The sequence below is a fragment of the Pseudomonas sp. FW507-12TSA genome, assembly GCF_058781435.1.
On sequence record NZ_JBYSWT010000017.1, the window covers coordinates 1 to 112755 of the forward strand.

Consider the following 112755-nt stretch of genomic DNA (forward strand, 5'->3'; position numbering starts at 1 on the left):
GCCCCAGGGCCACCACCCCCAAAACCAGGTCAAGACCGCTACGCCGCTGCCAGCCCCGCGCCACCAGCAACCCCAGGGCCAGGGTCGGCAGCACGTTCAGGGTGTCGGGCTCGGGAACGAACAACCGGTAGGGAATTTCACTGAGCCCGCTGAAGGCCAGCAGCCAACCCAGGTAGCTCCACTGCCCGGGCCGCCGCGCAGCGCCGACGCGCCAAAGATTGGCCGCCATCGCCAGGCAGAACCAGGGAAACGCCAGGCGTCCGGGCACATACAGCCAGTCCAGTTCCAGGCCCACATAGCGCAAGTGGTCCAGGACCATGCTCAACAGCGCCAGCCACTTCAACGCATCCAGTGCGCCGTCGCGCTGCAAGGGGACGGGCGTCAACATCGCGTCACGCATAAATCCTCATGTGCCATGCATTATTACCCGCTAACAGAGCGTGTGCGGGGCCGTTATTCTTGGGTAAAGTGCGCACCATAATCGACCACGGAACCCTCTCATACGGAAGCCGGCCATGACCGACAAGAGCCAACAATTCGCCAGCGACAACTACTCCGGTATCTGCCCCGAGGCCTGGGCCGCCATGGAACAGGCCAACCATGGCCACGACCGCGCCTACGGCGACGACCAGTGGACCGCCCGCGCCGCGGATCATTTCCGCCGCCTGTTCGAGACCGACTGCGAAGTGTTCTTCGCCTTCAACGGCACCGCCGCCAACTCCCTGGCCCTGTCGTCGCTGTGCCAGAGCTATCACAGCGTGATCTGCTCGGAAACCGCCCACGTCGAGACCGACGAATGCGGCGCCCCGGAATTTTTCTCCAACGGCTCCAAGCTGCTGATCGCCGGCACCGAGAACGGCAAGATCACCCCGGCCTCGATCCGCGAAGTGGCCCTCAAGCGCCAGGACATCCACTACCCCAAGCCCCGGGTCGTGACCCTGACCCAGGCCACCGAAGTCGGCAGCGTCTACACCCCGCAAGAAGTACGCGCCATCAGCGACACCTGCAAGGAACTGGGCCTGAACCTGCACATGGACGGCGCGCGGTTCTCCAACGCCTGCGCCTTCCTCGGCTGCTCGCCGGCGGACCTGACCTGGAAGGCCGGGGTCGACGTGCTGTGCTTCGGCGGCACCAAGAACGGCATGGCGGTGGGTGAGGCGATCCTGTTCTTCAACCACAAGCTGGCCGAAGACTTCGACTACCGCTGCAAGCAGGCTGGCCAGCTGGCCTCGAAGATGCGCTTCCTCTCGGCGCCCTGGGTCGGCCTGCTGGAAAACGATGCCTGGCTCAAGTACGGCCACCACGCCAACCACTGCGCGCAACTGCTGGCCAAGCTGGTGGAAGACATTCCCGGCGTGGAGCTGATGTTCCCGGTGCAGGCCAACGGCGTGTTCCTGCAACTTTCGGAACCGGCCATTGCGGCGCTGACCGCCCGGGGCTGGCGCTTCTACACCTTCATCGGCAAGGGCGGCGCGCGCTTCATGTGCTCCTGGGACACCGAGGAAGAGCGCGTGCGCGAGCTGGCGGCGGACATCCGCACCGTGATGAGCGCCTGAGCCACGCGCCTGGCGAGGCAGCCCGCGCCTCGCTCAAGAGCCGGCCCCTGCGCGGGGCCGGTCATCAGTTCACAAATTCCTGAACTGATTATTTGCCTTCACTGATTCAACATCCGCGTCCTATATCAGAGACTCCGGGGTCGTCCTATAAAAACAAAGGCACCGCCCCATGACGACCTCCTCCTGCGCTACCGCGAAAGCCCCGCCTGCGTCCCTCAAGATCGAAACCCGCTCCATCGACTATGTGCCGCGCAACGAGCGCCACGGCAAGGTCTGGCACCAGGGCCCGTTCTGGTTCACCGGCAACTTCGTGCTCACCACCATGGTCACCGGCTTCACCGGCGCGGCCCTGGGCCTGGCCCTGCAATACGCGATCCTGGCCATCGTCATCGGCGTCTGCCTGGGCACCTTCTGCATGGCCTTCCATGCCAACCAGGGGCCACGCATGGGCCTGCCGCAGATGATCCAGTCCCGCGCCCAGTTCGGCCTGCGTGGCGCCATCGTGCCCTTCACCGCCGTGGTGTTCGTCTACATCGGCTTCAACGTGTTCAACGTGATCCTGGCCACCGACGCCATCAACACCGTGATCCCCGGCGCCCGGGCGCCCTGGTACTCGCTGATGATCGCCATCGCGGTGCTGATCGCCGTGGTCGGCCACGACCTGCTGCACAGCGTGCAGCGCTGGCTGACCTACGTGATGATCAGCGTGTTCGCGGTGCTCACCGTCAGCGCCCTGATGACCCTGCAAGCCGACTCGGCGGTGGCCGATGCGCACTTTTCCTGGTCGGCATTCCTGATCCAGCTGTCGGCCGCCGCCGGCTACCAGATCAGCTACTCGGTGTACGTCTCCGACTACTCGCGCTACCTGCCGCACCAGACGCCGTCACGCCAGGTGATCTTCTGGACCTACCTGGGCGCCGCCGGCTCGGCCCTGTGGCTGATGTCCCTGGGCGCGTTCCTCGCCTCGGCCCTGCCCTCGCCGGACGCCATCGCCAGCGTGCGCGACGTCGGCAACCGGTTGATCCCGGGCTTCGGCACCTTCACCGTGCTGATCGCGGTGCCGGCGCTGGTGGGCATCATGGCGGTCAACTGCTACGGCGCCATGCTCACCGGCATCAGCGCCATCGACGGCTTCAAGTCGATCAAGCCCGACCTCAAGAGCCGGGTCGCCGGAATCCTGCTGGTGGCGGCGGTGATCTTCCTGATCGCCCTGAACATTCCCGAGAGCTACCTGGGCAGCTTCAACACCTTCGTGCTGCTGATGCTGTACTTCCTGGTGCCCTGGACCGCCGTGAACCTGACGGACTTCTACCTGGTACGCAAAGGCCACTACGCCATCAGCGACATCTTCAACCCCGCCGGCATCTACGGCCGCTGGTCCGCCGCCGGGCTCACCGCGTACTTCCTCGGCCTGTTGGCGATGGTGCCGTTCATGTCCCTGAGCTTCTACCAGGGCCCGCTGGCCCTGGCCCTGGGCGGCGCCGACATCGCCTTCGTGATCGGCCTGGCGGTGGCCGGGCTGGTCTACTGGGCCCTGACCCGCAACCTGGACCTGGCCGCTGAAGAACGCGCCATCCAGGCCAGCGAACGAACCCTGGAAGGAGCGGCCCGATGAATACCCCGAGCACCTTGAAAGTAGCCTGCCAGCAACTGGCGCCACGCATCGGCGAGCTGGACTACAACCGCGAGCTCGGCGCGACGGCGATCCGCCAGGCCGCCGCCCGGGGCGCCCAGGTGGTGGTGCTGCCGGAGCTGGTGCAGAGCGGCTACCTGTTCCATGACCGGCAGGAGGCCCTGGCCCTCTCGGAGCCCCTGGACGGCCCCACCCTTAGCCTGTGGAAGGCGTTGGCCGCAGAGCTGCAGGTGGTCATCGTCGGTGGCTTCTGCGAGCGCCTGGAGCAAGGCCAGGTGGCCAACAGCGCGGCCCTGGTCGAGCCGGAAGGAACGCTGACCCTGTACCGCAAGGCCCACCTGTGGGATGGCGAGAACCTGATCTTCACCCCCGGCAACGAGCCACCGCCGGTGGTGGCCACGCGCTTTGGGCCGATCGCCGTAATGATCTGCTACGACCTGGAGTTTCCCGAGTGGGTGCGCCTGCCGGCACTGGCCGGGGCGGCGCTGCTGTGCGCGCCGGTGAACTGGCCCAACGGGCCGCGACCGGCCGGCGAACGCCCGGCGGAGATGGTCCGGGTGCAGGCCAATGCGGCGGTCAACCGGATGTTCATCGCCGCCTGCGACCGCTGTGGCGAGGAACGTGGAGTGGACTGGGTCGGCGGCTCGACCATCGTCGACGCCGATGGCTATCCGCTGGCCGGCCGCGAGCGCCAAGCCGGCGCACAGTTGCTGCTGGCGGAGCTGGACCTGGGCCAGGCCTGGCACAAGTCCATCAGTGAACATAACCATGTGCACCTGGACCGCCGCCCGGCGTTGTATTGAGCCCAAGGCCCGGTTGCCAGAGCGAGCCGCCTGTGGCGAGGCAGCTTGCTCCCGCGCCACGAAAGCCGATCAGAACTCCACGCGCACATCGCCCTTGGGCACGCTGCAGCACGACAGGATGTAGCCTTCGGCTTCGTCTTCCTCGGTGATCCCGCCGTTGTGCTCCATTTCCACCTCGCCCCCCAGCTTGAGCACCTTGCAGGTGCCGCAGATACCCATGCCGCAGGCCTTGGGGATCATCAGGCCAAGCTTGGCCGCCGCCGCGTGCACGGTCTCCCCCGGGGCCACGCGGATGCTCTTGCCCGAGGCGGTGAACTCCACCTGGTGCAGGTCGGCGGCATCCACCTCCGGTGCCTCGGCGGCCTGTTCGGCCTGCTCCACCGCATCGGCCCGGGCATCGGCCGGCGTCGCGCCGAACGACTCCTCGTGGTAGCGGGCCATGTCGAAGCCGGCGGCCTCCAGCAGGCGCTTGACCGCGTGCATGTAGGGCGTGGGGCCGCAGCAGAACACCTCCCGCTCGAGGAAGTCCGGCGCCATCAGCTCCAGCATCTTGTGGTTGAGATAGCCGCGATAACCGGCCCAGGGCTCGCCCAGGCCATGGCGTTCGCAGATCAGGTGCAGGCTGAAGTTGTCGATCCGCGAGGCCATGTGCTCCAGCTCGCGGTGGTAGATGATGTCCTTGGGCGAGCGGGCGCTGTGGATGAACACCATGTCGACATTGGCGTTGGTGTCGTAGAACCAGCGCGCCATGGACATCACCGGAGTGATGCCGACCCCGCCGCTGAGGTAGAGGATCTTCGGGTTGGGGAAGTCGATGGCGTTGAACAACCCCACCGGCCCGTGTACCGCCAGCTCCTGGCCTTCGTGCAGGGTGTCGTGCAGGTGGTTGGAGACCTTGCCTCCGGGTACGCGCTTGATGGTCACCGAGAAGCTGTAGGGCACCGACGGCGAACTGGAGATGGTGTAGGAGCGCATCACCGGCTGGCCTTCGATCTCCAGCTCCAGGGTGACGAACTGCCCCGGCTTGAAGAAGAACATGATCGGCTGGTCGGCCATGAAGCAGAAGGTCCGTACGTCCCAGGTTTCCTGGATGACTTTGACGCAACGGACGATGTGACGACCATTGGCCCAGGTCTGGGTGGTTACCGGGTTGAGGAAGGTGTTGGACATGCTGTTCTCCACGGCCGACTGTCGGCGTCTTGCCAGCGATTCTGCGTAAGGCGCCCAGGGCCTGTTTACCTATCCGCGACATTCACATGCTTATCGCGACCAGGCCCCGGCTACAGGGCCTACGGCGTCGGGAACAGATTGGGCCATGTCGCCCATGGATAAGGTTCGCGGCGCCTGGGGACCCACACTCGGCCCCACGACAACAGCTGCTTTTTCGTGACTTGCGTAGCACCGACCGTAGCCACTCCCTAATACGCCGGCCGCACCGAACGGCCATGAGGACCTGAACGATGGACGTCACCACCCTGAGCCTGGGCGATCCACTGGAACCCGCACGCAAGGCCACCGCGCAGATGCTGCAGGAACGCGAGCGGACCTTCTCCCTGCCGCAACCCTTCTACTGCGATCAAAGGCTGTTCGAAATCGACATGCAGGAGATCTTCCACAAGGAATGGCTGATCGCCGGCATGACCTCGGAGATTCCCACCAAGGGCAACTTCATCACCCTGCAGATCGGCAAGAACCCGATCATCGTCATCCGCGGCGCCGACGGCGTGGTCCACGCCTTCCACAACGTCTGCCGGCACCGTGGCTCGCGCTTGTGCACCAGCGACAAGGGCAAGGTGGCCAAGCTGGTCTGCCCCTACCACCAGTGGACCTACGAAGTGGACGGCCGCCTGCTGTTCGCCGGCACCGAGATGGGCGCCGACTTCGACATGAAGCAGTACAGCCTCAAGCCGGTGCAAGTGAAGACCGCCGGTGGCTACATCTTCATCTCGCTGGCCGAGAACCCGCCGGCCATCGATGACTTCCTGGCGACCCTGTCCCACTACATGGAGCCCTACGACATGGAGAACACCAAGGTGGCGGTGCAGACCACCTTGATGGAAAAGGCCAACTGGAAACTGGTGCTGGAGAACAACCGCGAGTGCTACCACTGCAATGCCTCGCACCCGGAACTGCTCAAGACCCTGCTGGAATGGGACGACGTTACCGACCCACGGGCCGACCAGGCCTTCAAGGACCACGTAGCCGCCTCCGCCGCCGCCTGGGAAGCCGAGAAGATCCCCTACGCCCACGCCAGCTTCGGCCTGCGCAACCGCATCGTGCGCATGCCACTGCTCAAGGGCACCGTGTCCATGACCCTGGACGGCAAGCAGGGCTGCAAGAAGCTCATGGGCCGGATCAAGAACCCGGACCTGGGTTCGATGCGCATCCTGCACCTGCCCCATTCGTGGAACCACTGCATGGGCGACCACATCATTGTGTTCACGGTGTGGCCGATCAGCGCCCAGGAAACCATGGTCACCACCAAGTGGCTGGTGCACAAGGACGCCGTGGAAGGCGTGGACTATGACGTGGAGCGCATGCGCCAGGTATGGGACGCCACCAACGACCAGGACCGGCGCCTGGCCGAGGAGAACCAGCGCGGCATCAACTCCACCGCCTACCAGCCCGGGCCCTACTCCAAGACCTACGAGTTCGGCGTGGTCAACTTCATCGACTGGTACAGCGAGCGCCTGCTCAACAACCTCGGCGCCGAACCGGCGCCCTACCTCAAGGGCGTACCGGTCACCGGCTGAACTGCGCCCGCCCGCAAATCTGAGGGCCTGGCAAGCTCGGCAGTGGCTACACGAAACTCATCTGTAGCCGCTGCTGAGCGCCAGCGAAGCTGCGCCCGAGCGCAACACGAGGGCAATGCCGCTGCTCTGGAAGGCCTGCCGGCCTGAACAGCCGCTACACAGCCGAACGGGACCCAACGTCAAGACAGGCATCGGCACTGTATGAAATTTGATCTATTGCCGTACACGCCATGAATTACAAGGCCCGTGGCGGTTGGCGAACAACTTATCCACATCTTGGCCCACAGCAATTGTGGGCAAGTGCACTGGGGATGGGGATATTTCCCCGGGATTCCCAGGAAAATCCGTGGGTTAGGCAAAAACAGCCGCTTGACGCGCCCTTGATCAATTATTGAACAAACGCCTGCAAGCCTTGCTGTACATGGCCTACAGCACGAGGCGAACATCTTATCCACAGATCGACCAACAGACTTTGGGGGCAACTACAGCCGCTGCCCGCGATTTCTGTGGAAAAGCCCTCCAGTCCAGGAAAATTCCGCCTTGCAAACGCCAGGACAGGCCCAGGATCACGATTTGGGTGTTTTTTGATCAGATCGCGCCAAGCCTTGTCCTGCAAGGGCTACAGCCCTGAGCAAACAACTTATCCACAAAAGCGCCAACAGACTTTGGGGGCAACTGCTGTGCACAACTGCCCCCTGATGAGTCCAACACCGCGGAAAAAAGCCAGGAAAAACCACGATTTAGCCTGATCAAATTTCGTACAGATGGCTGCAGGGCTTGTTCTGCATGGGCTGGAGCAAGGCGCGAACATCTTATCCACAGAGCCGCGCACAGGGATTGTGAGTAACCGTGAAAGCAGGACTGCAAGCCAGGCCCCCGCAGGAGCAGCCGGTCGACGCTCGATTACTCGCGATAGCGCTAGTACGACCGGTGCAGCCCTAGCGGAGCACCCCTTCCTCCAGCAACAACTTGAAGATGGCCTCGGCCCCGGCTTGCGCGCTGACGTCCTTGAGCACCTGGCCGGTGCCGCCGCTGGCCTTGGCGGTGGCGGCCTTCATGCGGTCGGCGCCGCTCTTGGCCTTGATCACCTTCAAGCGCTTGGGCCTTGGCCTGGCCGGCTGCAGGCTGGCGCCGGTGAACAACTCGTCCTCCACCACCATGACCTGGTCGGCGCGCAACACCCCGCGCCGTGCCGGGCCATAGGCACTCTGGCGAGGCTTGGGCGCGGCGTTATCCACAGTGGCGAGGAACGGCAGGCGCACCTTGAGCCGGCGCCGCTGGCCCCGGGGCAAGGCTTGCAGCACATGGGCCACGCCATCCTCCAGGGATTCCACCTCGGCCAGCCCCACCACCAGCGGCCAACCCAGGTTCTCGGCCAGCAGGAACGGCAGCATGCCCGAGCCTTCGCCGGTTTCTGCCTGGCTGCCGGTCAATACCACCTGGGCCCCGGCATGGCGCAGGTACTGGGCCAAGGCTGGCAAGGCATCGGCGCCGGCCGGCTGCTCCAATACATGCAGTTGCTCCAGGCCCATGCCCAGGTAGGCACGCAGGGCCGGCTCGGCGGCATCGCCGGCGTGCAGCACCTGCAGTTGTCCACCGGCCAGTTGCAGGCCCAGTTCCACGGCCCGGGCATCCTGTTCGGCACGCCGTGGCCGACCGGAGGTCGGATGCGCGCCGATGGAGACCAGGCTGATCACGTTGCTGTTCATAAGGGTTCCCTCAAGCCGCATCGCGCTTGGCGGCGCTGCGGTAGGCTTCGACGGCGGCGATCAGCGCCTCGAGGATCGCGGCGCTGTCGCCGATCACCGCCAGGTCGGCGCGCTTGATCATGTCGCAGCCCGGGTCCATGTTGATCGCCACCACCTTGTCGCAGGCACCAATGCCCTGCAGGTGCTGGATCGCCCCGGAGATCCCCACCGCCACGTAGACCCGCGCGGTCACCCAGGTGCCGGTGGCGCCCACCTGGCGGTCGCGGGGCATGAAGCCGTCGTCCACCGCCACCCGCGAGGCGCCCTCGGTGGCCCCCAGGGCCTGGGCCGCGCGATGGAACAGCGCCCAGTCCTTGACCCCGTTGCCCCCGGACAGGATGAACTCGGCCTCGGCCATGGGAATCGCCGCCGGGTCCACCGCCACCGCGCCCAGATCCTCGATGCGTGCCAGGCTGCGGGCCACGCTTGTGGATAACTCCACCGGCAAGGCTTCGTGACGGGTTTCGCTGACCGGCTCGGCACATTCGGCCGCCGCCAGGATCAGCCGTGGCAGAGGCCGTGCCAGATCCTCCAGGCCCGCACCGGCGCGGCCGATGCATTGCCCTTCCTTGATCTGCCAGACCCGGGTCGCCGGGCGTTCGCCCAGGGCCGCGGCAAAGCGCCGGCCCAATTCGCCACCGCCGCTGCGGCTGTCGGGCAGCAGCCAATGGCGCGGGTTGAACTGGTTATCCACAGCCCGCAGGCCCTGGACCCGCTGCTCCGGTGCATAACCGTCGAACTCGCTGCCCGGCAGCACCAGCAGGCGGTCGACCCCGGCCGTGGCGAAATTCGATTCCTTGTGCTCGCCGAACACCACCGCCAGCACCGCGCCGTCCTGGCCAGCCAGTTGCCGGGCCAGGCCCAGCAAGTCGCGGTCGTGGCTGCTCAGGCGGCCGCCGACCATGTCCGGCACCACGTTGATGTAGAACGCTGGCTGCGCCAGCTGGTGCAGCGGTAGTTGCACCTCGACCGCCGCCGTGCGCTTGTGGCTGCTGCCACCTTGCTGGGCGCCGCTACGATCGATGCGCTTGAGCCCGTTGGGGCCGACGAAACCCATGCCGTGGGGGTTCTTGCGCACCAGGCCATTGGGCCCCATCCAGCTGTGCTGCGCCGGTTGCATGGCCGCATGCAGCGGGTGCAGGCGGTTGCGGGCGATCCACTCGGCGCGGGGATCGCGGCGGATAATCTCGCTCATCAGTGCACCTCCGCAGGTTCGGCTTTCACCACTGGCGCCTTGCTCGGGGCCGCGCTTTCCAACAGGGCCTCGGCCACCAGTTCGGCGATGTCCTTGATCATCGGCCGGGGCTCCACCACCCCTTCGAGCATTGCCGTGCATTGCGGACAACCCACCGCCACCAGCTCGGCGCCGGTCTCGCGAATGTCCTCCATGCGCATGTCGGGAATCCGCTGCTTGCCGGGAATGTCGGTGATCGGCGCGCCACCGCCACCGCCACAACAGCGGGAGCGGAACCCTGCGCGCTGCATTTCCTTGACCTCGATCCCCAGGGCGCGCAGCACCTGGCGCGGGGCTTCGTACTCACCGTTGTAGCGGCCCAGGTAGCAGGGGTCGTGATAGGTCACGCTGCCACCCTTGTGCCGGCCAAGATCGAGTTGGCCGGCGGCGATCAGCTCGGCGATGTAGGTGCTGTGGTGCTGTACCTGGTAGTCACCGCCCAGGGCGCCGTATTCGTTTTTCAGCACATGGAAGCTGTGGGGATCGCAGGTGACGATGCGCTGGAACTGGTACTTGGCCAGGGTCTGGATATTGCGCCGGGCCAGTTGCTGGAAGGTCGCCTCGTCGCCCAGGCGCCGGGCCACGTCGCCACTGTCGCGTTCTTCCAGGCCCAGCACGGCGAAATCCACGCCCGCGGCCTTCAGCACCTTGACGAAGGCCCGCAGGGTACGCTGGTTGCGCATGTCGAAGGCGCCGTCGCCGACCCAGAACAGCACCTCGGTGCTCTTCACTTCAGGCAGCAGCTTGAGGTTGAGGTCGGCCGCCCAGTTCATCCGCCCCCCGGGGTTGAAACCGCCCGGGTTGTCGGTGGCGATCAGGTTCTCCAGCACCTCGGCGCCCTTGTTCGGCGTGGCGCCTTTTTCCAGGGTCAGGTGGCGGCGCATGTCGACGATGGCATCGACGTGCTCGATCATCATCGGGCATTCCTCGACGCAGGCCCGGCAGGTGGTGCACGACCACAGAGTCTGGGCATCCACCAGGGCCTTGCCCTGCAGCGCGACGATCGGCAGGTGCGGGCCGCCGTGATGTTCGCCCAGCGGCTGGCTGCGACCGTCGAGGGACGGATAGGGGCTGCCGGCGAAGTGGGCATCGCTGCCACCGGCCAGGCCGACGACCATGTCCTGGATCAGCTTCTTGGGGTTCAGCGGCTGGCCGGCGGCGAAGGCCGGGCAAGCCGCCTCGCACTTGCCGCACTGCACGCAGGCATCGAAGCCCAGCAGCTGGTTCCAGGTGAAGTCCACGGGTTTCTCCACGCCCAGGGGCGCGCTGGGGTCTTCCAGGTCCAGCGGCTTGAGGCCGGTGGAGCGGCCGCCGCCGAAGCGTTCGGCGCGCCGGTGCCAGGCCAGGTGCAGGGCACCGGCGAAGGCGTGTTTCATCGGCCCGCCCCAGGTCATGCCGAGGAACAGCTCCGACACGCCCCAGAGCACGCCCAGCGCGAGGATCGCCGCCAGCAGCCAGCCACCGAACTGCTCCGGGAGGATCCCGGCCACCGGCAGGGTCACCAGGAAGAAGCTCGCGGAAAACGCCAGCAGGCTCTTGGGCAGGCGCATCCACGGGCCCTTGGACAAGCGCGATGGCGGGTTGCGCCGGCGCCGGTAGACGAAGATCGCCCCCACGAACATCAGCGCCGACATCAGCAGCAAGGCATAGGCCAGCACGCGGTTGTGCAGGCCGAAGCCGTGCACCAGCAGCGCCAGGACGATGGACGCCACCGCGCCACCGGCGGTGGCCACGTGGGTGTTGGCGATGTACTTGTCGCGGGCCACCACATGGTGCAGATCCACCATGTAGCGCCGGGGCATGGCCAGCAGGCCGCCGACCAGGTCGACCTTGGAGGCTCGCCCCCGGCGCCACATGGCCGCGCGCCGCAACGCACCGAGGACCGCCAGGCCCAGGGCAGCGAACAGCAGGATGGGAAGAAGGGTATTCAACATCACAGTCACCTTAAGGTCAGCTGCAAGCGGCTAGCTTCAAGCGGCAAGAAAAAACAAGGCTGAGCATTCGCTCTGGCTGGCCGCTCAAAACCTGCAACGGCGGCTAAAAGTCCTTACAGAACGCCAGGGGCAAGCGACAAGCAAAAGCACTGCCGAACACCTGCTTCAACTTGCCGCTTGCAGCTTGAAACTTGTCGCTGCCGTCAAAAGTCCTTGCATAGGCGCAGGGCGTCGTAGATCGCCGCATGGGTGTTGCGCTGGGACACGCAATCGCCGATGCGGAACAGCAGGTAGCCGTCGCCCGCTTCGCCCAGGCAAGGCTGCGGCTTGATCGCGAACAGCGCCTCGACGTCGATCTGGCCCTTGTTGCGCGAGCCGTCCTTGAGCCCGTAGTACAGCGCCTCGTCGGGACGCACGCCGTTCTCCACCACCACCTGGTCCACCACCCGCTCCTCGCGGGCGCCGGTGTATTCGTTCTCCAGCACGGCCACCAGCTTGTCGCCCTCGCGGTAGACCTTCTCCAGGGTCAGGTCCCCGGTCATGATCACTTCCTTGGGGTACAGGCTGCGGTAGTAGGTGGGGAACGAGGTGCCGCCGATGGCGATGCCGGGCTTGATGTCATCGGTGACGATCTCCACCTGCGAGCCCTTGTCGGCCAGGTAGTCGGCGACCGACATCCCGGTGAATTCGCAGATGGTGTCGTACACCAGCACGTTCTTGCCCGGCGCGACCCGGCCATCGAGGATGTCCCAGCTGCTGACCACCAGCCCTTCGGCGGCGCCCCAGTGTTCGTTCTGCTCGATGAACGGATGGCCGCCCACCGCCAGCACCACCACGTCGGGGCGCAGGTCGAGGATGGTCGCCGCGTCCGCCGCGGTGCCCAGGCGCAGGTCGACCTTCAGCCGTGCCAGCTCCAGTTGGTACCAGCGGGTGATGCCGGCGATCTGGTCGCGCTGCGGGGCCTTGGAGGCGGTGGTGATCTGCCCGCCGATCGCCTCTTTCTTCTCGAACAGGGTCACGTCGTGGCCGCGCTCGGCCGCCACCCGGGCAGCCTCCATGCCCGCAGGGCCGGCGCCGACCACCACCACCTTGCGCTTGGCGCCGGTGGTCTTCTCGATGATGTGCGGCACGCCCATGTATTCACGGGAAGTGGCGGCGTTCTGGATGCACAGCACGTCCAGGCCCTGGTACTGGCGGTCGATGCAGTAGTTGGCACCCACGCACTGCTTGATCTGGTCGATCTGGCCCATCTTGATCTTGGCGATCAGGTGCGGGTCGGCCATGTGTGCGCGGGTCATGCCGACCATGTCGACGTAGCCGCCCTCGAGGATGCGCGTGGCCTGGTTCGGGTCCTTGATGTTCTGTGCGTGCAGCACCGGGACCTTGACCACTTCCTTGATGCCCGCCGCCAGGTGCAGGAACGGCTCCGGCGGGAAGCTCATGTTGGGGATGACGTTGGCCAGGGTGTTGTGGGTGTCGCAACCGGAACCGACCACGCCGAGGAAATCGAGCATGCCGGTGTCGTCGTAGTACTTGGCGATCTGCTTCATGTCCTCGTGGGACAGGCCATCGGGATGGAATTCGTCGCCGCAGATGCGCATGCCGACGCAGAAATCGTCGCCGACCTCGGCGCGCACCGCCTTGAGCACCTCCAGGCCGAAGCGCATGCGCTTCTCGAAGGTGCCGCCCCATTCGTCGGTCCGCTTGTTGACCCGCGGGCTCCAGAACTGGTCGATCATGTGCTGGTGCACTGCCGACAGCTCCACGCCGTCCAGGCCACCTTCCTTGGCGCGACGGGCGGCTTGGGCGTAGTTGCCGATCACTCGCCAGATCTCTTCCACCTCGATGGTCTTGCAGGTGGCGCGGTGCACCGGCTCACGGACCCCGGACGGCGACATCAGGGTCGGCCAGTTGAAGCCGTCCCAGCGCGAGCGCCGGCCCATGTGGGTAATCTGGATCATGATCTTGGCGCCGTGCTTGTGCATGGCGTCGGAGAGGTTCTGGAAGTGCGGGATGATGCGGTCGGTGGACAGGTTCACCGAGCTCCACCATTCCTGGGGGCTGTCGATGGCCACCACCGAGGAGCCGCCGCAAATCGCCAGGCCGATGCCGCCCTTGGCCTTTTCCTCGTAGTACTTCACGTAGCGCTCGGTGGTCATGCCGCCGTCGGTGGCGTAGACCTCGGCGTGGGCGGTACTGAGCACGCGGTTGCGGATGGTCAGTTTGCCGATCTGGATCGGCTGGAACATCGCTTCGAAAGCCATTGTCTTGAACTCCGCTTACAACGCTTTGACGACGAACAGGCCGTCGTCGTGCCCTTCTTCGGAACCACCGTAGACTTGCTCTGCCACGGTGCGGATCTTGCTGCCACGGGCCGCCAGGATCTGGTCCATGGCGCCGGCGAACCAGCCGGTGAACATGTAGTCCACCTTGCGCCCGCACTTGCCGTAGACGTAGACGAAGGCCGAGTGCTCGAGCTTGACGCTGGCGGTGCCCTGGTCGAGGTCGATGTCCTGGATCTTGAACAGGCCCCAGCCGCGCTGGGAGAGGCGCTTCATGTAGTGCTCGAACACCGCCACGCCTTCCAGGCCATGGCATTGGGCTTCTTTCTCGCACCAGTGCCAGGCGGACTTGTAGCCGGCCTTGTAGAGGATCTCGGCATAGGCGTCGGCGCCCAGCACTTCCTCGATGCCCATGTGGTTGTTGACGAAGAAATGCCGCGGTACGTACAGCATCGGCAGGGCATCGGACGTCCAGACGCCGGTCTCGCTGTCGACTTCGATGGGCAGTTGCGGGGCGATCTTGGCCATGGAAACTTGACTCCAGAAATTCATTCTTGGCTTGGCAAAGCCTTGGCTTTGCATGGAAAAAATTCGCGTGAATACCGCTGGAGCCGTCGTGAGCACACCGAGAGCAAGGAGTCCCGCAGCGACAGGCGAGGGCAGTACGCATGTACGGCGAGCCTGTCGCGAGGACGCGACGCAGCTATCGGTGGGCGCAGCAGGCTCCGGGGGTGTTCATCACTCGCCCCAGACGTCCTTGAGTACATTCACCCAGTTCTCGCCCATGATCTTGCGCACCACGCGCTCGGAGTGGCCGCGCCCCAGCAGGGTCTCGGTGAGGTTGGGGAATTCGCCCACGGTGCGGATGCCCAGCGGGTTGATGATCTTGCCGAAGTTGGTCAGGCGCCGGGCGTAGCCCTTATCGTGGGTCAGGTACTCGAAGAAGTCCTGGCCGTGGCCCTGGGTGAAGTCGGTGCCGATGCCGATGGCGTCTTCACCGACGATGTTCATGGTGTACTCGATGGCCTCGGCATAGTCGTCGATGGTCGAGTCGATGCCCTTGGCCAGGAACGGCGCGAACATGGTCACGCCGACGAAGCCGCCGTGGTCGGCGATGAACTTCAGCTCTGCGTCCGACTTGTTGCGCGGGTGTTCTTTCAGGCCCGAAGGCAGGCAATGGGAGTAGCAGACCGGCTTCTTCGATTCGAGGATGACTTCCTCGCTGGTCTTGGAGCCGACGTGGGACAGGTCGCACATGATGCCGACGCGGTTCATCTCGGCGACGATCTCGCGGCCGAAACCCGACAGCCCGCCGTCGCGCTCGTAGCAGCCGGTGCCCACCAGGTTCTGGGTGTTGTAGCACATCTGCACGATGCCCACGCCCAACTGCTTGAACACGTCCACGTAGGCGATCTGGTCCTCGAAGGCGTGGGCGTTCTGGAAGCCGAAGAGGATGCCGGTCTTGCCCAGTTCCTTGGCCTTGCGGATGTCGGCGGTGGTGCGCACCGGCATCACCAGGTCGCTGTTGTCGCGGATCAGCTTCTGGCTGGCGGCGATCTGGTCGACGGTGGCCTTGAAGCCCTCCCAGACCGACACCGTGCAGTTGGCTGCGGTCAGGCCACCCTTGCGCATGTCCTCGAACAGTTCGCGGTTCCATTTGGCGATGATCAATCCGTCGATAACGATGCTGTCGGCGTGCAGTTCGGCTGGGCTCATCAGGCTGTCCCCTTTTATCTGGCGATTCCTGCGCCGAATCGTCTGCCGGCGCTTTGGGGCCAGCATATGCCTGAGGGCCAGGGCGCCCCGGTGCAAAAACGACAGGGGGTTTGCCGAAAGCGTCAAGCGCCGACGAAGCGCCATGCCAGGCTTCGCGAAAACCGCGCCAGAGCAGACACGAACAGGCGCGAAGGCACGGGCCAGGGGCCTGGATGGGCATTGCCTGCTGGGCCTGGGCGGGAGTTTTCACGCGGCCCGGGGCAGGCTCTGTTCTTTGCTCGAACCTTGGGCCAGAATTCGCCGCTTCAACCAAGGCTTCACCGGATTAGAGGCAGCGCTGCAATGAAGAAACCGATCTTCCTGGCCCTGATACTGCTGGCGAGCGGCGCCCAGGCTGCCGAAGAGGCCGACGGCTCGCCCTGCGACGGCGTGGAAAACGACGTGCAGACCCTGGAATGCGCGACCTATAACAGGACCACCGCCGAGCAACTGCTCAACGACAATGTGCAGAGCCTGCTGGAACGCCTGGGCACTTTGTATGGCAACGACAAGGCGCAGCTGGGCGACATCACCGCCAAGGTCAAGAACGCCCAGCAGCTGTGGCAGAAGCAGCGCGACGCCGACTGCGCCGTGGAGTCCTTCCCGGCCAAGCCTGGCAGCAAGGCCTACAACATCGCCAGCAACGATTGCCTGGCGCGCATGAGCGACGAGCGTTCGGAGTTCATCGAGTCCATCGCCCAGGAGTGATCCCCTGGCGCCGATCCGGGGACGCGCCAGCGTCCCCGCCCCTTCGCGAGCCGCAAGGCTGTGCTTGAATACCCTGCAAAGCCTGGACTGCCAGCCTGTTCAACGCAGGGCCAGGGGCTTTTGCCCAGGGATTGGGGGACACCATGGATTTTTCACTGGATCAGTTGCAGATGTTCGTCCAGGCCGCCCGCACCGGCTCGTTCTCGGCCGCCGCGCGCCGGCTGGGCAAGACCCAGTCCACCGTCAGCCTGGCCATCGCCAACCTGGAGGACGACCTGAAGGTGGAGCTGTTCGACCGCAGCACTCGCAGCCCGGCGTTGACCGCCACTGGTCGGAAAATCCTGCTGCAGGCCGAGACGGTGCTGGAACGCTGCCAGGACCTGCAAGCCAGCGCCGATGGCTTGTCCCAGGAGCCGGAGCCGCAACTGACGCTGGCGATCCAGGCCCCTTGCGGCCCACTGCTGCCGCTGCTGCGCGAGTTCGAGCAGGCGTTCCCCCAGGTTGACCTGCTGCTGCGCCAGCCTTACTCCAGCAGTGCCAGCGAACTGGTAGCCCGCGGCGAAGCGGTACTGGGCCTGGCCTTGTCCGCGACTGGCTATCCCCAGGCGCTGGAGTTCCAGCAAGTGGGCCGCTTGCACCTGGTGCATGCCTGCCGCCCGGACCATCCCCTGGCGCAGCGCAACCCTCTGAGCGCCGACGACTTGCAGCAGCACCGGCGCCTGTGCGCCTCCAGCCTGCCCAGCCAACAGCCCCCCAGCAGCGAGTACCTGCGTTGCCTGCGGCTGTGGCAGGTACAAGACCAACACGCACTGCTGGAGATGCTGCGTGCCGGGCTCGGCTGGGCCGCCCTGCCCCGGCAACTGGTCCTGCGCGAGCTGGCCAGGGGCGAACTGGTGGAACTGCACCTGGCCGACCCGTTCCACGGCGACTGGCAGGTAGGCGTCGATCTGCTCTGGGCACGCCAAAGCCCCCTGGGCCAGGCCGGTACCTGGCTCAAGGAGCGCCTGCTGCACAGCCGGGTGTACGAAATGGACCGTCGCGGACCGCCACCCGCCCGCTAGAGAGAGGGGCAACAAAGGGACAAGCTTCTGTCGTGGAGGAAATACAAGTCTCGGCCGCGCCGCGGCATTCGGCATTCGGCATTCGGCATTCGCGCCGACCAGCTGGAGCTGTAAGCTGCGCGCCAGCCAACGACTTTCACAAGGATTCTCCATGAGCATTTGCGGTATCGAGATCAAGGGCAGCGAAGCCATCTTCGCCCTCGCCTCCCTGCAAGGCGGCACGCTTGAACACCAGGCCATCGCCGTGAAGAAGATCGCCCTGGAAGACGACGATGAAGCGGCCAACGTGCGCACCTTCGCCGCCCAGGTGCGGGATTTTGTCCGCGAGCAGGGCATCACCCGGATCGCCATCAAGAAGCGCAGCAAGAAAGGCGAGTTCGCCGGTGGCCCCACCACCTTCAAGATCGAGGGCGTGTTCCAGTTGCTGGAGAATTGCGAGGTGACGCTGCTGTCGCCCCAGACCATCAACGCCCAGTACAAGAAGCACGGCTACGAGCTGCCGGCGAGCCTCAACAAGTACCAGCACGAGGCCTACAAGGCGGCCTGCGCGGCGCTGCTGAAGAAGTAGTCCGCGTATCTGTAGGAGCGAGCGGGCGGCGATCCGACTGGCCCGCTAGGCGTACGGCCTGACCCAACGGGTTGCCTGCATCGCGCGCCCGCTTCGCGCCCACCAATAGGGCAGCTCAGAGCCTGCTCACGGTCTAGCGAGCGACGTTCAGACCAGGCAAAAATGCCTGAGAAAGCGCAATTCAGGGTCCTGATTGAGCATTTCAAAGCCTTTTTGAACGCCCCATGGGCTAAGCGCAGCAGATCGTGGACAAGCTCTCAGGCCTTCTGGCTGTGTTGTCGGTCCTCCCGGGGGCAGCGAGTGAACCGCGCGCGGTAGCTGCGGGTGAAGTAGGACGGCGATTCGAAACCGCAGGCGATGCTCACTTCCAGCACGCTCAGGTCGCTCTGGCGCAATAACTGGCGGGCCTTGTCCAGGCGCAGCCCGAGGTAGAAATTGCTCGGCGTGTCGTTGAGGTGCAGGCGAAACAGGCGCTCCAACTGGCGCCGGGTGATTTTCACCGACTCGGCCAGGGCCAGGGTGCTCAGGGGCGGCTCGCTGTGCTGCTCCATCTCGCCGATCACCTGCACCAGTTTCTTGTTGTTGATGCCGTAGCGGCTGGCGACCTCCATGCGCTGGTGGTCCTTGCGCGGACGGATGCGCCCCAGCACGAACTGCTCGCTGACCTGGATCGCCAGCTGCGGGCCGTGGGCCTGGCCGATCAGGTCGAGCATCATGTCGATGGACGCCGTACCGCCAGCCGAGCTGATGCGCCGGCGGTCGATCTCGAACAGTTCCTGGGTGACACTCAGCTGTGGATAAGACTCCTTGAAGGCGTCGATCGCTTCCCAGTGCAAGGCTACCCGGTGCCCTTCCAGCAGCCCGGCCTCGGCCAGCACCACGCTACCGGTGTCGATCCCGCCCAGGGTCACCCCTTCCCCATCCAGGCGCCGCAGCCAGTGCTCCAGGGCCGCACCGAAGGACCGCAGCGGCTCGAACCCGGCCACCACCAGCAAGGTAGCGCCCTTCTTCAACGGCTCCAGCGCGGCATCGGCGTTGACCGACATGCCGTTGCTGGCCAGCACCGCCCCGCCATCCACACTCAATACATGCCAGCGATACAGCCCGCCGCGAAAGCGGTTGGCCACCCGCAAAGGCTCGATGGCCGAGATGAAGCCGATGGCCGAGAACCCCGGCAGCAGCAAGAAGTAGAAATCCTGGGACATGGGACGCACTCGGAGGACGGGCGGCGTGGCCATTGTGATACGCCGTTTCCCGGGTGGCTTCAAGACTCGAGGTCGCTGCAGTGCAAGAGCCGGTCGCCGCTGTGCGTTTTCGCAACCCGCCAGCTGCGTAACGTGGCATCACCGGCGCACGAAGACGCCGGGCCCACAATAACGACCTGCCGAGGAAACCCTCATGAAACGACTGATCAGCCGTTGCGTCCTGGCTCTTAGCGGTACCCTCCTGTTCAGCTCCGGAACCATGGCCGCCGATGCCGCCAGTTGCCAGAACGTGCGCCTGGGCGTGGTCAACTGGACCGACGTGATCGCCACCAGCGCCATGGCCCAGGTCCTGCTCGACGGCCTCGGCTACAAGACCAAGCAGACCAGCGCCTCGCAGCAGATCATCTTCGCCGGCATCCGCGACCAGCGCCTGGACCTGTTCCTGGGCTACTGGAACCCGCTGATGACCCAGACCATCACCCCGTTCGTCGAGGCCGGCCAGGTCAAGGTCCTCGACCAGCCCAGCCTGAAAGACGCCCGCGCCACCCTCGCCGTGCCCACTTACCTGGCGGACAAGGGCCTGAAGAGCTTCGCCGACATCGCCCGGTTCGAGAAGGAGCTGGGCGGCAAGATCTACGGCATCGAGCCCGGCTCCGGTGCCAATACCCAGATCAAGGCGATGATCGCCAAGAACCAGTTCGGCCTCGGCAAGTTCCAGCTGGTGGAGTCCAGCGAGGCCGGCATGCTCGCCGCGGTGGACCGCGCGGTAAGGCGCAAGGAGGCGGTGGTGTTCTTCGGCTGGGCGCCGCACCCGATGAACGTCAACGTGCAGATGACCTACCTCTCCGGCAGCGACAACGCCCTGGGGCCCGATGAAGGCCGGGCCACGGTCTGGACGGTCACCGCCCCCAGCTACGCCCAGCAGTGCCCCAATGTCAGCCGGCTGCTGGCCAACCTGACCTTCAGCGCCGAGGACGAGAGCCGCATGATGCAGCCGCTGCTGGACCACAAGGACGCCCTGGAGTCCGCCCGGCAGTGGCTCAAGGATCACCCGCAAGACCAGCAGCGCTGGCTCGACGGGGTGACCACCTTCGACGGCAAGCCGGCCATCGAGCACCTGCAACTGACCCGCCAATGACCTGAAGACCTGTGCCGTCGCGCCGCCCGCCAGGGCCGCGTACGGCAGCGCCACGCCCCCAGCAAACACGCCTGTAAGGAAATTGCACCATGAACCACGACGTCATCATCACTTGCGCACTCACCGGGGCCGGCGATACCACCGCCAAGAGTCCCCATGTACCCATCACCCCCAAGCAGATCGCCGCCGCCGCGGTAGAAGCCGCCAAGGCCGGGGCCACCGTGGTCCACTGCCACGTCCGCGATCCGCAGACCGGCAAGTTCAGCCGCGACGTGGCGCTGTACCGCGAAGTCATGGAGCGCATCCGCGAGGCCGACGTCGACATCATCGTCAACCTCACCGCCGGCATGGGCGGCGACCTGGAAATCGGCCCGGGGGAACGCCCCACCGAGTTCGGCCCCAATACCGACCTGGTCGGCCCGCTGGCGCGCCTGGCCCACGTCGAGGCGCTGCTGCCGGAGATCTGCACCCTGGACTGCGGCACCCTGAATTTCGGCGACGGCGACACCATCTACGTCTCGACCCCGGCCCAACTGCGGGCCGGCGCCAAGCGTATCCAGGAACTGGGGGTGAAGGCCGAGCTGGAGATCTTCGATACCGGCCACCTGTGGTTCGCCAAGCAGATGATCAAGGAAGGCCTGCTGGACGACCCGCTGTTCCAGCTGTGCCTGGGCATTCCCTGGGGCGCCCCGGCCGATACCACCACCATGAAGGCCATGGTCGACAACCTGCCGCCGGACGTGGTCTGGGCCGGCTTCGGCATCGGCCGCATGCAGATGCCGATGGCCGCCCAGGCCGTGCTGCTGGGCGGCAACGTGCGAGTCGGCCTGGAAGACAACCTGTGGCTGGACAAGGGCGTGCTGGCGACCAACGGCCAACTGGTGGAGCGCGCCAGCGAGATCCTCAGCCGCCTGGGAGCACGGGTCCTGACCCCGGCCGAGGGCCGCCGGAAGATGGGCCTGAACAAGCGCGGCTGACCATTCCGGCCTTGTACGAGGCTGCGCACGGCGGCAACTCAGCCGCCAAAACAGCAACCATGGGTTACCTGGCACACCGCGCCGTCCGGCTTCACGACGGCTACGCCGCCGGACGCAACCTCGCAGGCTCGACAGCGGCTACAGATACCTCCATTTTTTGACCATCAGGACATTGCCATGCGTTTTATCACCGACATCAAGACCTTCGCTGCCCTGGGCAGTGGCGTGATCGGCAGCGGCTGGGTAGCCCGCGCCCTGGCCCATGGCCTGGACGTAGTGGCCTGGGACCCGGCTCCAGGCGCCGAGGCGGCGTTGCGCCAGCGGGTGGCCAATGCCTGGGGCGCACTGCAGAAGAACGGCCTGGCGCCCGGTGCCTCCCAGGACCGCCTGCGTTTCGTGGCGACCATCGAGGAATGCGTGCGTGACGCGGACTTCATCCAGGAAAGCGCCCCGGAACGCCTGGAACTCAAGCTGGAGCTGCACAGCAAGATCAGCGCGGCGGCCAAGCCCGATGCGCTGATCGGCTCCAGCACCTCGGGGCTGCTGCCCAGCGAATTCTACGAAGGCTCGACCCACCCGGAACGCTGCGTGGTGGGCCACCCGTTCAACCCGGTGTACCTGCTGCCGCTGGTGGAGGTGGTGGGCGGCAAGCGCACCGCGCCAGAGGCCGTGCAAGCGGCGATCCAGGTCTACCAATCCCTGGGCATGCGCCCGTTGCACGTGCGCAAGGAAGTCCCGGGGTTCATCGCCGATCGTCTTCTCGAAGCGCTGTGGCGCGAGGCCCTGCACCTGGTCAACGACGGCGTGGCGAGCACCGGGGAAATCGACGATGCGATCCGCTTTGGCGCCGGCCTGCGCTGGTCGTTCATGGGCACCTTTCTCACCTACACCCTGGCGGGCGGCGACGCTGGCATGCGCCACTTCATGGCCCAGTTCGGCCCGGCGCTGCAACTGCCCTGGACCTACCTGCCAGCCCCGGAGCTGACCGACAAGCTGATCGACGACGTGGTCGAAGGCACCGCCGAGCAGTTGGGCACGCACAGCATTTCGGCCCTGGAGCGCTATCGCGACGACTGCCTGCTGGCGGTGCTGGAGGCGGTGAAAACCACCAAGGCCAGGCACGGCATGAGTTTCAGCGAATAACGCCTCCTGCAAGCCACTGCCGGGCGCCTTGGGGCCTTCGGCAGCGGCCCCGGGATTCCACTGCCCCTTGCCCGAGCCCCTGCCATGCCTGCACTGACTACCTACAACACCCGCATCATCAGCGCCGACTGGGTCGACTACAACGGCCATCTGCGCGATGCCTTCTACCTGCTGATCTTCAGCTATGCCACCGATGCCCTGATGGACTGCCTGGGGCTGGACAGCGACAACCGCGAGGCCAGCGGTCACTCGCTGTTCACCCTGGAGCTGCACCTGAATTATCTGCACGAGGTGAAGCTCGACACCGAGGTGCAAGTACGCACCCAGATCATCGGCCACGACCACAAGCGCCTGCACCTGTACCACAGCCTGCACCAGGCCGGTGATGCCCGGGAGCTGGCCGGCAACGAACAGATGCTGCTCCACGTCGACCTCGCCGGGCCGCATTCGGCGCCGTTCACCGACGCCGTGCGGCAACGGCTTGCGGCCCTGCAAGCCGCACAGGCGGACCTGCCACCTCCGGCCTGGATCGGCCGGGTGATCGGCCTGCCCGCGCAGAAGTAACCCCCAACCCGAAAAGGAGATCGCCGTGCACACCGCCGCCTTTGCCGACTACCGCAGCTATCCGTTGGTCAGCGCGCTGGCCACCGTCCAGGCCTTGCCGGACCAGGTCCTGGTGCAGTGGGCCGACGGTCGCTGGAGCCCCTTCCACCACCCCTGGCTGCGGGACAACTGCTCCTGCCCCCAATGCGTCTATCCGGTGACCCGCGAGCAGGTGCTGGAGATCCTCGATGTGCCCGAGGACCTGGCGTGCTCCAGAGCGCAAATCGACCACCAGGGTTGCCTGCAAGTGATCTGGCAGGACGGCCACCAGAGCCGTTTCGACCCAGGCTGGTTGCGGGCCCACGCCTATGACCCGCAGTCGCGCGAGGAGCGCCGCGTAGCCAGGGCCCACAGCCGGTTATGGGACAGCAGCCTGCAACTGCCGGTCTTCGAATACCAGGCGGTGATGGACGATCCCCAAGCGTTGTTGCAATGGCTGTTGGCGGTGCGCGATATCGGCCTGACCCAGGTCCGGGGGGCGCCGACCGAACCCGGGGCGCTGGCAGCGATTGCCCGGCGGATCTCGTTCATCCGTGAAAGCAACTTCGGCGTGCTGTTCAACGTGCAATCCAAGGCCGATGCCGATAGCAATGCCTACACTGCCTTCAACCTGCCGCTGCACAGCGACCTGCCCACTCGTGAGCTGCAACCGGGCTTGCAGTTCCTGCACTGCCTGGTGAACGACGCGGAGGGCGGCGAGAGCATCTTCGTCGACGGTTTCGCCATCGCCGATGCCCTGCGCCGGGAAGACCCCGAGGCGTTTCGCACCCTGTGCGAAATCCCCGTGGAATTTCGCAACAAGGATCGCCACAGCGACTATCGCTGCCTGGCGCCGATCATCGCCCGGGACGCCCTGGGCCAGGTGGCGGAGATCCGCATGGCCAACTTCCTGCGCGGCCCCTTCGATGCAGCGCCAGAACAGATGCCCCGCCTGTACCACGCCTATCGAAACCTGATCGCCCTGACCCGCCAGGCGCGCTTTCGCATGGTGCGGCGCCTGGAACCGGGGCAGCTGTGGTGCTTCGACAATCGGCGTACCCTGCATGCGCGCAATGCTTTCGACCCGGCCAGCGGCGCCCGGCACTTCCAGGGCTGCTACATCGACCGTGACGAACTGCTGTCCAGGATCCTGGTGCTGCAACGCTGAGCGGCCAACGCTCAGGGACGGTCGATCAGTTCGACCTTGGCGACCTTCTGCAACTTGTCCTGGAGCAACTCGACGTACTTGGGGTTCACCTCCTCATCCACGAGCTGGTAAAGCTCGGCGCCCACGCCGGTGAAGTTGATGAAGGCCAGGGTCGACTTGTTCTTCAACACTTCAACCCGCAGGGACTTCGAGTAGAGGTCGAAGTCCAGCACGGTGGCCGCTGGCAGATCGGAAATGCACAGTTCCTTGGCATGGATCAGGCCCAGTGCCTGGAGTGCGAGCTGGTCTGTAAGGGGAATGCCACAGCGGTGCAATTCCAGGTCTTGAAAATCGATGTCTGCCAGGGCATTGAACCAGCGCAGCTTGCGTCGGCCATTGACCAGGACCACCGGGGCACTGCCCTTGCCCAGCTTGCTGGCGATCGCGCACAACTTGCGAAAAGCGTTCGCTTCGGCGGCGGTCATGCTCTTGAGAACGTCCATCGCACGCACGGAAAAACTGCCCGGATTGCCCACTTCCAGGGACAGGATCCTGGCCCACAGCGCCTGCATCTGCTGCGAGGAGATCTTCTGCGCACGCTCGACGAAGTCGGTCAGCCAATCCTGGTCGACACTTTGCTCGTCCGCCGATTCGGGAGGGTTTTCCAGGGCCTGGGCAAAGATCCGCTCGAGGTTTTCCTGCTTCAACAGCTCCTGGTGCAACCTGCGCTTGGCGCTGCGCCGGGCCAGCTCTTCCTCATGCTGGAGCATCACCGAACGGCGCTGGTGGTCCGCCGCCAGCAACGCCTCTTCACGCTGGATTTCCGCTTCGGTCCTGGCCTGGCCCAGCTTCAGCACGCTATAGGCCTGGGCATCGGCATCACGACGCAGGCCGATGGGCCGGTACAGGTGGCCGCAGCCGTTGGAAATCGTCTCGATCAGCTTGTTCAGTACCTTGTCCGACACTGGCGCTTCCTCATCCATGGGCAATCTCGCGAAAGTTGAACCAGGCGCACTATCGCATAACCGCCAAGCGCATAAAAAAGCCCCGATCAAGCCGTGACAGGATCGAGGCAGGGACTACTGCTGAGGAGCTGCGGTGAGAAGGTGACCAAACCGACACGACGCGAGCTGGCTCCAGTCTGCCCACTCTGCCTTCCCGCGAGTTAGCCAAGAGCGACCTGCTCATAGGTAATAGGGCCACAGCCACGCCTTCAGATGTCCTCGGTATACAGCACCACCGTCACATAGAAATAGCCGATCTTGTGCCAATCCTGGCGCTGGTTGTAGGGCGTCTCTTCAGAGCCCATGCCAATCTGGTAATTACGCCCGGTCTTTTTATCCCTATAGAAAATGAAACCCTTCGTTTCCCAGCCGCAGCAGACAAACCTGAGCCCCTCCTGAACCCCCAACTCCCGCTGCAGATAGCGCTCTACCTCATGGGCATCCTTACCTTTGACCCGGTAACTGGCGGTCAGCGGTGCGCCCTGATCCTGGGGCTTCGACTCACAACGGAAAAACTCCAGGGACTTCGGTGGATCGGTCATGGCCTGCAGAAAATCGCCACACTCGGGAGCTGCCAGAGCAGCGCTGGAAACCATCAACAACAACCAGGCGAACCCCATTCTGAACATCACTTTCATCCACTCCAGCTCCATGGTGTGCCACTCGGCGGCCATCCTACCGAACACCCAGTGCTTGCACAGAGTGTCTTTGCGTAGCAGGAGCGCTCATTACCCCACCCTTCAGGCAAGCCCGAGGCCTCACAAGCAAGCGCCGCAAGACTTGATTGCGCCGCCTTTTCCCAACGCTGTGGCAACCGGCCATGGCCATCGACTTAGCCGAAAACGACCTGTTCATAGGTAAACGGGCCATCGCGACAATCTGCCCTTGCCGCCACCCGGACGGCCTACCAGAATCGGCTGGCGACCCCACTCCCTGAACAAGGACAAGCGCCATGATGCATGCGGATTTGATTGACCAGGACGACCTGCTGGGGCAACTCCGGGCCCTGGGTTTCGAGATGCCCGCAGGCGCCAGTGCCGAGCAGGCCTGCGAATGTGCGGTTCGGGGGCTGAGCGATGCCCGGGCCAAGGCCCTCAAGGGCATGGTCGAGCAGATGCTCACCGGCAACGCGACCATTCTTCCTGCCGTGCGCCAGGCCATCGATCGCCAGTTGCTGCCGGCCCTGGCCGAGTACCAACAGCAAAAACGCGCCTGAATCGCCCCGGGGCCGTGGGCCGGTTGCTAGAGTACGCACCTCTTTGTACTGCACAGGCAACCGCCCATGATCCGTATCCTGCCCGGCCAAGCCGCCGATCCCGGCCATTGGCTGCAATTGCGCCTGGGCCTGTGGCCCCACTGCCCACCCGAGGAACACCGGGAAGAAATCCGCCAGATGCTCGCCGAGCCCGCACGCTACGGCTGCTGGCTGGCCCAGGCCGCCGACGGTGAAACGCTGGGCCTGGCCGAGGCGTCGTTGCGCCACGACTACGTCAATGGCACCGACAGCTCGCCGGTGGTGTTTCTGGAAGGTATCTACGTCGCTCCCGGGCATCGGCGCCAGGGCACGGCCCAGCGCCTGATCGAACAGGTCAGCCAATGGGGTCGGCAGCAGGGCTGCGTGGAAATCGCCTCGGACGCCAGCCTGGACAACCTGGTCAGCCACGCCCTGCACCGCGCGCTCGGCTTCGAGGAAACCGAGCGGGTGGTGTACTTCAAGAAAGCCCTGTGACCGGGGCTGCCTGCAACCGCGCCTAGAGTCGCACGCTGGCGAAGGTCGACTCGTTGCGTGCCTGGCTCAGGGCCGACAGTGGCCCAGACAGTGGCGCCAGGACCATGGCCTGGGGCAGCGGCATCATCGCCACCTGCTGGGTGGTGTTGGAACCGATGCGCTCGTCCCGTGGCGGAATGCCGAAATACTCGCGGTAGCACTTGGAGAAGTGCGGGGTGGAGACGAAACCGCAGACCGAGGCCACTTCGATGATCGACATCGGCGTCTGCTTGAGCAGTTGCCGGGCGCGGATCAAGCGCAGCTTGAGGTAGTAGCGCGATGGCGAGCAGTGCAGGTACTTCTGGAACAGGCGCTCCAGCTGCCGGCGCGATACCGCGACGTACACCGCCAGTTCGTCGAGGTCGATCGGCTCCTCCAGGTTGGCTTCCATCAGCGCGACGATTTCCTGCAGCTTGGGCTGGTTGGTGCCGAGCATATGCTTGAGCGGCACGCGCTGGTGGTCCTGCTCGTTGCGGATGCGCTCGTAGACGAACATCTCCGAGATCGCTGCCGACAGCTCGCGGCCGTGATCGCGGCTGATCAGGTGCAGCATCATGTCCAGCGGCGCGGTGCCGCCGGAGCTGGTGAAGCGGTTGCGATCGAGGGTGAACAGGCGGGTGCTCATGGCCACCCGGGGGAAGGCTTCCTGCATCGCCGCCAGGCATTCCCAGTGCACGCTGCAATCGAAGCCGTCCAGCAGGCCGGCGCAGGCCAGGGCCCAACTGCCGGTGCACACCGCGCCGAGGCGCCGGGACTGGCGGGCCTGGCTCTGCAGCCAGGACACATGCTCGCGGGTGACGGTGCGCTGGATGCCGATGCCGCCGCAGACGATCACGGTATCCAGGCTGGGAGCCTTGTGCATGGAGGCGTCGGGGGTGATTTGCAGGCCATCACTGGCCCAGACCTGGCCGCCATCGACGCTGAGGGTGGTCCAGCGATACAGCTCGCGACCGGACAGTTGGTTGGCCATGCGCAGTGGCTCGACTGCGGAGGCCAGGGAAATCAGCGTGAAATTATCCAGCAGCAAGAAACCGATGGATTGAGGCGCACGGTTCTGGGGTTGGGCCCCGGAGTTGAACGACGTCATCGCGATATCTCCTCACACAAAGCGGGTGATGGCCTCAGGCGGAGGCTCTTTTTATTGGTGCCCGTCCCTCGATGGAAACCGGCTTGGTCATCACAGAGCAATTGCCATGCCTAAAGTTGAATGGGCATTCAATAACTCCTGAAAACGACGTCGCGACGCGTCTATATAGCCCTTGCCTGAGTGCGGATAAGCAGTGCGCGGGGGAAGGCCGGCGGATGCCGACCGAGGACGGTGAGCAGTTAGGTAGCACTCGTAGAGCCGTCGCGCGTGCAGGCCACAGCCGAGTGTCACTCAAAGCGCAACGGGCCGACGAACGGGAATGTCCGCCGGCGCCATGGGCCACTTGTCTAATCACGACGCGCTAAAAGGTGGCGTCCTCCCGAGCCGATGGGCCGTTTGCGCGCAGCGGCTGGCGGCTCAGCACTCCACGGCGCTGACCGCCAGGCCGCCGCGGGAGGTTTCCTTGTACTTGTCGTGCATGTCGGCCCCGGTATCGCGCATGGTGCGGATCACCCGGTCCAGGGAAATGAAGTGCTGGCCATCGCCGCGCAGGGCCATCTGCGCGGCATTGATCGCCTTCACCGCGGCGATCGCGTTGCGCTCGATGCAGGGCACCTGCACCAGCCCGCCCACCGGGTCGCAGGTCAGGCCGAGGTTGTGCTCCAGGCCGATCTCGGCGGCGTTGCACAACTGCTCGGGGCTGGCGCCGAGAATCTCCGCCAGGCCTGCCGCCGCCATGGCACAGGCCGAACCGACCTCGCCCTGGCAACCGACCTCGGCACCGGAGATGGAGGCGTTCTTCTTGCACAGGATGCCGATGGCCGCCGCACCGAGGAAGAAGTCCACCACGTTGGCGTCGGTCACCTCCTCGCTGAACTTCATGAAGTAGTGCAGCACCGCCGGGATGATCCCCGCCGCGCCGTTGGTGGGCGCGGTGACCATGCGCCCGCCGGCGGCGTTCTCTTCGTTGACCGCCAGGGCATAGAGGTTGACCCACTCCATGGCGCTCAGGGTCGAGCCGATCACATTGGGTTTGTTCAACTCCTGCAGGCTGCGGTGCAGCTTGGCCGCCCGGCGCCGTACATTGAGCCCGCCCGGCAGCGTGCCTTCGTGCTTGAGGCCTTGTTCCACGCAGTCCTGCATGGCCCGCCAGAGCGCCATCAACCCGCTGCGGATTTCGTCCTCCGAGCGCCAGGTCTTCTCGTTGGCCAGCATCAGCTCGGCCACCCGCAGGTTGTGCCTGCGGCACAGTTCGAGCAGCTCTACCGCGCTGGAGAAATCATAGGGCAGCTCGCTGCGGTCCAGGTCCGCCACACCGCTGTCGGCCTGGGCCTGGTCGACGACGAAACCGCCGCCCACCGAATAATAAGTGTCGCGATGCAGTTCGCCGCCCTCGCCTTCGGCCACCAGGGTCATGGCATTGGGATGGAACGGCAGGTTCTGCTCCAGCAGGAGCATGTCCCGGGACCAGACGAACGGCAGCGGCAGGCGCCCGTCCAGCAGCAGGGTGGACGTTTCCCGCAGCAAGTCGATGCGGGTGCCGATCAGCGACGGGTCGATCGCGTCCGGCCATTCGCCCATCAGGCCCATGATCACCGCGTTGTCGCTGCCATGGCCGATGCCGGTGGCCGACAACGATCCGTACAGCCGTACCTCGATCCGCCGCACCTGCTCCAGCTGCTGCCGTTGGCCCAGGGCCTGGACGAACAGCGCGGCGGCGCGCATGGGGCCGACGGTATGGGAACTGGACGGGCCGATGCCGATTTTGAACAGGTCGAACACACTGATAGCCATGCCTGGATAACTCCTCGATGAGCACAGTCCGGGCGCCGAAAACGCCCACTGACGGAGCTGCTACGCTCAAGCTGCAATCCGCCGAGAAGGGCGCATCATCGGGCTTTTGCCGGGTTTGCCGACGTCTGACACCGACTCGCTCATGCCCACCAACGCCGCCAGGCGCCAGGGTCGGGTTCCGGGCGTTTTTGCCGCCCGGACGCAGGAAAAACTGCGCAAAAACGCTGGATGCGACCTCACCGACACTGGATGCGACCCTCCCTGTACTGGATACGACGCACCCGGTAGGCGACAGATTTTCACTGGTACATGATCAGTCTCGACTCGATTGCAAGGCACGGTGGTAGAGCTGTTCCCGACACACCAACCGCCACACTCAATAAGCGCGGTCCGAACGCCGCCAAGAAGAACATCCAGGAGTCCCCCCTCTATGAAAGGTTCCCCCTCGTTGTTGCTGGCCGCCATGCTGAGTCTGCCGTTCCTGGCACAGGCCGCAGAACCGGCGCAATGCAGTACCGTGAACTTCTCCGATGTCGGCTGGACCGATATCACCGTGACCACCGCCACCACCAGCGTCGTGCTCAACGCCCTGGGCTACAAGACCAAGACCACGATGATTTCCGTGCCGGTGACCTACAAGTCCCTGGCCGACGGCAAGAACATGGACGTATTCCTCGGCAACTGGATGCCGACCATGGAAAACGACATCAAGCAGTATCGCGATGCCGGCACCGTGGAGACCGTGCGCGCCAACCTGGAGAACGCCAAGTACACCCTGGCGGTGCCCCAGGCGCTGTATGACAAGGGCCTCAAGGACTTCGCCGACATCGCCAAGTTCAAGACCGAGCTGGACGGCAAGATCTACGGCATCGAGCCGGGTAACGACGGCAACCGCACCATCCAGAGCATGATCGACAAGAACGCCTTCGGCCTGAAGGACGCCGGCTTCAAGGTGGTCGAATCCAGCGAGGCGGGCATGCTGAGCCAGGTCGAGCGCGCCCAGCGCCGCGACACCGCGGTGGTGTTCCTGGGCTGGGAGCCGCACCCGATGAACACCCGCTTCAAGATGAAGTACCTGACCGGTGGCGATGAGTTCTTCGGTCCCAACTTCGGCCAGGCGACCATCTACACCAACACCCGCAAGGGCTACGTCCAGGAGTGCAGCAACGTCGGGCAACTGCTGAAGAACCTGTCGTTCACCCTGAACATGGAAAGCACCCTGATGGGCAACGTGCTGGACGACAAGATGAAGCCTGACGCGGCCGCCAAGGCCTGGCTCAAGAAAAACCCCGAGGTACTCGACACCTGGCTCGCCGGCGTGACCACCATCGATGGCAAACCAGGCCTGGAGGCCGTCAAAGCCAAGCTTGCCCAGTAAGTCGCTGACGCCGGGCGGGCTGGCCCGCCCGGGCTGTTTTTCCATTGCATGCGGACGTTCATTACCATGCTCACTGATCAGAAAATCCCCCTGGGCCAGTACATCGCGGCCTTCGTCGAGTGGCTGACGAAACACGGCGCCAGCATCTTCGATGCGATCGCCACCACCCTCGAGGCCATGATTCACGGCGTGACCTTCGCGTTGACCTGGTTCAACCCCCTGGCCCTGATCGGCCTGATTGCCCTGCTGGCGCACATGATCCAGCGCAAATGGGGCCTGACCGTATTCGTCGTGCTGTCCTTCCTGCTGATCCTCAACCTGGGGTACTGGCAGGAAACCATGGAGACCCTGGCCCAGGTGACCTTCGCCACCCTGGTCTGCGTGGTCATCGGCGTGCCGCTGGGCATCCTCGCCGCGCACAAGCCGATGTTCTACACCGCCATGCGCCCGGTACTGGACCTGATGCAGACCGTGCCGACCTTCGTCTACCTGATCCCGGCCCTGACCCTGTTCGGCCTGGGCGTGGTCCCGGGGCTGATTTCCACCGTGGTGTTCGCCATCGCCGCGCCGATCCGCCTCACCTACCTGGGCATCTGCGACGTGCCGCAAGAGCTGCTGGATGCCGGCAAGGCCTTTGGCTGCTCGCGGCGCCAGTTGCTGACCCGGATCGAACTGCCCCACGCGATGCCGAGCATCGCCGCCGGCGTGACCCAGTGCATCATGCTGTCGTTGTCGATGGTGGTGATCGCGGCCCTGGTGGGCGCCGACGGCCTGGGCAAACCCGTGGTCAACGCACTGAACACCGCCGATATCTCCCTGGGCTTCGAAGCGGGCCTGGCGATCGTGTTGCTGGCAATCATGCTCGACCGTATCTGCAAGCAGCCGGAACTGCCGGCAAGGGGTGAGGCATGAGCATCATTCGTTTCGAAGACGTCGACGTCATCTTCTCCAACAAGCCGCGCGAAGCCCTGGCACTGCTGGACAAGGGCCAGACCCGCGAGCAGATCCTCAAGCAGACCGGCCTGGTGGTCGGCGTGGAAAAGGCCAACCTGGACATCAACAAGGGCGAGATCTGCGTGCTGATGGGCCTGTCCGGCTCGGGCAAGTCGAGCCTGCTGCGCTGCATCAACGGCCTCAATACCGTGAGCCGCGGCAAGTTGTTCGTCGAACACGAAGGCAAGCACATCGATATCGCCCACTGCACTCCGGCGGAATTGAAGATGATGCGCACCAAGCGCATCGCCATGGTGTTCCAGAAGTTCGCCCTGATGCCCTGGCTGACGGTGCGCGAGAACATCAGCTTCGGCCTGGAGATGCAGGGCCGCCCCGAGAAGGAGCGGCGCAAGCTGGTGGACGAGAAGCTGGAGCTGGTGGGCCTGACCCAGTGGCGCAACAAGAAGCCGGACGAGCTGTCCGGTGGCATGCAGCAACGCGTGGGCCTGGCCCGTGCCCTGGCCATGGACGCCGACATCCTGCTGATGGACGAGCCCTTCTCGGCCCTCGACCCGCTGATTCGCCAGGGCCTGCAGGACGAGTTGCTGGAGCTGCAGCGCAAGCTGAACAAGACCATCGTGTTCGTCAGCCACGACCTGGACGAAGCCCTGAAACTGGGCAGCCGCATCGCCATCATGAAGGACGGGCGGATCATCCAGTACAGCAAGCCCGAAGAGATCGTGCTCAACCCGGCGGATGACTACGTGCGCACCTTCGTCGCCCATACCAACCCGTTGAACGTGCTGTGCGGGCGCAGCCTGATGCGCAGCCTGGACAACTGCAAGCGGGTCAACGGCTCGGTGTGCCTGGACCCGGGTGGCGACTCCTGGCTGGACCTGGCCGAGGGCAATACCATCAAGGGCGCCCGGCGCAACGGCTCGCAACTGGACCTGCAGAACTGGGTACCGGGGCAATCGGTGGAAGAGCTGGGCCGGCGCCCGACCCTGGTGGATTCCAGTATCGGCATGCGCGAGGCCCTGCAGATCCGCTACCAGACCGGCAACAAGCTGGTGCTCCACGATAACCACAAGGTGGTGGGGATCCTCGGCGACAGCGAGCTCTACCACGCGCTGCTCGGCAAGAACCTGGGCTGATGGACACAAACGACAACGCCGCGACCTGGGTCGCGGCGTTGTCGTTTGAGGGGGAATAGAGGTGCGAATTGCACCTGTTGCAGGAGCGGATGTAGCGGTACGCCACACATCGCTTCGCGGGCGACGCGGTACCCGGTGAGCCCGGGCCCGCGTCTACTTCAGGACTTAGCTGTAGACCCGGCCCAGGAGCTGCCGATGGCTTTCGAACTGATCGAGCACGTCACGGGTGATCTGCTCTTGGGTGAAACCCATCAAGTCGTATTCCTGGCTGCCGTTGTGCAGGTAGACCTCGGCGCGGTAGTAGCGTGCACGCTCTTCCGGCGCATCGGCCGATTCGCTCGGCGCCGCCAGGTAACCGTCCAGGCTCACCTCATAGACGAAAGGGTTGCCCTCTTCCATCTCGATCCGCACACCCATGCAGCGCTTGGACTTGCCCAGCAGGGTCTGCACATCCAGCCCCTGGTTGCGCAACAGGGTCGCGGCTTCTTCCAGCGCCGGGGTCACGTGCTTGTCCATGAAGCGCTGGACCACTGCCTGGGTCGGCTGCAGGTCCAGTTGGGTCAGGCGCTCGCTGAAACCGCGACGGCCGCGGGCCGCCAGTTCCGCTTGTTCCTGCTCGACCCGGGTGTCCTGGGCCATGGCCTTGTACAGACCGAACATGAAGCACACCAGCACCACCGAGAACGGCAGGCCAGCCAGCACCACCATGGTCTGCATGGCCTGGAAGTTACCGGCGAACAGCAGGCCGACGGTCACCAGGGTGATCACGACCGACCAGAAGATCCGCAGCCAGTGCGGGGCGTCTTCGTCGACGTTGCCGCCCTTGCAGGACAGGTTGGCCATCATCACCGCGCCGGAGTCGGCCGGGGTCAGGAACAACACGAAGCCCACGAAGATCGACACACCGATGACGATCTTCGACGCCGGGTAATGCTCGAGCAACTGGTAGATGGCCATGGACGGCTGTTCCAGGGCGGTCTTGCCCAGTTCCACCGCGCCCTGGTTGAGCACCAGGTCCAGGGCCGAGTTGCCGAAGATCGACAGCCAGGCCAGGGTGAAGCCCAGCGGGATCAGCAGTACGCCAGCCACCAGCTCGCGCACGGTGCGGCCACGGGAAATACGCGCGATGAACATGCCCACGAAAGGTGCCCAGGAAATCCACCAGGCCCAGTAGAACAGGGTCCACAGGCCCAGCCAGCGATCGGACTTGGCGCTGTCGCCTTCATACACATAGAGGTCGAACGTCTTGAGCACCACGCCGTTGAGGTAGTCGCCGATGTTCTGCACGAAGCCGTTGAGCAGGTGCAGGGTCGGGCCGAACAGCAGGACGAAGATCAGCAAGCCGCTGAACAGCACGATGTTCAGGTTGGACAGGCGACGAATGCCGTTCTCCACCCCGGACACTGCGGCGATGGTGGCCACCGTGCTCATGACGATGATCACGATCAGCAGGTTGGTGTTGCTGTGCTCCATGCCGAACAGGTTTTCCAGGCCGGACGATACCTGCATCGAGCCGATGCCCAGGTTGGTCACCAGGCCCAGCAGGGTCACGAACATGCCGAAACCGTCCACCGCGTGGCCGGCCGCGCCCTTGACCCAGCGCTCGCCCACCAGTGGGTACAGCGCCGAACGCAGGGCCAGTGGCTGGTTATGCCGGTAGGCGAAGTACGCCACCGCCAGGCCCACCAGGGCATAGATCGCCCAGCCGTGCAGGCCCCAGTGCAGGAACGTCAGTTGCAGCGCCTGGCGCGCGGCCTGGTTGCTGGCTGGCACGCCTTCGGGCGGATTGAAGTAGTGGTCCAGGGGCTCGGACGCACCGAAGTACAGCAGCGAGATGCCGATGCCGGACGAGAACAGCATCCCGGCCCAGGCGCCATAGCTGAAGTCCGGGGTGTCTTGCTTGGTCCCCAGCTTGAGCTTGCCGTAGGAAGAGAACGCCAGGCCCACCACGAACACCAGGTAGGCGGCGATCACCAGCATGTAGTACCAGCCGAAACTGCGGGACAACCATGCCTGGGCAACGTCCAGCATTTTGCCGGCCTCTTGCGGGGCGACGATCAGGATCGCAGTCAACAACAGGATCAGCGCGGTCGAGGTGTAGAACACCCAACCGTTGACCCGCACCTTTTCCGGCGGGGTCTTTATAAGAGAGGCAGAACTCATTGCACAGATGCTCCAGGCAGTGCGAGAGAAGGACACAAGGCAACACGGCACCCGACCAATCGGTTAGTTGGCAGCCGATCGTCGGGTGATATAAAGACACCCCGAAAAAAGCCCGGACCCACGGCGGCTGCGTTGCGAACCAGCGTCCCCGGCCTCGACTCGAACCCACGGTTCGGCGTCAGGCCTGAAGCGTCTTGCCCATTCAACACGTCCGTCCTTACCGGTTCACGCCATGCCATCCCTGGGGTGCGGTCTTTTTCGGAGGTCGTTTTCCGCCATCTACATGCGGGAAGAATCCGTAGGCAGCGACGATTTGTCGCAGATCTTATTCTTTGTTGATTGAACGTTCAATCAAAACAAAATAGACTGGCCCGCAAGCCGACAGCCGTCATGCGTCTGCCGGCGGGCCTAAGGAGAGGTAGCAGATGCCCAAGGTCGGTATGCAACCCATACGCCGCCAGCAGTTGATCGAAGCCACGCTACAAGCGGTCGATCAGGTCGGGATGGGGGACGCCAGCATTGCGCTGATCGCCCGTTTGGCCGGAGTGTCGAACGGCATCATCAGTCACTACTTTCGGGACAAGAACGGCCTGATCGCAGCGACGATGGGTTACATCATGAGCATGCTCAACGAAGGCGTCAGAGCACGCCGCCAGGCCCTGACGGACGACAGTCCGCGCGCTCATCTGAAGGTGATCATCGAGGGCAACTTCGATGCCAGCCAGGTGAACGGCCCGGCAATGAAAACCTGGTTGGCCTTCTGGGCTTCCAGCATGCACCAGCCCGATTTGCACAGGTTGCAGCGGATCAACGACCACCGCTTGTATTCCAACCTGTGCTGCCAGTTCCGCCGCGTCCTGCCGCTCTACCATGCGCGCAAGGCAGCCCGCGGCCTGGCGGCCTTGATCGACGGCTTGTGGCTGCGTGGCGCCCTGTCGGGTGATGCATTCGACACCGACCAGGCGATACGGATTGCTTACGAATACATGGATCTACAACTGGCTAAGCAGGAGCGCTAGAGCACAACCAAGACGCTCGGCCTCTGCACGCCACTGATCAGCGCGCCCGAATCCAAGGGCACGCTCGGTGGCCAAGCCCATAACTCAATGCACTTGCGAGGACACTATGGCCCGTTTTGAACTGCAAAAACTCTACATCGACGGCGGCTACACCGATGCCGGCAGCGACGCCACCTTCGATGCCATCAACCCGGCCAACGGTGAAGTTCTCGCACAAGTGCAACGTGCGACCAAGGAAGACGTGGAACGCGCCGTGGTCAGCGCCGAAAAAGGCCAGAAGATCTGGGCCGCCATGACCGCCATGGAGCGTTCGCGCATCCTGCGTCGCGCCGTGGACATCCTGCGTGAGCGCAACGACGAGCTGGCCGCCCTGGAAACCCTGGATACCGGCAAGGCCTACTCCGAAACCAAGTACGTCGACATCGTCACCGGCGCCGACGTGCTGGAATACTACGCAGGCCTGGTACCGGCCATCGAAGGCGAGCAGATCCCGCTGCGCGACACTTCCTTCGTCTACACCCGCCGCGAGCCACTGGGCGTGGTCGCCGGTATCGGCGCCTGGAACTACCCGATCCAGATCGCCCTGTGGAAATCCGCCCCGGCCCTGGCCGCTGGCAACGCGATGATCTTCAAGCCCAGCGAAGTGACTTCGCTGACCACCCTGAAACTGGCCGAGATCTACACCGAGGCAGGCGTACCGGCTGGCGTGTTCAACGTCCTGACCGGCAGCGGCCGTGAAGTCGGCACCTGGCTGACCGAGCACCCACGCATCGAGAAAGTCTCCTTCACCGGCGGCACCGACACCGGCAAGAAGGTCATGGCCAGCGCTTCGAGCTCCTCGCTCAAGGAAGTGACCATGGAACTGGGCGGCAAGTCGCCGCTGATCATCTGCGACGACGCCGACCTGGATCGCGCCGCCGACACCGCGATGATGGCCAACTTCTACAGCTCGGGCCAGGTTTGCACCAACGGCACTCGCGTGTTCGTACCGAGCCACCTGAAGGCTGCTTTCGAAGCCAAGATCGCCGAACGCGTTGCCCGCATCCGCGTGGGTAACCCAGAGAACGAGAACACCAACTTCGGTCCGCTGGTGAGCTTCGCCCACATGGAGAACGTGCTGGGCTACATCGCCAAGGGCAAGGAAGAAGGTGCCCGCGTACTGTGCGGCGGCGAGCGCCTGACCGATGGCGAATTCGCCAAGGGCGCCTTCGTGGCACCAACCGTGTTCACCGACTGCACCGACGACATGACCATCGTGCGTGAAGAAATCTTCGGCCCAGTGATGAGCATCCTCACATACGAGACCGAAGAAGAAGTGATCCGTCGTGCCAACGACACCGACTTCGGCCTGGCCGCCGGTATCGTCACCCGCGATCTGAACCGCGCCCACCGCATCATCCACCAGCTCGAAGCCGGTATCTGCTGGATCAACGCCTGGGGCGAGTCCGACGCCAAGATGCCAGTCGGCGGCTACAAGCAGTCGGGCGTGGGCCGTGAGAACGGCATCAGCTCGCTGAACAACTTCACCCGCATCAAGTCGGTGCAGGTCGAGCTGGGCGACTACGCCTCGGTGTTCTAAGCAGCCGCTAGCAGCCAGCTACAAGCGGCAAGCCAGGGCAAAAGCCTGTCTTGCCGCCTGCTCCTCATTCAACGCCAAGCCCGCTTCGCTGCCTTTTCTCGCAGCTTGAAGCTTGAGGCTTGCAGCTCTCCACGGAGGCTCCAATGGCCCAAGAATTCGATTACATCATCATCGGTGCCGGCTCTGCCGGTAACACCCTGGCGACCCGTCTGACCGAAGACGAAGGCGTCACCGTCCTGCTGCTGGAAGCCGGCGGCCCGGACTATCGTTTCGATTTCCGTACCCAGATGCCTGCGGCACTGGCGTTCCCCTTGCAAGGCCGTCGCTACAACTGGGCCTATGAGACCGATCCAGAGCCGCACATGGACGGCCGCCGCATGGAATGTGGCCGTGGCAAGGGCCTGGGCGGTTCCTCGCTGATCAACGGCATGTGCTACATCCGTGGCAACGCCATGGACTACGACGGCTGGGCCAAGCTGCCAGGCCTGGAAGACTGGTCGTACCTGGACTGCCTGCCGTACTTCCGCAAGGCCGAAACCCGCGACATCGGCCCTAACGACTACCACGGTGGCGAAGGCCCGGTACGGGTGACCACACCCAAGGCGGGCAACAACCCGCTGTTCCACGCCATGGTCGAGGCCGGCGTACAGGCCGGTTACCCGCGTACCGAAGACCTCAACGGCTACCAACAGGAAGGCTTCGGTCCGATGGACCGCACCGTGACCCCTGAAGGCCGTCGCTCCAGCACCGCCCGCGGTTACCTGGACATAGCCAAGAAACGCTCCACCCTGACCATCGTCACCCACGCCCTGACCGACAAGGTCCTGTTCGAAGGCAAGCGCGCCGTAGGCGTGAGCTACCTGCAAGGCAGCACCGAAGAGCGCGTGGAAGCCCGTGCGCGCAAGGAAGTCATCGTCAGCTCCGGTGCCATCGCTTCGCCACAGCTGCTGCAACGCTCCGGCGTCGGCCCGCGCGCCCTGCTGGAAAGCCTGGACATCCCGGTGGTCCACGACCTGCCTGGCGTCGGCGAGAACCTGCAGGACCACCTGGAGCTGTACCTGCAATACGCTTGCACCCAGCCGGTATCGCTGTACCCATCGCTGCTGTGGTGGAACCAGCCGGCCATCGGTGCGCAGTGGCTGTTCAAGGGCACCGGCATCGGCGCCAGCAACCAGTTCGAAGCTGGTGGTTTCATCCGTACTCGCGAAGAGTTCGAATGGCCGAACATCCAGTACCACTTCCTGCCGGTAGCCATTAACTACAACGGCTCCAACGGCGTGAAGGAACACGGCTTCCAGGCCCACATGGGCTCCATGCGCTCGCCAAGCCGCGGCCGCGTGCAGGCCAAGTCGAAAGACCCGCGCCAGCACCCGAGCATCCTGTTCAACTACATGGCCACCGAGCAGGACTGGCAGGAATTCCGCGACGGCATCCGCCTGACCCGCGAAATCATGCAGCAGCCGGCACTGGACGCCTACCGCGGCCGCGAGATCAGCCCGGGCATCGAAGTGCAGACCGATGAACAGCTGGACAAATTCATCCGCGAGCACGCCGAGACCGCGTTCCACCCATCCTGCTCGTGCAAGATGGGCACCGACGACATGGCCGTGGTCGATGGCCAGGGTCGCGTGCACGGCATGCAGGGCCTGCGTGTGGTGGATGCCTCGATCATGCCGATCATCACCACCGGCAACCTCAATGCGCCGACGATCATGATGGCCGAGAAAATCGCCGACAAGATCCGTGGCCGCCAGCCGCTGCCGCGCAGCAAGGCTGCCTACTACGTGGCCGGCGAAGCCCCGGTACGTGGCAAGCCTGTACGCGACGTAGCCGCGAACGCGCAATAAGCACGATTGGCGCCGGCCGCAATGGCCGGCGCCATTTCCTTGGATTTCCCGCCCTCTCCCCTTCTGTTCATTGCACGGCCTGCGTCCTTGATCGCAGCCACAGGCAACCGCTACAGTCTGCCCATCCGCTGCACCCCCTGCGTTCCACGGACTTTATCCCGAGCCCTGCGCGACCTATACCTGTAGGAGCCGGCCCGCTGTCGATAAGACCCGCAAGCCCCTGCTCTTCACAAGGAGGTCATCCATGTTCGACTTTCACCCCCAGCTCAAGCAGCGCTTCGCTGCCTTGCGCACGGGCGCCGAGTTCTTTTCCCTGCGCTACGTGCGCGAATCAGACCAGTACCTGTCGGTACGCAAGAATGTCGCCGAACCGCCCAGGCTGGGCCGCGATGAAGGCGCGATGCTGACCGTGCGAGTCGCTGGGGTAGAGGCCTATGCCGCCACCAACGACCTGTCGCCAGGCGGATTGCAGGCGGCCCTGGACCGCGCCGAACGGCAAGCCCGGGTGATCGCCGCCCACGCCCTGCTGGACCTGCGCGAACAACCGGTCTCCAGCCACCGCGCCGATTATTTCTCGCCCAATCTCGAGCAGCCCTTCCCGTCCCTGAGCGATTGCTACCAACTGCTGGGCGACGAATCGGCTTCGGTTCCCAAGGACGAGCGCCTGGTGAACTGGCAGGTAGGGATCGGCGTGACCCAGGTCGAGCAGATCTACCTCAACAGCGCCGGAGCCGAGTTGCGCCAGGCCCAGCGTTTCGTCTACCCGGGCCTGGACGTCACCGCCTACGACGGCAACGACAGCCAGACCCGCAGCCTGGGCCGGGAGAATTTCGGCCAGCAGGGCGCCGGCGACGTGATCAGCCGCTGCGGCCTGCTGGGCGCCGCCCCCCGGATCGCCGAGCAGGCCCTGCAACTGCTGCTGGCTCCCAACACGCCCCAAGGCCCGCGGGACCTGCTGCTGATGCCGGACCAGATGATGCTGCAGATCCACGAGTCCATCGGCCATCCCCTGGAGCTGGACCGCATCCTTGGCGATGAGCGCAACTATGCCGGCACCAGCTTCGTCAAGCAGGCGGACTTCGGCCACCTGCAATACGGCTCGCGGCTGCTCAACGTGACCTTCGACCCGGACATCCCCGAGGAGCTGGCCAGCTATGGCCATGACGACGAAGGCACCGCCGCCAGCAAGCAGTTCCTGATCCGCGAAGGGTTGCTGGTACGCCCCCTGGGCGGCGCCCTGTCGCAGTACCGCAGTGGCCTGGACGGCGTTGCCAACAGCCGCGCCAGCAGCTGGAACCGCGCGCCCATCGACCGCATGGCCAACCTCAACATCGAGCCTGGCGAGCAGTCCCTGGAACAGCTGATCGGCGGGATCGAGCACGGCATTCTGATGTCCACCAACCGCTCCTGGTCCATCGACGACGCGCGCAACAAGTTCCAGTTCGGCTGCGAATGGGGCCAGTTGATCGAGAACGGCGAACTCAAGGGCGTGGTGAAGAACCCCAACTACCGGGGCATTTCCGCGCAGTTCTGGCGCAACCTCAGCGCCGTCGGCAACCGTGGCACCTTCCAGGTCCTGGGCACGCCCAACTGCGGCAAGGGCGAACCCAACCAGGTGATCCGCGTTGGCCACGCCTCGCCAGCCTGTGTATTTGGCAAGATCGACGTATTCGGAGGAGATGCCTGATGACCAGCGCGACCAATCAGGCCCAGCAGTTCAAGACGCTGGTGCAATGGCTCAAGGACGAGATCCGCGGGTCGGAACAATTCACCCTGAGCTACGCTGCCGAAGCCTCGGAGTTCATCCGCTTCAACCATGCCAAGGTACGCCAGGCCGGGCAGGTGCAGCAGGCCAGCCTGACCTTCAAGCTGATCGACGATGGCCGCCACGCCGACCTCGACATCACCCTGGCCAACGATCCCGAGGTGGACCGCCAGCGCCTGGCCGAAGGCTTGCAACAGCTGCGCGAAACCCTGCCGCTGCTGCCGGCCGACCCTTACCTGATGCTCAACCACACCCATTGGCAGTCCCAGCATGAGCAAAGCCATCCGCTGCCAGGCAGCGAGCAGGTGGTGGAGGAAATCGGTCGCGCCGCCGCAGGCCTGGACCTGGTCGGCATCTATGCCGCCGGCCCCATCAGCCGTGGTTTCGCCAGCTCCAGCGGGGCCTTCGGTTGGCACCAGGCCAACAGCTTCAACTTCGACTTCAGCCTGTTCCACGACAATGGCGAGGCGGTGAAGGCCAGCTACGCCGGACACGCCTGGAACAGCGACGCCTTCGCCCAGCGCTTCGACCAGGCCCGCCGGCAACTGCAGTTCCTCGGCCGGCCGCTGCGTACCCTGGCCCCCGGTCAATACCGCGCCTACCTGGCCCCGGCGGCCCTGGAGGAGATCATGGGCATGCTGGCCTGGGGCAGCTTCTCGGCCCAGGCCATCGCCAGCAAGCACAGCGCCCTGCAGAAACTCTATGCCGGTGACGCGAACCTGAGCCCGCTGGTATCGGTACGCGAGCAGGTCAGCGGCTCCCTGAGCCCGGCGTTTTCCGACGAGGGCTACCCGCGCAGCGACCTGGCGCTGATCGCCAGTGGCGCCGCCGAGGCGCGCCTGATCAACTCGCGCAGCGCCGCCGAGTATGGCCTGACCGCCAACGGCGCCGGCAGCGGCGAATACCCCAGCGCCCTGGACATGGCCGCCGGCCAGTTGGCCCAGCAGGACATCCTCAGGCAATTGGGCACCGGGCTGTACATCAGCAACCTGTGGTACCTGAACTACTCGGACCTGCCTGCGGCGCGCCTGACCGGCATGACCCGCTTCGCCACCTTCTGGGTGGAGAACGGCGAGATCCAGGCGCCAGTGAGCACCATGCGTTTCGACGACAGCGTCTACAGCCTGCTGGGCTCGCAGCTCGAGGCGCTCACCGAACAACGCGAGCTGCTGCTCTCGGCCAGCACCTACGGCCAGCGCCAGACCGCGTCGATGCATCTGCCCGGGGCACTGGTCAGCCGCCTGACGCTAACCTTGTAAAATCGGCCTAGAGTTGCAAGCCACAAGCTTGCAACTTGAAGCTTGCAACTTACCTCTGTCGTTGTTGAGGTCCCATGTCCGAACGTCCGCCACTCGATGCCACTACTATCCGCTGGCTGCCGTGGGTAGTGGCCATCGCCTTCTTCATGCAGTCCCTGGACGGCACCATCCTCAATACCGCGCTGCCGGCCATGGCCAGGGACCTGGCCGAAGACCCGTTGCGCATGCAGGGCGTGGTCATCGCCTACATGCTCACCGTGGCGCTGCTGATCCCGGCCTCGGGCTGGATCGCCGATCGCTTCGGCACCCGCAACATCTTCTTCGGCGCGATCTTGCTGTTCAGCGTCGGCTCGTTGCTGTGCGCCCTTTCCGGTTCCCTGGGCATGCTGGTGGCGGCCCGGGTGATCCAGGGCCTGGGCGGCGCGCTGATGCTGCCGGTGGGGCGGCTGGTGGTGCTGCGCGCCTACCCGCGTTCGGAACTGGTGCGGATCATGGGTTTCATCACCATTCCCGGGCTGCTGGGCCCGCTGATCGGCCCGACCATGGGCGGCTGGATGGTGCAGTACCTGACCTGGCACTGGATCTTCCTGATCAACCTGCCGGTGGGCGCCATCGGCTGCTACGCGGTGTGGCGCTTCATCCCCGACCTGCGCGGCAGCGAGCGCACCCGCTTCGACGGCCTGGGCTTCTTGCTGTTCGGCGCGGCGATGGTGCTGATCACCATCGCCATGGAAGGCCTGGGCGAACTGCACCTGCCGCACCTGCGGGTGATGTTGCTGCTGTTCGCCGGCCTGGCTTGCCTGGCGGCCTACTGGTTGCGTGCCGGGCATATCGCCGATCCGCTGTTCGCCCCGTCGCTGTTCAAGGTGCGGACCTTCGCCGTGGGCATCCTCGGCAACCTGTTCGCCCGCCTGGGCAGCGGCGCCCTGCCGTTCCTGGTGCCCTTGCTGCTGCAAGTGGCCCTGGGCTACTCGCCGTCCCAGGCGGGCATGAGCATGCTGCCCCTGGCGGCCGCGGCGATGCTGGCCAAGTCCATTGCCCGACCGCTGATCGAGCGCCTGGGCTATCGCCTGGTGCTCACCGGCAACACCCTGGCCCTGGGCCTGATGCTGGCGAGCATGGGCCTGGTCAGCGAGCAGACGCCCTACCCGCTGCTGCTGGGCATGCTGGCGGTGCTGGGGGCGATCAACTCGCTGCAGTTCACGGCGATGAACACCGTGACCCTGATCGACCTCGACGATGCCGCCGCCAGCAGTGGCAACAGCCTGCTGTCGGTGGTGGCGCAACTGTCCCTGAGCCTGGGGGTGGCCTGCGCCGGGGCGCTGCTGGGCGGCTTCACCGCTTCCATGGACAGCGATGGCGGCGACACGGTGCTCGGCGCCTTCCAGCTGACCTTCCTCACCGTGGGCCTCATGGCCATGCTGGCGGCGGCGATCTTCCTCCAGTTGTCGCCCAACGATGGCCGCAGGACGCGCAAGGTCCAGGAGCATATCGAGCACTGAGTGACCATCTCCCCCTAGGAGCCATGGAAAGTCCTGGCTACTTTTCGTCCAGAAATTGCAGGAAGGGGGAGCGGGGCTGATACACTGCGCGACATTTTGTTTTGCAGGCCCGTCCCGTGACCACCATCGCCACCGCTTTCAATACCTTGCCCCTGTCTGCCGCCATGCTGGCCAACCTCGACTCCCTCGGGTATGCCCAGATGACGCCGATCCAGGCGCAAAGCTTGCCGGTGATCCTCAAGGGCCTGGACCTGATCGCCCAGGCCAAGACCGGCAGCGGCAAGACCGCGGCCTTCGGCATAGGCCTGCTGAACCCGATCAACCCGCGCTACTTCGGCTGCCAGGCCCTGGTGATGTGCCCGACCCGCGAGCTGGCCGACCAGGTCGCCAAGGAGCTGCGCCGCCTGGCCCGCGCCGAGGACAACATCAAGGTCCTGACCCTGTGCGGCGGCGTGCCCTTCGGCCCGCAGATCGCTTCGCTGGAGCATGGCGCCCACATCATCGTCGGCACCCCGGGGCGCATTTCCCAGCACCTGGACAAGGGCACGCTGAAACTCGACGGCCTCAACACCCTGGTGCTCGACGAAGCCGACCGCATGCTCGACATGGGCTTCTACGATGCCATCGAAGCCATCATCGGCCAGACCCCGGCACGCCGGCAGACCCTGCTGTTCTCCGCCACCTACCCGGCGGGCATCAAGCAGCTGGCGTCGAAGTTCATGCGCGATCCGCAACAGGTAAAAGTCGAGACGCTGCACAGCGACAGCCAGATCGAACAGCACTTCTACGAAATCTCCCCGGAAGATCGCATGGATGCGGTGGTCAAGGTGCTCAACCACTTCCGCCCGCAGTCTTGTGTGGCCTTCTGCTTCACCAAGCAGCAAGTGCAGGAAACCGTCGACCACCTGACCGCCAAGGGCATGTCTGCAGTGGGCCTGCACGGTGACCTGGAACAGCGCGACCGCGACCAGGTGCTGGCGATGTTCGCCAACCGCAGTACCTCGGTACTGGTAGCCACCGATGTCGCCGCCCGGGGCCTGGATATCGACGCCCTGGACATGGTGATCAACGTCGAGCTGGCGCGGGATTCGGAAATCCACATCCACCGGGTCGGCCGTACCGGTCGCGCCGGCGAGAAAGGCATCGCCATCAGCCTGGTGTCGCCGTCCGAGGCCCACCGTGCCCAGGCCATCGAACAGTTGCAGAAGGCGCCGCTGAACTGGGAGCAGATCGACGGCCTGAAGAGCCAGGGCGGCGGCCCGCTGCTGCCGGCCATGAGCACCCTGTGCATCGCCGCCGGGCGCAAGGACAAGGTACGCCCGGGCGATATCCTCGGCGCGCTGACCGGCGAGGCCGGCATCCCCGGCGCCCAGGTCGGCAAGATCGCGATCTTCGACTTCCAGGCCTACGTGGCCGTGGAGCGCGGCATCGCCAAGCAGGCCCTGCAACGCCTCAATAGCGGCAAGATCAAGGGCCGTTCGCTGCGCGTACGCATCCTGTAACCCACCCGCTCGACCTGTAGCCGCTGCCGCAGGCTGCGAACGTCTCCGAAGGAGGCGCCGCTGTTGAGGCCGTGGAGCCCCTGCGGGGCTTGTCGCAGCCTTCGGCAGCGGCTACAGGTTCATTTGCCTGCACTCTCGAGGACACCGTTTTGCGCTCTACCGAAGTCGTGATCATCGGCGCCGGCGCCGCCGGCTTGATGTGCGCCCTGACCGCCGCTGGCCGTGGGCGCCAGGTGCTGTTGCTGGACCATGCCAACAAGGCCGGGAAGAAGATCCTGATGTCCGGTGGCGGGCGCTGCAACTTCACCAACATGTACACCGAGCCGGCCAACTTCCTGTCGCAGAACCCGCACTTCTGCAAGTCGGCCCTGGCCCGCTACACCCAGTGGGATTTCATCGGCCTGGTGGCCAAGCATGGCGTGCCCTACCACGAGAAGAAGCTCGGCCAGCTGTTTTGCGACAACAAGTCCAGCGACATCCTCGCCATGCTCCTGGCCGAATGCGACCAGGTTGGGGTCGAGCTGCGCCTGGACACCTCGATCCAGCAGATCGAGAAACTGGAGTCGGGCTACCTGCTGCAGACCACCCTCGGCCAGGTGCGCTGCCAGTCCCTGGTGATCGCCACCGGCGGCCTGTCGATCCCGACCCTGGGGGCCACCGGCTTCGGCTACCAGGTGGCCAGGCAGTTCGGCCATGAGCTGCTGCCGACCCGTGCCGGGCTGGTGCCCTTCACCATCACCGACCAGCTCAAGGAGCTGTGCGGCGAGCTGTCCGGAACCTCGGTGGACTGCCTGGTGAGCTGCAACGGCCAGAGCTTTCGCGAGAACATCCTGTTCACCCACCGTGGCCTCAGCGGCCCGGCGATCCTGCAGATTTCCTCGTACTGGCAGCCTGGCGACAGCATCGAGATCAACCTGCTGCCGGACCACGATGCCCTGGGCTGGCTGCAACAGCAGCAGGCCGAGCGCCCCAACAGCGAACTCAAGACCCTGCTGGGGGAGATCTTCACCAAGAAGATGGCCGGCCTGCTGGCAGATCACTGGTTCGCCTCCAAGCCGATGAAGCAGTACACCCCCGCCGAGCTGGCGGAGGTCGCCGACAAGCTCGGCAACTGGCAGCTGGTACCGGCGGGCACCGAAGGCTACCGCACCGCCGAAGTGACCCTGGGCGGGGTCGACACCCGCGAAGTCTCGTCCAAGACCATGGAATCGCTGAAGAGCCCGGGGCTGTATTTCATTGGCGAAGTGCTGGATGTCAGCGGCCACCTGGGCGGTTTCAACTTCCAGTGGGCCTGGGCCTCGGGCTACGCGGCGGCGCAGTACGCCTGAAGCCGCGCCGGCCCTTGGCGCCGGCAGGGGCCGAGGAGCATCACCGGGAACAGAATTTGCTGGCGGATGTGACGGCGGCATTGCGCCGTCGTCAATACTGGCTCAATTTAGCGGCATCGCCCGGAAGGCTCCCCCCAATCCATGTCATCGACTTCTTTTCGCCAATCCCTGCGCCGCCTCTGGGCACTGGATAAATTCAGCTACAGCGTGCGGGTATTCATCGCCCTGACCGGCAGCATGGCGCTGTGCTGGTACCAGGACGAGATGAGCTTGCTGATCCCGCTGTTCCTCGGCGTCATCGCCAGCGCCCTGGCGGAAACCGACGACAGCTGGCAAGGCCGCCTCAATGCCCTGGCGGTGACCCTGGTGTGCTTCAGCATCGCCGCGCTGTCGGTGGAATTGCTGTTCCCCTACCCCTGGATCTTCGCCATCGCCCTGGCCCTGGCCGGCTTCGGCCTGACCATGCTCGGCGCCCTGGGCGAGCGCTATGGCGCCATCGCCTCGGCGACCCTGATCCTCTCGGTCTACACCATGATCGGCGTCGACCAGCGCGGCGGCGCGGTGATCGACTTCTGGCACGAGCCGGTGCTGCTGGTGGCCGGCGCCGCCTGGTACGGCCTGCTCTCGGTGCTGTGGCAGGCGATGTTTTCCAACCAGCCGGTGCAACAGAGCCTGGCCCGGCTGTTTCGCGAGCTGGGCTACTACCTCAAGCTCAAGTCGTCGCTGTTCGAGCCGATTCGCCAGCTGGACGTGGAAGCCCGGCGCCTGGAACTGGCGCGGCAGAACGGCAAGGTGGTGGCCGCGCTCAACAGTGCCAAGGAAATCATCCTGCACCGGGTCGGCAACGGCCGCCCGGGGTCGAAGGTCAGCCGCTACCTGAAGCTGTACTTCCTGGCCCAGGACATCCATGAGCGCGCCAGCTCCTCGCACTACCCCTACAACGCCCTGGCCGACGCCTTCTTCCACAGCGATGTGCTGTTCCGCTGCCAGCGCCTGCTGCGCCAGCAGGGCAAGGCCTGCCGGGCCCTGGCGGAATCGATCCAGATGCGCCAGCCGTTCGTCTACGACTCCGGCTTCGCCGAAGCCCTGAGCGACCTGCAAGCCTCGCTGGAACACCTGCGCATCCAGAGCAACCCGGCCTGGCGCGGGCTGCTACGCTCGCTGCGGGCCCTGGCCGCCAACCTCGGCACCCTCGACCGCCTGCTCAGCGATGCCAGCAACCCCGATGCCCTGGCCGATGCCACCGACAGCAGCCTGCTGGACCGCTCGCCGCGCAACCTCAAGGACGTCTGGACCCGCCTGCGCACCCAGCTGACACCCACTTCGCTGCTGTTTCGCCATGCCCTGCGCCTGCCCCTGGCGCTGAGTATCGGCTACGGCATGGTGCACCTGATCCACCCGTCCCAGGGCTACTGGATCATCCTCACCACGCTGTTCGTCTGCCAGCCCAACTACGGCGCCACCCGGCGCAAGCTGGGCCAGCGGATCATCGGCACGGCCATCGGCCTGACCATCGCCTGGGCGCTGTTCGACCTGTTCCCCAACCCGCTGGTGCAGTCGCTGTTCGCCATTGCCGCCGGCGTGGTGTTCTTCGCCAACCGCACCACCCGCTACACCCTGGCCACCGCCGCCATCACCCTGATGGTGCTGTTCTGCTTCAACCAGGTGGGCGACGGTTATGGGCTGTTCCTGCCACGGCTGTTCGATACCCTGCTGGGCAGCCTGATCGCCGGGCTGGCGGTGTTCCTGTTCCTGCCGGACTGGCAGGGTCGGCGCCTGAACCAGGTACTGGCCAACACCCTGGCATGCAACAGCATCTACCTGCGCCAGATCATGCAGCAGTACGCCGCCGGCAAGAGCGACGACCTGGCCTACCGCCTGGCCCGACGCAATGCCCACAACGCCGATGCGGCGCTGTCCACCACCCTGGCCAACATGCTCATGGAGCCCGGGCACTTTCGCAAGGAGGCAGACGTGGGCTTCCGCTTCCTGGTGCTGTCCCACACCCTGCTCAGCTACCTCTCGGGCCTGGGCGCGCACCGTGGCACCCAACTGCCGGAGGAAGTCCGCGAACACCTGATCGGCGGTGCCGGCAGCAGCCTGGCGGCCAGTATCGACGAGATCGCCCAGGGCCTGGCCAGCAGGACCCCGATCGCCATCCAGAGCGACGCCGAGGAAGCCCTGGCCAACGAGCTGGAACAGATGCCGGACGAAATCGATGAAGAGCAGCGCCTGGTACAGACCCAGCTGGGATTGATCTGCCGCCAGCTGGGCCCGCTGCGGACCCTGGCGGCCCACCTGATCAAAGGGACCGAACAGCCGCAAGCCTAGCTTGCCGCTGCCCCTCCTACATGCCGTGCTGGCGCAGCAACCGGGCGTAGCTGCCGTCGGCCTTCATGGCGGCGATCTCGCGATCGAACTTGGCGACGATCTGCGCATGCTCTGGGTTCTTCAGGCTCACCAGGATATGCAGGCTGTTCTCGCTCAAGGGCTTGGGCAGGAACTCCACCGCATTGCGCACCCGGGGCGACTCCCGGGCCAGGTAGTAACGGGCGACGTATTCATCTTCCAGGGTCAGCTTGACCCGGTCCGCCGCCAGCATGCGCACGGCCATGGCGAAGTTGTGCACCGGCACTTTCTGCAAGTCCGAATCGTTGTCGAATTCAGAGGAGTAGGCGTAGCCGCGCACCACGGCGATCGGGTACTCGTGCAACTGCTTGAGGTTGAGGTACTCCAGGGGAGCGTCCTTGCGCTTGAGGAAGCGGATGCGGTTGACCAGGTACTCGGCGGAGAACTGCCCCAGGCGGGTGCGTTCGTCGTTGTACCAGGCATTGACCAGGACGTCGTAGCGGCCCTCGCCGATCCCCAGCAGCGCCCGGGCCCAGGGCACCTGCTCGAACTCGCTGGCATAACCCGCGCGGGCCAGCGCGGTACTGACGATATCGGTGGCCACCCCGCCATTGACCAGGGTCGCGTCGGTAAACGGAGGCCAGGCATCAGCGACCAGCCGCAACTTCTCTGCAGAAGCGCCCTGGCCCAGCAACAGCAATCCGATCAAAGCCAAAGCCCGATGCAATCGCAGCATGCTTGAAGATCCTTAGCGGGCACAGGGCCCAGCGCGTTCCAGCCTACACTCGAGGGCCCATGCAGCGACCACCCAGGTCCTAACATTAGCTCATCACAGCCAATGCACAGGACTTGCAAAACAGATTACACAAAGAAGGGAAAAACCAGTGAACGGAGTAATGGCATTTTGACCCATCTCACAGAAACAAACTCCATACACCTGTCGACAAGACATCCTTTGTCGATGTGCTTAGTATTTCGCGCAGCTCTTTTCACAGGATAAGAAAATGACCATCGAATGGGTCTGCAAACACCACACCGATCTGGGCAAGGAACAGCTCTACGCCATCTTGCAACTGCGTACCGAAGTCTTCGTCGTGGAACAGAAATGCCCCTACCAGGAAGTCGACGGCCGTGACCTGGAAGGCGATACCTGCCACCTGATGGCCTGGGACGGTGACCGCCTGGTGGCCTACCTGCGCCTGCTGGACCCGATCTCCCAGGGCGGCGACGTGGTGATCGGCCGCGTGGTGATCGCCGAGCAGGCCCGGGGCCAGGGCCTGGGGCATACGCTGATGGAGCAGGCCCTGAAACAGGCGCAGCGGCACTGGCCCGAGACACCGATCTATCTCTCGGCCCAGGCCCACCTGCAGGCCTACTACGGCCGCTATGGGTTCAGCGTGGTGGGCCAGGAGTATCTGGAAGACGATATCCCGCACATCGGCATGCGCCGTAGCTGAGGCTCAGGGATAACCCAGGACGGCCTTGATCTGGCCCAGGTTGGGTTCGATCCAGGCCTTGTCGATGGCCCCCCAGCTGTGGATCCGGTAATGCCCGGCGTGGTTGCGGGCGCCGTCCTGCTGCTCGAACTGGCAGACGATGTCCAGGTCGGCCAGGGCGGCGATGGTGTCCTGGGCGGTGCGCCGGGGCATGCCCGTGAGCTCGGTCAAGGCCGGCACGCTGCTGGCCCGGCCACTGTCGATCAAGTACGCCACGTACAGCCGGCGGTAGAAACTGCTCTTGGTCTTGCTCACATCCATCGCCCACTCCTTGCTAGTGCGGCGCGCCCGCCTTGGCTTGCAGGTCGCGCCAGGTGAGGTAGACCCGCAGGTCGAACTCCAGCTGGTGATAGCCCGGCAGCATGTGCTCGCAGAGCTTGTAGAACGCCTTGTTGTGGTCCGATTCCTTGAAATGCGCCAACTCGTGGACCACGATCATGCGCAGGAACTCGGGCGCCGCCTCCTTGAACAGCGAGGCGATGCGGATCTCTTTCTTGGCCTTGAGCTTGCCTCCCTGTACCCGCGATACCGTGGTGTGCAGGCCCAGGGCGCGATGGGTCAGGTCCAGGCGGTTGTCGAACAGCACCTTGTCGATGGCCGGCGCGTTGCGCAGGTATTCCTGCTTCAGCTCCAGGGCATAGCTGTACAGGGCCTTGTCGCTCTGCACACCGTGCTTGTGTGGATAACGCCGCTCCAGGTACTCGCCCAGGCGGTCTTCGTCGATCAGCTGGCGCACCTGTTCTTGCAGGGCGACTGGATAGGCCTGGAGGTATTTCAATACGGTCATGGGCAACGGCGACGCCAGGGGCAAGGGTTGCCAGTTTAGCGAATTCAGGCCTGTAGCGCGCTCCAGTCGAAGGGCTGGACGAACTGGCTGGCGCTGCCGGAGGTCAAGGGTCGCGCCACCAGGAAACCCTGGACGTATTCGCAGCCGTTGTCCTTGAGCCAATGGTATTGCTCGAGGGTCTCCACGCCTTCGGCGATCACCAGCAGCCCGAATTGCTTGCACAGGTCGATCACGCAGCGGGCGATCGCAGCGTCCCGCGGTGAAGTCAGCAACCGGGCGATCAGGTGGCGGTCGAGCTTGAGGGTATCCAGTTGCAGATCACGCAAGAAGGCCAGGCAGCAACTGCCCGAGCCGAAGTCGTCGAGGGCCACGCGCACGCCCAGCTGGTGCAATTGCTGCAATTGCTTGCGGGTCTCTCCCAGGTTCTGGGTCAGCGCCGCCTCGGTGACCTCGACCTCCAGCTGACGCGGTTGCAGGCCGTTGCGCAGCAACACCTGGCGCAGCTCGGCCGAAAGGTTGGGCATGCTGAACTGGGTCGCGCTGAGACTGACGCTCAGCACCAGCTCGGGGCTGAACACCTGCTCCCAATCCTTGCGCTGCGCAGCGCCCTGCTGGTAGATCCAACTGCCCAGGAGACTGATCAGCCGCGCCTCTTCCAGCAGCGGCAGGAACAGCCCCGGCGGCACATCGCCGACACTGGGGTGGCGCCAGCGCAGCAGGGCCTCGAAACCACGCAGGCGACCATCGGCGATGGCCACCTGGGGCTGGTACACCATGGTGAATTCCTTGCGTTCCACCGCACTGCGCACGCTTTCCTCGAGCATCAACCGGGACCGCGCGCGGCCGTTCATCTCGTGGTCGTAATAGCGATACTGCTGGCGGCCGGCACGCTTGGCTTCGTACATCGCGATGTCCGCGGCCCGCAGCAGGCCATCCAGGTTGGAACCGCAGTCGGGGTAGATGGCGATGCCGATGCTGGCCCCCAGGACCACGTCCATGCCATCGATCTGCTGGGTGATGGACAAGCGCTCGATCAACCGTTCGGCGACTTTCGCCGCCTGCTCGGGAAATCCCAGCTCCAGCAAGGCGGTGAACTCGTCGCCCCCCATGCGCCCGATGATGTCGAACGAGTGCAGGCCCTCCTTCAGCTGTTCCGAAACCCAGCGCAGTATCCGGTCGCCGGCGTCATGGCCGAGGGAGTCGTTGACCCGCTTGAAGCCGTCCAGATCCAGGTACAGCAGGACCAGGGACTTTCCCGAGCGGTCACTGCGCAACAGGATGCTCTCCACTGTCTGGTAGAAACCCCGGCGATTGAGCAGCCCGGTCAAGGGATCGGTGACCGCCTGGTATTCCAGCTGCTGATGCAGGTGCCGCACCTCGGACATGTCCAGCAGGGTCACCACCATGGCCTTCTGCTCGCTGGGCAGCGGGGCGCAGGACAACGCCACGCTGATCTGCTGGCCGGGGGCGGTGCGCAGCAGGGCGTCATGCAGGCGGAAAGTCTCGCCCCGGCGATAACTGGCGTACAACTCGGACACGTGCCAGTCCGGGACATGGGGGTTCTGCAGGTAATCGAGGAAGGCCGAGCCCACCAGATCCTTCACCTGGGCGTTGAGCAAACGCGACACCGCGGGGTTGGCGAAGCGTATCCGCCCCTCCTCGTCCACCACCAGGATGCCCTCGGCGGCGTTGTCCAGCACCGAGGCATTGAAGGCCCGGGCCTGCTCCAGGTCATGACTCAGGTGCTGCAAGGCCCTGCGGTTGCGCTGGTGTTCCAGCAACGCCTGGACCTTGGGCTTGAGGATCTGCGGATCGAAGGGCTTGAACAGGTAGTCCACCGCACCGTTGGCATACCCCTTGATCACGGCATCCTGGGATTGCTCGTTGGCGGTGAGGAAGATGATGGGGGTCAGGCGCGTGCGCTGGCTGCCGCGCATCAGGCGGGCCACTTCGAAACCATCCATGCCCGGCATCTGCACGTCGAGCAGGACCAGGTCCACCTCGTGCTCCAGCAACAGACTGAGGGCCTCGACACCCGAGGCGGCGGTCATTACCCGCCAATCCTGGCGCTGCAACAGCGCGCGCATGCTCAGGAGGTTCTCGGGGTAGTCATCGACGATCAGAAGAGTGGAGTGGCCCTCGGCTGTCTCCGGTTGCACGCATTCCATGCTGCTTCTCTTGTCTGTAATAAGACTGAACTGGTGAGAAAACCTGACAAAAACTGAGGTTTCACTCTAGACCCGGATATTCAAAAGCAGAAGCTGCCATGGAGCCATCACTCCGCCAATGGCCCCTGCTCCCGACTAACGGTCACAGTTCTGCCGCATTGCAATCCATGAATATGGCACCTGGCTACTTCACTGGCGTCATTTTTCCGCCGTACGGCGCTTGCTGGAACATCCTTGCGAAGGCTAAAAAACACCCGAGAAGCGCGGCCTGGAGCCTTCGCCCAACTGCGCCCGGTACACTTTTGCGGAACCTTCCCATGATCGACCTGGCAACCTGGAACCTCAGCGTTCCCGTCGGCAGCCCGCCGGCCACCATCGATACCCCGACCCTGGTCAAGGGTTTCAAGAACCAATACTTCCATGCCGATTCCGGCACCTTGTTCTTCTGGTCGCCAGTCACCGGCTCGAAGACCGAGAACGCCATCTATCCACGCACCGAGCTGCGCGAGACCTATGCCAACGGCACCTTGCGCAACTGGACCTACCCCGAGGCCGACAACCTGCTGCAGGCCACCCTGGCAGTGAACCAGGTGCCCTCCTCGGGCAAGATCGTCATCGGCCAGATCCATGCGTACAACAGCACCCGGCCGCTGGTGAAGCTGGAATACCAGTACAAGGCCAGCCAGGGGCGCGGCAACATCGTGGCCAAGGTGCGCATGCGCCCGCACGACACCCGGTCCCGGGTCATCGACATCGCCGAGAACGTGCCCATAGACCGGCGATTTTCCTACCTGATCCACCTGAGCCCGGGCGGTGTCCTGGCCATCAGCGCCGCCGGCTATCGCTGGGACACCCGGGTAGGCGCTGCCTGGCGTGACAAACCGCTGTACTTCAAGGCCGGGGTCTATGTGCAGGACAACAGCGGCTACACCAGCGAAGGTGGCAAGGTGACCTTCTCCAAGCTGGACATCGACCACAACAAGAGCTGAGCCGGCACGCAGGCACAAAAAAGCCCGCATCGCTGCGGGCTTTTTCGTAGACGACCGAGGCTTAGTTGACCTTGGCGTTCAGCTCACCCTTGAGGTAACGCTGGAACATGCCTTCCAGGGAGATCGGCTTGATCTTCGAGGCATTGCCGGCGGTGCCGAAGGCTTCGTAGCGAGCGATGCACACGTCGCGCATGGCAGTCACGGTGGCGCCGAAGAACTTGCGTGGGTCGAACTCGCTCGGGTTGGTGGCCATCAGGCGGCGCATGGCACCGGTGGATGCCAGGCGCAGGTCGGTGTCGATGTTGACCTTGCGCACGCCGTGCTTGATGCCTTCGACGATCTCCTCGACCGGCACGCCGTAGGTTTCCTTGATGTCGCCACCGTACTGGTTGATGATCGCCAGCCACTCTTGCGGTACCGAGGAAGAACCGTGCATCACCAGGTGGGTGTTGGGGATGCGCTTGTGGATTTCCTTGATGCGGTCGATGGCCAGCACGTCACCGGTAGGCGGCTTGGTGAACTTGTAGGCTCCGTGGCTGGTACCGATGGCGATGGCCAGGGCGTCGACCTGGGTCTTCTTGACGAAGTCGGCGGCCTCTTCCGGATCGGTCAGCATCTGGCTGTGGTCCAGCACGCCTTCGGCGCCGATACCGTCTTCTTCACCGGCCATGCCGGTTTCCAGGGAACCCAGGCAGCCCAGCTCGCCCTCTACCGACACGCCACAGGCGTGGGCCATGGCGACGGTCTGCTGGGTCACGCGGACGTTGTACTCGTAGTCGGTCGGGGTCTTGCCGTCTTCACCCAGGGAACCGTCCATCATCACCGAGCTGAAGCCCAGCTGGATCGAGCGCTGGCAGACGTCAGGGCTGGTGCCGTGGTCCTGGTGCATGCACACCGGAATGTGCGGGAACTCTTCGATGGCGGCCAGGATCAGGTGGCGCAGGAACGGGGCGCCAGCGTATTTGCGAGCACCGGCGGAAGCCTGGACGATCACCGGGGAGTCAGTCTTGTCAGCGGCTTCCATGATGGCGCGCATCTGCTCAAGGTTGTTGACGTTGAAGGCTGGAACGCCATAGCCGAACTCGGCTGCGTGGTCCAGCATCTGGCGCATGCTGATGAGTGCCATTGTGTGTGTCTCTCCCGGTCGAGGGTCGTTAATCGTGCAAGCCTGCCGTAGCGGCGACTGCTATTCAAGTGATTGCAGATCGGGGGTCAGCCCGGCCTGCGGATTCGTTACTTCATCAATTTCAAGAGCCCTGCGTCCCCGCAGGAACGAGGCTTGCCCGCGATGGCGGTCGGCCTGGCGACATCCATGATCAATGTCCGGGTAGCACCGCGAGCAAGCTTCGCTCCTACAGGTTCAGCATCGGTTCCCGGCCTACGGCGCTTTACAGCCGCGGCCGATCAGGTCGTTGGTGGCGACCCAGTAGACCAGGCCTTCCTCACCCTTGACGTGAAACGCCAGCATATCGTCGCTGTACAACGAACCCGAACCGCTAGGCTCGAGTTTCAAGCGGCGTACCTGGTCGTCGCCTCCCAGGCGCACGTCGACGGCCTTGCGGCTGTCGTCGGTGTAGCGCCAGAGCACCTGGGCCTGGCTGTCGCAGACCCAGGTGGTCCAGTTGTCGGTGCTCGGCGACTTGAGCAAGTGCAAGTCGGCGCAACCGCCAAGCAGCCCCAGCATCGCCACGGCGATCAAAGCTTTCATCGATGTTCCTCGGCCGGACCCCGGGGCCCGGCGCGTCGCGTTATCCAATCTGACCCGTCAAGGGCAACCCTGTTCCCGGGTCCTTGTCGGAGTCTCGTATTTCTCCAAGCCTTCAGGCCCCAGGCGCTTGTTGATCACCGGTGCCGTCTCGGCCTGCCAGTCAGCCTGGTAGCAACCTTGCCCTGGCCTTTGGGCCGCATCCGCAGGCTGGCCCGGCGAAGTGCCGGAGCACCCCGCGAGCCAGGCTGCGGCAAGCAGCAATGGCAACGTCTTGACCATCAGAACACTCCTTTGCCCGGCCAATGGCAGTCTCAGGCCTTGGCCCGGGCTTCCAGGACTTCGACCGCCGGCAGCACCTTGCCCTCGACGAATTCGAGGAAGGCGCCACCACCGGTAGAAATGTAGGAGATCTGCTGGGCCACGCCATACTTGTCGATGGCCGCCAGGGTGTCGCCACCGCCAGCGATGGAGAACGCCGTGCTATCGGCGATCGCCTGGGCCAGGACCTTGGTGCCATTGCCGAACTGGTCGAACTCGAACACACCCACCGGGCCGTTCCAGAGGATGGTCTTGGACGACTTGAGCAGTTGCGCGAATTGCGCAGCGGTTTGCGGGCCGATGTCCAGGATCATGTCGTCGGCCGCCACGTCGGCGATCGCCTTGACCGTGGCCGCGGCGCTCTCGGCGAACTCCTTGGCCACCACCACGTCCACTGGCAGTGGCACGCTGACCTTGGCGGCGATGGCGCGGGCGGTGTCCAGCAGGTCAGGCTCGTACAGCGACTTGCCCACCGGATGGCCGGCAGCGGCCAGGAAGGTATTGGCGATGCCGCCACCGACGATCAGCTGGTCGCAGACCTCGCTCAGGCTGTTGAGCACGTCCAGCTTGGTGGACACCTTGGAACCGGCGACGATCGCCGCCATCGGCTTGGCCGGGGTATCCAGGGCCTTGCCCAGTGCATCCAGCTCGGCCGCCAGCAACGGGCCTGCCGCCGCCACCTTGGCGAACTTGGCCACGCCGTGGGTCGAACCCTCGGCCCGGTGGGCGGTACCGAAGGCATCCATCACGAACACGTCGCACAGGGCGGCGTATTGCTGGGCCAGCTCATCGGCGTTCTTTTTCTCGCCCTTGTTGAAACGTACGTTCTCGAACAGCACGACGTCGCCGGCCTTGACCTCGACACCACCCAGGTAGTCGGCCACCAGCGGCACTTCGCGGCCCAGGGCGCGACTCAGGTAATCGGCCACCGGCTTGAGGCTGTTCTCAGCCGAGAACTCGCCTTCGGTCGGACGGCCCAGGTGCGAGCAGACCATCACCGCCGCGCCTTTCTCCAGGGCCAGCTTGATGGTCGGCAGCGAAGCCAGGATCCGCGCGTCGCTGGTGACTACACCGTCCTTGACTGGGACGTTGAGGTCTTCGCGGATCAGCACGCGCTTACCTTGCAGATCGAGGTCGGTCATCTTCAACACGGTCATGGGTCGCAATTCCTGGGTTACTGAATATTAGAAGCAGAGAGTGGAGCGGCTGTTTGCAGGTAATGGCCCGCAACGTCCAGCATCCGGTTGGCAAAACCCCATTCGTTGTCGAACCAGGCCAGGATGTTTACCAGCCGGGGGCCGGAAACGCGGGTCTGACTGGCATCGACGATCGCCGAATGGGGGTCATGGTTGAAATCGCAGCTGGCGTGCGGCAATTCGGTATAGGCCAGCAGGCCCTTGAGCGGACCGCTGGTGGCGGCCTCGCGCAGGATCCGATTGACCTCGGCGGCATCGGTGTCGCTGACCGTCTGCATGGTGATATCCAGGCAGGACACGTTGACCGTCGGTACCCGTACCGCTTTGGCCTGGATTCGCCCGGCAAGTTCCGGCAGCAGGCGCTCGATGCCCCGGGCCAGGCCAGTGGACACCGGGATCACCGACTGGAACGCCGAGCGGGTGCGGCGCAGGTCCTCGTGATGATAGGCATCGATCACCGGCTGGTCGTTCATCGCCGAGTGGATAGTGGTGATGGACACGTACTCCAGGCCGATGGCCTGGTCCAGCAGGCGCAGCAAGGGCACGCCGCAGTTGGTGGTGCAAGACGCGTTGGACACCAGCAACTCGTCGCCGCTCAGGCAATCCTGGTTCACCCCGTAGACGATGGTGGCGTCGACATCCGCCTCGCTGGCCATCGGCTGGGAGAACAACACCCGCGGCGCGCCGGCAGCAAGGAAGCGCTGGCCATCCTCACGGGTGTGGTAGGCACCGGAGCATTCCAGCACCAGGTCGATGTCCAGGGCTGCCCAGTCGATGCCTTCGGGAGTGGCGCTGCGCAACACCTTCACGCAGTTGCCATTGATATGCAGACAATCGCCATCGACGGTCACCTCGCCGGGAAACCGGCCATGGGTGGAGTCGAAGCGTGTCAGGTATTCGACGCTGGCCATGTCGGCCAGGTCGTTGATGGCCACGATCTCGAACCCGGCCGCAGCCCCTCGCTCGAACAGAGCACGCAAGACGCAACGACCAATCCGGCCGTAGCCGTTGAGTGCAACTTTATAAGGACGCGGTTGGGACATGGGGTTCTCGATCAGGCACGGCAGACGAACTTGTTATACGCACTCGCAAGCGGGGGCCGGTAAACCAGCCCCCGCTTGCGACTGTGGTGGACAGGCCACCACGTGCTTTTTCTCAGTCTTCCAGCAGCTCTTCGGCCTGGCCCAGGATGTTGTCCAGGGTGAAGCCGAACTCTTCGAACAGTGCAGGCGCAGGCGCCGACTCACCGTAGGTGGTCATGCCGATCACGCGGCCTTCCAGGCCCACGTACTTGTACCAGAAGTCGGCATGGGCGGCTTCGATGGCGATCCGCGCACCGACCTGCAGCGGCAGGACCGACTGCTTGTAGCCTGCATCCTGGACATCGAACACGCTGGTGCACGGCATGGATACCACACGCACCTTGCGGCCCTGCTCGGTCAGCTTGTCGAAAGCCTGCACCGCAAGGCCCACTTCCGAACCGGTGGCGATCAGGATCAGCTCAGGCTCGCCTGCGCAGTCCTTCAACACATAACCACCGCGGCTGATATCGGCGATCTGACCGGCATCACGGGTTTGGTGCTGCAAGTTCTGGCGCGAGAAGATCAACGCCGAAGGACCGTCCTTGCGCTCCAGCGCGTACTTCCAGGACACCGCCGATTCCACGGCGTCGGCTGGACGCCAGGTGTCGAGGTTCGGCGTGCTGCGCAGGCTGGTCAGTTGCTCGATAGGCTGGTGGGTCGGGCCATCCTCGCCCAGGCCGATGGAGTCGTGGGTGTAGACGTGGATCACCCGTTGCTTCATCAGCGCCGACATGCGCACCGCGTTGCGGGCGTACTCCATGAACATCAGGAAGGTCGCGCCGTAAGGCACCAGGCCACCGTGCAGGGCAACGCCGTTCATGATGGCGGTCATGCCGAATTCGCGTACGCCGTAGTACATGTAGTTGCCGCTGGCATCCTCGGCACTGACGCCCTTGCAGCCTTTCCACAGGGTCAGGTTGGAGCCGGCCAGGTCCGCCGAACCGCCGAGGAACTCAGGCAGCAATGGACCGAAGGCGTTCAGGGTGTTCTGGCTGGCCTTGCGGCTGGCGATGGTCTCGCCCTTGGCCGCCACTTCGGCGATATAGGCGTCGGCCTTGGCGGCGAAGTCCGCCGGCAGGTCACCGGCCAGGCGCCGTACCAGTTCGTTGGCCTCGGTCGGGAAGGCAGCGGAGTAAGCGGCGAAACGCTGGTCCCACTCGGCTTCGACAGCGCGACCGGCTTCCTTGGCATCCCACTCGGCATAGATGTCGGCAGGGATTTCGAACGGACCGTGGGTCCACTTCAGGGCTTCGCGGGTCAGGGCGATTTCCTCGGCGCCCAGTGGCGCGCCGTGGCAGTCTTCCTTGCCCTGCTTGTTCGGCGAACCGAAACCGATGGTGGTCTTGCAGCAGATCAGGGTTGGCAGCGGGCTCTTGCGCGCGGTCTCGATCGCGGTCTTGATCTCTTCCGGATCGTGGCCGTCGACGTTGCGGATCACTTGCCAGTTGTAGGCTTCGAAGCGCTTGGGCGTGTCGTCGGTGAACCAGCCTTCGACTTCACCGTCGATGGAAATGCCGTTGTCATCGTAGAAGGCGATCAGCTTGCCCAGGCCCAGGGTGCCGGCCAGGGACGCGACTTCGTGGGAAATGCCTTCCATCATGCAGCCATCACCCAGGAACACATAGGTGTGGTGGTCGACGATATTGTGACCGGGACGGTTGAACTGCGCCGCCAGGACTTTTTCCGCCAGGGCGAAGCCCACGGCATTGGCCAGGCCCTGACCCAGCGGGCCAGTGGTGGTCTCCACACCCGGGGTGTAGCCGAATTCCGGGTGGCCCGGGGTACGGCTGTGCAGTTGGCGGAAATTCTTCAGGTCGTCGATCGAAAGATCGTAGCCGGTCAGGTGCAGCAGCGAGTAGATCAGCATCGAGCCATGACCGTTGGACAGCACGAAGCGGTCACGGTCGGCGAAGGATGGATTGCTCGGGTTGTGCTTGAGGTAGTCACGCCAAAGTACTTCGGCGATATCCGCCATACCCATCGGGGCACCCGGATGGCCGCTGTTGGCTTTTTGCACGGCATCCATGCTGAGGGCACGAATGGCGTTGGCACGCTCACGACGGCTTGGCATCGCTGATCTCCTGAAGATTGGACAAAACAAAACGGAAAAAAGGCCTGCATTTTCCCTCAGGCGTCTGGCGGGGGCAATGACAGATAGTTACTCAAGCACGTTTTTCCTACGGCTAACCACTCAATCGACCAGGCAAACCCCGACACCGTTCCCCATCCTGGCTGGCGACAGCCCTGGATCGCCCTCGCACAGTTCAATATCAAAACTTTTTGATATTGGCCTTGCGGGCTGTTTCGGGCACCACTAGACTGCGCTCCCATGAACCTGCATGCATCCAACATTCGCCATGACGATTGCGACGACCTGGCCGCCCTGTGCAAAGCCGGCGGCGATCCGTTACGGCTGAACGTATTGCGTGCCCTGAGCAACGACTCCTTCGGCGTGCTGGAGCTGGCGCAGATCTTCGCCATCGGCCAGTCGGGCATGAGCCATCACCTGAAGGTCCTGGCCCAGGCCGGGCTGGTGGCCACGCGCCGCGAAGGCAATGCGATCTTCTACCGCCGCGCCTTGCCCCACACCGAACTGCTGGGCGGCAAGTTGCATGTGGCGTTGCTGGACGAGGTCGACCAATTGCCCTTGCCGGTCGAAGTCCAGTCGCGGATCGGCCTGGTCCACGGACAACGGGCCGCTGCCAGCGAAGACTTCTTTTCCCGGGTGGCGGAGAAATTCCGCGCCCAACAGGACCTGATCGCAGGACTGGCGCAGTACCGCGAAAGCGTGTTGGCACTATTGGACAAATTGAGCTTCAAGCCAGAAGCCACAGCCATCGAGGTCGGTCCCGGCGACGGCGGATTCCTCCCCGAACTGGCCCGGCGCTTTGCCCAGGTGACAGCCCTGGACAACAGCCCGGCGATGCTGGAGCTGGCTCGCCAGTTGTGCGAACGCGAAGCGCTGGCTAACGTCAGCCTGCAACTGGCCGATGCCTTGAAGGGCATGCCACTCAAGGCCGACTGCGTGGTGCTGAACATGGTCCTGCACCATTTCGCGGCGCCAGCCGAGGCACTCAAGCAGTTGGGGCAATTATTGCAGGCAGGCGGTAGCCTGCTGGTGACAGACTTGTGCAGCCATAACCAGAGCTGGGCCAAAGACGCCTGTGGCGATCTCTGGCTGGGGTTCGAGCAAGATGATCTGGCCCGTTGGGCCACCGCTGCGGGACTGACTCCCGGGGAAAGCCTCTATGTAGGCTTACGTAATGGTTTCCAGATCCAGGTCCGCCATTTTCAGCGACCGGCTGGCGACACTCACCATCGGTAAATTTAGGAAACCGTCGAGATGAGCGAATACTCCCTTTTCACCTCCGAGTCCGTGTCCGAAGGGCATCCGGATAAAATCGCTGACCAGATTTCCGATGCGGTGCTGGACGCCATCATTACCCAGGACAAGCACGCCCGCGTAGCGGTTGAAACCCTGGTCAAGACTGGCGTTGCCATCGTTGCCGGCGAAGTGACCACCAGCGCCTGGGTCGACCTGGAGCAGATCGTCCGCGACGTCATCTGCGACATCGGCTACACCAGCTCCGACGTCGGCTTCGACGGCGCCACCTGCGGCGTGATGAACATCATCGGCAAGCAGTCCCCTGACATCAACCAGGGCGTCGACCGCGCCAAGCCTGAAGACCAGGGCGCCGGTGACCAGGGCCTGATGTTCGGCTATGCCAGCAACGAAACCCCGGCACTGATGCCAGCCCCGATCGCATTCTCCCACCAGCTGGTGCAGCGCCAGGCCGAAGCCCGCAAATCGGGCCTGCTGCCATGGCTACGCCCGGACGCCAAGTCCCAGGTCACCTGCCGCTATGAAAACGGCATCGTGGTCGGCATCGACGCGGTGGTGCTGTCGACCCAGCACAACCCGGAAGTCTCCTACAACGACCTGCGCGAAGGCGTGATGGAACTGATCGTCAAGCACGTGCTGCCAGCCGAGCTGCTGCACAAGGACACCCAGTTCCACATCAACCCGACCGGCCAGTTCATCATCGGCGGCCCAGTGGGCGACTGTGGCCTGACCGGCCGCAAGATCATCGTCGACAGCTACGGCGGCATGGCTCGCCACGGCGGCGGCGCGTTCTCCGGCAAGGACCCATCCAAGGTCGACCGTTCGGCAGCCTACGCCGGTCGCTACGTGGCCAAGAACATCGTCGCCGCCGGCCTGGCCGAGCGTTGCGAGATCCAGGTGTCCTACGCCATCGGCGTCGCCCAGCCGACTTCGATCTCGCTGAACACCTTCGGCACCGGCAAGATCAGCGATGACAAGATCATCAAGCTGGTACGCGAGCACTTCGACCTGCGTCCTTACGCGATCACCACCATGCTCGACCTGCTGCACCCGATGTACCAGGAAACCGCAGCCTACGGCCACTTCGGCCGCACTCCGGAAACCAAGACCGTGGGCGAAGACACCTTCTCCACCTTCACCTGGGAAAAAACCGACCGCGCCGAGGCCCTGCGCGCCGCCGCCGGCCTGTAAGCCTTCCCGCCTCACCAAGGCCCCGCCCGGCTATGCTGGCGGGGCTTTTTTGTACCCACGGATTTCTCCCTCCTGCCTCCATATTCCCTGCCTTACAAGCAACGTCGCCGTCCGGACCACCTGTCGGACCGACCGCGAAACAACCGGCAAACACCTGCCACGCCCGCCCCGCGTCACCACACCTAACCTTTGAGCATGACCTTTCCGGGCAAGGACGCTCGCCATGCTGCCAAGACTGCTCCTGCTGACGATCTTCATCCCGCTGTCGGCCCAGGCCCATTGCCCGGACTGGCCGGCAACCCGGGCCGGCGTGGAAATCACCACCCTGCACCAACAACTCCAGCGCTGGGATACCAGCTATCACCGGGACGGCCAGGCGTTGGTGGCCGATGAACTCTACGATCAGGCCCGCCAGCGACTGGATACGCTGCAAGGCTGCTTCCCACTCGTGCCCCAGGCCAGAGCCCGTCCGCTAGCCACTGCCCGCGGCAATATCGCTCACCCGGTGGCCCATACCGGTGTGGAAAAGCTCCCGGGCGCCGACGCCGTGCGACTCTGGCTGCGCAACCGCAGGGAAGTCTGGGTGCAGCCCAAGATCGACGGCGTGGCCGTGAGCCTGATCTACCGCAAGGGCCGCTTGCACCAGGCACTGAGTCGGGGCGATGGCCTGCTGGGCCACGACTGGAGCAGCGTGGCCCGGCAGATCCCGGCCATTCCCCAACAATTACCGCAGCCCGTGGACCTGTTGCTCCAGGGTGAGCTGTACCAGCGCCTGGAGGGCCACGTGCAGGCCCGGGCCGGCAGCCGCAATGCCCGTAGCCGAGTGGCGGGCTGGATGGCCCGCAAACACCTGGAGCCCGATGCCGCGGCACAAATCGGCTTGTTCGTCTGGGATTGGCCACAAGGGCCACAGGCGATGGATGAACGCCTGGAACAGTTGGCCAAGCTGGGTTTTACCGAAGGCCGCGAATACAGCCGCAGGATCGCCAACTTCGACGCGGCCCGGCATTGGCGCGAACACTGGTACCGCTCGGCGCTGCCGTTCGCCAGCGACGGAATCATCCTGCGCCTGGGCCGACGCCCCGCGGCCGAACGATGGCAGGCCCGGAATCCGCACTGGATCGCCGCCTGGAAGTACCCCTACATCCAGGCCTTGGCCAATGTCCGCGAGGTAGAGTTTCGCGTCGGTCGCACCGGGCGCATCACGCCACTGCTGCACATCGAACCGGTCACTCTCGACGATCGGCAGATCCGCCGGGTCAGCGCTGGCTCGCTACGCCGCTGGCGCGAGCTGGACATCCTCCCCGGCGACCAGGTGGCCGTCAGTCTCGCCGGCCTGACCATTCCCCGCCTGGATGGCGTGGCCCTCAGGGCACCGCAGCGTGCACCGCTCCAGGCGCCGGTGCAGAGCGACTTCCACGCGCTGAGCTGCTGGCAACCCTCCCCCGGATGCGAAAGCCAGTTCCTGGCACGCCTGACCTGGCTCAGTGGCAAGCAGGCCCTGGATCTGGAGCATGTCGGCGAGCAAACCTGGGTACGCCTGATGCAAGCGGGGCGAATCAAGAGCCTGCTGGATTGGTTGACCCTCGACCAGGCAGAGCTTGTTAACATGACCGGCTTCGGCGAACGCAGCAGCGCACGCCTGCTCGAAAGCCTGCACAACGCCAGGCGGCGACCCTTCGCACTTTGGCTGAAGGCCCTGGGCTTGCCGCCCAGTGGCGCGGCCGACCTGGGCGGGTCATGGCAGGCGCTGGCACTCAAGAGCAGCCTGGACTGGCAGCAAGAAGCCGAGGTTGGGGTGGAACGCGCGGAGCGACTGGCAGCGTTCTTTCGCGACCCGCAGGTACTGGCCTTGCGTGCCACCCTGAATGCCGCCGGCGTCGAAGGTTTTTAATCGCTCACCTGGGGCGGGTATTGAACCACCTGGTCCGAAATGGGCTCCAACAGCCCATTCCAGCACGCCCCAGTATTACTTCATTGGTTATTTTTTGATCTTTTTCACCTGGAGCCGTCAATGAACATCTTTCCTTCGCTCGCAGCCCTGACCCTATGCGGCTTGATGAGCGCGCCACTGTTGGCCAACGAGCAAACACCCGAACTGACCGGCTGCGCCGCCAAGCGCCAGGCCATCACGACCCAGATCGAACAAGCCAAGGCCCACGGCAACAGCGATCAGCAGGCCGGCCTGGAACGCGCCCTGAATGAAGTCACCACCCATTGCACCGACGCCTCGCTGAAGAAAGAGCGGGAAAACAAGGTGCTCGACGCCAAGCACGAAGTCAGCCGCCGCCAGGCCGACCTGGAAAAGGCCATGAAGAAGGGCGACTCGGAGAAGATCAACAAGCGCAAGGACAAGCTCGCCGAATCCCGCAAGGAACTGCAGCAAGCCCTGGACGATCTGGACAAGTAAGCCGGGCACTGCCCCCGACATGACGAGGAGCTCCGGCATCCCTGCCAGGGCTTTGCCCGGCCGGGATCAGTGATTACGAAACTCTTTGTGACAGGCGCTACAGGCGTCCTCGACCTTCTGCACCGCCGGGCCAAGGTTGCTGGCCTTGTAGGGCTGAACCTGGCTGGCGACCACCAGCTCACCGGTGGCTGCCTCCAGGGCCCGGGCCAGCTCCTGGAAGCGTGCCTGTCGGCGCCAGACATCATCGGTGGCGCTGGTATGGTCTTCTTCCTTGACCGCAGGGAAGTGCTTCCAGGGCTCGTGGGACAGGTTGTCGAGCTTCACTGCGCCCTCGGCGAAACGCGCACCGTCGAACGGGATGCGTCCGCGGAGCATGCCTCCCAGGTCTTCGCCGGTCTTGAGCATCTGCTTGAAGATCGCCTTGCGCTGGCCCAGGGGAGAATTGGGATCGACCCCACCGCAGGCGGAAAGCGTGAGGCAGGCCAGCAATACAACAGAGAGTCTTTTTAACGTCATGGTGGCTTCAGGTCAGGTCACGGAAAACGGCGGCCAGTATCCTCGCCTCCCGGACAAAGACCAATAGCCCTATTAATAATATGGGTTGTCCTCCGCCATGAATGCGGGACGTCCCCCAAGGAAACACAGCATGAACCCGAGTTTTCCCCGCTGGTGCCGCCACTGGTTCTGGACCGTCCCGGCCCTGGCGCTGCTCGCCGGTTGCAACGGCGGCGACACTGAACAGCCCCCCTCTCAGCCACAGACCCACGCCCTGGCCACCTACAACAGCGCCGCCTGGGAGGCGCTGCCCGCAGTAGCCGACAACGATCTGCTGGCTGGCTTCGGCTCCTGGCGCAGCGCCTGCACCCGGCTCAAGGCCGATCCGGTGTGGGGCGCCACCTGCGCCGCCGCGGCCAACGTGCCCCAGAGCCCCGAGGCGATCCGTAGTTTTCTCAAGGAACGCCTGCAGGTCTACGGCCTGCGCTCGGGCAGCGGCAGCACCACGGGCCTGATCACGGGCTACTACGAGCCGGTGTATCCCGGCAGCCTGGCCCAGACCAAGACGGCCAACGTACCGGTGTATGGCGTGCCGGACGACATGATCGTGGTCGCCCTGGACAGCCTCTATCCCGAACTCAAGGGCAAGCGCCTGCGAGGACGGCTCGAAGGTCGGGTGCTCAAGCCCTACGACGATGCCGCGACCATCGAGGCCCAGGGCGTCAAGGCGCCGGTGATCGCCTGGCTGACCGACCCCATGGACCTGCAATTCCTGCAGATCCAGGGTTCGGGCAGGATCCAGCTGGACGATGGTCGCCAACTGCGTATCGGTTATGCCGACCAGAACGGCCACCCGTACCGGCCTATCGGTCGCTGGCTGGTGGAGCAAGGCCAACTGAAGAAGGAAGAAGTGACCATGGGCACCATCGCTGCCTGGGCCAAGGCCCACCCAGCGCGGATTCCCGAGCTGCTGGGCAGCAACCCGAGCTATGTGTTCTTCAACCGCAACCCGGACAGCAACGAAGGGCCGCGCGGCTCGCTGAACGTCCCCCTGACCTCGGGCTACAGCGTCGCCGTGGACCGCAAGGTGATTCCCCTGGGCAGCCTGCTGTGGTTATCCACCACCCGCCCCGACGGCAGCAGCCTGGTACGCCCGGTTGCGGCCCAGGACACCGGCGGCGCGATCACCGGGGAAGTGCGCGCCGACCTGTTCTGGGGAACTGGCGATGCAGCCGGGCAACTGGCCGGCGATATGAAGCAACCAGGCCAGATCTGGATGCTCTGGCCCAAGGACATGCCGCTGCCCCAGGTGCCGCAAGTCGCCAATACCCCGTAACGCCTCCAGCCGGAACCGGCTTGTCGACCTGGGCGTCGACAAGCCTGGCCAACTTCAGATCGAGACGAAGAAGAAGCTGGCGATCAGCCCCATGCCCACGAACCACACCAAAGAACGCAGCACCGCCCAATCCGCCAGGTAGCAGATCATGTACAGCAGGCGGCTGGTGATGAACAGCACCGCCAGCACGTTGATGGTCACCAGCTCGGCGTTGCCCGCCACATGGGCAATGATCACTGCGGCGGCAAAGGCCGGAGTCACCTCGAAGCCATTGAGCTGTGCGCAATGCGCACGCTTTGGCAGACCCTCCAGGGTACTCAGGAAGCCCCGTGGATCATGGTTGTGCCGGAGCCCGTAGCTGCCAGCGCCCTTGGCGATGGCGGTGCACAGGTATGGCAGGGCGATTGCGATCAATACACACCAGAACGCGACAGTCATAACGTAAATCCTTTTTTAGAGTTTTAGGGAGTGCTCACAGCTTCATCACCAACATGCCGATCAGCACCAGGCCACAGGCCATCAGCCTTGGCCGGCCGAAGGGTTCCTTCAGGTAGCGCATGCCGAACAGCACCACCAGAATCACACTGATTTCACGCAAGGCCGCCGCTTCGGCGATAGAGCCCAACTGCATGGCCCAAAGCACCAGAGCGTAGCTGAACAGCACGCAGAAGCCGACGCTCAGCCCCAGGCGCCATTGTTCACGCCAGAACAGGGCGAAGGCCGGGCGCTTCCAGACCACCGCCACCAGGGGAAAAGGCCAGGCGCTGAGCAGCGTGACCCAGGTCAGGTAGTCCAACGGATGTGCCCAGCGGCGCAGGGCCTGGCCGTCGATGAAGGTGTAGCAACCGATGCACAGGCCGATCAGGGCCACCACCGGCAGCATGCTCCAGGGCAGGCGCGCCCCGCCTCCGCCCTGCCAGAGCAGGCACAGCATGCCGAAGGGAATCAACAAGATGCCGAGGATCTGCTGGGCGCTCAGGGCTTCGCCACCGAACCCCAGGGTCAGCGCCAGCACCACCAGGGGCGAAAGGCCACGCATCAGCGGGTAGACCAATCCCAGGTCCCCCACTCGGTAAGCCTGGATCAACAGGTAGCGATACAAGAGTTCGAAAGCCGCGGAAGCGAAGATCCAGGGCCAGAGTGCCTGGGGCGGCCATTGCAGGAAGAACAGCATGCCGGCCACGAACAGCAAGGCCACGCTGTCCATGCAGGCCACCACCAGCAGCCGCTCGCCACTGAACTTGATCAGCGTGTTCCATGCCGCATGCAACAGTGCCGCCATCAGAACCAGAGTTGTCGCCAGCACCTCGCCTCCCTGTCTGCCTGAACATCATCGCGAAGCGGCGATCCTCGCATGCCGCCCGCCTCGGTTGCACGGAGCATCGGCACTTTTGGCCGGGTAGGCGGCGAGTTCGTCCGCATGGGCATGAGTCCGAGTTTGTCCCCGGGCCTGCAACATCGTCGCTTCGGCGTGGTCAATGTGTCGATTACCGCCATGCCTGATGGCAACTTGCCTCGTCGACCACTGTGCCCCTGGATGGCACCGGGACATCAAACCCTTGGCCTGAACGACTTCAGGCTGTTTTCCACGATCATCCAAAGGAGTCCGGATGCTTGAACTTGTCGCTGCCTTTATCTGCCTGACGACCCTGCTGACCTACGTCAATTTCCGTTTCATCGGCCTGCCACCGACCATTGGCGTGATGGTCACCGCCCTGCTGTTCTCCCTGCTGCTGCAGGGGCTGACCTACCTGGGCTACCCCGGCCTGGAAGAACATGTCGAAGAACTGATCGGCAAGATCGACTTCGGCGACCTGCTGATGAACTGGATGCTGTCGTTCCTGCTGTTCGCCGGCGCCCTGCACGTCAACCTCAACGACCTGCGCAGCTATCGCTGGCCCATCGGCCTGCTGGCGACGGTCGGGGTGCTGATCGCCACCTTCGTCATCGGCAGCCTGGCCTACTGGATCTTCGGCCTGTTCGGCTGGCACGTGAGCTTCCTCTACTGCCTGCTGTTCGGCGCGCTGATCTCGCCAACCGATCCGATCGCGGTGCTGGGCGTGCTGCGTACCGCCAATGCCTCCAAGCCGTTGAAGACCACCATCGTCGGCGAATCGCTGTTCAACGACGGTACGGCGGTCGTGGTGTTCACCGTGCTGCTGGGCATCGCGCAACTGGGCGAAACCCCCACCGTAGGCGCCACTGCCTGGCTGTTCGTGCATGAGGCCATTGGCGGCGTGCTGTTCGGCGGCCTGATCGGCTACCTGGTGTACCTGATGATCAAGAGCATCGAGCAGCACCAGATCGAAGTGATGCTGACCCTGGCCCTGGTGATCGGTGGGTCGGCCATGGCCAGCGAGATCCATGTCTCGGCACCCATCGCGATGGTGGTGGCGGGCCTGATCATCGGCAACCTGGGACGCAACCTGGCGATGAACGACATGACCCGGCGCTACCTGGATGGTTTCTGGGAATTGCTCGACGACATGCTCAACGCGCTGCTGTTCGCCCTGATCGGCCTGGAGCTGTTGCTGCTGCCATTCAACTGGCTGCACCTGGCGGCGGCCAGCCTTTTGGCGTTGGCCATCGTGGCCTCGCGCCTGCTTACCGTGGCCCCGGCGATCCTGCTGTTGCGCCGCTGGCGCAGCGTGCCCCGGGGCACTATCCGCGTGCTGACCTGGGGCGGCCTGCGCGGCGGCGTCTCGGTGGCGCTGGCCCTGGCCCTGCCCCTGGGGCCGGAGCGGGACCTGGTGCTGAGCATCACCTACATCGTGGTGTTGTCGTCGATCCTGCTGCAGGGCCTGACCATCGGCAAGCTGGTGCGCCACGTCACCAACGAGGCGCCGGCAGGCAAGGCCGAAGCCCACTGATCCACGGGCCGTCGCACGCGGCAGGCCAATCTGCCTGCCGCGTACGCCCGAGCCGGCTCAGGCGCCGGGCTCGTCGTCCTTGAACTGATCCTTGACGTACTTGATCTCGGTGCGACCGTGGGGGGCCGGCAAGCCGTCCTCTCCCAGGTTGACGAAGACCATTTTCTCCACCGTGAGGATCGACTTGCGGGTGATCTTGTTGCGCACTTCGCAAGTCAGGGTGATGGAGGTTCGCCCGAACTCGGTGGCGGTGATGCCCAGTTCGATGATGTCGCCCTGGCGCGAGGCGCTGACGAAGTTGATTTCCGAAATGTACTTGGTGACCACGCGCTGGTTGCCCAGCTGGACGATGGCGTAGATCGCCGCTTCTTCGTCGATCCAGCGCAGCAGGCTGCCGCCGAACAGCGTGCCATTGGGGTTGAGGTCTTCGGGTTTTACCCACTTGCGGGTGTGGAAATTCATGTTCACTCCTGACCGTCCTGCCATTTGATGCCCGGCATGATCGCAGACCAGGCCACCTCGCTCTATATAACCTCGACTATGGTCTCGATTGAGGAACTTCATCCGGGCGACAGAAACACTTTGGGAAGTCTGGCTCAGGTCGCTATAATCGCCACCGTTTCGAAACGGTCATCGACCCTTGATATCGTTTTCCCGCCACCTGTCCGAGGGGCGCTGCAGCAGGCTCGGCCTGTCAGGCTCGGATGGGGCGTTGTCGGTACGGGACTTCCCATACGGACACTAAACGCACAACGGCGCCCATTCGCACATTACGAATGGAGGCTCTTCATGAGCGCTGTCAACACGCCTGCAGATTTTACCGATTACAAAGTCGCCGACATTTCCCTGGCTGCCTGGGGCCGCCGCGAAACCATCATCGCTGAATCGGAAATGCCAGCCCTGATGGGTCTGCGTCGCAAGTACCTGGCCGAACAACCGCTCAAGGGCGCGAAGATCCTCGGCTGCATCCACATGACCATCCAGACCGCCGTACTGATCGAGACCCTGGTTGCCCTGGGCGCCGAGGTTCGCTGGTCGTCCTGCAACATCTTCTCGACCCAGGACCAGGCCGCTGCTTCCATCGCCGCCGCCGGCATCCCGGTCTTCGCCTGGAAAGGCGAGACCGAGCAAGAGTACGAGTGGTGCCTGGAGCAAACCATCCTCAAGGACGGCAAGCCTTGGGACGCCAACATGATCCTCGACGACGGCGGCGACCTGACCGAACTGCTGCACAAGAAATACCCTGCCGTCCTGGAACGCGTCCACGGCGTGACCGAAGAAACCACCACTGGCGTGCACCGCCTGCTGGACATGCTGGCCAAGGGCGAGCTGAAGGTTCCTGCGATCAACGTCAACGACTCGGTGACCAAGAGCAAGAACGACAACAAGTACGGCTGCCGTCACAGCCTGAACGACGCCATCAAGCGTGGTACCGACCACCTGCTGTCCGGCAAGCAAGCCCTGGTGATCGGCTACGGTGACGTGGGCAAGGGCTCGGCCCAGTCGCTGCGCCAGGAAGGCATGATCGTCAAGGTCACCGAAGTCGACCCGATCTGCGCCATGCAGGCCTGCATGGACGGTTTCGAGCTGGTCTCGCCGTTCATCGACGGTATCAACGACGGTACCGAAGCGAGCATCAACAAGGACCTGCTGGGCAAGATCGACCTGATCGTGACCACCACCGGCAACGTCAATGTTTGCGACGCCAACATGCTCAAGGCCCTGAAAAAGCGCGCCGTGGTCTGCAACATCGGTCACTTCGACAACGAAATCGACACCGCCTTCATGCGCAAGAACTGGGCATGGGAAGAAGTGAAGCCTCAGGTACACAAGATCCACCGTACCGGCCACGGCGATTTCGACCCGCAGAACGACGACTACCTGATCCTGCTGGCCGAAGGCCGCCTGGTGAACCTGGGCAACGCCACCGGTCACCCAAGCCGCATCATGGACGGTTCGTTCGCCAACCAGGTCCTGGCCCAGATCTTCCTGTTCGGCCAGAAGTACGCCGACCTGTCGCCAGCCCAGAAAGCCGAGCGCCTGACCGTTGAAGTGCTGCCCAAGAAACTCGACGAAGAAGTGGCCCTGGAAATGGTCCGCGGCTTCGGTGGCGTGGTCACTCAACTGACCAAGCAACAGGCCGACTACATCGGCGTGACCGTCGAAGGCCCGTTCAAGCCGCACGCTTACCGGTACTAAGAGCATCTGCAAGCCTTGAGCTTCAAGCGGCAAGTAAAGGCCAAAAGCCGACCTTGCCGCACGAAGCTCGCGGCTTCGCCCCAATTTGCCAAAACAGCCTCAGGCTCCAGGCTCCAGGCACAAGAGACGAGCGCACCTCCGCTTCTCTTGCAGCCTGCAAGCTTGCGGCTTGTAGCTGGAGGTTTCCTCCATGTCCCAAGACCGTCGTTACAGCTTCGAGTTCTTCCCCACCAAGACCGATGCTGGGCATGAAAAACTGCTCGCCACTGCTCGCCAGCTGGCCAGCTGCAATCCCGATTTCTTCTCCTGCACCTACGGCGCCGGCGGCTCGACCCGTGATCGTACGGTCAACACCGTGCTGCAGCTGGAGAGCGAAGTGAAAGTCCCTTCGGCACCGCACCTGTCCTGCGTCGGCGACAGCAAGGACGACCTGCGCGGCCTGCTGCAGCAATACCAGGCAGCCGGCATCAAGCGTATCGTCGCCCTGCGCGGCGACCTGCCTTCGGGCATGGGCATGGCCAGCGGCGAACTGCGTCACGCCAATGACCTGGTGAACTTCATTCGTGAAGAAGCCGGAAGCCATTTCCACATCGAAGTCGCCGCCTACCCGGAAATGCACCCGCAAGCGCGCAATTTCGAGGATGACCTGCAGAACTTCGTACGCAAGGCCAACGCCGGTGCCGACAGCGCGATCACCCAGTACTTCTTCAACGCCGACAGCTACTTCTACTTCGTCGAGCGCGTGCAGAAACTGGGCGTGAACATCCCGATCGTGCCGGGCATCATGCCGATCACCAACTACAGCAAGCTGGCGCGCTTCTCCGACGCCTGTGGCGCCGAGATCCCACGCTGGATCCGCAAGCAACTGGAAGCCTATGGTGACGACAGCGCCAGCATCCAGGCCTTCGGTACACAGGTCATCAGCGAGATGTGCGAACGCCTGCTGCAAGGCGGCGCCCCAGGTCTGCACTTCTACACCCTGAACCAGGCGGAACCGAGCCTGGCGATCTGGAACAACCTGAAGCTGGCGCGCTGACCGGCAAGGCAACACCGGCCCCGGTGCCAACCGGGGCCTCCCTACCCGCGCCAGGCCTGATCTAGAGCTCCTGGAACTGCCCCTAGCATTTGCATGATCTCTCGGCGTACTCTCCAGCAATGTCCGTCATTGCCCAGTTGCTGACAGCCCTTCTCTGCGCTTGCCTGAGCCTCGCCGCCCATGGCGAGACGCTGCGCATCGTCACCGAACCCTGGGCCCCCTATGTCTACGAGGAAAACGGCAAGTCCCTGGGACTGGACTACGAGACCACCGCCATCGTCTTTCAACGCCTGGGCATCGAGGTGCAGTGGCAATTCCTGCCCTGGAAGCGCTGCCTGGCGATGCTGGAAACCGGCCAGGCCGACGGCGCCCTGGATATCTTCCACAGCGACGAGCGCGACAGCACCCTGCTCTACCCCAGCGAGGCGCTATCGGAAGTCGAGTTCGTGATGTTCTACGCCAACCGCCGGCCCCATCCGTTCAAGCATCTGGACGAGCTCAAGGGCCTGACCATCGGCACCTCCCCTGGCTACCTGTACAGCGAAGACTTCAGCAACTCCACGCTGTTCAATCGCGAACCCGCCCCCACCCACGAGGCCAATTTCGGCAAATTGCTGTTGGGCCGGATCGACCTGCTGATCACCGACAAACGGGTCGGCCAGCATCTGCTGGACACCCTCGGCATCCGCGACCAGATCAGCCAGAATCCCCTGGTCATCAGCCGCCAGCAGCAATACCTGGCAGTACGCCGCCAGGCTGGCATGGACCTGCTGGTGCAGCGCTTCGCCGCAGAACTCAAGCGTTTCAAGCGCGAACCGGCCTATGCCGCGCTGAGCGCCAGGTACGGGGCGGAACCCACCCTGCCGCCTGTCAGGTCGTCTTCGACCCGTGAATCAGAAAAAACCGTTGAGCAGCAGGAAAGCAGCGCACACTGAATGCTCTGTTATACTCCGGCCTCCCGCCAGGCTCACGCCCGGACGCTGGACCCTGTTCAAGGCACCTCCACCCCGCTACGGCGCAGCCGACCGGCCCGCGCGAGCCCTTGGTGGATGTTTTCCCAGGCCAGCAGGACCGGACGGGATTGCGTCCTCTTGAACGCCATTCGCGCCCGGCAAGATCATCCCTTTGGGCCAAGCCCTCACTAAAACAGGATTACTCATGTCCTTTGCTTCCCTCGGTCTCTCCGAGGCTTTAGTCGGCGCTATCGAAGCAGCCGGCTATACCCAGCCTACTCCGGTGCAACAGCGGGCCATTCCCGCCGTGTTGCAAGGTCGCGATCTGATGGTCGCGGCACAGACAGGTACTGGTAAAACCGGCGGTTTCGCCCTCCCGATCCTGGAGCGGCTGTTTCCCAATGGTCATCCGGACAAATCCCAGCGTCACGGCCCGCGCCAGCCTCGCGTCCTGGTCCTGACCCCGACTCGCGAACTGGCCGCGCAGGTGCACGACAGCTTCAAGCTGTACGCCCGCGACCTGAAGTTCGTCAGCGCCTGCATCTTCGGCGGCGTCGGCATGAACCCGCAGGTCCAGGCCATGGCCCGTGGCGTCGACGTGCTGGTGGCCTGCCCCGGCCGCCTGCTGGACCTGGCCGGCCAGGGCAGCATCGACCTGTCCCACGTGGAAATCCTGGTCCTGGACGAAGCCGACCGCATGCTCGACATGGGCTTCGTCCATGACGTCAAGAAGGTCCTCGCCCGCCTCCCGGCCAAGCGCCAGAACCTGCTGTTCTCCGCGACCTTCTCCAAGGACATCACGGACCTGGCCAGCAAGCTGCTGCACGACCCCGAGCGCATCGAGGTCACCCCGCCGAACACCACGGTGGAGCGCATCGAGCAGCGGGTGTTCCGCCTGCCGGCCAGCCACAAGCGCGCGCTGCTGGCGCACCTGATCACCGCTGGCGCCTGGGAACAGGTCCTGGTGTTCACCCGCACCAAGCACGGTGCCAACCGCCTGGCCGAATACCTGGACAAACATGGCCTGAGCGCCATGGCGATCCACGGCAACAAGAGCCAGAACGCCCGTACCAAGGCCCTGGCCGACTTCAAGGCCGGCGAAGTACGGATCCTGGTGGCGACCGACATCGCCGCCCGTGGCCTGGACATCGACCAACTGCCCCATGTGGTCAACTTCGAACTGCCCAACGTCGATGAAGACTACGTGCACCGCATCGGCCGTACTGGCCGGGCCGGTCGTTCGGGCGAGGCCATCTCCCTGGTAGCCCCCGACGAAGAGAAGCTGCTCAAGAGCATCGAGCGCATGACCAAGCAGAAGATCGCCGACGGCGACCTGATGGGCTTCGATGCCAGCGCGGTGGAAGCCGAGAAACCGGAAGTGCGCGAGCGTCCGGACACTCGCAACTCGCGCAACGCCCGCGCACCCCGTGGCGACAACCCCAACGGCGGCGGTGGCGGCGGTGGTCGCAAGGACAAGGGCAAGGACAAGGGCGGCAAGGACAAGCCGGCCCGTGGCGAACGCCAGGCTCGCGAGCAGAAGCCTCGCGAGAACGCCGCGCCGCGTGAACAGCGTCAACCTGCCCCACGCCCAGAACGGGCGCCGGACGAGTTCCTCGATGACGACGTGGACAACTTCGGCAACCGCGCCGACTACGTCAGCCCATACCAGAACAAGGGCAACCAGCAAGGTCGCGGCCGCCGCCCCGGAACCCCGGGCCAGGGCCAAGGCACTGCTGGCAGTGGGCAGCGCAACGGCGGCCAGGGTCGCAATGGCAACCCGCGCAGTGGTGGCGCAGCCAGCAACAGCAACGGTGGCACGCCGGCCAAACGCAACGGCCAGCGCAGTGGTGCTTCCCGTGATGGCCAGGGTCGTCGCGACGAGTCGCGCAATCGCCGTCCGGGCCGTGACGATCAAGGCCGCCAGGAACCCGCAGTGCAGAATCCACGGAGCAACCAGCCGAAGATCATGCACAAGGAGTCCAAGGTCGATCGTTTCCCGACGCCTGAGCAACTGGAGCAGTTGCCAAGCCGCCCACGGGGCGAAAAACCGGCCCTGCTGACGCGCAACCGCTAAGCGAGCTGTAATGCAAAACGCCCCGGATCCTGAGATCCGGGGCGTTTTTGCTGGTGTCCGGGAAACTGCGGCCAACCATAAGAAAACGCCCCTGGTTCTTGGGCCAGGGGCGTTTTCTTGTGCGTGCCATGGGTGCGGTCGCGCCCACGGCGGCAACAGCTACAGGCGAAGCATTACTTGGCCTTCACACCTTCGAAGGTGATGTACAGGTCGACATTGTTGGACGCCGGGCCCAGGTCCATCATCTTGCCGAAGTCCTGGCGATTGATGCTGGTGGTGCCTTCGAAGCCAGCGCGGTAGCCGCCCCATGGATCCTTGCCTTCACCCAGGAAGGTGGCCTTGACCACTACAGGCTTGGTCACGCCGTGCAGGGTCAGGTCGCCGGCCACGTCAGCGGTCAGCTTGCCATCGGCGTTCTTGCCGGTTGGCTTGACGCTGGTGGAGACGAACTTGGCGTCGGCAAACTTGCCAGCGTCCAGGAAGTCCTTGCTGGTGATGTGCTTGTCACGCTCGGCGTGGTTGGTGAACACGCTGGCGGTGCGCACGTTGACTTCGATCTTGGCGTCTTCCGGCTTGGCCGCATCGAAGCTGAACTTGCCGTCCAGGTCCTTGAAGGTACCGGTGATGAAGCTGTAGCCCAGGTGGCTGATCTTGAAGTCGACGAAGGCGTGCTGGCCTTCCTTGTCGATCACGTAGTCCGCTGCCATTACCTGACCGGCCGCCAATACAGCAGATCCGATTGCCAGAGCGGCGAGAGTCTTTTTCAACATGCTTTCTATTCCTTTCGAGTCAAGGTTGAACATCAGGCTTTGCGGCCCAGCATACGGGTGAGGGTCGCATCACGATCGATAAAGTGGTGCTTCAATGCAGCCAGTCCATGGATGCCGGCAAAGACTACCAGCACCCAGGCCAGGTACAAATGCACCACACCTGCCACATCTGCCTGGTCCGGCAGTCCGGATACCAGGGCAGGAACTTCGAACAAGCCGAATACCGGGATACCCACGCCATCTGCGGTGGAGATCAGGTAACCGGCGATCATCACCGCGAACAGGCCCAGGTAGAGGAACGCATGTCCCAGCTTGGCGCCCAGTCGGGTCAGGCGGCCATGATTGGCTGGGGCCGGCGGCGGTGGGCTGACGAACCGCCACAGCACCCGCAGCAGCATGATCGCAAACAGCGTCAGGCCAATGCTCTTGTGCAGGTCCGGCGCGTCTTTGCGCCAGGTGCTGTAGTAGTCCAGGCCGACCATCCACAGGCCCAGGGCAAACAGTCCGAATACCGCCAGGGCCACGCCCCAGTGCAGAACAATGCTTACCCAGCCGTAGCGCGAAGAAGAATTACGTAACTGCATTGTGTTGCATCCTGTAAGAAACGCTGGCCAAGACTATCGATTTACCTATCGAATTAAAGCGGAAATTTTCGCTTTGAAATATCGAGAAATACGATCGATAGTCTGTACCGAGCGAGTTAAGTAAAGATTAAGTCCCTCTAGTTCCTCTGCGGTCCGGTCCCCCATCCCAGTGCCTTGACCTCCTTCCCCGGCGTCTTTGCCCAGGGTGCGCCACCCCTGCGGCGCCACCTCGCACAATAGGTTGTCCCACGGCCATGCATTGCATAGGCTTGCCCGATCGTTTGCCCGCGCCTTTTTGCGAGCACCTCCAGGAGACTTTACATGGGCCTGAATAACCAGTGGATGCAACGCGATCTCGCGGTGTTGTGGCATCCCTGCACCCAGATGAAAGACCACGAACAACTGCCGTTGATCCCGATCCGGCGGGGTGAAGGTGTCTGGCTGGAAGATTTCGAGGGCAAGCGCTACCTGGATGCGGTCAGTTCCTGGTGGGTCAACGTGTTCGGCCACGCCAACCCGCGCATCAACCAGCGCATCAAGGACCAAGTCGACCAGCTGGAGCATGTGATCCTGGCCGGCTTCAGCCACCAGCCGGCGATCGAGCTGTCCGAACGCCTGGTGGCCATGACCCCCGCCGGGCTGGACCGGGTGTTCTACGCCGACAACGGCTCGTCGTGCATCGAAGTGGCGCTGAAGATGAGCTTCCACTACTGGCAGAACACCGGCAAACCGGTGAAGAAGCGCTTCGTCACCCTGACCAACAGTTACCACGGCGAGACCATCGCCGCCATGTCGGTGGGCGACGTGCCGCTGTTCACCGAGACCTACAAGGCCCTGCTGCTGGACACCATCAAGGTGCCCAGCCCCGACTGCTACCACCGCCCCGAAGGCATGGGCTGGGAAGAACACTCGCGCAACATGTTCGCCGCCATGGAACAGACCCTGGCCGAACACCACGAGACGATCTCGGCAGTAATCGTCGAGCCGCTGATCCAGGGCGCCGGCGGCATGCGCATGTACCACCCGGTGTACCTCAAGCTGCTGCGCGAGGCCTGCGATCGCTACGACGTGCACCTGATCCACGACGAGATCGCCGTGGGCTTCGGCCGCACCGGCACCATGTTCGCCTGTGAGCAAGCCGGCATCCGCCCGGACTTCCTGTGCCTGTCCAAGGCCCTGACCGGCGGCTACCTGCCCCTGGCCGCCTGCCTGACCACCAACAAGGTGTACCAGGCGTTCTACGACGACTACCCGACCCTGCGGGCCTTCCTCCACTCCCACAGCTACACCGGCAACCCGCTGGCCTGTGCTGCGGCGCTGGCGACCCTGGACATCTTCGAACAGGACAACGTGATCCAGGCCAACCAGGCCCTGGCCGCGCGCATGGCCAGCGCCACCGCGCACCTGGCCGACCACGCCCACGTCGCCGAGATCCGCCAGACCGGCATGGCGCTGGCCATCGAGATGGTCCAGGACAAGGCCTGCAAGGCCGCCTACCCCTGGCAGGAACGCCGTGGCCTGAAGGTCTTCGAACACGCCCTGAGCCGTGGCGCCCTGCTGCGTCCGCTGGGCAGCGTGGTGTATTTCCTGCCGCCCTATGTGATCACCCCGGAGCAGATCGACTTCCTCGCCGAAGTGGCCAGCGAAGGCATCGACATCGCCACCCGGGACAGCGTCAGCATGGCGGTGCCCAAGGACTTCCACCCGGGTTTTCGCGATCCGGGCTGAGGCCCGCCCGAGCGTGGCCGCACAGGCCATGCCCCCGTACACCCCATCGATCCGACTTCAACAGAGACTGCAGATGAGATTGTCCCGCTTCTTTATCGACACCCCCCTGAGCCTTGGCGAGCACGAGCTGCCCGAAGCCCAGGCCCACTACATCGCACGGGTACTGCGCATGGCCGAGGGCGATGCGTTGCAGGTGTTCGACGGTTCGGGGCAGGAGTTTCGCGGCACCCTGGTGGAGGTGGGCAAGAAGCGCGTGCGGATCAGCCTCGACGAGAGCTTCGCCGGCCAGCCCGAGTCGCCGCTGCATATCCACCTGGGCCAGGGCCTGTCCCGTGGCGAACGCATGGATTGGGCGATCCAGAAAGCCACCGAGCTGGGTGTCGACCAGATCACCCCGATCTTCAGCGAGCGCTGCGAGGTGCGCCTCAAGGATGAACGAGCCGACAAGCGCCTGCTGCATTGGCGCCAGGTGGCCATCAGCGCTTGCGAGCAATGCGGGCGCTCCAAGGTCCCGGTGATCCACCCGCCACTGTTGCTGGCGGACTGGCTCAAGCAGACCGCCGCCGACCTCAAGCTGGTGCTGCACCCGGTGGCCCAGCCACTGGAAAGCCACGCCCGCCCGGAGACCCTGGCCTTCCTGATCGGCCCCGAGGGCGGCCTGTCCGACGCCGAGGTCGAACAGGCCCAGGGCGCCGGTTTCCTGCCGGCGCGCCTGGGTCCACGGGTACTGCGTACGGAAACCGCGCCGGTGGTGGCCCTGGCCGTGGCCCAGCAGCTCTGGGGCGACTTCTAGCCCGTCTCCGCCTTTGCCTGGCACACCGTGGCGCCCATCGCCGGCAAGCCTGGCTCCTACAACAGCCAGCAGGCCGCGGGACGGCGTTTACTGCACCGGATCGCTGGTGGGCTTGGCGATGATCGCCTTCAGCTCGCTGGTCATGGGGAATTCCAGGTTCAGCCCCTTGGGCGGGATCGGCTGCTCGAACCAGCGCTGGTAGATCCCGTTGATCTCGCCGGAGCGATACAGGTCCGCCAGGGCGGTGTTGACCAGGGCCAGGAACTGCGGGTCGTCCTTGCGCACCATGCAGCTGTAGATCTCCCGCGACTGCTCCTCGCCCACCACGATCCAGTTGTGCGGATCACGGGCCTTGGCCCGTTCGCCGTAGAGCAGCGCATCGTCCATGTAGAACGCCGCCGCGCGCCCCGACTGGAGCATCTGGAAGGCTTCGCCGTGGTCCTTGGCGCTGATCACGAACATATCGATCTTGTGCTCGACGTTGTAGCTCTTGAGAAAGCGCTCGTTGGTGGTGCCGGCGGTGGTCACCACGTTCTTGCCCCGCAGGTCGGCGAAGCTCTTGATCCCGCTGTCCTTGGCGGTCAGCAACTGGCCCTTGACGTAGATGAAGCCATAGGAGAAGGCCACCTGCTTCTGGCGCTCGGCCGTCACCCCGGTGGAGCCGCACTCCAGGTCCACGGTGCCGTTCTGCACCAGCGGGATGCGGGTCTGGGAGGTCACCAGGTTGTACTTCACCGCCAGCTTGGGCAGCTGCAGCTGCTGCTGGATGCGCTCCACCACCTTGCCCGCCAGCTCCACTGAATAACCCATGGGCTTGCCGCTGTTGTCCCCCACGTAGGAGAACGGCACCGAGGCATCGCGATAACCCAAGGTAATACTGGCGCTGTTGGCGATCTTGGCCAGGGTTCCCTCCAGGGGTGCCTCATTGGCCTGGGCCATGGCGCTGAACAGCAGGCCCAGGGTGCAGCCGAGCAACGTGATCTTGTGCATTGTTATTCTCCGTTGGGGTTGAAGGCGCTTCAGCGACGGGTGGCGATGATACTGATTTCGACGAGGATTTCCGGGCGCGCCAGGGCCGCCTGCAAAGTGGTGCGCGCCGGTGCCTGTCCGGAGGACAGCCAGGCCGACCACACCTCGTTCATGCCGGCGAAATCCGCCTGGATGTCCTTGAGGTAGATGGTGGCGTTGAGCACGTGGTCCTTGTCGCTGCCGACCTCGGCCAGCAGCGCATCGATCTTCTCCAGGACCTCGCGGGTCTGCCCGGCGATGTCCTGGCTGGCCCCCGGCACCTGGCCGGAAAGGAACACCAGTCCGGCGAAGGTCACGGCGCCACTCAGGCGGTTGTTGCTATGCAGACGCTGGATACTCATTGGAAACACTCCTGGTGATGACTCAGGCGGCGCGTGGCGCCAGGCCCTGCATGTCGATACTGGTGGGACGCTGGCCGATCAGTTCGCCCAGCAACTGGCCGCTGCCACAGGCCAGGGTGAAACCCAGCGCGCCATGGCCGAGGTTGAGCCACAGGTTGCGGTAGGCGGTGCCCCCCACCAGCGGCACGCCGCTGGGGGTCGCCGGGCGCATGCCGGCCCATTCCACGGCGGCCTGGTAATCGCCGGCATGGGCGAAGGTCTGCGCCGCCTGGCGCCGCAGCAGGCCCAGGCGCCCGGGGTCCGGGGCCGGGTCGAAGCCGACGATATCGACCATGGCCGCCACCCGTAGCTGTTGGCCGATCCGCGCGTAGACGATCTTGCGGTTGTAGTCGGTGATGCTGATTTCCGGCGCTCGGTGCTGCGGGCCGATGGGCGCGCTGAGGCTGTAGCCCTTGAGCGGGTACAGCGGCAACTTGAGCCCGGGCAGCTGCAACTCGGGGCTGCGGTGCCCGGCAGCCAGCACCAGGTGGTCCACCGCCAGCAGGCGCTCGCCCAGGTCGATGGCCTGCACCCGGTCGCCCTGGTGCCGGATGCCGCGCACTCGCTGCCCGAGGAGGATCTCGCAACGTCCGGACGCCTGCAGGCGCGCCGCCAGCTGCTGGCAGAAGGCATGACAGTCGGCCACCTCTTCGTCCGGGGTATAGATGCCACCGATGAAGGGCGCATCGCCCAGGGCCGGCTCCAGGCTGGCGCATTCGGCCCCCGTCAGCACCTGCTGCTGGCGCGGGTCGGACAGGTTGTGCCGGGCGTGCTCGAAACTGCCGGCGTCACGGAAGGTCACCAGCTTGCCGTTGCGCCGCCAGTCGAAGTCCGTCAGGCCGTCGGCTTCGCGCCAGGTCTTGAGGGTCTCCTGGCTGAGCAGCGCCAGGCGCAGCAAATGGGCGCCATTGCGCTGGTTCACCGAGTGCCGGCAAGCCCCCAGGAACCCCGCCAGCCAGCGCCACTGCGCCGGGTCCAGGCGTGGCCGCAGGCGCAGCGGCGAATCGCCCTTGAGCATCCAGCCCAGGGCCTGCCAGGGCACGCCGGCATCGGCCAGCGGCGCCACGTAGCGATAGGACAGCTGGCCGCCGTTGGCGAAGCTGGTCTGGCTGCCCAGGCTGTCCTGGGCTTCCACCAGGGTCACCTCCAGGCCCTGGCGGACCAGGGCATAGGCGCTGGCCAGGCCGATGACGCCACCACCGATGATGCAAACCCGCTGACCCATGACTGCCCCTGAGCTGATGTTCGATGGCCCAAGGTTAGGGGCAGGTGACAGGCGCCGGACAATAAATAAAGATGGACCACCCATAAACAAAGGTTATGGACTTGCCATGCGCCTTCGCCATATCGAGATCTTCCAGGCTATCCGCCAGACCGGCTCCATCAGCGGTGCCGCGCAACTGCTGCACGTCTCGCAGCCGGCGGTGACCAAGGTATTGCAGCACGCCGAGCTGCAGCTGGGTTTCCCGCTGTTCCTGCGGGTACGCGGCAAGCTGCAACCGACCCCGGAAGCCCTGGAGCTGGAACGGGAAGTGGACAAGGTCAGCGAGAGCCTGCAGGGCGTGCGGCGCCTGGCCCAGAACCTGCGCCGGGCGCCGGGCCACAGCCTGCGCATCGGCGCCACCCCGGCCCTGGCCCTGGCCTTGCTGCCGCCGGCCATCAGCGAATGGACCCGGCGCTACCCGGACAGCCTCTGCGAGCTGTCCAGCGCCCACAGCCGCGAACTGGTGCAGAACCTGCTGATGCGCGAAATCGATGTGGCCCTGACCCTGCAACGGCCGGATCACCCCGGCCTGAACGGCCAGGTCCTGGCCCAGGGTGTGCTGGTGGCCCTGGCCCCCCACGGCTATTGGCCCGATGGCAGCCTGGGCCAGCCCCTGGCGCTGCAAGAGCTGGCGGACGCACCGCTGATCGGCCTGAGCAGCGCCGACCCGCTATCGGCCCGGCTCGATGGTTACCTCAAGGCCGTGGAACCACCGCCACGGGTGAGCATCGCGGTGCAGACCTACTCCCTGGCCCGGGCCATGGTGGAATCCGGCGCCGGCCTGGCGCTGATCGATCCCTTCACCGCCCTGGGCGCCTCCTCGGCCAGCACCGCGATCCGCCCCCTGAGCCCGTCGCTGCCCATCACCCTGTATGCCGTGAGCCGGGCCGCCGAACCGCCGCCCCATACCTTGAGCAGCTTGCTGGAGATCTTTGGCGGGCAGGCCCAGGAGCAACTGGATCGGTTGATGGCCGCCGACTGAGGCGGCCGGTCAGGACCTCATCGCGAGCAAGCTTCGCTCCCACACAGGGATCACCGTACCTGCAGGAACAAGGCTACCCGCGCGGAACGATGAGGCGCGCGCCGATCACAACACATAGAACAGGATGGCGACGAAGTGCAGCAGGCTGCCGGCGATGACGAACAGGTGCCAGATGCCGTGGGCGTGGCGCAGGCGGTTGTCGAGGGCGAAGAAGATGATCCCCACGGTGTACAGCACCCCGCCCGCCGCCAGCCAGGTGAAACCCGCCGGCCCCAATGCCGCCAGCAGCGGCTTGACCGCCACCAGCACGATCCAGCCCATCACCGCGTAGATCACGATGGACAGGACCCGCGCTTCGGAGCGCGGCTTGATCTCCTGCAGGATGCCGATCAAGGCCAGGCCCCAGACGATGCCGAACAGGGTCCAGCCCCAGGGCCCGCGCAAGGTCACCAGGCAGAACGGCGTATAGCTGCCGGCGATCAGCAGGTAGATCGAGAAGTGATCGACCTTCTGCATGATGTTCTTCGCCCGCCCGCGCACGCTGTGGTAGACCGTGGACACGCTATAGAGCACCAGTAAGGTGAAGGCATAGATCGCCACCCCGACGATCTTCCACGGGCTGCCGTCGAGGCTGGCCAGCACCACCAGCCAGATACCGCCGATAAACGCCGCGACCGCCCCCAAGAGGTGGGTCCAGGCGTTGAGTCTTTCTCCGTGATACATCGATCAGTCACCCTGAAAACATCCACAACCATTCCAGCAGACCCTCTGCGGGCCGCTGCGTTCGACCGCAAGGCCAGCGACGGGCCCGCGCCTGCAGTGTGCAAGCGCAATATGTCCATTGGGGCGCGCCGCTGAAAAAACCAGCGGTCACATGACGACTCATCGGGCATCATCGGACCCTCGCCACCAGAGTCCGGACCATGCTCATCGACGAAGAGTTGACCCTCAAGAAATTCGAAGTGTTTCTGGCCTTCATGCGCACCGGCAACCTGGCTCGCGCCGCCAGCGAACTGCAGACCAGCAATGTCAGCGTGCACCGGGCCATCCACTCCCTGGAAAACGCCCTGCGCTGCCCGCTGTTCAAGCACGAGGGACGCAACCTGACTCCGCTGGAAAGCGCCTACGTGCTGGAAGAGCGAGCGCAGAAGCTGGTGCAGGATGTGGTCGAGAGCGTGCGCCTGACCCGTGAAGCCGCTGGCTTCTCGGCAGAACGTTTCAAGCTCGGCGCACTTTATTCCCTGACCGTGAAAACCGTGCCGCAACTGATCATGGGCCTGAAGCTGCGGCGCAGCGAGCTGAATATCGACCTGATCCTGGGCTCCAACATCGACCTGTTATACAAGCTCAAGAACATGGAAGTGGATGCGATCCTGGTATCCCTGGACGACAGCGTCAGCGATCCGGACTGCGAACAGCTGCCGTTGTTCTCCGACGATATCTTCCTCGCCACCCCGGCCGACTCGCCCTTCGCCCAAGAGCGCGAAGTGGATCTGGCGGCTGTGCGCGACGCCACGTTCATCACCCTGACCCAGGGTTTCGCCACCCACCAGGACGGCGTGCGGGTGTTCAAGCAGGCGGGGTTCGAGCCGAAGGTGGCGATGCAGGTCAACGATATCTTCACCCTGCTGAGCATGGTCAGCTCAGGGGTGGGTTATGCGCTGCTGCCGGGCAGGATCGCCGCGGTCTACGAGAACCGCGTGAAGCTGATACCGCTGCAGGCGCGCTACCGCCTGCAGCAACATATCGGCGTGGTGTTCCTCAGGGCCAAGGAGCGCGACCCGAACCTGCTGGCACTGCTGGCCGAGTGCCGGATGTATTCGCGGGGGTCATGAGACGCAATCGCGGGCACGCGGCGATCCAACTTGCCCGCGATGGCGTCATATCAGCCCGCCAGCCCGCGCACGATGAAAAACAGCAGCGACGGCCCCAGCAGGCACCCCAACCCGGTGTGGAAGGTCGCCGTCAGCGCCCCATAGGGCACCAGGCGCCGATCGGTGGCCGCAAGCCCGGCGGTGACCCCACTGACGGTCCCGGCCAAGCCACCGAACACCATGGCCGAACGCGGGTTGTCCAGGCCCATCCAGCGGGCCGCCATGGGCGTGCCCACCATCACCAGGATCGCCTTGATCAGGCCGGTGGCGATCGACAGCGCCACCACATCGGAGCTGGCGCCGATGGCCGCGCCGGTCACCGGGCCGACGATGTAGGTCACGGCGCCGGCACCGATGGTGGTCATGCTCACCGCATCGCGATAGCCAAAGCTCCAGGCGATGCTCGCCCCGACGATGAACGGCAGCACCGTGCCCAGCAGCAGCGCCACGGCTCCGATCAACCCGGCCTTGCGGGCCTCGGTGGCCTGGACTTCGAAGGCCGTGGCGACGATGGCGAAATCCCGCAGCATGGCGCCGCCCATCAGGCCGATGCCGGAAAACAGCGCCAGGTCCGCCAGGCCTTTCTGGCCGCCGGTCAGGGTGCCGCCGACCCAGGCCAGGGCCAGGCCGATGACGATGGCGATCGCCGATCCATGCACGCGACCGAAGGTCAGGTGCCGGGACAGCAGCACCGAGACCCACATGATCACGCCAACGAAGGCGAAGGCGGTGACCAGGCCGTTGTGCTCCAGGCCTTTCTCGATCAAGTCCCACATTTCAGCGCCCTCCCGCCGGTGCGGCTTCGATGCCCGGCTCCTGCGGTAGCGGATCGCCCTTGTGGGTCCGGCTGATCAGGGCGATGGTGCAGCCGCACACCAGCACCGAGCCGATGGCCGCCAGCACCGCCACCGGGCCGCCATGCAGCGCGGTGACCACGTTCTGCTGGGCGGCCATGGCCACCACCACCGGGATGTACAGGGCGCCCCAGAAGCCGACGCCCATTTCACAGTCCTTGGTCATGCCGCCATGGCGCTGCATCCACAAGCGCGCGCAGATCAGCAGGATCATGGCGATGCCGACCCCGCCGACGTTGGACTTCACCCCCAGCAACACGCCGAGCATGTCGCCGATAATCACTCCCGCCAGCGTGCAGATCGCCAGCAATGCCACACCATAGATAATCATTGTCGTTGTCCTCGCAGTGCATCGTCGAAGTTGTTGTTCTTGTGCTTCGCCAGCCTGGGTCGCGGTTTTATCGGTCGCGGCGGCCCTCCTCGCGCAATAGCGCCTGCAAGGTGTCCGGGCGGGCGCCATCGAAGGCGATCACCGAGCCCTGCTCGAACACCCGGCGTGCCAAGCCGCTGAGCACCGCCCCGGGCGGCAGTTCGATCTGCAACCGTACGCCGCGCTCATAGGCGCCCTGCACGGTGCCGCGCCAATCCACCAGCCGGCACATGTTGAAGGCCAGGTCGTCGCGCAATTGCTCCACCGTGCGCAATGGCCGCGCGCGGCTACCGCTCAGGTACCCCAGCCGGAGCGGCTCCATCGGCACCCTGGCGAACGCCTCGGCCAGCCGTTGGGCCGGCTGCTCCAGCAATGGGCAATGGGACGGCACGCTGACCGCCAAGCGCCTGGCCACCCCGGCGCCACATGCCCGGGCCAGTTCGGCCACGGCCTGCATCGCCGCCTCGCTGCCGGCGATCACCACCTGGGTGTCGGCATTGATATTGGCCAGGTACACCGGCCTTTGCGGGCTGTGGACCCGGGCCAGCAACGCCTCCACCGTGCCCAGGTCCAGGCCCATCAGCGCGGTCATGCCGTAGCCCTGTGGATAAGCCTGCTGCATCAGCTCCCCGCGCAAGCTCACCAGGCGCAGGGCATCGGCGAAATCCAGGGCCCCGGCCACCACCGCCGCCGGATAGGCGCCAATGGACAGGCCCGCTACGTAGTCCACCGGGCAATCCGCGTGCAGCAGGGTCCGGGCACAGGCCACCCCGGCAACCAGCAGGCACAGCTGCACCGCCCGGGTCCCGGCCAGGGCCTGGGGCGAATCCAGGCCCAGCACGTCCTGCCCCAGCACATCGCTGGCCTCGCGCAGGCAGGCCACGACTTCCGGCCGCTCGGGCAGTCGCTGGAGCATCCCCGGCTGCTGCGCCCCCTGGCCCGGGAATACCAGCAGGCTGCTCATGCCGCCAACTCCCCTGGGCACCAGGGATCGCGCACCAGCCGCGCTCCGCTAGCGCTCTTGAGCAGTACCCGCGAGGCGCTCCCGGCCCACTCACGCAAGGCCAGGCCCCCGGCCGGCAGTTGCAATTGCAGGTCGACCCGGCACACGGCGCCATCGAGCAGTGCCAGCAGCTCCCGGGCCTGGGCCCGGGACAGCGGCTCAGGCGCCCGGAGAATCAAGTCCAGGTCGCTGCCTTGGTGCAATGCACCAACTCCGCTGGCCAGCTCGAAGCCGGCGCTGCCGCCCACGCCCCAGGCCAGCCCCAGGGCGTCCAGCGGGCCACGCAACTGGTCCAGGGCCTGGAGCGCCGGCCAGGCACGGCTCGACGGCACGTGGCGCAACGCCTCCGGGCTGGTTCCGCGCTGCACCGCGTCCAGCGCCAGCAACGCCGGGTAGCGCTGCTCCCGGGACGGGCCACGCAGCCCCACGGCGATCGAACCGGCAGCGCTCACTGCCCGACGCACCACCACCGGCTGCCCCTGCTCCAGCACCTGCCGCGCCCACTCCGGCGCATCGGCCGCCAGTTGCCCGGGCTCCATGCCCCACAGCAGGTCATGGGGCAGCCAGGGGGAGCAAGCGCTCACCATTGCTCCCGCAGCAGTTGGCGGACCCGGCTCGAGGCCTCACGGTTCGCCGCCCCCAGGCGCCCCTCAAGCCCAACGCCACCAGCCCGTACATCGGCAATGGCCTGCAGCAGGCACCCGCTGACCTGGTCCAGGTCCTGGGGGGTCGGTTGTTCGATGCGCTCCACCGGCAGGGTTTTCCACAAGAGGCCCAGGCCGGCATAGCTGTCGATGTCGTAGGCCATGGGCGGCACGCTGGCAGCCAGGGCTTCCAGCTCCTCGACGCTGCGCAGGGTGACCCGCGCCGCCGAGGCCTTGCCCATGGCGTGCACCATCACGCCCGGGTCGCGCAGGGCGATCAGCCGGTTGGCCTGGTAGCCGTGGGCCAGGAACGCTCCGGACATGGCCTTGCCCACCAGCAAGCCGATCACCGGATGCCCCGCCAGGCGGGCCCGGGCGTAGCTGTCGGCAGCGCCGGCCAGGGCCTGGTGGATGCCCAGGGCTTCTTCGCGCCGGCCATAGGCCTGGCTCGGCACATCGACAATGGCGATCAGTGCTCGCTTGCGGGGCCGATCGCGGTCGGCCTCGATCACTTCATCCACCGCTTTGGCCAGGCCCCAGCCCTCCAGCAGGCCGACCTCGCCCTGGCGGGCGCGGGGAAAACGATTCTCCGGGTCGGCCACCACAGCGATAAAACGAGCCGATTGCCCCGCCAGTTCACCGTCGGCCACCCGCAGCGACGGCGGCAGGCCGGCCACCGAAGCGGCGCCGCCAACCAGGGCGTTGAACCAGTTCAGGCCCCGCAAAGAACTTGCACTCATGAGCGGTCTCCTTGATACAGATCGCGAACCGTTGCCGCATCGATTTGCGCCGCCGTGTCCAGGCGGGCCAGACATTGCAGATAGTGTTCGGCCTGGTGGCTGCGTTGCCGCTCGGGCAGGCCGAGGGCCAGCAATTCGCGAACCTGGGCCTGGATCTGCGCCACGTCATCGGCCACATAGCGATCCACCAGGCCGCTGGCGAAACGCTGCTCACCGCCGGTCAGGCTCCAGATGAAAGGCCGGTCGCGGGAGTCGTACTCCTCGATCCCGGCTTCCTGCTCGATCACCTGCGGCCCGTTCAGGCCCAGCCGCGCTTCTTGGGTCACCAGCAGGTAGCTACACAGGCCGGCGGCGATCGACATGCCACCGAAGCAGCCAACGCTGCCAGCCACTACGCCGATCACCGGTTGGTATTGGCGCAGGTCGACGATCGCGGCATGGATATCGGCGATCGCCGCCAACCCCAGGTTGGCCTCCTGCAACCGCACGCCGCCGGTTTCCAGCAGCAACACGGCGCGGGTGGCGATGCCCTGGCGGTTGTCCTCGGCCGCCAGCTCAAGGGCACCGGCGATCTTCGCCCCGCCCACCTCGCCGAGGCTGCCGCCCTGGAATGCGCCTTCGATGGCGGCGATCACCACCGGCAACCCGGCGATGCTGCCCTTGGCGATCACCACCCCATCATCGGCCTGGGGCACCACGCCCTGGCGCGGCAGCCAGGGCGACATGACGCGCTGGAAAGGGTCGAGCAGTTCGCGAAAGGTGCCGGCGTCCAGCAACGCCCGCGCCCGCTGCCGGGCTCCCAGTTCGACGAAGCTGTGCTGGTCGAGCAAGCGTGCGCTGTCAGTCATGGGCGATTTCCTCCAGGCCCTGTTCAAGGCGTAGGCGCACCACCCCCGGGGTGGCGCCGAAGTCATGGATGTCGATCAGCAGCGCCGGTGGCGTCTGTCCGGCGAACATGCGTTGGAACAGGTGCTGCCAGCGTGCGGCGCTGCCGTTGACCGAGGTCTGGACCTGGATCTTCAAGGTGCCGGCCGGCGCCGGTTCCAGCAGTACTTCGAGGTCGCCGGAACCGACACAGCCCACCAGCGCACGGCCGCGGCCAGAAGGGCCGGCGGGAAATTCAAAGGACAAGGTTTCCATCAGTTCGCTCCCTGGTCGGCGGCGGCCTCGATCCGGTCGAGCAGCAAGCAGGCGGCCAGCAGGTCGGCGGCGCCACCGGGCGAGGCATTCAAGGTCAGAAGTTGCAGGTCCAGCTGGTGCAGGCGCCGGCGTCCGGCGAGGCTGGCGCTGCCACCGGCCTCCAGCACCGCCCGGGCGCCATCCTGCATGGCCCGCAGGCCCGCTTCGCCCGCGCGGTAGAGCACGCAGGTGTCGGCCAGCCGGGTCATGATCGCCAGCAGCGCATCGAGCCGGGCGTTCTGCTCGCCATGGCCCCGGGCACGACTGCGCCGCAGCTGCGGCAGGCCCCATTGCAGCACCGCGGGAAAGCCCTGCTGGACCTCCTCCCGGGCGCCGCCTACGCCGTAGCGCTGCGCCACCTGGGCACCATGGCTCAAGGGCCGTGGCGCATGCCGGTCTTCCAGCAGCGCCAGGCGCGCGGCGCGCCAGGCGACGCTGCCGGCCGCCCTGGAGCCAGGTTCCAGGGCGGCCGCGGCCACCAGCAGGCCCAGGGCCCAGATCGCCCCGCGATGGGTGTTGACCCCGCCGGTGGTGACCAGCATCGCCCGCTCGCCTTCGCGACCGCTGCGCCCCAAGGCTTCGCGCAGCGGCAAGTCGATACGGGCGAGTTGTTGCGCGGCCTCGGCCATGTCCTTGAAGGCCGGCCACAGGCTCAGGGCCGAGGCGTGCATCAGGCCCAGGTGCAGGTCACTGTGGGCACCACTGCCACGGCGGTCCACCAGGGCCGGCTTGGGCGAGAGGTCGGCCTCGTCGATCAGCGCGTCCACCGCCAGGTCCGCCAGGCGCTCGGCCAGCCCCAGGGGCCGGGATTGCAGGTTGAATGCGTGCATTACCAGCTCCTGAACTTGGCAGGTGGGTGATACAGGCCGCCAGACCACTGCACCAGGTCGGCGATGCTCTTGGCCGCCAGCAACTCGCGGCTGGCGTCGGTGCGGCGAATGCCCAGGTCCTCGGGCAAGGCGACCAGGCCCTCGCGGCGCATGCGCTGGGTGTCCCTGGGGTCATGCCGCAGGCCGATGGCGGTGACTCCGGCCACGGCGGCGATCATCGCCCGGCGCTCCTCCAGGGTGCGGGCCTTGTACAGGTAGGCGATGCCTTCTTCGGTGAGCAGGTGGGTGACGTCGTCGCCATAGATCATGATCGGCGCCAGGGGCATGCCGCTTTTCTTCGCCACGTCCACCGCGTCCAGGGTGTCGACGAAGGTCGGTTTGCCGCCCTCCTGGAAGGTCTCGACCATCTGCACCACCAGCTTCTTGCCCCGCTCCAGCAGGGCCTGCGGCGCCGCGCCCTGGTCCAGGCGCATGTCCAGCCAGGCCGGGGTGCCATGGCGCCGGCCACGGGGATCGTGGCCCATGTTCGGCGCCCCACCGAAACCGGCCAGGCGGCCACGGGTCACAGTGGAGGAATGGCCGTCGCCATCCACCTGCAAGGTGGCGCCGATGAACAGGTCCACCGCGTATTGCCCGGCCAGCTGGCAGAACATCCGGTTGGAACGCAGGGAGCCGTCGCGGCCGGTGAAGAACACATCGGGACGGGCGGCGATGTAGTTTTCCATGCCCAGTTCGGTGCCGAAGCAATGCACGCTGTCCACCCAGCCGCTTTCGATGGCCGGGATCAGGGTCGGATGGGGATTGAGGGTCCAGTTGCGGCAGATCTTGCCCTTGAGCCCCAGGGACTCGCCGTAGGTGGGCAGGATCAGCTCGATGGCCGCGGTATTGAAGCCGATGCCGTGGTTCAGCGATTGCACGTTGTGCTTCTCGTAGATGCCACGGATCGCCATCATCGCCATCAGCACGTGCACCGGCTTGATGTGCCGGGGATCGCGGGTGAACAGCGGCTCGATGTAGAACGGCTGGTCGGCCACCACCACGAAGTCCACCCAGGAGGCCGGGATATCCACCCGGGGCAACTCGCTGACGTCGTCCACCAGCTGGTTGACCTGGACGATGACGATGCCATCGCTGAAGGCCGCTGGCTCCACCAGCGCCGGGGTGTCCTCGGTGCTCGGGCCGGTGTAGATGTTGCCGGCGCGATCGGCCATGAAACCGGCGCACAGCACCACGTTGGGCGTCAGGTCCACCACCAGCCGGGCATAGAGTTCGATGTAGGTATGGATGGCGCCGACCTCCAGCAGCCCGTCTTCGAGCAACTGGCTGATGCGCAGGCTCTGGGTGCCGGCGAAGGAGAAGTCGAGCTTGCGGGCGATACCGCGTTCGAACAGGTCCAGGTGTTCGGCGCGGCCGACGCTGGGCATGATCATGTGCAGGTCGTGGAGCCTGGCCGGATCGACCTTGGCCAGGGACCGGGAGAGGAAGTCCGCCTGCTTCTGGTTGTTGCCCTCCAGCACCACCCGGTCGCCGGGCAGGATCAGCGCCTCCAGCGCCGCGACGATCTTGTCGGTCGGCAACACCACGCCATCGGCGATGGCCCGCACCTGCTCGAGGCGCCGCTGCTTCTCGCTGCGCCGCCGCGACCAGCGCGGGTCGGGAGATAGTGTCGTTGTCATGCTCGCTCCACAGGTTCGCTGTCGTGGCAGCCACCATAGGAGCGAAGCCCGGCGGGCATCAATCAAGCTCGGCGTGGGAAAGTTACGCCAAGCGTAACGATTCGCCGGCCTGTTCCAGGTCCGGTGCGTTACTGGCGCGACTTAACAATCTTCATACCACCCGGCGATGGCATCCCTCCTGGCACCCGGTACACAATGCCCGTCGGATTGGCCGCTCAATGGCCGGAACACATGATGAGAGTCAGCATGGACACACCGATTCGCTCCAACCAGGACTTGCTGGAGCAACTACAACGCGGCCTCAAGCCCGACTACCTCATGTTCTGGGGCCACCAGCCGCCCCGGGACGGACGGGTTTCCCAGAGCTGCTTCAGCCAGTGGTTCGACGCCGGCTTCGAGGTCGAAGGCGTCCACTACCCCACCGCCGAACACTTCATGATGGCCGGCAAGGCGCTGCTGTTCGAAGATCACCAAACCCATGCCCGCATCCTCCAGGCCGGCCCTCCCGCCTATGCCAAGCACCTGGGTCGTGAAGTGCGCGATTTCGACGACGCCCGCTGGCAGGCCGCCCGCTTCGACATCGTGGTCCAGGGCAACCTGGCCAAGTTCAGCCAGCACCCCGAGCTGGGGCACTTCCTGCGGTGCACCCGCCACAAGGTGCTGGTGGAAGCCAGCCCGGTGGACCGGGTCTGGGGCATCGGCCTGGCAGCCGACGACGCCAAGGCCGAGCGCCCGGAACAGTGGCGCGGGCTCAACCTGCTGGGTTATGCCCTGATGGAAGTTCGCGACCGCCTGCTGGCGGCCGAGGCCTAAGGCGCCAGCCCGGCCTCCACCAGCAGTTCCTCGAGGGCCGGCAGGTCCGGCACCCTGGCCACCTGCTCGGCGACCTGCACCGCGGCTTTCTCCAGGGAGGCCAGGGGCACGTCGACATAGCTCAGCTGGCTGTCGAGCTTGCAGGAGCGCGGGATGCCCTGCACCAGCAAGGCGATGAACTTCAGCTCCGGGCGCCCGCCCAGGGCATTGAGCACGACGATTCGCGCTCGCTCGCCGATCACCGTGGGGTTGCCACAGGCCGCCTCGAAGCTGACCAGCGCGATCTGCCGGTCGCGCCACAGCACTCGCCCCAGGTACCAGGGTGGCGAATCCAGGTCGAAGCGTCCCTGCTGGTAGTCGATCAGCTCGGCCACCGCCACGTTGGGCAGGATCAGGGTGCGGTCGGCCAGGGGCAGCAATAACCCGGTGAGGGTGCTGGCGCGATGGTCAAGCATGGTTCTTGCTCCACAGGGCGATGCTTTCCAGCAGCACCGACTCTTGATAGGGCTTGCCGAGGTAGTCGTTGACGCCGATGGCCATGGCCCGGTCGCGGTGTTTCTGGCCGGTGCGCGAGGTGATCATGATGATCGGCAAGTGCTGCAGGCGCGGATCGTTGCGCACCTGGATCGCCACTTCGAAGCCATCCATGCGCGGCATCTCGATATCCAGCAGCATCAGGTCCGGGGTGTGCTCGGCCAGCAAGGCCATGGCGTCGACCCCATCCTTGGCGGTCAGCACGCTCATGCCATGGCGCTCCAGCAGGCGGCTGGTGACCTTGCGCACGGTCACCGAGTCGTCCACCACCAGCACCAGCATCGGCCGGGGCGGCTGCGCCTCGCCGGCACCATCACCGCCAGGCGCCCGGGGCTGCGGCGGCTGGTCCTGGCGGGCGCGGATATGGGCCAGCAGGTCGAGGATCAGCACCACCCGGCCATCGCCGAGGATAGTCGCCCCGGACAGCCCCTGGACCGCGGCGAACTGCGGTCCCAGGCTCTTGACCACGATTTCCCGGGTACCGAAGGTGGCATCCACCTGCACCGCGATCAGCTGTTCGTTGCATTGCACCAGCAACACCGGCAGCGCCTGGACCTGGCCCAGCAGCTTGGGCCGCGGCACGGTGTGCAGCAGTTCGCCCAGGTAGCACAGCTGGTAGCAGTGGCCGGCGTATTCGTAGCGCGGCGGGTCGAGCTGGTAATAGGCGTCCAGTTCTCCCGGCATGACCCGCACGATGCCGTCCACGGTGTTGAGCGGGATCGCGTATTGCTCCTCGCCGCACTGGACCATCAGCGCCCGGTTGACCGAAACGGTGAACGGCAGGCGGATGCGAAAGTGCACGCCCTTGCCGGCTATCGAGTCGATGCTCATGCTGCCGCCCAGCTGGCGCACTTCCTCGTGGACCACGTCCATGCCCACGCCACGCCCGGAGATCTGGGTGATCTTCTCGGCGGTGGAAAACCCCGGCTGCATGATGAACTGCAGCACCTCGCGGTCGCTGACCTGCGCCTGCGGGTCCAGCAGGCCACGCTTGATGGCCTTCTTGCGCACGGCTTCCAGGGGTACGCCGGCGCCGTCGTCACGCATGTCGAAGACGATGTCGCCGCCCTCGCGGGACAGGTCCAGGGTGATCCGCCCCTGCTCCGGCTTGCCCGCCGCGCGCCGCGCCTGGGCGGACTCCAGGCCGTGGTCGACGGCGTTGCGCAGCATGTGCTCGAGGGGCGCGACCATGCGCTCCAGGACATTGCGATCCATTTCGCCTTCGGCGTTGCCGACCACGAACTCCACATCCTTGCCCAGCTCTTCGGCCACCTGGCGCACGATACGCCGCAAGCGCGGCACCATGCGTTCGAACGGCACCATGCGGGTACGCATCAGGCCTTCTTGCAACTCGGTGTTGATGCGTCCCTGTTGTTGCAGCAGGTCGGCAGCATCATGGTTGCGCCGGTCGAGGGTGTCCTTGAGGTCCAGCAGGTCCGAGGCCGACTCGAACAAGGCCCGGGATAGCTGTTGCAGCTGGGAATGGCGGTCCATCTCCAGCGGGTCGAATTCTTCGTAGCCCAGGCGCTCGGCCTCCACCTGCTGGCGGCTGAGGATCCGGCCCTGGGTCTCGGTATCCAGGCGGCGCAACTGGTCGCGGATCCGCTCGATGGTGGTTTCCATCTCGGTCAGCGCCACCCGGGCGTCGTTGACCTGTTGTTCGATGCGGCCGCGAAAGATCGAGGTCTCCCCGGCCAGGTTCACCAGGTCATCCAGCAGCTCCGCCGAGACCTTGACCATGTCGGCCCCGGCCGCCACCTCCGGCTGCGGCGCGACCGGCTCGGGTTTGCCGGGCGGCGCGGCCAGCTCCGGGGTCGAGGTCGCCGGCACCCGGGGATGGCTCAGGTCGTGGATGGCATCGATGAGCTTGCGAGCGGCCTCGATCGGTTGCCCGGCCCGGGCGGCGTCGAGCATCTGGGCCAGGCGGTCGTGGCTCTTCTGCAACAGGGTGAAGAGTACCGGGCTGGGTTGCAGCAAGCCGGCAGACAAGCCTTCGAAGAGAAACTCCAGCTCGTGGGCCAGGTCGCCGATGGCGCTGATCTCCACCATCCGCGCGCCGCCCTTGAGGGTGTGCAGGTCGCGCAGCAGGGTCTCCACCTCCTGGCGGGACTGGGGGTCGGCCTGCCAGCGGCTCAGGGCGGCGGCGGAACTGTCGATGATGTCGAAGCCTTCCTCGAGGAAGATTTCCAGTAGCTCCGGGTCCTGGGCCGAGTGATCCGCCTCCTCGCTCTCGGCCACGCTCTCGCCAGGGCCACTGGCCTGCTGCCGATAGCTGCGCAGCGCCTCGACCTGGGCCCGGGAGTCGTCCAGCGGTCGCTGGCCCTGCAGCTGCTGGAGCAGTACCGCCAGTTGCTCATGGCTGCCACGCAGCAGCAGGCCCAGGGGCTGGCCATGGCTGTAGCGACGATCCACCAAGCCTTCGTACAGCGACTCCAGCTCCTGGGCCAGTTCCGCCACCGGCGCCACCTCGGCCATCCGCGCACCGCCCTTGAGGGTGTGCATGTCCCGTTGCAGGGAGGACAGCGGCGCGCCGTTTTCCGGATCGGACAGCCAGCGTTGCAGGGCCTGGTCGGCGCTGTCGAGGATGTCCACCGCTTCCTCGAGGAAGATTTCCACCAGCTCGTCATCGGCTTCCTGCGACGCCTGTTGCGCAAGGCCCGCGGTAGCAGCGCCCAGCTCGCTGATGCTCAGGGCCCGGCTGCCATCGCTCTTGACCAAGCCGGTGGCGGACGGATCCAGGCTTTCGTCCAGCAGCGCACGCAAGGCCCGGAGCCGCTCGGGCTGCGGGCTGACTTCCTGGCCCGCGGCCAGTTCGTCGAGCATGTTGATCAGCGCCTCATGGGCGCCCTGGGCCTCGTGGAAAAAGCGCTCGCTGACCGCCAGGCTGCTTTCTTCCACCGCGCCGTACAGGTCGAGCAAGGCTTCGCACAGTTCATCCACCGGCTGCAGGTCGGCCAGGTGCGCGCCTTCGCCCAGGGTGGTCAGCTCATCCAGCAGGTCGTTGAGTTCCTGGCGCTCGCCGGGATGTTGTTGCCAGCGCAACAACAGGGTTTCGGCATCCAGCAGGATGTCCATGCCCTGGGCCAGGAAGTCGTTGATCAGTTGCGGGTCGCGCTTGGCCCGCAGCGCGCTGTCCGGAGCATCGAGCAGGGCTTCCAGGCGTTCGCCGAGCAGGGCCAGGGCCCGTCCGGCCAGGGCCCGGGCGCCGTCGATGGGCGCCAGCGGCGTGCTGTCCAGTTGGCGCAGGCCCTTGCGCAGCAAGCCCTCGGCCTCCAGCAGCAGCTCTACCTCGTCCAGGTCCAGGGGTATCAGGTGGGCTCGATACTCCCGCGCCAGCTGGTCGAAAGGGCCGGCCAGCTCGGCGATCGGCCACACGCCGGCCATCGAGGCGCTGCCCTTGAGGGTGTGCAAGGCCCGTTGCAGGGCATCGCTGGCCTGCAACGGCAATTGTTCGGCGGCCTGGTCGAGGAAACGGTTGACGCTGTCCAGGTGGGTCTGGGCCTCGGCACGGAAGATCTCCAGCAACTGCGGGTCCAGGGCATCGTCGCGCGGCGCCGTGGGCGTGGCGCCGCTGGCCAGGGCATGGGCCCGGGCCGCCAGGCGGTCGACATCGTCACGCTGGCGCTGGGCATGGGCGGCGTACTCGGCGATCAGCTCCGGCAGCAGGCCCAGGGTATCGCCCACCAGCTGGCGCACCTGGACACTGGGTTCCACGCTGTGCTCCAGCACCCGGTTGAGCAGGTTCTCCACCGCCCAGGCCAGCTCACCCAGCACCAGGGCCCGGACCATCCGCCCGCTGCCCTTGAGGGTATGGAAGGCCCGGCGCAACTCGCTCAGGGCAGACCGGCCCTGGGGATCGACCTCCCAGCGCGGCAGGTACTCGCGGAGCATCTCCAGCACTTCCTCGGTTTCCTCGAGGAAGACTTCGCGCAGCTCGTCGTCCACCGGCGCCTCGCCCGCCGGCGGCGGCAGCAGGCTGCCCGGGGTGCTCAGGGCCGGCGGATTGAGAAGCGAAACCGGCGCGGCCAGGGCGTCGGCCAGGGACTGCGCGACCTGGGGATCGTCCGCCAGCGTCAGCGCCTGCTCTTCGTGCGCCGGCAGCGGTGCCTGGACCTGCGGCGCATACCCCAGGGCCAAGAGCCCCTGCTGGGCGATGTCGAGGATCTTTTCTCCCGGTGCCTCGGGGTCTTCGTTCAAGCGTTCCAGGTAGTAGTCCAGGCTGGCGATCACGTCCGCCAGGTGATCCAGCTGCTGCCAGTCCGGCAGGGCCCTGGCCGTCAGCAGCCGCTCGCCGACAAAAGCATTGCAGGCCTGCAGCAGCCCCGCCGCCCGGGGCAAGGGGATCATCGCCAGGGCTCCGCGCACCTGGGTCAGTAGCTCGGGCAGGGCCAACAATGGCTCATGCTCCCAATCGGCCTCGATGGACTCGAGCAACAGTTCCTTGGCCTGTTGCAGGCAGGCCCGCGACTCCTTGATCACCAGTTGGTGGATCTGGGTCAGGTCGGTGGTGGGCAGGCGGCTTTCCTCGCGGCTCTCCGGCTCCACGGTGCCGGCCATGCCTGCCAGGGTAGCCTCGACGTACAGCAGCGCCCCGGCCACGTCCATCAGCACCGCGTCGTCGGGGGCGCGCTGGCCCTGGGCCAGGCTCTGGATCACCGCCAACTGGTCGATGATCACCTTGCGCGGCTGGCCGAAACCCAGCACTGCCAGGGTGTCGGCGATCTGCCGCAGGGGCGCGAGCAGGCCATCCAGGTCATCGGCATGCTGGCGGTCGCTGCGCACGAACAGGTCCAGGCGTTCCTTGACCCGCACCAGGCCGTCGCACACTGCGGTCAGCACCGAGCGCAGGGCATCGCGGTCGGGGCCGGCCATGCGCGCCCGCTCTTCATCGACCACTGCGCTGTCGGGCAATGCATCGTCCAGTCCGTAACGTTCTTTCATGGTCAGCATCAATGGGGTGGGATGGCGCGCCTTGGCGATATAGAACAGCAGGCTCTTGAGCAGCTCCTCGGGGGCGGCCCGGTTGAGCCCGGGCATACCCTGCTCTTGCAGGCGCTTGAGTTCCTTGTCGGCATCCTTGAGCAGGCTGCGCACCGCCGGGCTGTTGGCAACCACGCCCTGGCGCATGCCTTCCACCAGCGCCGAGGCGATATGCCACAAGGGGGCCAGCGGCGCATCCTGGCACAGGGCTTCCAGGCGCTCGAAGACCTTGGCCATGTGCCCGAGGCTGATTTCGTCATCCTGCTCGCGCAGCAGGTCCACCAGGGCGGTTTGCAGCATATGCCGCAACTTGCGCAACTGGGTCGCCAGTTCCTGGGGCTCCAGCGCCGCCAGGGCCTTGTCGCTCAGCGGCGGCAGGCTGGGCAACTGCGGGCTGAACAGGCTGGTTTCCGAGAGCAAGCTCTCGCCACGGGCACTGCGCAGGTCGTTGAGCAATGGCAGCACCACCAGTGGCAGGTCGCGACGCGCGCTCTGCACCCGGTCCAGGTACTGCGGCAACTGGCCAATGGCCTGGCGCAACAGGCGCAGGGCTTCGTCGCGCTGGGCCACGCGCTCCTGCTGCAGGGCCAGGGCGAGCTTTTCCATCTCTTCGGCCAGCAGCGCCGCGCCGTAGAACTCCGCCATCTGCAAGCTGCCGTGGACCTGATGGATGCCTTCCAGGCAATGCTCGAGAGCATCTGGCGCCCGGGGATCCTCGGCCAGATGCTCCAGCGCCTGATACGCCAGCTTCAGGGTTTCGGCAATTGCGCCCTTGACCCATTCCAGGGCCACGTAGTCGTGCCGATCAACCATAACCACTCCAGTCAAAGCCTTGTTTCAGTCAGCGGTTGTCATTGGAGGCAGGCGCCCGGGTCGCCGGCAGGGTGAAGCCGGAAACCGAGCGGCGCAGCTGGCTGGCCATCTTCGCCAGGTTGCCGATGCTTTCGGCGGTCGCCGTGGAGCCGGACGAGGTCTGCGAGGTGATCTGCTGGATCACGTTCATGGTCAGGGAAATCTGCCCGGCCGAGGAAGTCTGCTGCTGGGCCGCGTTGGAGATGCTCTGGATCAGCGCCGCCAGGGTCTTGGATACGCCTTCGATCTCCTCCAGCGCCACTCCGGCATCCTGCGCCAGGCGTGCCCCGCGCACCACTTCGGTGGTGGTCTGCTCCATGGAGATCACCGCTTCGTTGGTATCGGTCTGGATCGCCCGGACCAGGGTCTCGATCTGCCGGGTCGCCGCCGAGGAACGTTCCGCCAGCCGCTGTACCTCGTCGGCCACCACGGCAAAACCGCGACCGGCATCACCGGCCATGGACGCCTGGATGGCCGCATTCAAGGCCAGGATGTTGGTCTGATCGGCAATATCGTCGATCAGGCTGACGATATCGCCGATCTCCTGGGAGGACTCGCCAAGACGCTTGATCCGCTTGGCGGTGTCCTGGATCTGCTCGCGGATGTTGTCCATGCCGTGGATGGTGTTGTGCACCACCTCGTTGCCTTTGTTGGCGATCTCCACCGAACGCTCGGCCACCGCCGAGGATTCGGCGGCGTTGGCCGATACCTGGTCGATGGATTGGGCCATTTCGTTGATCGCCGTGGAGGCTTCGGAAATCTGCTGCGCCTGGTGCTCGGAGGCTTCGGCCAACTGCATGGCGGTGGTCTGGGTTTCCTGCACCGCGCCCGCCACCTGGCCGGCGGTGAGGTTGATGGTGGCCACCAGATCGCGCAGCTGGTCGACGGAATAGTTGATGGAGTCGGCGATGGTCCCGGTGAAGTCCTCGGTCACCGAGGCGGTCACCGTCAGGTCGCCGTCGGCCAGGTCCTCGATCTCGTCCAGCAGGCGCATGATCGCGTTCTGGTTGCGCTCGTTCTTCTCTGCGGTCTCACGCAGCTGGCGGTTGGTCTCGCGAACCATCACCAGGCCGATGAGGATGACCGAGGCCAGGGCCAGCAGGCCCAGGACATAACCGCCGATGGTGTCCAGCTTGCGGCTGCCGGCCAGGTTCTCGAAACCGATGGCCAGGCGCGAGGCTTCGTCCAGCAGGGTCTGGGACAGGCTGAAGATATTGCTCGCCGACTCACGCACCTGGAACAGCTCGGGGGAGGTCTCGAGGATTTCGTCCACGGAGCCGGAGACGAACTCGAACAGCTCGGAAATCTCCGTCAGCCGAGCCCTGGCATCAGGGTCCTCGACCTGGCTGATCTTCAATCCCGGGTTGCCTTGCAGCATGCCGTTGAGCACCTGGCCGAAGCGGGCGGCGTCGCGGCCGAAGGCATCGGCGGCCTGCACGGCATTCTCGTCCCCGGCCAGCACGGTGTTGACCGCGCCGAGGATCCGCTCGGCCAGCAACGACTGGCGCTGGGCCATGGCCACCTGGCTGGCCGGGGCGCCGCGCTGGAGGAGGATCTCCACCACCTTCTCGTATTCCACCTGCAACTGCGGCACGGTCTCGGCCAGGGTCGCGGCCACCTGGTGCAACGACAGCACCGTCTGCTCGCTGGCGAGGATCGCGTCGGCGTTCTTCAGCAGCTTTTCCCAGTCCAGCTGCACCGCGTGCATCTCCTGGCGCAGCGCCACCGGGGCGCCCGGCAGACCGGTGGCCGGGTCGCCCTTCTTCAGGTAACCCCAGCGCTGGGCAAAATCATTGCGTGCATCACCCAGAAGCTTGAACGCGGCCGCCTTGCCGGCCGCGGCCTCGGTGGCGTTCTTGGCGATGCGCTGGGACAGAACCCGCAGCTCGCCGGCATGGCCGATGTACTGCTTGTCGTAGGTGGCCTGGGTATTGAGGTAGGCGAAGTTGGCGAACAGCAACATGATGAACACGATCAGCGCGATGAACAGCACGATGATCTGCGAGCGGCTGCGGGAGCCTTCCTGGGGCTTGCCGGGTTTGGCTTTGGTCATCGGTCAGGCCTGTGGCGAGCGGGTGTTCCCGCATTCGGTCGCCCGGGACAGCCAGGCGGCGTGGATTGATCGAGGAAGGCCTGGGCCTCCCGTGGTACTGCGAACGGGTAATGCAGGCGCCGGGGCGCCGTTCACGCCGCCACCTCCAGGAAGCCCGGCGAGCGCGCCAGGGCGAAGGGGCTGAACACTTGCCAGATCTGCTCGCGGCGAAACTGCCCCTGCAGGTAGGGATTGATCGCGGTGTCGGCAAAATCGCCGACGCCAGGCTCCAGGGTGTCCTGGGCAAAATGCTTGAGGCCCGCCACTTCATCCACCAGAAGGCCAACGAACAGTTCCTTGTATTCCACCACGAGCACCCGCCGCTGCAGGCGCAAGGGCGACAGCTCGTGGCCGAGAAATGCGCACAGGTCCATGATCGGCAGCAGCCGCCCGCGCAGGTTGGCCACGCCCCGGACCCAGGGCTTGACCCCCGGCAACAGGGTATGGCGCGGCTCGTGCAGGACTTCGCTGACCTCGCCCATGGCCGCCACGTACCAGCGGCTGCCCAGGCGAAAACCGATGCCGCTCCAGCTGTGCTGGCGGGTTTCCTGGGATGGCAGGTCGGCGGCCAGCAGGCGGCAGCGCTGGTCGATCTCCAGCAGCAGCTCGAAGGCGGTCCGGGATTCGCTCATGGCGCGGGCGATCAGCCGGCCAGGACGTTGTTCAGGGTCTTGATCAGGGTCTCTTCTTCCACCGGCTTGGTCAGGTAGTCCCTGGCGCCCTGGCGGGTGCCCCAGACCTTGTCGGTTTCCTGATCCTTGGTGGTGATGATGATCACCGGGATGTGGCTGGTCTCGGCATCCTTGGTCAACTGGCGGGTGGCCTGGAAGCCGTTGAGGCCAGGCATGACGATGTCCATCAGCACTGCATCGGGCTTCTCTTCCCGGGCCAGTGCCACGCCGTCGGCGCCATTCTCGGCCTTGAGCACTTCGTGGCCGTGCTTCTCCAGCATGCCGGTGAGTTTGTACATTTCGGTCGGCGAGTCATCGACGATCAGGATACGAGCCATGGTCTTCCCCATACGGTATAGGCGCGCGGTCCACTGAACGGGCGCCGCTGTGCGTGTCTACTGTGGCGCAAGCGCGACGAAGTCCGGGACATGGGCCCTGATCGCGCTGAGCAGTTCTTCCTTGCTGAAGGGTTTGGTCAAAAACTGGTCGGAGCCGACGATGCGGCCCTTGGCCTTGTCGAACAGCCCGTCCTTGGAGGACAGCATGATCACGGGAGTGGACTTGAACGCGCTGTTGTTCTTGACCAGCGCACAGGTCTGATAACCGTCGAGGCGCGGCATCATGATGTCGACGAAGATGATCCCGGGGTGGTGGTCGACGATCTTGGCCAGGGCTTCGAAGCCATCCACCGCGGTGATGACCTCGCAGCCGACGTTCTTCAGCAGCATCTCGGCCGTGCGGCGAATCGTCTTCGAGTCGTCGATCACCATCACCTTCAAGGCGTTGGATTGCTGTTCCATGTCTGCTCTACCGTCGCCCCAGCGAATCGATTTGATCGGGTACCGCTGGCCAATGCCCCAAACCCTTGAACTTCAAGGCCCCGGCCCGGCATGCGAGCCTTTTTAGCACACTCTCCCCCCTGCAATCCATGGACTACGCAGGGCTGTGGTTTTTCCTTGACCCAGGTCTCTGTCAGCGCCACTCTGACGCCACTTTCAGGAGCTGTTCCCGTTGCCCGGCAACGCCGGCCCGTCACCGGACAGCGACCGACCCCAGCCTGCTTCCACCCATTTGATTGAAGGAATCCGCCCCATGAGCGTTCGCGTCGGGATTGTCATGGACCCTATCGCCAGCATCTCCTATAAAAAGGACAGTTCGCTGGCCATGTTGCTGGCCGCCCAGGAACGCGGCTGGAGCCTCTTCTACATGGAGCAGCGCGATCTCTACCAGGGCGCCGGCGTGGCCCGGGCCCGCATGCGACCACTGCAGGTCTTCGCCGACCCACAGAAATGGTTCGCGCTGGAAGACGAGATCGACAGCCCGCTGAGCGACCTGGACGTGATCCTGATGCGCAAGGATCCGCCCTTCGACATGGAGTTCGTCTACTCCACCTACCTGCTGGAGCAGGCCGAGAGCGCCGGCGTGCTGGTGGTCAACAAGCCCCAGAGCCTGCGCGACTGCAATGAAAAGCTGTTCGCCACGCTGTTCCCGCAGTGCACCCCGCCCACGGTGGTCAGCCGCCGCGCCGACGTCCTGCGCGAGTTCGCTGCCCAGCATGGCGACGTGATCCTCAAGCCCCTGGACGGCATGGGCGGCACCTCGATCTTCCGCCACCGCGCGGGCGACCCGAACCTGTCGGTGATCCTGGAGACCCTGACCGTGCTGGGCAGCCAGCAGATCATGGCCCAGGCCTACCTGCCGGCGATCAAGGACGGCGACAAGCGCATCCTGATGATCGACGGCGAGCCGGTACCCTATTGCCTGGCGCGGATTCCGGCTGCCGGCGAAACCCGGGGCAACCTGGCCGCCGGCGGTCGTGGCGAAGCCCGCCCGCTGAGCGACAAGGATCGCTGGATCGCCGCCCAGGTCGGCCCGACCCTGCGGGCCAAGGGCTTGCTGTTCGTCGGCCTCGATGTGATCGGCGAGCACCTGACGGAAATCAACGTCACCAGCCCGACCTGCATCCGCGAAATCGACAACGCCTTCGGCACCAACATCGGCGCGATGCTGATGGATGCCATCGAGCAGAAACTGCAAGCCGCAAGCAACAAGCCACAAGCTTGACGTACGTCACATGCAGCTTGTCGCTTGAAGCTTGAGGCTTACAGCTTGAAACCAACATTGCGTTATCATGCGCCGCCTGTGAAACCGTGATGTTGGTTGTGCAATGCCTGCTGTGATGTCGAACTGCCAATGAGCCTTACGTCCGACCTGCCACCCGAGCTGGCCCATGGTGGCGTCCGCGCGGCCGATCGCCTGGGATTCACCCTGTTCCTCGCGGCGCTCCTGCACCTGGTGCTGATCCTCGGCCTGAGCTTTTCCTTCGCCGAGCCCCAGCAGATCAGCAAGACCCTGGAAATCACCCTGGCCACCTTCAAGAGCGAGACCAAGCCCAAGAAGGCCGACTTCCTGGCCCAGGACCACCAGCAGGGCAGCGGCACCCTGGACAAGAAGGCCATTCCCAAGACCACCGAGGTAGCGCCCTTCCAGGACAACTCGGTGAAAAAGGTCGTGCCGCCACCGTCGGTCAAGCCGCAAGTCAAGGAGGCCGCGCCCAAGGCGGCCGTGGCCACCACCGCGCCCAAGCCGAAGAAGACCGTGACCCAACGCGAAGAGGTCAAGCGCGAACCGACGCCCAAGGCCGACGCGCCATCGTTCGACAGCTCGCAGCTGTCCAGCGAGATCTCCAGCCTGGAGGCCGAACTGGCCAACGAACAGCAGCTGTATGCCAAGCGCCCACGGATCCACCGCCTGAGCGCGGCCTCGACCATGCGTGACAAGGGCGCCTGGTACAAGGACGAATGGCGCAAGAAGGTCGAGCGCATCGGCAACCTCAACTACCCCGAGGAAGCCCGGCGCAAACAGATCTACGGCAACCTGCGGTTGATGGTGTCGATCAACCGCGACGGTTCGCTGTATGAAGTGCTGGTACTGGAGTCTTCCGGCCAGCCACTGCTGGACCAGGCCGCCCAGCGCATCGTGCGCCTGGCCGCGCCATTCGCCCCCTTCACCGGCGACCTGTCGGACATCGACCGCCTGGAAATCATCCGCACCTGGCGCTTCGCCCGGGGCGACAAGCTGTCCAGCAACTGACCGTCCGGCCAGCACCACGCCCCTGCTTGCGGGCGCATCGCCAGCTTGTCAGCCGGGCCCGCCGCCGCCACACTAGCGCTCATGAAAAACGTCAGCCCCAGCTACCTCAAGCATCATTTCCTGATCGCCATGCCGCACATGGCCGACCCGAACTTTGCCCAGACCTTGACCTACATCGTCGAGCACAACGCCAATGGCGCCATGGGGCTGGTGATAAACCGCCCGCAGGACCTGAGCCTGGCCGATATCCTGGAGCAACTGCGCCCTGACGAAGACGCGTCGCTGCTATGCCAGCACGTGCCGATCTTCAGCGGTGGCCCGGTGCAGACCGATCGCGGCTTCGTCCTGCACCCCAGCGGCCCGATCTACCAGGCCACGGTGGAGCTCGATGGCGTCTCGCTGTCGACCTCCCAGGATGTCTTGTTCGCCATCGCCGACGGCGTGGGTCCGAGCAAGAGCCTGATCGCCCTGGGCTACGCCGGCTGGGAAGCCGGGCAACTGGAAGCCGAGCTGGCCGACAACGCCTGGCTGACCTGCCCGTTCGACGCCGACATCCTGTTCAACACCAGCAGCGAACTGCGCCTGGAAGCGGCCGCCCGTCACCTGGGGGTCAACCTCAGCCTGCTCACCAGCCAGGCGGGCCACGCCTGATGGCCTTGCGACTGATCCTGGGCTTCGACTACGGCACCCGGCAAATCGGCGTTGCCGTGGGCCAGGCCATCACTGGCCAGGCCCGCGAGCTGTGCACCTTGAAGGCCCAGAACGGCGTGCCGGACTGGAACCAGGTCGAGGCCCTGTTCAAGGAATGGCAACCCGATGCGGTGGTGGTGGGCCTGCCCCTGAACATGGACGGCACCCCGAGCGAGATGTGCCAGCGCGCCGAGAAGTTCGCCCGGCGCCTGAACGGCCGCTTCAACGTGCCCTTCTATACCCACGATGAGCGCCTGACCACCTTCGAGGCCAAGGGCGAACGCCTGGCCCGCGGCGGCCAGAAAGGCAGCTACCGCGACAATCCGGTGGACGCCATTGCCGCCGCCCTGCTGCTGCAGGGCTGGCTTGACGAGAACGCCACGCTGCTCAATACCTAGCAACCCCGAATCCTGAGGATGCGCGGCCTGCGGCTGCGCGCCTCCTGGCCCGACACCAGCCACAAGAACCTGCCAACGATCCAGCGAGCGATGCTCGGGCGAGTCAGGAATGGCGCAGAAAGCGGAGTTTAGGCATCTAAATGAGCATTTCGAAGCCATTTGCAACGCCCCACGAGCCAAGCGCAGCAGATCCCGGGCAGGTTCCAAGTCACCGCGCCCCGCTACCGGACAACAAGGCGCGAGCCCACGAAGGAGCCACCATGAGCCTGCCCAATCCCGCCGCCCTGATCAGCCAGATGGCCATCGATCTCAAAGCCCACCTGGCCCAGCGCGCCATCAACGAGCCTCGCTTCATCGGTATCCGTACCGGCGGTGTCTGGGTCGCCCAGGCGCTGCTGGAAGCCCTGGGCAGCGACGCGCCCCTGGGTACCCTGGACGTTTCCTTCTACCGCGATGACTTCAGCCAGAACGGCCTGCATCCTCAAGTGCGCCCGTCCGAGCTGCCGTTCGAGATCGAAGGCCAGCACCTGGTGCTGATCGACGATGTGCTGATGAGCGGCCGGACCGTCCGCGCCGCCCTCAACGAGCTGTTCGACTACGGCCGCCCGGCCAGCGTGACCCTGGTCTGCCTGCTGGACCTGAACGCCGCCGAACTGCCGATCCGGCCGAATGTGGTAGGTGCGACCCTGTCGCTGGCGACCCACGAGCGGGTAAAATTGTCCGGTCCTGCGCCGCTTCAACTCGAGCTCCAAGACCTCGCCCTCTAAACCTGCCCTTTTAAAGAGTCCATTGCGATGACGCCTCTAGACGCCAAGCGCCCGCTGCAGCTCAACGATCAGGGCCAGCTGCGCCACTTCCTCTCCCTCGACGGCCTGAACCGCGAGCTGCTGACGGAAATCCTCGACACTGCCGACTCCTTCCTCGAAGTCGGCGCCCGGGCGGTGAAGAAAGTCCCGCTGCTACGCGGCAAGACCGTGTGCAACGTGTTCTTCGAGAACTCCACCCGCACCCGCACCACCTTCGAACTGGCTGCCCAGCGACTGTCGGCGGACGTGATCACCCTGAACGTGTCCACCTCCTCGGCGAGCAAGGGCGAGACCCTGCTCGACACCCTGCGCAACCTCGAGGCCATGGCCGCCGACATGTTCGTGGTGCGCCACGGCGATTCCGGCGCCGCGCACTTCATCGCCGAACACGTGTGCCCGCAGGTGGCGATCATCAACGGCGGCGACGGCCGCCACGCCCACCCGACCCAGGGCATGCTCGACATGCTGACCATCCGCCGGCACAAGGGCGGCTTCGAGAACCTCTCGGTGGCCATCGTCGGCGACATCCTGCACTCGCGGGTCGCGCGCTCCAACATGCTGGCGCTCAAGACCCTGGGCTGCCCGGATATCCGCGTGATCGCGCCCAAGACCTTGCTGCCCATCGGCATCGAGCAGTACGGGGTGAAGGTCTACACCGACATGGCCGAAGGCCTGAAAGACGTCGATGTGGTGATCATGCTGCGCCTGCAGCGCGAGCGCATGCAGGGCGGCCTGCTGCCCAGCGAGGGCGAGTTCTACCGCCTGTTCGGCCTGACCACCGCGCGCCTGGCCGGCGCCAAGCCCGACGCCATCGTCATGCACCCGGGCCCGATCAACCGTGGCGTGGAGATCGAGTCGGCGGTGGCCGACGGTCCGCACTCGGTGATCCTCAACCAGGTGACCTACGGCATCGCAGTGCGCATGGCCGTACTGTCCATGGCCATGAGCGGGCAGACCGCCCAGCGACAATTCGAGCAGGAGAACGCCCAGTGAAGCTCAGCATTCTCGGCGCCCGCGTCATCGATCCAAGCAGCGGCCTGGATCAAGTTACCGATCTGCACCTTGAAGCCGGCAAGATCGCCACCATCGGCGCCGCCCCGGAAGGTTTCAACGCCGTCACCGTGATCGACGGCAAGGGCCTGGTGGCCGCCCCCGGCCTGGTGGACCTGAACGTCGCCCTGCGCGAGCCGGGCTACAGCCGCAAGGGCAGCATCGCCAGCGAAACCCGCGCCGCCGCTGCCGGTGGCGTCACCAGCCTGTGCTGCCCGCCACGCACCAAGCCGGTGCTGGACACCTCGGCGGTGGCCGAGTTGATCCTCGACCGCGCGCGCGAAGCCGGCAACAGCAAGGTGTTCCCGATCGGCGCCCTGAGCAAGGGCCTGGACGGCGAGCAACTGGCCGAGCTGATCGCCCTGCGCGATGCCGGTTGCGTGGCCTTCGGCAACGGCCTGGAGGGTTTTCGCAGCACCCGCACCCTGTGCCGCGCCCTGGAATACGCCGCCACCTTCGACCTGACGGTGATCTTCCATTCCCAGGACCGCGACCTGGCCGAAGGCGGCCTGGCCCATGAAGGCGCCACCGCCAGCTTCCTCGGCCTGCCGGGGATTCCCGAAAGCGCCGAGACCGTGGCCCTGGCCCGGGATCTGCTGCTGGTGGAACAAAGCGGGGTGCGCGCGCACTTCAGCCAGCTGACCAGCGCCCGCGGCGTGGAACTGATCGCCCAGGCCCAGGCCCGCGGCCTGCCGGTCACCGCCGATGTCGCCCTGTATCAGCTGATCCTGACCGATGAGGCGCTGATCGACTTCTCCAGCCTGTATCACGTCCAGCCGCCCCTGCGTTCGCACGCCGACCGCGAGGCCCTGCGCGCCGCAGTTAAATCCGGTGTGGTGCAGGCCATCGCCAGCCATCACCAGCCCCATGAGCGCGATGCCAAGCTGGCTCCGTTCGGCGCTACCGAACCAGGTATCAGCAGCGTCGAGCTGCTGCTGCCGCTGGCCCTGACCCTGGCGCAGGACGGCCTGCTGGACCTGCCGACCCTGATGGCCCGCCTGAGCGCCGGCCCGGCCGACGCCCTGCGCCTGCCGGCCGGCAAACTGACGGTGGGTGGCCCGGCCGACCTGGTGCTGTTCGACCCGGCCAGCTCGACCGTGGCCGGCGAGCGCTGGCTGTCCCGTGGCGAGAACTGCCCGTTCCTTGGCCACAGCCTGCCGGGCGCAGTGCGCTACACCCTGGTGGATGGCCATATCAGCCACCAGGGCTGATTGATCCTGTAGCCGCTGGCGCAGGCTGCGAACGGCTCCGAAGGGGGCCGCCCGCACTGCGCCAGGCGCTACATCAGCCATCACCGCCGGCGCCGATGACGGGATCAACGGCGCTTGGCGTTCTCCAGTGAGACCTGGTCGTTCAGGGTCCAGAAGTCATACAGCACCCCGATGAAGAACAAGCCACCGGTGAACAGGTAGAGCACCCCGCTCAGCCATTTGCCCTGGTACATGCGGTGCACGCCGAACACCCCGAGGAAGGTCAGGAGTATCCAGGCCACGCTGTATTCCAATGGACCGGCGGTAAACCGCAGGTCCGCCTCCCGATCCATGGAAGGAATCAGGAACAGGTCGATCAGCCAGCCGATGCCCAGCAGGCCGAAGGTGAAGAACCAGAGCGTCCCGGTCACCGGCTTGCCGTAATAGAAGCGGTGGGCACCGGTAAAACCGAATATCCAGAGCAGGTAGCCGATCACCTTGCTGTGGGTGTCGTGGGTCGCGGAATCCTGGCGATAGCTGTTCATCAAATGCCTCTTGGCGGGTGATAGATAAATTTTCTCAAAAACTTTGTGACTTTTTTACAGGCGCTCGACGTGTGGTCGATGCTACCTTCTCTTCCGCCAAAGCCTTGTGTTGCCTGACTTCTGACGGTTTTCTGCGTCAAGTTGCCGCCTCTTTGCCGAAGTTGACCCCAAGGTCTAGTCGACAAACGGCCTCGGAAGTGACCTGAAAGCTGTTATAAAGTTGCGCGCTAATCAATAAGAGCCTTGCCTAATGCGTCCATTTATCAAGACATGGCTGACCATTTGCCTATTAATGCCACTGGCCGCCCACGCCACCAACCGTGAGCAACGACTTCCCAACATCAACGGCTACACCCCGAAATCCCATGTTTCGACGGTCTCGGCCAAGCATAAGACCACGAGCCGGCACTCCACCCAACTGGCCAAGGTCGACAGCAAGCTGGTACCCCAGATGGGCGCCAAGCAAAGCAGCAACGTCCTCAGCCGCGCCGTCAACGCCCTGGGCACGCCTTATCGCTGGGGCGGCAGCAGCCCGAGCAAGGGTTTCGACTGCAGCGGCCTGGTGAAATACGCCTTCAATGACGTCGCCGCCGTGGATCTGCCACGCACCTCCAACGCCATGGCCAGCGGCCATGGGCAGAAGGTCGAGCGCAAGGATCTCAAGCCGGGCGACCTGCTGTTCTTCAACATCAAGAGCCGCAAGGTCAACCATGTAGCCATCTACCTGGGCAACGATCGCTTCATCCACGCTCCGCGGCGCGGCAAGTCGGTCACCATCGACACCTTGAAGAAACCCTACTGGGACAATCACTACGTGGTTGCCAAGCGGGTCCTGCCCAAGGAACAGAAGACCCTGCGGGTCGTCCAGCGCTGATTCCGCTTCGCCGCCAGGCCAGCCTGGCGGCGCTTGCCCGCCCCTCACAGGCTCTGGGGCATTCGTGCCTTTTCCCGCGCCTGTTCGCGACTGATCAAGCCCTTTGCCAGCAATGCCTTCAGGCTCATGTCCAGGGTCTGCATGCCCTGGGCCCCGCC

102 protein-coding genes and 1 riboswitch (1 of these 103 only partly in view) are annotated in these 112755 nt (G+C 65.1%); of the genes, 51 read left to right on the forward strand and 51 right to left on the reverse strand.

Features of this window, described 5'->3' with window-relative positions; all coding sequences use genetic code 11:
- Positions 1 to 400 (reverse strand): TraX family protein (locus AC3WK8_RS17155; protein ID WP_218278010.1); only part of this gene is annotated, 400 nt, incomplete at its 3' end.
- A gap of 115 nt (positions 401 to 515) precedes the next feature.
- On the opposite strand from AC3WK8_RS17155, the gene AC3WK8_RS17160 reads away from it, so the two are divergent.
- From AC3WK8_RS17160 to AC3WK8_RS17170, 3 genes are all read left to right on the forward strand, one after another.
- Positions 516 to 1556 (forward strand): threonine aldolase family protein, encoded by a 1041-nt coding sequence (locus tag AC3WK8_RS17160; protein ID WP_022641505.1) that lies wholly within the window; start codon positions 516 to 518, stop codon positions 1554 to 1556.
- A gap of 169 nt (positions 1557 to 1725) precedes the next feature.
- Entirely contained in the window at positions 1726 to 3171 is a 1446-nt protein-coding gene (locus AC3WK8_RS17165; RefSeq protein WP_103325403.1) for a purine-cytosine permease family protein, read from the forward strand.
- Positions 3168 to 3992: a nitrilase-related carbon-nitrogen hydrolase gene (locus AC3WK8_RS17170; protein ID WP_022641506.1), complete on the forward strand. Its 825-nt coding sequence runs from the start codon at positions 3168 to 3170 to the stop codon at positions 3990 to 3992. The genes AC3WK8_RS17165 and AC3WK8_RS17170 overlap by 4 nt, the downstream gene beginning before the upstream one ends.
- A gap of 69 nt (positions 3993 to 4061) precedes the next feature.
- On the opposite strand, the gene gbcB is transcribed toward AC3WK8_RS17170, so the two are convergent.
- Entirely contained in the window at positions 4062 to 5162 is a 1101-nt protein-coding gene (gbcB, locus tag AC3WK8_RS17175) for a glycine betaine monooxygenase reductase subunit (RefSeq protein ID WP_103325402.1), read from the reverse strand.
- A 290-nt stretch (positions 5163 to 5452) separates the two neighbouring features.
- On the opposite strand from gbcB, the gene gbca reads away from it, so the two are divergent.
- The gene (gene gbca, locus AC3WK8_RS17180) at positions 5453 to 6745 is read left to right on the forward strand and encodes a glycine betaine monooxygenase oxygenase subunit (protein ID WP_103325401.1); all 1293 of its coding nucleotides are present in this window, start codon (positions 5453 to 5455) and stop codon (positions 6743 to 6745) included.
- Positions 6746 to 7683: 938 nt separating this feature from the next.
- On the opposite strand, the gene etfB is transcribed toward gbca, so the two are convergent.
- The 6 genes from etfB to AC3WK8_RS17210 all read right to left on the reverse strand — a co-directional run bounded on the left by etfB (position 7684) and on the right by AC3WK8_RS17210 (position 15659).
- Positions 7684 to 8454, reverse strand: coding sequence for an electron transfer flavoprotein subunit beta (gene etfB, locus AC3WK8_RS17185; RefSeq protein ID WP_085594588.1), 771 nt, complete (start codon positions 8452 to 8454; stop codon positions 7684 to 7686).
- Positions 8455 to 8464: 10 nt separating this feature from the next.
- Positions 8465 to 9688 carry an electron transfer flavoprotein subunit alpha gene (etfA, locus tag AC3WK8_RS17190; protein ID WP_103325400.1) on the reverse strand — a complete coding sequence of 408 codons (1224 nt, stop codon included), beginning with the start codon at positions 9686 to 9688 and terminating at the stop codon, positions 8465 to 8467.
- Positions 9688 to 11661, reverse strand: a complete 1974-nt coding sequence (gene dgcB, locus AC3WK8_RS17195; protein WP_103325399.1) for a dimethylglycine demethylation protein DgcB — start codon at positions 11659 to 11661, stop codon at positions 9688 to 9690. The genes etfA and dgcB overlap by 1 nt, the downstream gene beginning before the upstream one ends.
- A 203-nt stretch (positions 11662 to 11864) precedes the next feature.
- The gene (gene dgcA / locus AC3WK8_RS17200; protein WP_068583127.1) at positions 11865 to 13925 is read right to left on the reverse strand and encodes a dimethylglycine demethylation protein DgcA; all 2061 of its coding nucleotides are present in this window, start codon (positions 13923 to 13925) and stop codon (positions 11865 to 11867) included.
- A gap of 15 nt (positions 13926 to 13940) precedes the next feature.
- A complete protein-coding gene (locus tag AC3WK8_RS17205) occupies positions 13941 to 14471 on the reverse strand; it encodes a DUF5943 domain-containing protein (protein ID WP_022641515.1) in 531 nt (176 codons plus the stop codon).
- Positions 14472 to 14681: 210 nt separating this feature from the next.
- Positions 14682 to 15659: a dipeptidase gene (locus tag AC3WK8_RS17210; RefSeq protein ID WP_085594580.1), complete on the reverse strand. Its 978-nt coding sequence runs from the start codon at positions 15657 to 15659 to the stop codon at positions 14682 to 14684.
- 342 nt (positions 15660 to 16001) lie between these two features.
- On the opposite strand from AC3WK8_RS17210, the gene AC3WK8_RS17215 reads away from it, so the two are divergent.
- The 3 genes from AC3WK8_RS17215 (at position 16002) to AC3WK8_RS17225 (ending at position 18035) form a co-directional block, all read left to right on the forward strand.
- Positions 16002 to 16406, forward strand: a complete 405-nt coding sequence (locus tag AC3WK8_RS17215; protein ID WP_022641517.1) for a lysozyme inhibitor LprI family protein — start codon at positions 16002 to 16004, stop codon at positions 16404 to 16406.
- Positions 16407 to 16549: 143 nt separating this feature from the next.
- A complete protein-coding gene (locus AC3WK8_RS17220; RefSeq protein ID WP_103325398.1) occupies positions 16550 to 17467 on the forward strand; it encodes a LysR family transcriptional regulator in 918 nt (305 codons plus the stop codon).
- 151 nt (positions 17468 to 17618) lie between these two features.
- Positions 17619 to 18035, forward strand: a complete 417-nt coding sequence (locus tag AC3WK8_RS17225) for a DUF3010 family protein (protein ID WP_103325397.1) — start codon at positions 17619 to 17621, stop codon at positions 18033 to 18035.
- Between the two features lie 257 nt (positions 18036 to 18292).
- On the opposite strand, the gene AC3WK8_RS17230 is transcribed toward AC3WK8_RS17225, so the two are convergent.
- Positions 18293 to 19240 carry a GlxA family transcriptional regulator gene (locus AC3WK8_RS17230; RefSeq protein ID WP_022641520.1) on the reverse strand — a complete coding sequence of 316 codons (948 nt, stop codon included), beginning with the start codon at positions 19238 to 19240 and terminating at the stop codon, positions 18293 to 18295.
- A gap of 193 nt (positions 19241 to 19433) precedes the next feature.
- On the opposite strand from AC3WK8_RS17230, the gene AC3WK8_RS17235 reads away from it, so the two are divergent.
- From AC3WK8_RS17235 to AC3WK8_RS17255, 5 genes are all read left to right on the forward strand, one after another.
- Positions 19434 to 20378 (forward strand): choline ABC transporter substrate-binding protein, encoded by a 945-nt coding sequence (locus tag AC3WK8_RS17235; protein WP_085594574.1) that lies wholly within the window; start codon positions 19434 to 19436, stop codon positions 20376 to 20378.
- An 89-nt stretch (positions 20379 to 20467) separates the two neighbouring features.
- A complete protein-coding gene (cdhC, locus tag AC3WK8_RS17240) occupies positions 20468 to 21355 on the forward strand; it encodes a 3-dehydrocarnitine:acetyl-CoA trimethylamine transferase CdhC (RefSeq protein ID WP_085594572.1) in 888 nt (295 codons plus the stop codon).
- 177 nt (positions 21356 to 21532) lie between these two features.
- A complete protein-coding gene (locus tag AC3WK8_RS17245) occupies positions 21533 to 22498 on the forward strand; it encodes an L-carnitine dehydrogenase (RefSeq protein WP_103325396.1) in 966 nt (321 codons plus the stop codon).
- Positions 22499 to 22582: 84 nt separating this feature from the next.
- Complete coding sequence (locus tag AC3WK8_RS17250) at positions 22583 to 23062, forward strand: thioesterase family protein (protein ID WP_103325395.1); 480 nt, start codon at positions 22583 to 22585, stop codon at positions 23060 to 23062.
- 25 nt (positions 23063 to 23087) lie between these two features.
- Positions 23088 to 24248 (forward strand): gamma-butyrobetaine dioxygenase, encoded by a 1161-nt coding sequence (locus tag AC3WK8_RS17255; protein ID WP_103325394.1) that lies wholly within the window; start codon positions 23088 to 23090, stop codon positions 24246 to 24248.
- Between the two features lie 11 nt (positions 24249 to 24259).
- On the opposite strand, the gene AC3WK8_RS17260 is transcribed toward AC3WK8_RS17255, so the two are convergent.
- Complete coding sequence (locus AC3WK8_RS17260) at positions 24260 to 25210, reverse strand: TIGR03899 family protein (protein ID WP_085594564.1); 951 nt, start codon at positions 25208 to 25210, stop codon at positions 24260 to 24262.
- A 230-nt stretch (positions 25211 to 25440) separates the two neighbouring features.
- The gene (locus AC3WK8_RS17265) at positions 25441 to 25869 is read right to left on the reverse strand and encodes a DUF4952 domain-containing protein (protein ID WP_178088026.1); all 429 of its coding nucleotides are present in this window, start codon (positions 25867 to 25869) and stop codon (positions 25441 to 25443) included.
- Positions 25870 to 26183: 314 nt separating this feature from the next.
- Here AC3WK8_RS17265 and AC3WK8_RS17270 point away from each other — a divergent pair, with 314 nt between their 5' ends.
- Both AC3WK8_RS17270 and aac(6') read left to right on the forward strand, forming a co-directional pair.
- Positions 26184 to 26447: a hypothetical protein gene (locus AC3WK8_RS17270; RefSeq protein ID WP_015637320.1), complete on the forward strand. Its 264-nt coding sequence runs from the start codon at positions 26184 to 26186 to the stop codon at positions 26445 to 26447.
- Positions 26448 to 26513: 66 nt separating this feature from the next.
- Complete coding sequence (aac(6'), locus tag AC3WK8_RS17275; RefSeq protein ID WP_085594560.1) at positions 26514 to 26960, forward strand: aminoglycoside 6'-N-acetyltransferase; 447 nt, start codon at positions 26514 to 26516, stop codon at positions 26958 to 26960.
- A gap of 22 nt (positions 26961 to 26982) precedes the next feature.
- Here aac(6') and gbdR read toward each other — a convergent pair whose 3' ends face one another.
- The gene (gbdR, locus tag AC3WK8_RS17280) at positions 26983 to 28086 is read right to left on the reverse strand and encodes a choline metabolism transcriptional regulator GbdR (protein WP_022641528.1); all 1104 of its coding nucleotides are present in this window, start codon (positions 28084 to 28086) and stop codon (positions 26983 to 26985) included.
- A gap of 417 nt (positions 28087 to 28503) precedes the next feature.
- On the reverse strand, positions 28504 to 29880 hold the full coding sequence (locus tag AC3WK8_RS17285) for an L-serine ammonia-lyase (RefSeq protein ID WP_085594556.1): 1377 nt from the start codon (positions 29878 to 29880) through the stop codon (positions 28504 to 28506).
- 430 nt (positions 29881 to 30310) lie between these two features.
- On the opposite strand from AC3WK8_RS17285, the gene AC3WK8_RS17290 reads away from it, so the two are divergent.
- The 3 genes from AC3WK8_RS17290 (at position 30311) to choV (ending at position 33345) form a co-directional block, all read left to right on the forward strand.
- Positions 30311 to 31258, forward strand: a complete 948-nt coding sequence (locus AC3WK8_RS17290) for a choline ABC transporter substrate-binding protein (protein WP_022641531.1) — start codon at positions 30311 to 30313, stop codon at positions 31256 to 31258.
- Positions 31259 to 31324: 66 nt separating this feature from the next.
- A complete protein-coding gene (choW, locus tag AC3WK8_RS17295) occupies positions 31325 to 32170 on the forward strand; it encodes a choline ABC transporter permease subunit (RefSeq protein WP_103325392.1) in 846 nt (281 codons plus the stop codon).
- Entirely contained in the window at positions 32167 to 33345 is a 1179-nt protein-coding gene (gene choV, locus AC3WK8_RS17300) for a choline ABC transporter ATP-binding protein (protein ID WP_053134036.1), read from the forward strand. The genes choW and choV overlap by 4 nt, the downstream gene beginning before the upstream one ends.
- Positions 33346 to 33510: 165 nt before the next feature.
- Here the strand turns inward: choV and betT are convergent, their stop codons facing one another.
- Positions 33511 to 35508 (reverse strand): choline BCCT transporter BetT, encoded by a 1998-nt coding sequence (betT, locus tag AC3WK8_RS17305; protein ID WP_103325391.1) that lies wholly within the window; start codon positions 35506 to 35508, stop codon positions 33511 to 33513.
- Between the two features lie 425 nt (positions 35509 to 35933).
- On the opposite strand from betT, the gene betI reads away from it, so the two are divergent.
- The 9 genes from betI (at position 35934) to yccS (ending at position 49640) form a co-directional block, all read left to right on the forward strand.
- Positions 35934 to 36527 (forward strand): transcriptional regulator BetI, encoded by a 594-nt coding sequence (gene betI / locus AC3WK8_RS17310; protein WP_022641535.1) that lies wholly within the window; start codon positions 35934 to 35936, stop codon positions 36525 to 36527.
- A gap of 106 nt (positions 36528 to 36633) precedes the next feature.
- Positions 36634 to 38106 (forward strand): betaine-aldehyde dehydrogenase, encoded by a 1473-nt coding sequence (betB, locus tag AC3WK8_RS17315; protein ID WP_103325389.1) that lies wholly within the window; start codon positions 36634 to 36636, stop codon positions 38104 to 38106.
- 143 nt (positions 38107 to 38249) lie between these two features.
- The gene (betA, locus tag AC3WK8_RS17320) at positions 38250 to 39953 is read left to right on the forward strand and encodes a choline dehydrogenase (protein WP_085594548.1); all 1704 of its coding nucleotides are present in this window, start codon (positions 38250 to 38252) and stop codon (positions 39951 to 39953) included.
- 244 nt (positions 39954 to 40197) lie between these two features.
- Positions 40198 to 41640: a TldD/PmbA family protein gene (locus AC3WK8_RS17325; RefSeq protein WP_103325388.1), complete on the forward strand. Its 1443-nt coding sequence runs from the start codon at positions 40198 to 40200 to the stop codon at positions 41638 to 41640.
- Positions 41640 to 42977 carry a TldD/PmbA family protein gene (locus AC3WK8_RS17330; protein ID WP_103325387.1) on the forward strand — a complete coding sequence of 446 codons (1338 nt, stop codon included), beginning with the start codon at positions 41640 to 41642 and terminating at the stop codon, positions 42975 to 42977. Before AC3WK8_RS17325 ends, AC3WK8_RS17330 begins: the two co-directional genes overlap by 1 nt.
- Positions 42978 to 43051: 74 nt before the next feature.
- Complete coding sequence (gene mdtD, locus AC3WK8_RS17335) at positions 43052 to 44479, forward strand: multidrug transporter subunit MdtD (protein WP_085594542.1); 1428 nt, start codon at positions 43052 to 43054, stop codon at positions 44477 to 44479.
- Positions 44480 to 44643: 164 nt separating this feature from the next.
- Entirely contained in the window at positions 44644 to 45981 is a 1338-nt protein-coding gene (dbpA, locus tag AC3WK8_RS17340; RefSeq protein ID WP_235777334.1) for an ATP-dependent RNA helicase DbpA, read from the forward strand.
- Between the two features lie 149 nt (positions 45982 to 46130).
- The gene (locus AC3WK8_RS17345; protein WP_022641543.1) at positions 46131 to 47309 is read left to right on the forward strand and encodes a BaiN/RdsA family NAD(P)/FAD-dependent oxidoreductase; all 1179 of its coding nucleotides are present in this window, start codon (positions 46131 to 46133) and stop codon (positions 47307 to 47309) included.
- A gap of 141 nt (positions 47310 to 47450) precedes the next feature.
- Positions 47451 to 49640, forward strand: a complete 2190-nt coding sequence (yccS, locus tag AC3WK8_RS17350; protein WP_103325386.1) for a YccS family putative transporter — start codon at positions 47451 to 47453, stop codon at positions 49638 to 49640.
- A 16-nt stretch (positions 49641 to 49656) separates the two neighbouring features.
- Here the strand turns inward: yccS and AC3WK8_RS17355 are convergent, their stop codons facing one another.
- A complete protein-coding gene (locus tag AC3WK8_RS17355) occupies positions 49657 to 50394 on the reverse strand; it encodes a substrate-binding periplasmic protein (protein WP_103325385.1) in 738 nt (245 codons plus the stop codon).
- 268 nt (positions 50395 to 50662) lie between these two features.
- On the opposite strand from AC3WK8_RS17355, the gene AC3WK8_RS17360 reads away from it, so the two are divergent.
- Complete coding sequence (locus AC3WK8_RS17360; RefSeq protein WP_103325384.1) at positions 50663 to 51115, forward strand: GNAT family N-acetyltransferase; 453 nt, start codon at positions 50663 to 50665, stop codon at positions 51113 to 51115.
- A 3-nt stretch (positions 51116 to 51118) separates the two neighbouring features.
- On the opposite strand, the gene AC3WK8_RS17365 is transcribed toward AC3WK8_RS17360, so the two are convergent.
- From AC3WK8_RS17365 to AC3WK8_RS17375, 3 genes are read right to left on the reverse strand one after another with little or no spacing between them, the layout of a single operon-like run.
- Positions 51119 to 51415, reverse strand: coding sequence for a winged helix-turn-helix domain-containing protein (locus AC3WK8_RS17365; RefSeq protein ID WP_103325383.1), 297 nt, complete (start codon positions 51413 to 51415; stop codon positions 51119 to 51121).
- A 13-nt stretch (positions 51416 to 51428) separates the two neighbouring features.
- Positions 51429 to 51941 carry a M48 metallopeptidase family protein gene (locus AC3WK8_RS17370; RefSeq protein WP_053134110.1) on the reverse strand — a complete coding sequence of 171 codons (513 nt, stop codon included), beginning with the start codon at positions 51939 to 51941 and terminating at the stop codon, positions 51429 to 51431.
- A 44-nt stretch (positions 51942 to 51985) separates the two neighbouring features.
- On the reverse strand, positions 51986 to 54109 hold the full coding sequence (locus AC3WK8_RS17375) for a putative bifunctional diguanylate cyclase/phosphodiesterase (protein ID WP_103325382.1): 2124 nt from the start codon (positions 54107 to 54109) through the stop codon (positions 51986 to 51988).
- Positions 54110 to 54426: 317 nt separating this feature from the next.
- On the opposite strand from AC3WK8_RS17375, the gene AC3WK8_RS17380 reads away from it, so the two are divergent.
- Positions 54427 to 55098: a polysaccharide lyase family 7 protein gene (locus AC3WK8_RS17380; RefSeq protein WP_103325381.1), complete on the forward strand. Its 672-nt coding sequence runs from the start codon at positions 54427 to 54429 to the stop codon at positions 55096 to 55098.
- A 61-nt stretch (positions 55099 to 55159) separates the two neighbouring features.
- Here the strand turns inward: AC3WK8_RS17380 and fba are convergent, their stop codons facing one another.
- The 6 genes from fba to tkt all read right to left on the reverse strand — a co-directional run bounded on the left by fba (position 55160) and on the right by tkt (position 61473).
- Positions 55160 to 56224, reverse strand: coding sequence for a class II fructose-bisphosphate aldolase (fba, locus tag AC3WK8_RS17385; protein WP_022641550.1), 1065 nt, complete (start codon positions 56222 to 56224; stop codon positions 55160 to 55162).
- A gap of 252 nt (positions 56225 to 56476) precedes the next feature.
- On the reverse strand, positions 56477 to 56806 hold the full coding sequence (locus AC3WK8_RS17390; protein WP_085594532.1) for an MliC family protein: 330 nt from the start codon (positions 56804 to 56806) through the stop codon (positions 56477 to 56479).
- Positions 56807 to 56863: 57 nt separating this feature from the next.
- The gene (locus tag AC3WK8_RS17395) at positions 56864 to 57085 is read right to left on the reverse strand and encodes a hypothetical protein (RefSeq protein ID WP_022641552.1); all 222 of its coding nucleotides are present in this window, start codon (positions 57083 to 57085) and stop codon (positions 56864 to 56866) included.
- Between the two features lie 32 nt (positions 57086 to 57117).
- Positions 57118 to 58281: a phosphoglycerate kinase gene (locus AC3WK8_RS17400; RefSeq protein ID WP_022641553.1), complete on the reverse strand. Its 1164-nt coding sequence runs from the start codon at positions 58279 to 58281 to the stop codon at positions 57118 to 57120.
- 17 nt (positions 58282 to 58298) lie between these two features.
- Positions 58299 to 59363, reverse strand: coding sequence for an erythrose-4-phosphate dehydrogenase (epd, locus tag AC3WK8_RS17405; RefSeq protein ID WP_031320656.1), 1065 nt, complete (start codon positions 59361 to 59363; stop codon positions 58299 to 58301).
- 112 nt (positions 59364 to 59475) lie between these two features.
- Positions 59476 to 61473 (reverse strand): transketolase, encoded by a 1998-nt coding sequence (tkt, locus tag AC3WK8_RS17410; protein ID WP_103325380.1) that lies wholly within the window; start codon positions 61471 to 61473, stop codon positions 59476 to 59478.
- A 258-nt stretch (positions 61474 to 61731) separates the two neighbouring features.
- On the opposite strand from tkt, the gene AC3WK8_RS17415 reads away from it, so the two are divergent.
- The 4 genes from AC3WK8_RS17415 (at position 61732) to AC3WK8_RS17430 (ending at position 66346) form a co-directional block, all read left to right on the forward strand.
- Positions 61732 to 62727, forward strand: coding sequence for an ArsR/SmtB family transcription factor (locus AC3WK8_RS17415; RefSeq protein WP_085594528.1), 996 nt, complete (start codon positions 61732 to 61734; stop codon positions 62725 to 62727).
- Between the two features lie 18 nt (positions 62728 to 62745).
- Positions 62746 to 63936 carry a methionine adenosyltransferase gene (gene metK / locus AC3WK8_RS17420; RefSeq protein ID WP_085594526.1) on the forward strand — a complete coding sequence of 397 codons (1191 nt, stop codon included), beginning with the start codon at positions 62746 to 62748 and terminating at the stop codon, positions 63934 to 63936.
- A gap of 223 nt (positions 63937 to 64159) precedes the next feature.
- Positions 64160 to 65830, forward strand: a complete 1671-nt coding sequence (gene ligB / locus AC3WK8_RS17425) for an NAD-dependent DNA ligase LigB (protein WP_103325379.1) — start codon at positions 64160 to 64162, stop codon at positions 65828 to 65830.
- Between the two features lie 120 nt (positions 65831 to 65950).
- Complete coding sequence (locus AC3WK8_RS17430; RefSeq protein ID WP_022641576.1) at positions 65951 to 66346, forward strand: DUF1090 domain-containing protein; 396 nt, start codon at positions 65951 to 65953, stop codon at positions 66344 to 66346.
- A 66-nt stretch (positions 66347 to 66412) separates the two neighbouring features.
- Here the strand turns inward: AC3WK8_RS17430 and AC3WK8_RS17435 are convergent, their stop codons facing one another.
- The gene (locus AC3WK8_RS17435; protein WP_085594520.1) at positions 66413 to 66862 is read right to left on the reverse strand and encodes a c-type cytochrome; all 450 of its coding nucleotides are present in this window, start codon (positions 66860 to 66862) and stop codon (positions 66413 to 66415) included.
- A 130-nt stretch (positions 66863 to 66992) separates the two neighbouring features.
- Between AC3WK8_RS17435 and mltA the strand changes: the two genes are divergently transcribed.
- Positions 66993 to 68177: a murein transglycosylase A gene (gene mltA / locus AC3WK8_RS17440; protein ID WP_103325378.1), complete on the forward strand. Its 1185-nt coding sequence runs from the start codon at positions 66993 to 66995 to the stop codon at positions 68175 to 68177.
- A 54-nt stretch (positions 68178 to 68231) separates the two neighbouring features.
- Here the strand turns inward: mltA and AC3WK8_RS17445 are convergent, their stop codons facing one another.
- Positions 68232 to 68615, reverse strand: a complete 384-nt coding sequence (locus AC3WK8_RS17445; protein WP_103325377.1) for an MAPEG family protein — start codon at positions 68613 to 68615, stop codon at positions 68232 to 68234.
- 34 nt (positions 68616 to 68649) lie between these two features.
- Positions 68650 to 69483: an EamA family transporter gene (locus tag AC3WK8_RS17450; protein ID WP_103325376.1), complete on the reverse strand. Its 834-nt coding sequence runs from the start codon at positions 69481 to 69483 to the stop codon at positions 68650 to 68652.
- 304 nt (positions 69484 to 69787) lie between these two features.
- Between AC3WK8_RS17450 and AC3WK8_RS17455 the strand changes: the two genes are divergently transcribed.
- Positions 69788 to 71047 carry a cation:proton antiporter gene (locus AC3WK8_RS17455; protein ID WP_085594515.1) on the forward strand — a complete coding sequence of 420 codons (1260 nt, stop codon included), beginning with the start codon at positions 69788 to 69790 and terminating at the stop codon, positions 71045 to 71047.
- A gap of 57 nt (positions 71048 to 71104) precedes the next feature.
- Here AC3WK8_RS17455 and AC3WK8_RS17460 read toward each other — a convergent pair whose 3' ends face one another.
- On the reverse strand, positions 71105 to 71509 hold the full coding sequence (locus AC3WK8_RS17460) for an acyl-CoA thioesterase (RefSeq protein WP_022641582.1): 405 nt from the start codon (positions 71507 to 71509) through the stop codon (positions 71105 to 71107).
- Between the two features lie 199 nt (positions 71510 to 71708).
- Positions 71709 to 71815: riboswitch (S-adenosyl-L-homocysteine riboswitch) on the forward strand.
- Positions 71816 to 71836: 21 nt separating this feature from the next.
- On the opposite strand from AC3WK8_RS17460, the gene ahcY reads away from it, so the two are divergent.
- The 4 genes from ahcY (at position 71837) to rhlE2 (ending at position 77309) form a co-directional block, all read left to right on the forward strand.
- Entirely contained in the window at positions 71837 to 73246 is a 1410-nt protein-coding gene (ahcY, locus tag AC3WK8_RS17465) for an adenosylhomocysteinase (RefSeq protein ID WP_085594511.1), read from the forward strand.
- Positions 73247 to 73436: 190 nt separating this feature from the next.
- Positions 73437 to 74282, forward strand: a complete 846-nt coding sequence (metF, locus tag AC3WK8_RS17470; protein WP_085594509.1) for a methylenetetrahydrofolate reductase [NAD(P)H] — start codon at positions 73437 to 73439, stop codon at positions 74280 to 74282.
- 119 nt (positions 74283 to 74401) lie between these two features.
- Positions 74402 to 75217, forward strand: coding sequence for a substrate-binding periplasmic protein (locus tag AC3WK8_RS17475; protein WP_103325375.1), 816 nt, complete (start codon positions 74402 to 74404; stop codon positions 75215 to 75217).
- 223 nt (positions 75218 to 75440) lie between these two features.
- Complete coding sequence (rhlE2, locus tag AC3WK8_RS17480) at positions 75441 to 77309, forward strand: RNA helicase RhlE2 (protein ID WP_085594505.1); 1869 nt, start codon at positions 75441 to 75443, stop codon at positions 77307 to 77309.
- Positions 77310 to 77482: 173 nt separating this feature from the next.
- On the opposite strand, the gene AC3WK8_RS17485 is transcribed toward rhlE2, so the two are convergent.
- Both AC3WK8_RS17485 and AC3WK8_RS17490 read right to left on the reverse strand, forming a co-directional pair.
- Positions 77483 to 78079, reverse strand: a complete 597-nt coding sequence (locus tag AC3WK8_RS17485) for a YceI family protein (RefSeq protein WP_031320659.1) — start codon at positions 78077 to 78079, stop codon at positions 77483 to 77485.
- Between the two features lie 32 nt (positions 78080 to 78111).
- On the reverse strand, positions 78112 to 78663 hold the full coding sequence (locus AC3WK8_RS17490) for a cytochrome b (RefSeq protein ID WP_022641588.1): 552 nt from the start codon (positions 78661 to 78663) through the stop codon (positions 78112 to 78114).
- A 321-nt stretch (positions 78664 to 78984) separates the two neighbouring features.
- Between AC3WK8_RS17490 and AC3WK8_RS17495 the strand changes: the two genes are divergently transcribed.
- Complete coding sequence (locus tag AC3WK8_RS17495; RefSeq protein WP_103325374.1) at positions 78985 to 80391, forward strand: adenosylmethionine--8-amino-7-oxononanoate transaminase; 1407 nt, start codon at positions 78985 to 78987, stop codon at positions 80389 to 80391.
- 73 nt (positions 80392 to 80464) lie between these two features.
- The gene (locus AC3WK8_RS17500) at positions 80465 to 81184 is read left to right on the forward strand and encodes a 16S rRNA (uracil(1498)-N(3))-methyltransferase (protein ID WP_103325373.1); all 720 of its coding nucleotides are present in this window, start codon (positions 80465 to 80467) and stop codon (positions 81182 to 81184) included.
- A gap of 87 nt (positions 81185 to 81271) precedes the next feature.
- Here the strand turns inward: AC3WK8_RS17500 and AC3WK8_RS17505 are convergent, their stop codons facing one another.
- From AC3WK8_RS17505 to AC3WK8_RS17515, 3 genes are read right to left on the reverse strand one after another with little or no spacing between them, the layout of a single operon-like run.
- Positions 81272 to 82174, reverse strand: coding sequence for a transporter substrate-binding domain-containing protein (locus AC3WK8_RS17505; protein WP_103325372.1), 903 nt, complete (start codon positions 82172 to 82174; stop codon positions 81272 to 81274).
- A 29-nt stretch (positions 82175 to 82203) separates the two neighbouring features.
- Positions 82204 to 82554 (reverse strand): RidA family protein, encoded by a 351-nt coding sequence (locus tag AC3WK8_RS17510; protein WP_103325371.1) that lies wholly within the window; start codon positions 82552 to 82554, stop codon positions 82204 to 82206.
- Positions 82555 to 82576: 22 nt separating this feature from the next.
- Positions 82577 to 83818, reverse strand: coding sequence for a D-amino acid dehydrogenase (locus AC3WK8_RS17515; RefSeq protein WP_103325370.1), 1242 nt, complete (start codon positions 83816 to 83818; stop codon positions 82577 to 82579).
- Positions 83819 to 83924: 106 nt separating this feature from the next.
- Here AC3WK8_RS17515 and AC3WK8_RS17520 point away from each other — a divergent pair, with 106 nt between their 5' ends.
- Complete coding sequence (locus AC3WK8_RS17520) at positions 83925 to 84839, forward strand: LysR family transcriptional regulator (RefSeq protein ID WP_103325369.1); 915 nt, start codon at positions 83925 to 83927, stop codon at positions 84837 to 84839.
- A 105-nt stretch (positions 84840 to 84944) separates the two neighbouring features.
- On the opposite strand, the gene trhA is transcribed toward AC3WK8_RS17520, so the two are convergent.
- Positions 84945 to 85562 (reverse strand): PAQR family membrane homeostasis protein TrhA, encoded by a 618-nt coding sequence (gene trhA / locus AC3WK8_RS17525; RefSeq protein WP_031320660.1) that lies wholly within the window; start codon positions 85560 to 85562, stop codon positions 84945 to 84947.
- Positions 85563 to 85762: 200 nt separating this feature from the next.
- Between trhA and AC3WK8_RS17530 the strand changes: the two genes are divergently transcribed.
- Positions 85763 to 86674, forward strand: coding sequence for a LysR family transcriptional regulator (locus AC3WK8_RS17530; protein WP_103325368.1), 912 nt, complete (start codon positions 85763 to 85765; stop codon positions 86672 to 86674).
- A gap of 50 nt (positions 86675 to 86724) precedes the next feature.
- Here the strand turns inward: AC3WK8_RS17530 and madM are convergent, their stop codons facing one another.
- The 9 genes from madM to mdcA all read right to left on the reverse strand — a co-directional run bounded on the left by madM (position 86725) and on the right by mdcA (position 94009).
- Positions 86725 to 87489 (reverse strand): malonate transporter subunit MadM, encoded by a 765-nt coding sequence (madM, locus tag AC3WK8_RS17535; protein ID WP_103325367.1) that lies wholly within the window; start codon positions 87487 to 87489, stop codon positions 86725 to 86727.
- A gap of 1 nt (position 87490) precedes the next feature.
- Positions 87491 to 87898: a malonate transporter subunit MadL gene (gene madL, locus AC3WK8_RS17540; RefSeq protein WP_022641597.1), complete on the reverse strand. Its 408-nt coding sequence runs from the start codon at positions 87896 to 87898 to the stop codon at positions 87491 to 87493.
- A gap of 67 nt (positions 87899 to 87965) precedes the next feature.
- A complete protein-coding gene (gene mdcH, locus AC3WK8_RS17545) occupies positions 87966 to 88901 on the reverse strand; it encodes a malonate decarboxylase subunit epsilon (protein ID WP_103325366.1) in 936 nt (311 codons plus the stop codon).
- Positions 88898 to 89524 (reverse strand): malonate decarboxylase holo-ACP synthase, encoded by a 627-nt coding sequence (locus tag AC3WK8_RS17550; RefSeq protein ID WP_103325405.1) that lies wholly within the window; start codon positions 89522 to 89524, stop codon positions 88898 to 88900. Before AC3WK8_RS17550 ends, mdcH begins: the two co-directional genes overlap by 4 nt.
- Positions 89521 to 90324 carry a biotin-independent malonate decarboxylase subunit gamma gene (gene mdcE, locus AC3WK8_RS17555; protein ID WP_085594485.1) on the reverse strand — a complete coding sequence of 268 codons (804 nt, stop codon included), beginning with the start codon at positions 90322 to 90324 and terminating at the stop codon, positions 89521 to 89523. Before mdcE ends, AC3WK8_RS17550 begins: the two co-directional genes overlap by 4 nt.
- Positions 90321 to 91172, reverse strand: a complete 852-nt coding sequence (locus tag AC3WK8_RS17560; RefSeq protein WP_103325365.1) for a biotin-independent malonate decarboxylase subunit beta — start codon at positions 91170 to 91172, stop codon at positions 90321 to 90323. The genes mdcE and AC3WK8_RS17560 overlap by 4 nt, the downstream gene beginning before the upstream one ends.
- Positions 91165 to 91464, reverse strand: a complete 300-nt coding sequence (locus tag AC3WK8_RS17565; RefSeq protein ID WP_022641603.1) for a malonate decarboxylase subunit delta — start codon at positions 91462 to 91464, stop codon at positions 91165 to 91167. Before AC3WK8_RS17565 ends, AC3WK8_RS17560 begins: the two co-directional genes overlap by 8 nt.
- Positions 91464 to 92333 carry a triphosphoribosyl-dephospho-CoA synthase gene (locus tag AC3WK8_RS17570; protein WP_103325364.1) on the reverse strand — a complete coding sequence of 290 codons (870 nt, stop codon included), beginning with the start codon at positions 92331 to 92333 and terminating at the stop codon, positions 91464 to 91466. The genes AC3WK8_RS17565 and AC3WK8_RS17570 overlap by 1 nt, the downstream gene beginning before the upstream one ends.
- Positions 92333 to 94009 carry a malonate decarboxylase subunit alpha gene (gene mdcA / locus AC3WK8_RS17575; RefSeq protein WP_085594478.1) on the reverse strand — a complete coding sequence of 559 codons (1677 nt, stop codon included), beginning with the start codon at positions 94007 to 94009 and terminating at the stop codon, positions 92333 to 92335. Before mdcA ends, AC3WK8_RS17570 begins: the two co-directional genes overlap by 1 nt.
- Before the next feature lie 246 nt (positions 94010 to 94255).
- Between mdcA and ybiA the strand changes: the two genes are divergently transcribed.
- The gene (gene ybiA, locus AC3WK8_RS17580; protein ID WP_085594476.1) at positions 94256 to 94822 is read left to right on the forward strand and encodes a riboflavin biosynthesis intermediates N-glycosidase; all 567 of its coding nucleotides are present in this window, start codon (positions 94256 to 94258) and stop codon (positions 94820 to 94822) included.
- Here ybiA and AC3WK8_RS17585 read toward each other — a convergent pair.
- From AC3WK8_RS17585 to pilG, 6 genes are all read right to left on the reverse strand, one after another.
- A complete protein-coding gene (locus AC3WK8_RS17585) occupies positions 94819 to 95277 on the reverse strand; it encodes a chemotaxis protein CheW (protein ID WP_022641607.1) in 459 nt (152 codons plus the stop codon). The genes ybiA and AC3WK8_RS17585 overlap by 4 nt on opposite strands.
- Positions 95270 to 101149 (reverse strand): Hpt domain-containing protein, encoded by a 5880-nt coding sequence (locus AC3WK8_RS17590; protein ID WP_103325363.1) that lies wholly within the window; start codon positions 101147 to 101149, stop codon positions 95270 to 95272. Before AC3WK8_RS17590 ends, AC3WK8_RS17585 begins: the two co-directional genes overlap by 8 nt.
- 28 nt (positions 101150 to 101177) lie before the next feature.
- Positions 101178 to 103241 carry a methyl-accepting chemotaxis protein gene (locus tag AC3WK8_RS17595; protein WP_053133969.1) on the reverse strand — a complete coding sequence of 688 codons (2064 nt, stop codon included), beginning with the start codon at positions 103239 to 103241 and terminating at the stop codon, positions 101178 to 101180.
- Between the two features lie 131 nt (positions 103242 to 103372).
- Entirely contained in the window at positions 103373 to 103912 is a 540-nt protein-coding gene (locus tag AC3WK8_RS17600) for a chemotaxis protein CheW (RefSeq protein ID WP_022641610.1), read from the reverse strand.
- A gap of 11 nt (positions 103913 to 103923) precedes the next feature.
- On the reverse strand, positions 103924 to 104289 hold the full coding sequence (gene pilH, locus AC3WK8_RS17605) for a twitching motility response regulator PilH (protein ID WP_022641611.1): 366 nt from the start codon (positions 104287 to 104289) through the stop codon (positions 103924 to 103926).
- 57 nt (positions 104290 to 104346) lie between these two features.
- Positions 104347 to 104751, reverse strand: coding sequence for a twitching motility response regulator PilG (gene pilG, locus AC3WK8_RS17610; RefSeq protein WP_022641612.1), 405 nt, complete (start codon positions 104749 to 104751; stop codon positions 104347 to 104349).
- A 292-nt stretch (positions 104752 to 105043) separates the two neighbouring features.
- Between pilG and gshB the strand changes: the two genes are divergently transcribed.
- From gshB to AC3WK8_RS17645, 7 genes are all read left to right on the forward strand, one after another.
- Positions 105044 to 106015 (forward strand): glutathione synthase, encoded by a 972-nt coding sequence (gshB, locus tag AC3WK8_RS17615; protein ID WP_053133966.1) that lies wholly within the window; start codon positions 105044 to 105046, stop codon positions 106013 to 106015.
- Positions 106016 to 106144: 129 nt separating this feature from the next.
- Positions 106145 to 107044, forward strand: a complete 900-nt coding sequence (locus AC3WK8_RS17620; RefSeq protein ID WP_085594470.1) for an energy transducer TonB — start codon at positions 106145 to 106147, stop codon at positions 107042 to 107044.
- 81 nt (positions 107045 to 107125) lie between these two features.
- Positions 107126 to 107695, forward strand: a complete 570-nt coding sequence (locus AC3WK8_RS17625) for a YqgE/AlgH family protein (RefSeq protein ID WP_085594468.1) — start codon at positions 107126 to 107128, stop codon at positions 107693 to 107695.
- A complete protein-coding gene (gene ruvX, locus AC3WK8_RS17630) occupies positions 107695 to 108132 on the forward strand; it encodes a Holliday junction resolvase RuvX (protein ID WP_022641615.1) in 438 nt (145 codons plus the stop codon). The genes AC3WK8_RS17625 and ruvX overlap by 1 nt, the downstream gene beginning before the upstream one ends.
- 260 nt (positions 108133 to 108392) lie before the next feature.
- On the forward strand, positions 108393 to 108899 hold the full coding sequence (gene pyrR / locus AC3WK8_RS17635) for a bifunctional pyr operon transcriptional regulator/uracil phosphoribosyltransferase PyrR (RefSeq protein ID WP_085594466.1): 507 nt from the start codon (positions 108393 to 108395) through the stop codon (positions 108897 to 108899).
- Between the two features lie 27 nt (positions 108900 to 108926).
- Complete coding sequence (locus AC3WK8_RS17640; RefSeq protein ID WP_022641617.1) at positions 108927 to 109931, forward strand: aspartate carbamoyltransferase catalytic subunit; 1005 nt, start codon at positions 108927 to 108929, stop codon at positions 109929 to 109931.
- Positions 109928 to 111199 (forward strand): dihydroorotase, encoded by a 1272-nt coding sequence (locus AC3WK8_RS17645; RefSeq protein WP_103325362.1) that lies wholly within the window; start codon positions 109928 to 109930, stop codon positions 111197 to 111199. Before AC3WK8_RS17640 ends, AC3WK8_RS17645 begins: the two co-directional genes overlap by 4 nt.
- Before the next feature lie 104 nt (positions 111200 to 111303).
- Here AC3WK8_RS17645 and AC3WK8_RS17650 read toward each other — a convergent pair whose 3' ends face one another.
- On the reverse strand, positions 111304 to 111723 hold the full coding sequence (locus tag AC3WK8_RS17650) for an NINE protein (protein WP_022641619.1): 420 nt from the start codon (positions 111721 to 111723) through the stop codon (positions 111304 to 111306).
- A 250-nt stretch (positions 111724 to 111973) separates the two neighbouring features.
- On the opposite strand from AC3WK8_RS17650, the gene AC3WK8_RS17655 reads away from it, so the two are divergent.
- The gene (locus AC3WK8_RS17655; protein WP_031320664.1) at positions 111974 to 112597 is read left to right on the forward strand and encodes a C40 family peptidase; all 624 of its coding nucleotides are present in this window, start codon (positions 111974 to 111976) and stop codon (positions 112595 to 112597) included.
- Between the two features lie 44 nt (positions 112598 to 112641).
- On the opposite strand, the gene AC3WK8_RS17660 is transcribed toward AC3WK8_RS17655, so the two are convergent.
- Positions 112642 to 112755, reverse strand: the 3' end of a protein-coding gene (locus AC3WK8_RS17660; protein WP_103325361.1) for a type IV pilus twitching motility protein PilT. It continues 921 nt past the right edge of the window; the window shows 114 of its 1035 coding nt (coding positions 922-1035); its start codon lies off the right edge, out of view — the gene reads right to left on this strand; it ends in the stop codon at positions 112642 to 112644.

Excerpts from the sequence above, each read along its gene's own strand:
- AC3WK8_RS17160 (WP_022641505.1), top strand. The coding sequence starts at position 516 with ATGACCGACAAGAGCCAACAATTCGCCAGCGACAACTACTCCGGTATC.
- AC3WK8_RS17165 (WP_103325403.1), top strand. The coding sequence starts at position 1,726 with ATGACGACCTCCTCCTGCGCTACCGCGAAAGCCCCGCCTGCGTCCCTC.
- AC3WK8_RS17170 (WP_022641506.1), top strand. The coding sequence starts at position 3,168 with ATGAATACCCCGAGCACCTTGAAAGTAGCCTGCCAGCAACTGGCGCCA.
- gbcB (WP_103325402.1), bottom strand. The coding sequence starts at position 5,162 with ATGTCCAACACCTTCCTCAACCCGGTAACCACCCAGACCTGGGCCAAT.
- gbca (WP_103325401.1), top strand. The coding sequence starts at position 5,453 with ATGGACGTCACCACCCTGAGCCTGGGCGATCCACTGGAACCCGCACGC.
- etfB (WP_085594588.1), bottom strand. The coding sequence starts at position 8,454 with ATGAACAGCAACGTGATCAGCCTGGTCTCCATCGGCGCGCATCCGACC.
- etfA (WP_103325400.1), bottom strand. The coding sequence starts at position 9,688 with ATGAGCGAGATTATCCGCCGCGATCCCCGCGCCGAGTGGATCGCCCGC.
- dgcB (WP_103325399.1), bottom strand. The coding sequence starts at position 11,661 with ATGTTGAATACCCTTCTTCCCATCCTGCTGTTCGCTGCCCTGGGCCTG.
- dgcA (WP_068583127.1), bottom strand. The coding sequence starts at position 13,925 with ATGGCTTTCGAAGCGATGTTCCAGCCGATCCAGATCGGCAAACTGACC.
- AC3WK8_RS17205 (WP_022641515.1), bottom strand. The coding sequence starts at position 14,471 with ATGGCCAAGATCGCCCCGCAACTGCCCATCGAAGTCGACAGCGAGACC.
- AC3WK8_RS17210 (WP_085594580.1), bottom strand. The coding sequence starts at position 15,659 with ATGAGCCCAGCCGAACTGCACGCCGACAGCATCGTTATCGACGGATTG.
- AC3WK8_RS17215 (WP_022641517.1), top strand. The coding sequence starts at position 16,002 with ATGAAGAAACCGATCTTCCTGGCCCTGATACTGCTGGCGAGCGGCGCC.
- AC3WK8_RS17220 (WP_103325398.1), top strand. The coding sequence starts at position 16,550 with ATGGATTTTTCACTGGATCAGTTGCAGATGTTCGTCCAGGCCGCCCGC.
- AC3WK8_RS17225 (WP_103325397.1), top strand. The coding sequence starts at position 17,619 with ATGAGCATTTGCGGTATCGAGATCAAGGGCAGCGAAGCCATCTTCGCC.
- AC3WK8_RS17230 (WP_022641520.1), bottom strand. The coding sequence starts at position 19,240 with ATGTCCCAGGATTTCTACTTCTTGCTGCTGCCGGGGTTCTCGGCCATC.
- AC3WK8_RS17235 (WP_085594574.1), top strand. The coding sequence starts at position 19,434 with ATGAAACGACTGATCAGCCGTTGCGTCCTGGCTCTTAGCGGTACCCTC.
- cdhC (WP_085594572.1), top strand. The coding sequence starts at position 20,468 with ATGAACCACGACGTCATCATCACTTGCGCACTCACCGGGGCCGGCGAT.
- AC3WK8_RS17245 (WP_103325396.1), top strand. The coding sequence starts at position 21,533 with ATGCGTTTTATCACCGACATCAAGACCTTCGCTGCCCTGGGCAGTGGC.
- AC3WK8_RS17250 (WP_103325395.1), top strand. The coding sequence starts at position 22,583 with ATGCCTGCACTGACTACCTACAACACCCGCATCATCAGCGCCGACTGG.
- AC3WK8_RS17260 (WP_085594564.1), bottom strand. The coding sequence starts at position 25,210 with ATGGATGAGGAAGCGCCAGTGTCGGACAAGGTACTGAACAAGCTGATC.
- AC3WK8_RS17265 (WP_178088026.1), bottom strand. The coding sequence starts at position 25,869 with ATGAAAGTGATGTTCAGAATGGGGTTCGCCTGGTTGTTGTTGATGGTT.
- AC3WK8_RS17270 (WP_015637320.1), top strand. The coding sequence starts at position 26,184 with ATGATGCATGCGGATTTGATTGACCAGGACGACCTGCTGGGGCAACTC.
- gbdR (WP_022641528.1), bottom strand. The coding sequence starts at position 28,086 with ATGACGTCGTTCAACTCCGGGGCCCAACCCCAGAACCGTGCGCCTCAA.
- AC3WK8_RS17285 (WP_085594556.1), bottom strand. The coding sequence starts at position 29,880 with ATGGCTATCAGTGTGTTCGACCTGTTCAAAATCGGCATCGGCCCGTCC.
- AC3WK8_RS17290 (WP_022641531.1), top strand. The coding sequence starts at position 30,311 with ATGAAAGGTTCCCCCTCGTTGTTGCTGGCCGCCATGCTGAGTCTGCCG.
- choW (WP_103325392.1), top strand. The coding sequence starts at position 31,325 with ATGCTCACTGATCAGAAAATCCCCCTGGGCCAGTACATCGCGGCCTTC.
- choV (WP_053134036.1), top strand. The coding sequence starts at position 32,167 with ATGAGCATCATTCGTTTCGAAGACGTCGACGTCATCTTCTCCAACAAG.
- betT (WP_103325391.1), bottom strand. The coding sequence starts at position 35,508 with ATGAGTTCTGCCTCTCTTATAAAGACCCCGCCGGAAAAGGTGCGGGTC.
- betI (WP_022641535.1), top strand. The coding sequence starts at position 35,934 with ATGCCCAAGGTCGGTATGCAACCCATACGCCGCCAGCAGTTGATCGAA.
- betB (WP_103325389.1), top strand. The coding sequence starts at position 36,634 with ATGGCCCGTTTTGAACTGCAAAAACTCTACATCGACGGCGGCTACACC.
- betA (WP_085594548.1), top strand. The coding sequence starts at position 38,250 with ATGGCCCAAGAATTCGATTACATCATCATCGGTGCCGGCTCTGCCGGT.
- AC3WK8_RS17325 (WP_103325388.1), top strand. The coding sequence starts at position 40,198 with ATGTTCGACTTTCACCCCCAGCTCAAGCAGCGCTTCGCTGCCTTGCGC.
- AC3WK8_RS17330 (WP_103325387.1), top strand. The coding sequence starts at position 41,640 with ATGACCAGCGCGACCAATCAGGCCCAGCAGTTCAAGACGCTGGTGCAA.
- mdtD (WP_085594542.1), top strand. The coding sequence starts at position 43,052 with ATGTCCGAACGTCCGCCACTCGATGCCACTACTATCCGCTGGCTGCCG.
- dbpA (WP_235777334.1), top strand. The coding sequence starts at position 44,644 with ATGCTGGCCAACCTCGACTCCCTCGGGTATGCCCAGATGACGCCGATC.
- yccS (WP_103325386.1), top strand. The coding sequence starts at position 47,451 with ATGTCATCGACTTCTTTTCGCCAATCCCTGCGCCGCCTCTGGGCACTG.
- AC3WK8_RS17355 (WP_103325385.1), bottom strand. The coding sequence starts at position 50,394 with ATGCTGCGATTGCATCGGGCTTTGGCTTTGATCGGATTGCTGTTGCTG.
- AC3WK8_RS17360 (WP_103325384.1), top strand. The coding sequence starts at position 50,663 with ATGACCATCGAATGGGTCTGCAAACACCACACCGATCTGGGCAAGGAA.
- AC3WK8_RS17365 (WP_103325383.1), bottom strand. The coding sequence starts at position 51,415 with ATGGATGTGAGCAAGACCAAGAGCAGTTTCTACCGCCGGCTGTACGTG.
- AC3WK8_RS17370 (WP_053134110.1), bottom strand. The coding sequence starts at position 51,941 with ATGACCGTATTGAAATACCTCCAGGCCTATCCAGTCGCCCTGCAAGAA.
- AC3WK8_RS17375 (WP_103325382.1), bottom strand. The coding sequence starts at position 54,109 with ATGGAATGCGTGCAACCGGAGACAGCCGAGGGCCACTCCACTCTTCTG.
- AC3WK8_RS17380 (WP_103325381.1), top strand. The coding sequence starts at position 54,427 with ATGATCGACCTGGCAACCTGGAACCTCAGCGTTCCCGTCGGCAGCCCG.
- fba (WP_022641550.1), bottom strand. The coding sequence starts at position 56,224 with ATGGCACTCATCAGCATGCGCCAGATGCTGGACCACGCAGCCGAGTTC.
- AC3WK8_RS17390 (WP_085594532.1), bottom strand. The coding sequence starts at position 56,806 with ATGAAAGCTTTGATCGCCGTGGCGATGCTGGGGCTGCTTGGCGGTTGC.
- AC3WK8_RS17395 (WP_022641552.1), bottom strand. The coding sequence starts at position 57,085 with ATGGTCAAGACGTTGCCATTGCTGCTTGCCGCAGCCTGGCTCGCGGGG.
- AC3WK8_RS17400 (WP_022641553.1), bottom strand. The coding sequence starts at position 58,281 with ATGACCGTGTTGAAGATGACCGACCTCGATCTGCAAGGTAAGCGCGTG.
- epd (WP_031320656.1), bottom strand. The coding sequence starts at position 59,363 with ATGTCCCAACCGCGTCCTTATAAAGTTGCACTCAACGGCTACGGCCGG.
- tkt (WP_103325380.1), bottom strand. The coding sequence starts at position 61,473 with ATGCCAAGCCGTCGTGAGCGTGCCAACGCCATTCGTGCCCTCAGCATG.
- AC3WK8_RS17415 (WP_085594528.1), top strand. The coding sequence starts at position 61,732 with ATGAACCTGCATGCATCCAACATTCGCCATGACGATTGCGACGACCTG.
- metK (WP_085594526.1), top strand. The coding sequence starts at position 62,746 with ATGAGCGAATACTCCCTTTTCACCTCCGAGTCCGTGTCCGAAGGGCAT.
- ligB (WP_103325379.1), top strand. The coding sequence starts at position 64,160 with ATGCTGCCAAGACTGCTCCTGCTGACGATCTTCATCCCGCTGTCGGCC.
- AC3WK8_RS17430 (WP_022641576.1), top strand. The coding sequence starts at position 65,951 with ATGAACATCTTTCCTTCGCTCGCAGCCCTGACCCTATGCGGCTTGATG.
- AC3WK8_RS17435 (WP_085594520.1), bottom strand. The coding sequence starts at position 66,862 with ATGACGTTAAAAAGACTCTCTGTTGTATTGCTGGCCTGCCTCACGCTT.
- mltA (WP_103325378.1), top strand. The coding sequence starts at position 66,993 with ATGAACCCGAGTTTTCCCCGCTGGTGCCGCCACTGGTTCTGGACCGTC.
- AC3WK8_RS17445 (WP_103325377.1), bottom strand. The coding sequence starts at position 68,615 with ATGACTGTCGCGTTCTGGTGTGTATTGATCGCAATCGCCCTGCCATAC.
- AC3WK8_RS17455 (WP_085594515.1), top strand. The coding sequence starts at position 69,788 with ATGCTTGAACTTGTCGCTGCCTTTATCTGCCTGACGACCCTGCTGACC.
- AC3WK8_RS17460 (WP_022641582.1), bottom strand. The coding sequence starts at position 71,509 with ATGAATTTCCACACCCGCAAGTGGGTAAAACCCGAAGACCTCAACCCC.
- ahcY (WP_085594511.1), top strand. The coding sequence starts at position 71,837 with ATGAGCGCTGTCAACACGCCTGCAGATTTTACCGATTACAAAGTCGCC.
- metF (WP_085594509.1), top strand. The coding sequence starts at position 73,437 with ATGTCCCAAGACCGTCGTTACAGCTTCGAGTTCTTCCCCACCAAGACC.
- AC3WK8_RS17475 (WP_103325375.1), top strand. The coding sequence starts at position 74,402 with ATGTCCGTCATTGCCCAGTTGCTGACAGCCCTTCTCTGCGCTTGCCTG.
- rhlE2 (WP_085594505.1), top strand. The coding sequence starts at position 75,441 with ATGTCCTTTGCTTCCCTCGGTCTCTCCGAGGCTTTAGTCGGCGCTATC.
- AC3WK8_RS17485 (WP_031320659.1), bottom strand. The coding sequence starts at position 78,079 with ATGTTGAAAAAGACTCTCGCCGCTCTGGCAATCGGATCTGCTGTATTG.
- AC3WK8_RS17490 (WP_022641588.1), bottom strand. The coding sequence starts at position 78,663 with ATGCAGTTACGTAATTCTTCTTCGCGCTACGGCTGGGTAAGCATTGTT.
- AC3WK8_RS17495 (WP_103325374.1), top strand. The coding sequence starts at position 78,985 with ATGGGCCTGAATAACCAGTGGATGCAACGCGATCTCGCGGTGTTGTGG.
- AC3WK8_RS17500 (WP_103325373.1), top strand. The coding sequence starts at position 80,465 with ATGAGATTGTCCCGCTTCTTTATCGACACCCCCCTGAGCCTTGGCGAG.
- AC3WK8_RS17505 (WP_103325372.1), bottom strand. The coding sequence starts at position 82,174 with ATGCACAAGATCACGTTGCTCGGCTGCACCCTGGGCCTGCTGTTCAGC.
- AC3WK8_RS17510 (WP_103325371.1), bottom strand. The coding sequence starts at position 82,554 with ATGAGTATCCAGCGTCTGCATAGCAACAACCGCCTGAGTGGCGCCGTG.
- AC3WK8_RS17515 (WP_103325370.1), bottom strand. The coding sequence starts at position 83,818 with ATGGGTCAGCGGGTTTGCATCATCGGTGGTGGCGTCATCGGCCTGGCC.
- AC3WK8_RS17520 (WP_103325369.1), top strand. The coding sequence starts at position 83,925 with ATGCGCCTTCGCCATATCGAGATCTTCCAGGCTATCCGCCAGACCGGC.
- trhA (WP_031320660.1), bottom strand. The coding sequence starts at position 85,562 with ATGTATCACGGAGAAAGACTCAACGCCTGGACCCACCTCTTGGGGGCG.
- AC3WK8_RS17530 (WP_103325368.1), top strand. The coding sequence starts at position 85,763 with ATGCTCATCGACGAAGAGTTGACCCTCAAGAAATTCGAAGTGTTTCTG.
- madM (WP_103325367.1), bottom strand. The coding sequence starts at position 87,489 with ATGTGGGACTTGATCGAGAAAGGCCTGGAGCACAACGGCCTGGTCACC.
- madL (WP_022641597.1), bottom strand. The coding sequence starts at position 87,898 with ATGATTATCTATGGTGTGGCATTGCTGGCGATCTGCACGCTGGCGGGA.
- mdcH (WP_103325366.1), bottom strand. The coding sequence starts at position 88,901 with ATGAGCAGCCTGCTGGTATTCCCGGGCCAGGGGGCGCAGCAGCCGGGG.
- mdcE (WP_085594485.1), bottom strand. The coding sequence starts at position 90,324 with ATGAGTGCAAGTTCTTTGCGGGGCCTGAACTGGTTCAACGCCCTGGTT.
- AC3WK8_RS17560 (WP_103325365.1), bottom strand. The coding sequence starts at position 91,172 with ATGACTGACAGCGCACGCTTGCTCGACCAGCACAGCTTCGTCGAACTG.
- AC3WK8_RS17565 (WP_022641603.1), bottom strand. The coding sequence starts at position 91,464 with ATGGAAACCTTGTCCTTTGAATTTCCCGCCGGCCCTTCTGGCCGCGGC.
- AC3WK8_RS17570 (WP_103325364.1), bottom strand. The coding sequence starts at position 92,333 with ATGCACGCATTCAACCTGCAATCCCGGCCCCTGGGGCTGGCCGAGCGC.
- mdcA (WP_085594478.1), bottom strand. The coding sequence starts at position 94,009 with ATGACAACGACACTATCTCCCGACCCGCGCTGGTCGCGGCGGCGCAGC.
- ybiA (WP_085594476.1), top strand. The coding sequence starts at position 94,256 with ATGGACACACCGATTCGCTCCAACCAGGACTTGCTGGAGCAACTACAA.
- AC3WK8_RS17585 (WP_022641607.1), bottom strand. The coding sequence starts at position 95,277 with ATGCTTGACCATCGCGCCAGCACCCTCACCGGGTTATTGCTGCCCCTG.
- AC3WK8_RS17590 (WP_103325363.1), bottom strand. The coding sequence starts at position 101,149 with ATGGTTGATCGGCACGACTACGTGGCCCTGGAATGGGTCAAGGGCGCA.
- AC3WK8_RS17595 (WP_053133969.1), bottom strand. The coding sequence starts at position 103,241 with ATGACCAAAGCCAAACCCGGCAAGCCCCAGGAAGGCTCCCGCAGCCGC.
- AC3WK8_RS17600 (WP_022641610.1), bottom strand. The coding sequence starts at position 103,912 with ATGAGCGAATCCCGGACCGCCTTCGAGCTGCTGCTGGAGATCGACCAG.
- pilH (WP_022641611.1), bottom strand. The coding sequence starts at position 104,289 with ATGGCTCGTATCCTGATCGTCGATGACTCGCCGACCGAAATGTACAAA.
- pilG (WP_022641612.1), bottom strand. The coding sequence starts at position 104,751 with ATGGAACAGCAATCCAACGCCTTGAAGGTGATGGTGATCGACGACTCG.
- gshB (WP_053133966.1), top strand. The coding sequence starts at position 105,044 with ATGAGCGTTCGCGTCGGGATTGTCATGGACCCTATCGCCAGCATCTCC.
- AC3WK8_RS17620 (WP_085594470.1), top strand. The coding sequence starts at position 106,145 with ATGAGCCTTACGTCCGACCTGCCACCCGAGCTGGCCCATGGTGGCGTC.
- AC3WK8_RS17625 (WP_085594468.1), top strand. The coding sequence starts at position 107,126 with ATGAAAAACGTCAGCCCCAGCTACCTCAAGCATCATTTCCTGATCGCC.
- ruvX (WP_022641615.1), top strand. The coding sequence starts at position 107,695 with ATGGCCTTGCGACTGATCCTGGGCTTCGACTACGGCACCCGGCAAATC.
- pyrR (WP_085594466.1), top strand. The coding sequence starts at position 108,393 with ATGAGCCTGCCCAATCCCGCCGCCCTGATCAGCCAGATGGCCATCGAT.
- AC3WK8_RS17640 (WP_022641617.1), top strand. The coding sequence starts at position 108,927 with ATGACGCCTCTAGACGCCAAGCGCCCGCTGCAGCTCAACGATCAGGGC.
- AC3WK8_RS17650 (WP_022641619.1), bottom strand. The coding sequence starts at position 111,723 with ATGAACAGCTATCGCCAGGATTCCGCGACCCACGACACCCACAGCAAG.
- AC3WK8_RS17655 (WP_031320664.1), top strand. The coding sequence starts at position 111,974 with ATGCGTCCATTTATCAAGACATGGCTGACCATTTGCCTATTAATGCCA.